This window comes from Sphingopyxis lindanitolerans, assembly GCF_002993885.1.
Taxonomy (GTDB): domain Bacteria; phylum Pseudomonadota; class Alphaproteobacteria; order Sphingomonadales; family Sphingomonadaceae; genus Sphingopyxis; species Sphingopyxis lindanitolerans.
The window spans coordinates 1-113,419 of sequence record NZ_PHFW01000004.1; the positions used below are offsets into that span (position 1 = coordinate 1).

A 113,419-nucleotide genomic window follows, 5' to 3' on the forward strand; every position below is an offset into this window, starting at 1 on the left:
TTTGGCATTGGGCCCTCGGCGCTGACGGAGGCCATGGGCATGCTCAACCACCATTTCGCAGCAGCCGCCTGATCGGCGCAGAGCGACAGCCTACCTCTGACTGCCGCCAATCTTTGCAACAGAGCCCATCGATCATGCTCGAACGGCTCGGCGCCTACCCGCGCGCCAACGGCTTGGCACTGGCATTGCGCGAGATCGGTCGCGTCGAACGCACGCTGTTCACGCTCGACTGGATCGAACAGCCCGAACAGCGTCGCCGCGCCACCCGCGAACTCAATAAGGGAGAAGCAGAAAATGCACTGAAACGCGCCATTTTCTTCCACCGCATCGGCCGTATCCGCGATCACGCGCTGCAAGCCCAGAGCCATCGTGCGAGCGCGCTTAATCTCGTCGCCGGTGCCATAGTCCTGTGGAACACGACCTACTTGCAAGCCGCCCGGATGCATCTCGCCAACCTTGGCCGACCGGTCCCGCCGGACTTGCTCCAACACCTATCGCCGCTCGGCTGGCAGCACATCAACCTCACCGGGGATTACCTCTGGACCGATCCCGATGCGCCGTCCACCGCGCTCAGGCCGCTCCGCCTCATGCGCGCCGTCGAAGGTCTGGCAAAACCTTAGACCCGATGACTGCGGGAAGCCTTTGCGGCTCAAATCTGAGATGTTGACGGTGGAGTAGTCAGCAACGGAGGCGAGTCATGTCGAATGTGGCGAAGTATATCGGGCTGGATGTGCACAAGGCGACCATCGCGGTCGCGGTTGCGGAAGGCGGGCCCGGAGGCGAGGTCCGCTTCGTCGGTACCGTAGCCAACGATGACGATGAGGTCAGGAAGCTGGTCAAACGACTGGCAACACCAGGCGCGACGCTGAGCTTCTGCTACGAGGCAGGGCCTTGCGGCTACGGGTTGCAACGGTTGCTGATCAAGCTCGGGCAGCCGTGTATCGTGATCGCACCGTCGATGATGCCGAGACGGCCCGGCGACCATGTGAAGACGGACCGGCGAGACGCGATGACGTTGGCGCGCCTGTTGCGGGCGGGGGAACTGACGGCGATCTGGGTGCCGGATGAGGCACATGAGGCGGTGCGCGATCTAATCCGCGCGCGACGCAGTGCCCAGGAAGATGCGACTGCAGCCAAACAGACTGTCCGTAGCTTCCTCCTTCGGCATGATCGTCGTTTTGAAGGACGGTCTGCATGGACGAAAATGTATTGGCGCTGGCTATCGGAACAGCGCTTTGATTATCCGCATCAACAACTGGCGTTTGAGGAGCTTCAGAAGCGGGTGCTGGAAGCGCAGGCCCGCGTCGTCCGTCTCGAGTCCGCGCTCGGCGAGGCGGTAGCGTCGTGGCATTTCGCCCCATTGGTGCGCGGACTTCAGGCCTTGCGCGGCATCAAACTGGTCAGCGCTGCCACGCTGGTGGCCGAGGTCGGCGACCTTACCCGCTTTGATAATCCCAAGCAGCTGATGGCATATGTCGGCCTCGTGCCCTCCGAGCACTCCAGTGGCGCGCGTACCCATCGCGGTCGCATCACCCGTGCTGGGAATGCGCAGGCACGCACCACGCTCATCGAGGCAGGCTGGTCGTACCGGCTGCCGGCGCGCGAGGAGCGGCGCTACCGGGAACGCGTCGCCGATCTGCCGGAGGAGGTTCAAGCTATCGGCTGGAAAGCCCAGGTGCGACTGTGTCAGCGTTTCCGTCGATTGTCGGCGACAGGTAAGCCGCAACCGAAGGTGACGACCGCGATCGCGCGCGAACTGGTCGGCTATGCCTGGGATATCGCACGCCGGATGGCGCCTGCGATGGCCAACTAATTTCGCCTTGTCCGCCGTCAGCACCAATGGCACAGATTTGAGGTTGTGAATTAAGGAGTGTTGGGGCTTCGTCGTAGTGACGAAGGAACGAAGATGAAGCCCCAACACTCCTTGAAAAAATCGCCAGCCAAGCCCCCTGCTGAGCGGGTGGTGAAGGACATCCGGCGGGCAACCCGTCGGCACTTCTCGGCCGAGGACAAGATCCGCATCGTGCTGGATGGGCTGCGCGGTGAAGACAGCATTGCCGAGCTGTGCCGCAAGGAAGGCATCGCCCAGAGCCTGTACTACACCTGGTCGAAGGAGTTCATGGAGGCCGGCAAGCGTCGGTTGGCGGGTGACACGGCTCGTGCCGCGACCAGCGGCGAGGTGCAGGATCTGCGCCGCGAAGCGCGCGCCCTGAAGGAATGCGTGGCTGACCTGACGCTCGAAAACCGACTGCTCAAAAAAAGCATGATCGCGGATGGGGGCGACGAAGAATGAGGTATCCCGCATCGGAGAAGCTCGAGATCATCAGGATCGTCGAGCAGTCGCACCTGCCTGCCAAGCAGACGCTGGATCAGCTCGGCATCGCCCGTCGGACGTTCTACCGCTGGTACGACCGGTTCCTAGAAGGCGGGCCGGAGGCACTGGAGGATCGGCCATCGGCACCGAGCCGGGTGTGGAACCGGATCCCGCCTGACATCCATGATCAGATCATCGAACTGGCGCTGGAGCAGTCCGAGCTGAGCCCCCGGGAACTGGCGGTGCGGTTCACGGACGAGAAGCGCTACTTCGTGTCGGAAGCCACGGTTTACCGCCTGCTGAAGGCCCATGACCTGATCACCAGCCCAGCCTATATGGTGATCAAGGCCGCCGATCAGTTCCACACCAAGACCACGCGGGTGAACGAGATGTGGCAGACCGACTTCACCTACTTCAAGATTATCGGGTGGGGCTGGATGTACCTATCGACCGTGCTCGACGACTTCTCGCGCTACATCATCGCCTGGAAGCTTTGCACCAACATGCGCGCCGAGGACGTCACCGACACGCTGGACATGGCACTGGCCGCATCGGGCTGCGACAGCGCCACGGTGCTGCACAAGCCCAGACTGCTATCGGATAATGGCCCCAGCTACATTGCCAGCGAGCTGGCGGAATACATCGAGGCCCGGAAGATGAGCCACGTGCGCGGTGCCCCGCTACACCCGCAGACCCAGGGCAAGATCGAACGCTGGCACCAGACCCTCAAGAACCGCATCCTGCTGGAAAACTACTTCCTGCCCGGCGACCTCGAGGCTCAGATCGAGGCCTTCGTCGAGCACTACAACAACCAGCGCTATCACGAGAGCCTGAACTGTGAATCGGCGTGCAAAAAGGACCCCGTTAGCGGGGTGATCGGCGTCTAAAAGGGACCCCTCATTTCGATAGCTTACACAGCCGCGTGGAAGTTCATGCGGCGAGATCGGGATGTTGGTTTTGGAGACAGTGGTTCGTATCCGGCGTGAGTATGCCGGCGGGAAGGCGATCAAGGCGATCGCACGTGATCTGCATGTGTCGCGGAAGGTAATCCGCAAGGCGATCCGGGCGCCGGAAGGCGCATTTGATTATCGACGCAAGGTTCAGCCGCTGCCGCGGATCGGTCCGTTTCAGGATCGGCTGGATGTGCTGCTGGAAGAGAACGAGTTACGGGGCCGACGTGACCGGCTTCGGATGACCCGTATCCACGACCTTCTGGTGCGTGAGGGTTTCGAGGGCTCTTACGATGCCGTGCGCCGCTATGCGGCACGGTGGAAGATCGAGCGGCGCAGGGATGTCGGAGACGGGACGACTGCCTTTATTCCGATGCTGTTCCAGCCCGGCGAGGCCTACCAGTTCGACTGGAGCCACGAGGATGTCGAGATCGCCGGCAAGCCGATGCGGGTAAAGGTCGCGCACATGCGGCTGTGCGCATCGCGGGCTGTGTATGTCCGGGCCTATCCACGCGAGACGCAGGAGATGCTGTTCGACGCGCATGCGCGCGGCTTTGCCTTCTTCGGCGGCGTGCCCCGGCGCGGCATCTACGATAATATGAAGACGGCGGTGACGAGCGTGTTCACCGGCAAGGACCGGGTGTTCAACCGGCGGTTCCTGATCATGGCCGACCATTATATGGTCGAGCCCACGGCCTGCTCGCCGGCGGCGGGATGGGAGAAGGGTCAGGTCGAGAACCAGGTGCAGACGATCCGAGGGCGTTTCTTCCAGCCCCGTCTGCGGTTCGCCAGCCTCGAGGAGCTCAATGGCTGGCTGGAAGCTGAGTGCCGACGCTGGGCCGAACGGCAGGCCCATCCTGAGCAGGGCGACCAGACCGTGGCGCAGATGCTGGAGATGGAACGTCCTGCATTACAGTCGATGCTTGGGCCGTTCGACGGCTTCAACGAGAGCGAGCACGGCGTGTCGGGCACCTGCCTGATCAGCTACGATCGCAACCGTTACTCGGTCCTCTCGACGGTGGCGCGGCGCACGGTGCAGGTTCGGGCCTATGCCGACCGCATTGTCGTGCGATGCGGCGATGAGGTCGTCGCTGAGCATCCCCGCTTCTTCGGGCGGAACCGCACCATCTATGATCCCTGGCACTATCTGCCGGTGCTGGCCCGCAAGCCCGGCGCTTTACGCAACGGCGCACCCTTCCAGGACTGGGAACTGCCGCCGGCGCTCGCCCGGTTGCGACGCAAGCTGGGCAACGGCGATGATGCCGACCGGCGGTTCGTGCGCGTGCTGGCGGCCGTGCTGACCGATGGCCTGGAACTCGTCGAAGCCGCCGTGCGGGAGGCACTGGCAACCGGCACGGCGAGCGACGACTTGATCCTCAATATCCTGGCACGGCGCCGCGAACCGCCGCGACCGCTGACGATCGTCACGTCGGAGGACAATGCCCTGCGGCATCCGCCGATCGCCGACTGTGCCCGTTACGACCAACTGAGGAACTTCCATGCAGCGGCATGACATGATCGACGCGATGCGTGGGCTCGGACTCAAAGGGATGGCCGGCGCGTTCGATGAGGCCGTCACCACAGGGCTTCAGCGCCAGCGCACGACGATGGAGATACTGACCGATCTGCTGCGTGCGGAGGCAACGCACCGCCACGCCGCCTCGATCCGATACCGGATGGCGGCCGCCAAGCTGCCGGTGGTGAAGGACATTGATGCTTTCCTCTTCGAGGGGACGCCGATCAACGAGGGGCTGGTCCGTTCGCTGCACGGCGGGGCGTTCCTGCCCGCACGGCGCAATGTCGTCCTGGTCGGTGGCACCGGCACCGGCAAGACCCATCTGGCCATCGCCATCACCGCCAATGTCGTCCGCGCTGGAGCGCGGGGGCGTTACTTCAACACCGTGGATCTGGTGACCCGCCTCGAAGAGGAAGCCCGGATCGGCAAAAGCGGCGCGCTTGCCGCCCAGCTCTCTCGCCTCGACCTCGTCGTGCTCGATGAGCTTGGCTATCTTCCCTTCGCCCGTTCAGGCGGGCAGTTGCTGTTCCATCTGGTCAGCAAACTTTACGAGCAAACCAGCGTCATCATCACGACCAACCTGGCGTTCGGGGAATGGCCGACGGTGTTCGGCGACCCCAAGATGACCACCGCTCTCCTCGATCGCGTCACCCACCATTGCGACATCATCGAGACCGGCAATGACAGCTGGCGCTTCAAAAACCGAAACTGATCCCCGCCGCACGCCGCGATTAAGATGCTTTGCGCTGCGCGCGCCTCCGGTCGGGCTCCGCCCTCCCTACGCCGCGCGCAGCGCAAGGCGCGTTCCTCGACCGTCCTGCCATCGTTGAGAGGGGGTCCCTTTTGCGCGCCGATCGGGGGTCCCGTTTGCACGCCGATTGACAGTCATGCGAGCCCTGCGCAAAGGACAGGCTCGCCCCTGGTGCCTGCAGCCCGGCATCAGGGGCGAGGTGCGCCTTGTGGAGAGAGCTTTTGGCATTGGGCCCTCGGCGCTGACGGAGGCCATGGGCATGCTCAACCACCATTTCGCAGCAGCCGCCTGATCGGCGCAGAGCGACAGCCTACCTCTGACTGCCGCCAATCTTTGCAACAGAGCCAGCGAAGATTGCTCAATTTTAGGGGTTTGTGTGACCGGCCAACAGATCAACGACGGTGGTTTGCAACCCCTTGGCCATCTCCTCCAGAACCTCCAGAGTCGGGTTGGCCTTGGCTTGTTCGATAAGCGAGATATGCGAGGCTGCGATGCCGGTCCGCTCCGCAAGTTCGGCCTGTGAGATGGCCAGATCGGCACGGCGACGCTTGCAATTTTCTGCCAACAGTTTCGCTAGCTCTGACGCTGCCTCATCCAGCCTCAAATATCGAGCCATAGGGTCGTCCCGTCCGTCGTTCGCAAGCGTCCAATCCTTCCAGAGTCCGGAGGTATAACGCCCTGTGCGGCCAACGCGACAATATCTGATTAACTACCTTTTATAGTCACCTCTTTGACAAGAACAGCGAGTCGCCATATCGCAATGAACATGGCGCGTCGCACACGATCGAACCGGATTCCTATCACACCCGCTGCCTGTATGCGGCGCAAACGGCTAGCATTGGCTACCGCCGACTTCGTGCAGTGCAAGCTACAGATCCCGGTCAGCTTCGGTCGGCGTCTAAGTCATCTCAAACTCCTCCATAATATGCGCGGCCTGGACAGTGTGGTTTCCGCGATGATCCGCAAGGCGATGGCGATCTACTCCGCCGACGAACTGGTGGCACCGCCTCCGCCGACCGACCACGACAAGCTCAAGCAAGTCGCGCTTCATATCCCCAGCGAGCACTATGCTTTCCTTGAGGCGATCGCTCACAGGAACAGGGGCATCAATCTCGGTATCGCCTTGGAAACCATCGGTAGCTACGTGAACGATCTGACGCCGATGCCGTCGCAGCTCTCGCTAATCGAGCATTGGGAACGAACCGCTTAATCGCATCATCCGCCGAGCCCGCGATCTGGCTGCGTCGCGCGAGGGCGCTTGAGCGGCAAAATGGGGGGCTCATTCGTCAACTGGGCGTTGCATGCTGACGCGAGCACGCAATATTACCGAAAGAAGCGCAAGGGAGAAGGCGATCGCGATGACGGCGAACAGATAGGCGATCATCGTATCGCGATAGATGAATGAGATGATCGCATTGGCCGCAGCGGGAGGATGAAGACGCCGTGTGACCAGCATTACGCCGCTCGCCAAGCCGACAGCAACTCCATAAGCGAGCGGACCAGGTGCCATCATGGCCGCGATCGCGAGTCCGCACAGCGCCGAAGAAATATGGCCGTACAGGATCGCGCTGGGCCGGGTTGGCGGCGTTCCTGACGTTCCAATTACCGTCGCAGTGCTCGAGGCGAGAGCCGTGATCACTAACGCGGACGAGAACGCCTGCGAGATCGCCACGAGCAGGCCGACGACGGCGCCCATGGCACTGCCGCCCGCGATCGCCGCCGTGATCGGTGGTGGGACGGATCGTCTGGATCGTTCTTCCGAGTCTCCGGCCACGAGCACACCGTTCGGCGCCGAGCCGCTCTCTACGTCGGCGACCTGCGCCGACTCGTCGGACAGAACCGACGTGTCCTGATCATATGCGTTCAAGCAGCGCACCGATTCCTTGCCCCACGCCGACGCACATAAACACAAGGGCATAGCGACCGCCGGTGCGATGCAGTTCCTCAGCCGCCGTCATTGCGATGCGAGCGCCCGACATGCCGAGCGGATGGCCGAGCGCGATCGCGCCGCCATTGCGGTTGACGCGCTCATCGTCGGGCTGAACGTCGAGATCGCGAAGCACGGCGATCGCCTGGCTGGCAAAGGCCTCGTTCAACTCGATCACATCGACTTTGTCGATGTCGATGCCGCCCAGTGCCAGCAACTTGCGCGCGGCCGGCACCGGGCCGATGCCCATCACGCGCGGCGCCACGCCCGCAGCCGCCATTCCCACGATACGCGCGCGGGGCGTGAGGCCGTTGGCCTTGGCGGCCGCTTCGGACGCGATCAGCATTGCCGCGGCGCCATCGTTGACGCCCGAGGCGTTGCCCGCTGTCACCGTTCCGTCGGGCCGGACCACGGGCTTGAGCTTTGCCAGCGCCTCGAACGTCGTCTCCGGGCGCGGATGCTCGTCCCTGGAAAAGACGATCGCGTCGCCCTTCTTCTGCGGGATGGAGACGGGCACGATCTCCGCGGCGAGCCGGCCGTTTTCCTGCGCAGCGGCGGTTTTCTGTTGGCTGCGAAGCGCGAAGGCATCCTGATCCTCGCGGCTGACGTTCCATTCCTGTGCGACATTCTCGCCCGTCTCAGGCATGGAATCCACGCCGTAAGCGGCTTTCATCGCCGGATTGACGAAGCGCCAGCCGATCGTGGTGTCCTCGATTTTCTGTCCGCGCGAGAAGGCGGTGTCCGCCTTGCCCATGACGTAGGGGGCGCGACTCATGCTCTCGACGCCGCCTGCGATCATAAGCTGGGCGTCACCCGAGCGGATCGCGCGCGCCGCCAGGCCCACCGCGTCAAGTCCCGATCCGCAGAGCCGATTCACCGTCGAACCGGGCAACTCCTTGGGCAGGCCGGCAAGTAGCGTCGCCATACGCGCGACGTTACGGTTGTCCTCGCCCGCCTGGTTGGCGCAGCCCAGGATCACGTCGTCCACCGCCTGCCAGTCCACAAGGGGATTGCGTTCGGCCAGCGCCCTGATCGGGATCGCCGCGAGATCGTCGGCGCGGACCGTAGCGAGCGTGCCGCCGAAGCGGCCGATCGGCGTGCGAACCGCGTCGCAGAGGAATGCATCCGCCATCAGGCAATCGCCTTTTCGAAGGTGCTGGTATCGATCGCGGCGCCAGTCCTGGCCTTCACGTCGTCCACGCCGACCCCGGGCGCCAGCTCGATAAGACTGAGTCCGCCGGCCTTCTTGTCGCAGGCGATCACGGCGAGATCGGTGATAATCAGGTCGACAACCTGCCTGCCGGTGAGCGGCAGAGTGCAGCGTTCCAGAATCTTCGGCGCGCCCATCCTGCTGGTGTGATCCATGACCACGACCACGCGCTTGACACCCGCAACGAGGTCCATCGCGCCGCCCATACCCTTCACCATCTTCCCGGGGATGGTCCAGTTGGCGAGATCGCCGTTGGCGGCTACCTCCATCGCGCCGAGCACGGCCATGTCGATATGGCCGCCCCGGATCATCGCGAAGCTGTCGGCCGACGAAAAGAAACTCGACGTCGGAAGGGTGGTGATCGTCTGCTTGCCGGCGTTGATGAGATCAGGGTCCGCGTCGTCCAAATAGGGGAACGGCCCCATGCCGAGCATCCCGTTCTCCGATTGCAGCGTCACGTCCAGCCCTTTGGGAATGTAGTTCGCCACCAGCGTCGGGATGCCGATGCCAAGATTGACGTAGAAGCCGTCTTGAAGCTCACCGGCGGCGCGAGCCGCCATTTCGTCGCGGGTCCAGACCATTATGCGGCCTCCCTTGCGCGTGTGGTGAGCTTCTCGATCCGCTTCTCGTTGATCGTGCTCTTCACGATGCGGTCGACATAGATGCCCGGCGTGTGGATGCAGTCTGGATCGAGCGCGCCCGCTTCCACGATCTCTTCCACCTCGGCGACCGTCACCGTGCCGGCGGTCGCCATATTGGGATTGAAGTTGCGCGCGGTTTTGCGGAACATCAGATTGCCAGCCGGATCGGCCCTCCACGCCTTGACGATGGCGAGGTCGGCGCGCAGCCACGTCTCGCGCACATATTCCTCGCCCTCGAAGATCTCGGTGGGCTTGCCTTCGGCCACGATCGTCCCGACGCCGGTCCTGGTATAGAAAGCAGGAATGCCCGCGCCGCCGGCGCGGATACGCTCGGCCAGTGTGCCCTGGGGGTTAAGCTCCAGCTCCAGCTCCCCCGACAGATATTGCTGCTCGAACAGTTTGTTCTCGCCCACATAAGAGGAGATCATTTTCCTGATCTGGCGGCTTTCGAGCAGCATCCACAGGCCGAAGCCGTCGGCACCGGCATTGTTCGAAATGACCGTCAGGCCCTTGACTCCAGACTTGCGGATTTCGGGGATGAGGCTTTCCGGATTGCCCGACAGGCCGAAGCCGCCGGACATGATCGTCATTCCGTCGAAGAGGACGCCGCGGAGCGCGTCGGCTGGCGCCGCGAAGATCTTGTTGGCCACGGCGAACCCTCACTCCCCCCCAATAGCGAGCTTGGTGCCGCCGCCCTGGCCGGTGCTGGCCGTAACGGTGGTATGCGCGCGATCGCGGCGATAGGATTTCAGCTTATCCTCGTCGATCCTCGCGCCAATGCCATTACCCTTCGGGAGTTGCAGGGCTCCGTCCACGTAGCGGACGGGTTCCTCGGTGATGTCGTCGGCGACAAGCATCGGCCCAACCAGCTCGCCGCCGAGCGGGAGACGCGGCAGCGTGGCGCAGAACTGCATATTGCCGGACGTGCCGAGCGAGGATTCGAGGAAGGTGCCCATGTAGAGCGCGGCCCCGGCCGCGAGCGCCACGTCCGCGACCGCGCGCGACGGGACCATGCCACCTGATTTCATGATCTTGAGCGAGATGAGCGCGCCGGCGCCCTTCTTCGCCGCCTCCAGCATATCATGGGGGGTGCGGATGCTCTCGTCGAGCATGATTGGCATCGCGGCGCGCGCCTGGAGACGCACGGGGCCATCGAGATCTTCGCGTGGCAGCGGCTGTTCGATCATCTCGACACCGACCTCGGCAAGACGCGGCATCGCCCATAAGGCGTCTACCTCCGTCCAGCGCTCGTTGGGGTCGACACGGATTCCGGCCCGGTCGCGGAGCGCCAGCGTGACTTCGCACGCGCGAGCGACATCCTTCTTCAACTCGACCGCGCCCATTTTCAGCTTGAACGCCGATGCTTCGCCAGCCTCCAGCTTGGCGAGCGCCTCGTCGATCTCCTGCCGCGGATCGCCGGTTGCAAGCGGCCATGCGACCTTGAGGCTGTCGCGCACCTTGCCGCCGAGCAGCGCATGGACCGGCTGCTCCAGCGTGTGGCCGATCAGATCCCACAGTGCCATTTCGAGGCCCGCCTTTGCGAAGCTGTTCCCGAAGGCCGCCTCGTCCATACGCGCGCGCAGGACAGCCATATCGGTCGCACACTGCCCGATCACGACCGGCGCGAGGTAGGTGTCGACGATCGACTTGATGGTCTCGACCGACTCTCCGCCCCACCAGGGGCCGCTTGGGATGGACGCTTCGCCGACGCCCATGACGCCATCGGTCGACCGGATGCGGATGACGACCAGGCTCTGGCGCTGGGCCGCGAGCGCCGAGAAGCGTTGCAATCGCCTCAGCGGCAAATCGACGATGATCGTCTCGATATCGCGGATGATGATATCGGCCACAGTATATTTCTCCCACGGGCGGGCCGCCCGCTTATTGCCAAAGGTTGGTTTGATGTGGCTATCGCGTCGACGGCCGAAGAAGGCGCGGCGGTGCGTCGTCTATTCGGAGGTAATGAAAACGCACCGCGCGTTCTGGATTACGCCCCGAACTTGAACTGCACGCGAACGCCATAGGTTGCCGGTGGCGCGATATGCCTCGAAGTATTGTCGATCTGGCGGAACACGTCCGTCCAGTAGAATTTGTTGAAGACATTCTTTCCGTAGATTGACACCTGCCATTTCCCGTCTGCCGACGAAACGCCCGCCTGAAGGTTCACGAGGGCGTAGGATTTGATGTTGAACAGGCTGTCGGGGTAGATCTCCACCGCCGGATTCAGCCCGAACGCGCTGTATGATTTCGACTGGTAGCTAACGTCCCCGCCCAGATTGGCGTCGAGGCCCTCGGCGATGGGAAAGCTGTAGTTGGCCGAGCCTCGCAACGTCCATTTCGGTGTGAAGGGGAACGGGTCGCCCTTATAATTCACAGGCGCGCCAAAGGGATCGTAGTTGTTGAAATCCCGCGAAACCTTCGTGTCGAGATAGACTGCGCCCCCATTGAGCGTCAGCCCATCGACCGGACGGATGGTAAGGTTGAGTTCGGCGCCTTTCACTCGCGACTTCGGCACGTTGACCAGCGCTTCGATGGCGCCGAGCACGCCGTTGGGATCGAGGATGCGGCCGCGGATCTGCTTGTTCGTGTAATCATAGTAGAAGACGGCGCCGGTGAGATCGATGGCGCGAAGGCCCAGGTCGGTCTTGAAGCCGAGTTCGTAGGCCAACACCGACTCCTGCACGACCGGCGCGAGCTGGCTGACCGCGGAGGCGTTGATGGTGCCGAAGCTGCCGGGCTTGTAGCCCTTGCTCACGGTGCCGTAGAGCAACGTCCCTGGCACAGGCTTGAAATCGACGCCGGCACGCCAGGAGACATTATCCTCCTTCAAATCCTGACGAACCAGGCCCGTCACATCGGGCGCGCCGACGAACGCACACGCGAGCGGTTCCACGGGAAAACGAGGCCCGGTCGGGAAAAGCCGGCTTTGCAAGATGTTGATGCCTCGCGGCCACGTCGTATCCAAGCCAAAAGTGCAGCCGGTAAAGTCGATGTCGGTTTTCGTGTAGCGCGCGCCGCCATGCAACGTGATCTGATCGGTCACGTCGAAGTCGATGTTCCCGAACACCGCCTTGGTCTCGGTGTGCTGGAGGCTCTTGGCGCCAATGCCCGTTAGATTGCCAACGCCGAAGGCGGCAAAGACGGGATTGCTGCTGTTGGTATCGAACCGCGAGGTATCGACCTCGTTCACGCGATCATGCGAATAGAAGCCGCCGATCATCCAGTTCAGGCGTCGATCGAAGGCCCGGCCGGCGAGCCGAAGCTCCTGCGAATAGGAATCGATCGAGCCGTCGACCCGAACATGGAAGACCGATAATGTGCTGCCGTCGGTGTCGCGCGCATCGTGCTGACGAAAGTTCTGGTAGGATGACAGCGAGGTTAGCGTGATATCATCGGTGAGATCATAGTCGACGTGCAGCGCGGCCTGCCAGAAATCCTGCCTGGTCTGTTGCGGGAAGTCCGGACTCCAGTCGGCAACGCCCGGCTTGTTCGGCGCGATCGGCTGGGTCAACTCGATCGGAAAGATGCGGCTCGGCGTCTGTGGCGTTACCGCGAGGAGCGCCGCTTCGTTGGGATCGCTGCGATCGCTCCAACCATTAATGTTGAGCTGGACGGTTAGCCGGTCGTTGGGGGTCCAATCGGTGAGCCAGCGTCCCTTGAACACGTCGGCATCGCCGATCTCGTCATTGCGCGTGTGGCTTTTCTGCCAGGCACCGAACTGCTCGGTGGCGACCGCGACGCGCGTCCGCAAGGTGTCGGTGATCGGTCCGCTCGCATAGCCCTCGAACTGGAAGCGGCCGAACCGTTCGAGGCTGCTTGTGAAGCCGGCCTCGAAATCATGGGTCGGCCGCGCCGCGATATAGTTGATCGCGCCGCCGGTGGAACTTTGCCCGAACAGCGTGCCCTGCGGTCCCTTGAGCACCTCGACGCGTTCCAGATCGAGTCCGGCGGCCTTGGCCTCGATCGGGAAGGAATAGCCTATCTGATCGACATAGACGCTCACGGCGGGCGAGGCTGCTAGAGATTCCTCATAATAGCCGACGCCGCGGATCGTATAGACCGGCGCGCCCTTCTGGCTGACGGCGAAGGTGAGCCCGGGACGACGCGCACGAGATCCTTGACGTCGGTGATGCCCTGGGCGCGGAGATCGTCGCCGCCGATCGCACTGATCGACATGCCCACATCTCTGAGCGACTGCTCGCGTTTGTTCGCAGTCACCACAATATCGCCGGACCCGTCGCCGACCGAATTTTGCGGGCTCGCGATCTCGGGCTCGGCGGCTGTATCGGATTCCGCCTGAGCAAGAGCCGGCTGGGAAACGGCGCAACCGACCGCGATTAGAACAAAACCCAGTGCGGAAGATGAGTTGTAGTTTGTCTTCGACAGGCGGCTAATGTCTGATCGGCGTTTGATAGCATTGCTGTTCATTTCTCACTCCCCTTTTTCGAGAACATCCATCTGTTCCGCCTGCGACTGTCGTCGGCTTATATTTTGATCGCTGTGAACCACGCGCCCAATAGGCACGGGTCCACGGATGATCTTGGACCTTAAATGCGGCTAGCAATGCGTGAAAATACTATTAGATGAGGTAGGCCATACGTTTATCGCATCGCGGGGAGAGGGTGATGGAGCTGTATCAACTGCGCTATTTTGTCGCAGTCGCCGAGGAGCAGAACGTCACCGCCGCGGCGCGAATACTGAATGTCTCGCAACCTCCGCTGACACGCGCAATCCAGACCCTGGAGACCGAAGTGGGCCACGCGCTTTTCACGCGAAGCACAAAAGGGGTGTCGCTCACGCCAGCAGGCGTAGAATTTTTGGCCGAAGCGCGAAAGACGTTGACACAAGTACAGCGTATGATTGACCGGAGCAGCGCGGCGGGCCGGGGCGAGCGTGGCCCGCTTCAGATTGGCTTCTTCGGGTCGAGCATCTACGGATATCTTCCTCAGGTCCTGCGCCGCTTTCGAACAGAAGTGCCCGATGTGGAGATTGTGCTTCACACCATCGGAAAGGCTGAGCAGATCGAAGCCTTACGCGCGCACCGCTTGGACGTAGGGTTTGCGCGCTACTATCCAATTGAGGTCGATATGGAGGTCGAGACCGTCGGTACGGAACGGCTTGTGGCGGCCTTTCCCACATTGTCGGTCGACGACAAGAACGGCGATATTGACCCTCACGAAATCGCTACAAAGCCGCTGGTGCTATTCCCGCAAGGCGGCCGGCCTAATTTCGCGGATGAAGTGCTACATTTCCTTGGGAATGCTGGAATCACTCCGCATGTGATTCAGGTGACAGATGATGTCACGTCTGCGATGGGCCTGGTGGCGAGCGGAATTGCCGCTTCCATTGTCCCAGAATCGATCGCGAGTCTAAACTGGCCACATATTTGCTTTCGGCACATCACAGGGCCGGATACAACCATTCCAATTAATATAATGTACTCAAAGGAAACCCTGAGGCCAGCAACAGTGGCATTCCTAGATGTTGTGCACAACATGATGAAATAGAGTCCAATAATCTAGCTCGTTTTGCCTTGTACTTGAGTACATTAGCAATCATTTGATGTGTGCAATTGCTGATCCAGAAGATCGAGGCGCTTTTCCAGACGCAATATGACGGACTGCCTTACCGGCTCACCACTCATCAACCGTCGCCATGTATTGTAACTTATACCGAAGCGCTCATTCAGACTTTCACGAGTTTGCTTGTCAACATGCTGCCGCAATCGCGCAACAAGCGCTCTTTTCTCTAACATGCATTCACGAGGGCTTACGGTTACTGAAAACACCATTATTTCTTCCTGATAGTGCTTGAAATACCGTATCTCTTATCAAAGTAGCGGCCTTCAAAAAGACGTCTCAGCCTTGGTTGGGGTCGGGGAAGGGCGCTCCAGCTTCGGGCGTTCCGAGAACATAGTCGCGATTGAACACCGCCTGCCGCCACGGACGGATCGTGATGGCGCTGCGCGTCCCGGCGATCGTCAACGGATCTTCGTCGGTGAAGCGCTGCGCCTCGCGCGCAGTCTCGGCCTCGAAGACATAGACCGAGCCGCGCGGCGCTGTCTCCGCCTCGTCAAGCACGGCGCCGCCGATAAGGATGCGGTGGGCCTGTGCGCGAAGATATTGACGATGCGCTTCCTGGGCGCTTGCCCGCGCCTGCTCGGTCCCAGGCTTGTTCTCGATGGTGGCGACAAAAAATGGCATGGGAGGCTCCTTATTTGCGCTCGTAGTGGCGCAGCTTGGCTTCATCGATCGTCACACCGAGGCCGACGCCCGACGGCACGTCCACGCAGAAATCGCGGTAGGCCAGCGGCTCCTCCAGAATGTCGTCCGCGAGCAGGAGGGGCATGAAAAGCTCGGTCCCGCCGGCGAGCGGCAGCGTCGAGCAGCATTGGATGTTTGCGGCAGTGCCGATCGAGCTGTCCAGGGCAGTGCCCCCGAAGAGATTGATGCCAGCGGCCTGCGCCATGCGGGCAATCGCGAGCATCCGGCTGGGGCCGCCGGCTTTTGAGATTTTCAGCGACACATAACTGGCAGCCCGTTCCCGGATAATCGCGATCATGTCGCTCGTGCTGCAGGCGCTCTCGTCAGCCATGATCGCGAGGCTGGAGCGCCGCGCGAGATCGGCAAGCCCCGGAAGATCGGCGCGGGGCAGCGGCTGTTCCAGGATATCGACCCCGGAGCCATCGAGAATAGCCAATGCGCGCGTGGAATCCGCAAAGCTCCACGCCTCATTGAGGTCGATCGAGCAGGGACAGCCTATCGCGCTGGCCGTCTCGACGGCGCGCCGCGCATCGTCGCCAGGGTCGCCGCGGCCGACCTTGATCTTGAAGCGGCGATGAAGTCTGGCGTCAATTTTTGCCTGCGCTTCGGCGACATCGGCGTCAAACTCTCCGGTCGCCAGCACCCAGAGCACCGGCAACGCGTCAGCGATCCTGCCGCCGAACAGGGTGCTCATCGGGGCTCTGTTGCAAAAATCGTGAAGCTTGAGCATGCTTGGCGGAGATTGGACGGACGGAACGATGACGGATTTCAAGTGGCGCCATTTCCAGGGTGATGTGATCCTGTGGGCGGTGCGCTGGTATTGTCGCTATCCGATCAGCTATCGCGACCTTGAGGAAATGCTGGCGGAACGCGGCATTTCGGTCGACCATACGACGATCTATCGCTGGGTCCAGTGCTACGCCCCGGAGATGGAGAAGCGGCTGCGCTGGTTCTGGCGGCGTGGCTTTGATCCGAGCTGGCGCCTGGATGAAACCTACGTCAAGGTGCGGGGCAAGTGGACCTACCTGTACCGGGCAGTCGACAAGCGGGGCGACACGATCGATTTCTACCTGTCGCCGACCCGCAGCGCCAAGGCAGCGAAGCGGTTCCTGGGCAAGGCCCTGCGAGGCCTGAAGCACTGGGAAAAGCCTGCCACGCTCAATACCGACAAAGCGCCGAGCTATGGTGCAGCGATCACCGAATTGAAGCGCGAAGGAAAGCTGGACCGGGAGACGGCCCACCGGCAGGTGAAGTATCTCAATAACGTGATCGAGGCCGATCACGGAAAGCTCAAGATACTGATCAAGCCGGTGCGCGGTTTCAAATCGATCCCCACGGCCTATGCCACGATCAAGGGATTCGAAGTCATGCGAGCCCTGCGCAAAGGACAGGCTCGCCCCTGGTGCCTGCAGCCCGGCATCAGGGGCGAGGTGCGCCTTGTGGAGAGAGCTTTTGGCATTGGGCCCTCGGCGCTGACGGAGGCCATGGGCATGCTCAACCACCATTTCGCAGCAGCCGCCTGATCGGCGCAGAGCGACAGCCTACCTCTGACTGCCGCCAATCTTTGCAACAGAGCCCGCGCGGGCGCCGGAGGTGGAATGGTTCGCCGCCAATCTGGGCCGGGGCAATCCCCAGATATATTATAATGTCCGCCAGCATGATCCCGACCCTGCCTTCGCGGAGGTCGCGGTGTCTTTGCGCGACGGCCGGCCCGCCCATTCCGCCCGGCTTCTTTCGGACCTGCGGCGGGAGTTCGCCGCCTTTCCAGGGGCGCGCATCACCGTCCTGGGCTTCGTTCAGGGTCCGCCGATCGCCGCCCCCATAGAAATCCGCATCGCCGGCGAGGATCTCGCTACCCTGAGCGCCCTTGCCCGGCGGGCGGAGGCGGCCATGGCCGGCACGCCGGGCATCCGCGACGTCGACAATCCGGTCCGCCAGGACCGCGCCGACCTGGCGCTGGGGATCGACGAGGCGAAGGCGGCTGCGCTGGGCGTCCCGGCGGGCGCCGCCCGACAGGCCGCCCGGCTGGCGCTGGACGGCGAATTTTCCGGCCGCCTTCGCGATGCGGAAGGGGACGACTATCCCGTCCGCGTCAGGCTGCCCATGGCGCAGCGCAACAGGGTCGAGGCGCTCGACCGGATCCATGTTCCGTCCGTCGACGGCCGGGCGGTGCCGCTTCGCGCCCTTGCCGATCCCGGCATGGAAACGGGACCGGCGCGCATCGAACGCCATGATCGCGAACGATCCGTCACCCTGACGGCCTATGTCGGGGCAGGCCATCTGACGGGCGCGGTGACGCAAGCCGCGCTCGACCGGGTGCGCGGGGCCGTGCGCCTGCCGGCGGGCTACACCATCGCGCTTGGCGGCGAAGCGGAGGAGCAGGAAAGCGGCAATGCGGGGATGACGGCGGCGGCGATCGTCGCCTGCCTCGGCATATTGGCCGTGCTGGTCATGGAATTCGGGCGCTTCAGGCTCGTCGCTGTGGTGGCCAGCATCATACCGCTCGGCCTGCTCGGCGCCGTCCTGGCGCTGTGGCTGACGGGCAATTCGCTGAGCTTCACGGCGATGATCGGCCTGATCGCGCTGATCGGCATAGAGATAAAGAATTCGATCCTTCTCGTCGATTTCACCGAACAGTTGCGGGGGCAGGGGATCGCCATGCGCGAAGCGATCGAGCAGGCGGGCGAGATGCGCTTCCTGCCCGTGCTGCTCACCTCCGTCACGGCGATCGGCGGGCTGCTGCCGCTGGCCATGGGCGGATCGGGGCTGTACGGCCCGATGGCGGTCGCGATCATCGGCGGCCTGATCGCCTCCACCCTGCTGTCGCGGGTGGCGACGCCGGTCGTCTATCTCCTGCTCGCCCGGACGGGAGAAGCGTCGTGACGACGAATCGGTCGCTGGCCGCCCTGATCGGCCTTGCCCTGCTGGGCGGCTGCGCCGCGGGCACGGAGTATCGACGGCCGGCCTTGCCGCTGCCGGCCGCCTTTCACAATGCTCCCCTGATCGTGGAGCCGGGCGGCAGGCCGTGGTGGCGGGATTTCGCCGACCCCATGCTGGACGATCTGGTCGCGCGCGGCCTCAAGGGCGGCTTCGACGTGGAGGCGGCGATGGCGCGGGTCGACCAGGCAAGGGCGGCCGCCGGGTCGGCGCGGGCGGCGCGGATGCCGTCGGGATCGCTGGACGGTTCCGCGGTCCGGACGCGCCAGTCGCTGAGGGCCGGGCTGGGGCAGATCGCCGATTATGTCCCGGATTTCGACCGGACGCAGGACAGTTTCGAACTGGTCGGCGGGGCAAGCTGGGAACTGGACCTTGCCGGCGGGCTGAAGCGCGGGCGGGAAGCGGCCGTCGCGGAACTGGAGGCGGCCGTCGCCGACAGCCAGGCCGTCCGCCTCACCGTGGCGGCGGAGATTGGCGATGCCTATATCCTCCTTCGTTCCGCGCAGCGCAGGCGCTCCATCGCCGTCGATCAGGCGGCGGCGGCGCAGAAGCTGGAAAATATCGTCCGCGCCCGCTTCGTCCATGGCGCGGCTGCCCGTTTCGAACTGGACCAGTCCCGCGCCTCCACCGCCGCGATCAGCGCCGGGATCGCCGAGTTCGACCAGGCGGCGCAGGCGCAGTTGGCGCGGCTGGCGGTGCTGGCCGGCGGCCTGCCGGATTCGGTTGTCCAGGCGCTGGAGAGGCCGGAGCCGGTGCCGGTCGCCGGTTTCGCGGCCATGGGGCTGCCCGCCGATCTGATGCGGCGCAGGCCGGATCTGGTCGCTGCCGAACGGCGCGTTGCTGCCGGCCATGCGCGGCTGGGCGTCGCCCTTGCCGAATATTATCCCAAATTCACCCTGTCGGGCCTGCTGGGTTTTCAGGGCAATGACGCGGGCAGGCTCATTTCCGGCCCGGCGAGCGTGGTGCAGGGCGGGTTGGGCCTGCGCTGGCGGCTTTTCGACTTCGGCCGGGTCGATGCGGAGGTCGCACGGGCGAAGGGCGCGGAGCGGGAGGCCATCGCCCAGTTCCGTAATGCCGCGCTGCGCGCCGCCGAGGATGTCGAACGCGCCGTCGTTGCCTGGCGGACCGCCAGAGAGCGCGAAGCCGTCCATGCCGAAGAGGTCCGGGCCGCGACCGCCGCCTGCGACGCGCTGGATCGCGCCTATCGGGCGGGCCATGTTTCGCTGGCCGAACTGGTCGAGGCGCAGCGCCGTGTTCTCCAGGCGGCCGACGCGCTTGCGCTGGCGCAGGGAGACGCCGCGCGCGCGACGGTTGCCGGATGGCGGGCGTTCGGCGGCTGACGCGGCGGGTCCGGCGGACATCGGGGTGGGCTTCCCCGCAACTCGTCCCATCCGTCCGGAACCAACGGTTGAGTGCCGGTCGTTCATGGGATAAGGGCTTGCCGTCCGCGCACCAACGGATCGACCCTCAGGCGCCGCCGGAGAGAAGGTCGGCAATCAGGAAGCGGGCATCCGCCGCCGCGCCACGATGAGGACATAGAGGGACAAGTGATAGTTTCCATATTGGCCCTGGCTTGTGCCGGCAGCGCACTGGCCGCCGTCGTCGCCCAATGGATGCCCAAGGCCCTCTTGCCCGCGCTGGTGCTGGAAATCGCGTTCGGGATCCTGGTCGGCCCGCATGGCCTGGGATTCCTGTCGCCCGGTCCCTCGATGGAGCTGTTCGCCCAGATCGGGCTTGCCATACCCATGGTGATCGCGGGGCTGGAGGTCGATTTCGGCGCGTTGCTGGCCCGGCCGCAGGGGGCGCAGCGGGCGAGGCCGCTCATCCTGGCCATCCTCATATCGCTGCTGACCCTTGCCATGGCCGGCCTTGGCGCCTGGCTGCTGCTCGACCCGGGGACGCCCCTGGTGCACCTGGCGATCTATGCCGCGATCCTTTCGACCAGCTCGGTCGGCATCGTCGTGCCGATGATACAGGAAAAGGGCATCGCCAGCGACATATACGGGCAGACGATCCTCTCGGCCGCGCTGCTCGTCGACTTCTTCGCGATGATCGCCATTTCCGCCCTGGCCGGGATCGTCGTCAGCGGCAGCGCGCAGGGCGCCTTGGGCAGCCTGGCGCTTGTCGCCATCGCCGTCCCGGCGATCCGGCTGCTGCCCAGGCTGCTGGCGCGGGTGCCCGCGGCGCGGCTGGACAACCGGACCAGCCTGCCTTTCGTCAGGCTCAGCCTGGCGCTGCTGTTCCTGACGGCCTGGCTGGCGGAGATGCTGAATTCGCAACTGGTGCTGGCGGCGTTCCTCGCGGGATTGCTGCTGGGGCAGATCGTTCCGCGCGGCAGCCACCGGCGCGAGCGGCTGGAGGTCATCGGCTATGGCTTCATCGTGCCCTTCTTCTTCATCAATGTCGGCCTGAAATTCGATATTCCCGCGCTGCTGGGATCGCCCAAGACCCTGTGGCTGGTGCCGGGCTTCGTGGCGGTCGCCTTCGCCAACAAGATCATCCCGTCGCTGCTGCTGGTCCCGATCCACGGCCGCAGGAAGGCGATGGCCGCCGGCATATTGCTGAGCGCGCGCATCAGCCTGATCGTCGCGGCGTCCGACATCGCGACCCGGATCGGCGTGCTCGACACCGCGACCAACGCGGCCATGGTGCTGGTCGCGATCATCAGCGCGGCGCTCGCCCCCATCCTGTTCAACATCCTCGCCGCGCCGCACAGGCAGCCGCCGACGCCCGTCCAGGCCTGAACGGGCCTTTTCCTCTTCGGCGCGGACGGGGCAGAGGCAAAAGAAAAGAGAGCGTCTCCGCTTCCTGCGAAAACGCTCTCCCCCCGCTGTTTGGCGGCGCCTGTCTGATTTCGGATCAGGCCGACCGGATCGGGATTCCCGTCCGGGCGCGAACGAAATCGATGTCGAGATCAGACGCCAGTTCCTGCACGATCAATTCGCCGCGGTCCCGATCCAGCACGAACCGGCCGAAGTCGGAAATGATGGCGTCGACGACGCCCGTGCCGGTGAGCGGCAGGGTGCAGCGTTCGACGATCTTGGAATTGCCCGCCTTGTCGCTGTGGCTCATCACCACGACGACGCGCTTCACGCCCGCGACCAGGTCCATCGCGCCGCCCATGCCCTTGATCATCTTGCCCGGCACGGTCCAGTTGGCCAGGTCGCCATTGCCGGCAACCTCCATGGCGCCCAATATGGCAAGGTCGATATGCCCGCCGCGGATCATGGCGAAGCTGTCGGCCGAGCTGAAGAAGCTCGACGTGGGCAAAGTGGTCACCGTCTGCTTGCCCGCGTTGATGAGGTCCGGGTCGACTTCATCCTCATAGGGAAAGGGACCGATGCCCAGCAGGCCGTTCTCCGACTGGAGGACGACCTCTATGTCGGCGGGCACATAATTGGCGACCAGCGTCGGAATGCCGATGCCCAGGTTCACATAAAAGCCGTCCTGCAGCTCGCCGGCGGCGCGGGCCGCCATTTCCTCACGTGTCCAGGGCATCAGGCCTTCTCCTCCGTGCGGGGACGCGTGGTCCGGAATTCGATTCGCTTCTCATAGGACGGTCCCTGGATCACGCGATCGACATAGATGCCCGGCGTGTGGACCTGGTCGGGGTCGAGCGCGCCGGCCGGGACGATCTCCTCCACCTCGGCGATGGTGATCTTGCCGGCGGTCGCCATGTTCGGATTGAAGTTCCGCGCCGTCTTGCGATAGACGAGATTGCCCTCCGGATCGGCTTTCCAGGCCTTCACGATGGAAACGTCGGCCCGCAGCCACGTTTCGCGCACATAGAGCGACCCTTCGAATTCCTCGACGGGCTTGCCCTCCGCGACGACGGTTCCCACGCCGGTCTTCGTGTAGAAGGCCGGAATGCCCGCGCCGCCCGCGCGTATGCGTTCCGCCAGCGTGCCCTGCGGATTGAGCTCCAGTTCGAGCTGGCCCGACAGATAGAGTTCCGCGAACAGCTTGTTCTCCCCGATATAGGAGGAGACCATCTTGCGGATCTGGCCGTTGTTGAGCAGCGTCCAGAGGCCGAAGCCGTCCGCGCCGCAATTGTTGGAGATGACGGTGAGTTCCTTGACGCCGTTCCGCAGCAGGCCGGCGATCAGATGTTCCGGATTGCCCGAAAGCCCGAACCCACCGGACATGATGGTCATCCCGTCGAAGAGAACGCCCTCAAGCGCTGCATCAGCGTCGGGAAATATCTTGCGCTTTGCCATAATAATCCCTATTTGTCCGATTATCGGATAAAAACGCCAATATTCGTTTAAGCGCAAAAGGTCAATGCCCATGGCTGACGACAGCCAAACCGCCGATCCCAACTTCATGCTTTCGCTGGCGCGGGGCCTTGGCGTGCTGCGCGCTTTCGAGGGGCAGTCCTCGCTCAGCATCACGGAAGCGGCGCGGCTGAGCGGGCTGAACCGGCCCAGCGCCGGCCGCTGCCTGCACACGCTGACATGCCTTGGCTATGTTCGCGAGCGGGACGGGCGCTATTCGCTCACGCCCAAATTGCTGCCGCTGGCCGCCGGGTTCCTGACGTCCACCCCCCTGGCCAGCGCCAGCCAGGCGGTCGCCAACGCCTTGCGCGACAGCCTTCAGGAAACGGTGTCGGTCGGCGCGCTCGATCCGTCGGACCCGGGCCGCATCATCTACATCGCCCGCGCCGAGCGGAACCAGGTGATCGCCGCGCCGCTGATGGTCGGCAGCACCTTGCCCAGCCATTGCACGTCGATGGGGCGCGTCCTCCTCGCCTCGCTCGCGCCGTGCGAGACCGAACGGTGGCTGGCGCGCGCCGCCCTGGAGCCGAGGACCGAACGCACCATCGTTTCCCCCGATGTGCTCCGCACCGAACTGGTCGCCGTGGGCGAGCGGCGCTGGAGCCTGGTCGAGGAGGAACTGGAGGTCGGGCTGCGATCCCTGGCCGTTCCCGTCCGCGACCGCGAGGGGCAGGTCCTGGCGGCGCTCAATGTCGCCACCTTTTCCGACGCCCACAGCCGCGAGGATCTGATCGAGCGCTATCTTCCCGACCTGAGGGCGGCCGCCGGTCAGCTTGAGCGCGCCATCCAGAGCCATCGCCCCAATCCATAAACCCGCAATCCGTTGAATCTACAGGAGTTGACATCATGACATTGCGTCGAGCCGCCATCGTTTCGCCTCTTCGGACCGCCGTCGGGAAATTCGGCGGCGGCCTTTCCGCGCTGACGGCCGGGCAATTGGGCGCCACGATCATCAAGGCGCTGGTCGAACGCAGCGGGATCGATCCCGAACGCGTCGACGACGTCGTCTTCGGACATGGCTATCCCAGCGGGGAGGCGCCCAGCATCGGCCGCTGGTCCTGGCTGGCCGCCGGAATGCCCCAGAATGTGCCGGGCTTCCAGCTCGACCGCCGCTGCGGCTCCGGCCTTCAGGCGATCATCGAAGCGGCCATGATGGTTCAGACCGGCGCCGCCGACGTCGTGGTCGCGGGCGGCGCGGAAAGCATGTCCAATGTCGAACATTATTCGACCGCGCTGCGCAAGGGCGCGCGCATGGGCAGCCTCGAACTGCACGACCGGCTGACCCGCGCCCGCCTGATGTCGCAGCCGATCGAACGCTATGGCGTGATCACGGGCATGATCGAGACCGCCGAAAATCTCGCCCGCGACTATGGCATCACGCGGGAGCAGTCGGACGCCTATGCCGTCCGATCGCACCAGCGCGCCGCCGCCGCCTGGCGCGAGGGCAAGTTCGCTGACGAGATCGTGCCCGTCGCCGTGCCGCAGAAGCGCGGCGAACCCGTGATCTTCGATCGGGACGAGGGGTTCCGCGAGGATGCCTCGCTGGAGACGCTCGGCGGGTTGAAGCCGATCGAGGGCGGCGTGGTGACCGCCGGCAACGCCAGCCAGCAGAATGACGCCGCCGCGGCCTGCCTGGTCGTTGCCGAAGACCAGCTCGCGAAGCTCGGCCTGGAACCGAGCGGCTGGTTCGTCGGCTGGGCGGCGGCGGGTTGCGATCCCTCCCGCATGGGCATCGGCCCCGTGGGCGCCGTCCAGCGGCTGTTCGCGCGCACGGGCCTGGGCTGGGACGACATGGACCTTATCGAAATCAACGAGGCTTTCGCGGCCCAGGTGCTCGCGCTGCTCAAGGCGTGGGAATGGGGTGAGGACGACAGCCGCCTGGACAAGCTCAACGTCAACGGCTCGGGCATTTCCCTGGGCCACCCGATCGGCGTCACCGGGGCGCGAATCGCCGCGACGATGCTGAACGAGATGCGCCGCCGCGATGCGCGCTACGGTCTGGAGACCATGTGCATCGGCGGCGGCCAGGGTCTCGCCGCCATCTTCGAGCGGTCCTAAGCGGTTTCAAGCGGCAGGCTGGCTCCCGCCCCTTCGACAGGCGCGGGACAGGCCTTTCCGCGCGATGCCCCAGGCTGTGAACCGACGCGGCCGGCGAAACCCGCCGGCCGCGGCTCGGTAATGGATGATCTGAAGGCGCGGCCTTGGTCGCCCTGCGCCGGCCGCCCCACCGCGCCGCATCCTGTCGCGCCGCGCTTTTCCGCGCCCGCCGACGCTCCCATCCCCTTAGCGAACGCCCTGCCGGCGACCTCTCCGGGAATCCATCGCGCGAATTTAGGTTGCAAAGTTAAACCATAAGGGCCTATGGGCTGCATGGTTGCAAAGTTAAACCTATCCGGCATTGGCCGGGGAGCGATGGAGAATAGGTGTGAGCGAATTGTTGGACCTGGCGATCGCGGCGCATGGCGGTTGGGACCGCTGGGAGCAGATCAATGAACTGAAAGCCCATTTCCATGCGGAGGGCACGGTCTGGCATGTGAAGCAGTGGCCCGGCGCCTATGCGGACATGCATTGCTCGATCTCCACGCGGAAGCCGCACACCGAATTCACGCCCTTCCTCAAGGAGGGGCAGCATTGCGTCTGGGAGCCGGACAGCACCGCCATCGTCGCCGACAGCGGCGAACTGATCGATAAGCGGGAAAATCCGCGCTCCTTCTTCGAAGGGCACAGCATTCCGACGCCGTGGGACGAACAGCATCTCGTCTATTTCACCGGCTATGCGATGTGGACCTATCTGACCACGCCGTTCCTGTTCAGGCTGCCCGGCTTCACGTCGGAAGAGGTCGAACCCTGGGACGAGAATGGCGAAACCTGGCGTCGGCTGAAGGTGACATTCCCCGAAGGCGTGCCCAGCCATTCCACCCAGCAGACCTTCTATTTCGATCAATCGGGCCTGCTGCGGCGCCACGACTACAGCGTGGAGATCATGGGCGGCACGACCAGCGCCAACTATGCGACCGATCACAAGGCGTTCGACGGCCTCATCTTCCCGACGAAGCGGCGCGTCTATGCCGCCGGCGCGGACAACCGCCCGATCCTCGACCGGATCGCCATCGCCATCGACTTATGGGACGTCCAGGCGGCCTGACCCGCATTCGAACCGGCCGCGTCCTCGCGGCCGGCAGAGCGGAACCGGGTCGAGCGCAGCGCAGGCCCCATGCCGCCACGCAATCCCGTTCGGAACGCCCATCCATTCGCAACGGCGCGCGGACCGAACAGAAGAAAAAGGAAATATGCCATGGTGACCACCCACCGGATCGTCCTTGCCGAACGTCCGCAGGGCGCGGTGACGCCCGCCAATTTCAGGGCAGAGGACGCGGCCCTGCCGCCCATCGGGGATGGACAGTTCCTGGTCGGGGCGAATTATCTGTCGCTCGACCCCTATATGCGCGGCCGCATGGATGACCGGAAATCCTATGCCGCGCCGACGCCGGTCGGCGGGGTGATGGAAGGCGAGATCATCGGGACCGTGCTGGAATCCCGCCATCCGGGCTTTTCGGTCGGGGAACGCGTGGCCGGACGGCTGGGATGGCAGACGCACGCCATTTCGGACGGCACTGGCCTTGTGAAGCTGGACGACCGCTTCAAGCCGATCACCACCGCCGTGGGCGTGCTCGGCATGCCCGGCCTCACCGCTTATTCGGGGCTGCTGACCCTGGGCAAACCCCAGCCCGGCGAAACGGTCGTCGTCGCGGCGGCGACCGGCCCGGTCGGATCGCTGGTCGGCCAGATCGCCAGGCTCTATGGCGCCAGGGCCGTCGGAATCGCGGGCGGCGCGGAAAAATGCGCCTATGCGAAGCAGGAACTGGGCTTCGATGCGGTGGTCGACCATCGGTCCCCGACCTTCGCCGACGATCTGGCCGCGGCGTGCCCGGACGGCATCGACATCAATTTCGAACTGGTCGGCGGCGCCGTCTGGCAGGCCGTGCTGCCGCTGCTCAACAATTTCGCCAGGGTGCCCGTCTGCGGCCTGATCGCCCAGTATAACGGATCGTCCGGCGAACAGGTCGATCATCTGCCCGCCGCGATGCGGATCATCCTGTCGCGCAGCATCATGATGCGGGGTTTCATCGTCGGCGAATTCTGGGACCAGCGGCCGAAGTTCCTGGACGAGGTCAGCCAGTGGATTTCCGAAGGGAAGATCCGGTTCCGCGAAGACATTGTCGAAGGACTGGACAACGCTCCGGCGGCGTTCATGGGCCTGTTGGAGGGACGGAATTTCGGCAAGCTCGTCGTGAAGATCGACTGACGCCGTCCCCTGCGGTTCGGGAAGGCGGCGACGACCAGGGCCTTCCCCGCCAATGGCTCCCGGCGGCGTCGCGGGGAGGAACGCTCGACAAATCGGCGGAGTTGGTTTAACTTCAAAACCTTCCTGTGATGTTGGAGATGGCGATGAAGGGAAAGCGGACCAATCTCGGCAACGCCGATTGCGGCATTGCCCGTTCCCTTGAAGTGGTCGGCGACTGGTGGTCGTTGCTGATCGTGCGCGAAGCCTTCAAGGGAAGGGAGCGCTTCGGCGAATTCCAGAAGGCTATCGGGCTGGCCAAGAACATATTGTCCGCGCGGCTGAAGAAGCTGGTCGAACATGACATCTTCCGGATAGAGCCGGACGCGGACAACGGCGTCGGCCACCGCTATGTCCTCACCGCAAAGGGAGAGGGGTTGTACGTCGTTCTCATGGCGCTGTGGCAGTGGGGCGAAAGCACATGCTTCAAGCCGGACGAGGCCCGATATGCGATGGTCGACCGCCAGAATGGCGAACCGCTGGCCAGGATCGAGCTGAAGGCCAGAGACGGGCGGGTCCTGGGGCCGCGCGACTTCGTGGCCTCGCGCATGGACGACAAGGCAGCCGCCTGACGCGGTTGCTGACGCCGGTCAGGAGGGGATCAGGCCGCTTCCCTGGAGGAAGAGTTCGCTCGTCCTGTCATACAGATCGCCGGCATCCGTCTTTTCGCCGAGCAGGCCCCTCAGTTCCAGACTGACGACGCCGTGCAGCGTCGCCCAGAGCATCTGGGAGAGTTGCCGGGCTTCGTCCCGCCGATCTTCCGGAAGGCAGGCCGCGACCGCCTCCCGCATGGCGCGGAATGTCGACCAGGCGCGCCGCCGGCTTTCCAGCGGCGCTTCATAGGCCCGGCCGAGGTCGCCGAACATGACATTGTAGAATGCCGGTTCCGCCAGCGCATAGGCGCGATAGGCCTTGCATATCGCCCGCAATCGGGCGACCGGCGCAGGTTCTGCCAGGCATTTTCCGAATTCGCGGCCCAAGCCGTCGAAACTGTGGATATACAGCGCGTCCAGCAGCCCCGCCTTGCCCGAAAAGCAGGTATAGATCATCTTCGTCGAAGCGTTGACGACCTCCGCGACGCGCCGGACCGTCAGCGCGGCTGGCCCTTCCTCGCTCAAAATGCGCGCGGCGGCGGCGAGGATGGCGGACCGCGTCTCGTCCCGATAGGTGGCGCGGACCTGTTGCAGGTCGACGCCACCTTCCCATCGGGCCGTGCCGGACGGCATGCCGCCTATGCCGTTTCGAGCGCGTTCTGGACCGTTGCGCCCAGGGAGCGGCCCAGCCGGTCGGTGATGATCTGCTCGGCTTCGTTCATGATGCGGTCGACAAGTTCCTTCACGGTCGGCACGTCCCGGATCAATCCGACGACCAGCCCGCAACTCCATGCACCGACATCGACCTCGCCTTCAACCATTACCTTGGGATAGACGCCCGCGACCTGCTCGAAAATATCGTCGATCTTGATCGCGTCGCCCTTTTCCCGTTCGATCTGGCGGATCTTCTCCACGCCGGGATTGTTGAGCACGCGTTCGGTATTGCGCAGCGGCCGCATCACCAGCCGCGTATCGAGTTCCGTCGCCTCGACAAGCGCCCGTTTCACATTTTCATGGACCGGCGCGTCCTGGGTCGCGACGAAACGGGTTCCCATGTTGACGCCGTCGGCGCCCAGCGCCAGCGCCGCCACCAGGCTGCGGCCGTCGGCCATGCCGCCCGACGCGACGAACGGCACGGAAAGCGCCTCCGCCGCCAATGGCAGCAGGATCATGTTGGGAATGTCGTCTTCGCCCGGATGCCCGCCGCATTCGAAGCCGTCGACGCTGACCGCGTCGCAGCCGATCCGTTCGGCCTTCAGGGCGTGGCGCACGGAGGTGCATTTGTGGATGACCTTGATGCCGGCCTGCTTGAACAGCGGCATATATTCTTCCGGGCTGCGCCCCGCCGTTTCCACGATCCGGATGCCGTTTTCGGCGATGACCTGGATATATTCGGCATAGGGCGGCGCGTTGAAGGTCGGCAGGAAGGTCAGGTTCACGCCGAACGGCTTGTCGGTCAGATCCCGTGCCTTCGCGATTTCCTGCCCCAGCAGTTCAGGGGTGCGCTGGGTCAGGCCGGTGATCAGGCCCAGGCCGCCCGCATTGGAAACCGCGGCGGCGAGGGAGGCGAAGCCGACATAGTGCATCCCGCCCTGTATGATCGGATGTTCGATCCCGAACAGTTCCGTGATCCGCGTGCGCATTCCTAAGCTCCTTCGTCGTCTGCCCAATCCGGTAACAGTGTTACCAATGAAAACATCGTTGTTCAAGCGCGGACGGCAGGATTTTAAAATTGCCTGAAAACAGTGCCTTGCGAGGAATCGATATGTCGGGCGGCGGCGGGACGGTTCTGGTCGCCGCCCCGCTGCGCATCGCCGATTCGGCCTGCCCAGGGCTTTTCCGCGCCTTGGCAGGAGCGCGGCGGAACATGATTGACATTGCAGAATGTGTATATACACATAACGCAACGAGTCGGGATGCCGGAGTGGATCGAGTCCGGTTGCGTCGCTTCGTGAAAGGCAGTCAGCGGGAACCCCGTCGCTCCCTGCCGGGCCGTGTCGCCCGGCGGCGGTCGACGGGCCGTGCCGTTCAAGCCTGTGATTTCAAGGCAACCCATCGGTCGAATGGGCCCAGGAGGGGGATTGATGATGAAAATGCTCAAGACGGCGCTTTATTTGGCTGGGGCGGCTATTCTGCCCCATGCCGCCCATGGCCAGGCGGCCCCCGCCGACCAGGGCAATGGCCTGAACAGCGTCAGCGACATCGTCGTGACGGCGCAGAAGCGCGCCCAGAGCCTCAGCACCGTGCCGATGTCGGTGACGGCGCTGACCGGGGAGCAGCTTGCGGCGCGGGGGATCAACGATGTCCAGGATCTGGCGAAGGTCACGCCCGGCCTCAATTTCGTGCAGAGCGGCAGCGGCGTGCCGGTCTATTCGCTGCGCGGCGTGGGCTTCTACGACACGGCGGTGGGTGCGCGCCCGACCGTCAGCGTCTATGTCGACGAGGCGCCCTTGCCCTTTTCCGTGATGACGACCGGCGCCGCCTTCGACCTGGAGCGGGTCGAAGTGCTCAAGGGGCCGCAGGGAACCCTGTTCGGCCAGAACGCCACGGGCGGCGCGATCAACTATATCGCCGCGAAGCCCAGGGATGAGCTGGGCGCGGGCGTGACGGCGAGTTTCGCGCGCTTCAACACGCTGGACGCGCAGGGCTATGTCACCGGCCCGCTTGCGCCGGGCCTCAACGCCCGCCTGGCGGTTCGCGGGGTGCGGGGCGACGGCTGGCAGCAAAGCTATACCCGCAACGACAGCCTGGGCCGCCAGCGCATGCTCCAGGGCCGGTTCCTTCTGGACTGGCAGGCGTCCGATCGCCTCAGGCTCTCGCTCAATCTCAACGGTTTCATCGACGATGGGGATATGCAGGCGGGCCAGCTCCTCGCCGTGGTTCCCTTGTTCGGGGCATTTGCCAGCACCATTCCGCTCGTCACCAACTATCCGCGCGCGCCCCAGACGCCGCGCGCGGCGGACTGGAACGCCAACACGCCCTACCGCAAGGACAACAGCTTCTACCAGGCGGTGCTGCGCGGGGATTACGAACTGACCGACGACATCACGCTGGTCTCGCTCAATTCCTACGCGCATATGAGCATGGACCAGCGGATCGACCTGGACGGCACGTCGCTGACGAACGGCGACCAGAGCATTCGCGGCCGCATCTCGTCCTTTTCGACCGAGGAGCGGCTGACCGGCAATTTCGGGCCAGCGACCATCATCCTGGGCGTCAACTATGCGCATGACAAGACGCGGGAGAATGCGATCTGGGCGACCTACTATTCCACCCAGAACAGCTTTTTCACGCCGCTGACCAACGACGTCGCCGCCGCGCCCTACGGCTATCAGGATTTCAACACCTATGCGGCGTTCGGCAATGTCGACTATGACATCGGCCGCCTGGTCACGCTGCACGCCGGCGCCCGCTATACCAAGGCGGACCTGGACTATGAGGGGTGCGGGCTTCCGGCCAACCAGAATTCGGCGGTCGGGCTGACGCGGCTGTTCAACAATATCCGCGCCGCGGCCGGGCTGGGGCCGATACCCGTCATTCCGATGGACGGTTGCTCGACGCTGGACGCCAATCTCAACTATGCCAGCCATATCGAAGGGACGTTCAACGAGGACAGCCTGTCCTGGCGCTTCGGCGTCGACGTGAAGCCCGCCGACCGGGTGCTGCTCTATTTCAACGCGAGCCGGGGCTACAAGGCGGGCAGCGTGCCCGTCCTTTCGGGCACCAGCGTCGACCAATATGTTCCGGTGAAGCAGGAAAGCGTGGTCGCGCTGGAGGCGGGGTTCAAGGCGTCGCTTTTCGGGCGGCTGGTCGACGTGACCGGCGCGGCCTTCAACTATGACTATTCGGACAAGCAGCTTCAGGGGCGCATCATCACGCTGATGGGGCCGCTGATCGCGCTGGTCAACGTGCCCAAGTCCCGCGTTCGCGGCTTTGAGGGGCAGGTCACGGTCTATCCGACCAACGGCCTGTCCCTGACCGCCGCGGCGACGTATCTGGACTCGAAGGTCACGTCGGACTTCATCAACTACACGATCATCGGCACGCGCCAGAACTTCAAGGGGAATGATTTTCCCTATACGCCCAAATGGCAGGTCAATCTGGACGGCGCATACCGCTTTCCGATTTCATCGCGGCTGGATGCCAATCTGGGCGTCAACTACAGCTACCGGACCAAGACCAATGCGGGCTTCGGCAACGAACCGCTGCTCTACATGAAGGACTATGGCGTGCTCGACCTGCGCGCCGGCTTCGGCGGCAGCGACGGCAATTGGCAGGTCAGCGTCTTCGGCCGCAACGTGACCAACAGCTATTACTGGACCAACGTCGCCAAGCTCTATGACGTCGTCCGCAGGCTGGCGGGGCAGCCCGCGACCTACGGCATCCAGATGAACTGGCGCTTCTAGGCCATGCGGAGCGGAACAGGCGCGCAGGCTTGCAAGGCCGCTCCGACCAAGGCGGGGGACGGGCGCGCCCGTTTCCCCGCCGCCATTTCCGGCACGCGGTCGGCGACCGCGTGCCGTCCGTTTTCAGCCAAGGGTCTTCGAGGGTTCGATGCAGGATAAATCCGTTCTCGTAACCGGCGCCGCGGGGGGCGTCGGAAAAGCCATTGCCAGGCGCTTCGCGGAGCAGGGCGCGTCCGTCCTCGTCACCGACATCGATGCGCGGGCCGCCGGCCAGGTCGCCGAGGCGATTGGCGGACAGGGCAGGGCGCGGGCGGCCACGCTGGACGTCGGCGACGCCGCCTCGATCGAATTCGCCGTCGCCTCCATCGTCGGATGGACCGGGCGGCTGGACGTGGTCGTGCATGCGGCGGGCATGTGGGCGGGCGGCACCGTGCTCGACATCGACGAAGCGCGGTGGACGCGGGTGCTGGAAGTGAACACGACCAGCGCCTATCTGATCGCCCGGCATTGCGTGCCCCACCTTCGGCAGACCAGGGGATCGATCATCAACATCGCCTCCGTCGCGGGGCTGAAGGGCACGCCGGGCGCGGTCGCCTACAACAGTTCCAAGAGCGCGGTCGTCGGAATGACGAAGTGCATGGCGCTCGATTTCGCGGCATCGGGAGTCCGGGTGAACTGCATCTGCCCGGGCGTGATCGACACGCCGATGGTGGATGCGGTGCTGGCGCATCATGGCGAGGCGTTCACGCGGGAGGATCTCGCCCGGCGTCATCCGCTCGGTCGGCTGGGCACGCCGGAGGACATTGCCGGCGCGGTCAGTTTCCTGGCGTCCGACGACGCGTCCTGGATCACCGGAACCGCCCTTGTCGTGGACGGCGGCTCCATGGCCGGGGTCTGATCGCATGAGCGCAGCATCCCCCGCCATGGATGGACGGAGCGACGGGTCGATGACGATCCGGGGCGCGATCCTGGAAACGTCGGACGCGCCGCGGCCCTATGCCGACAGCCGGCCGATCCGGATCGGCACGCTGGACCTGACGCCGCCCGGCCCCGGCGAGATATTGGTCAAGGTCGAGGCGGCCAGCCTCTGCCATTCGGACCTGTCCGTCATCAACGGAAACCGCAGGCGCCCGCTGCCCATGCTGCTGGGGCATGAATCCAGCGGGCGCGTCGTCGCCCTGGGACCGGATGTCGACGACCTCGCCCTGGGACAGCGCGTCGTCCTCACCTTCATGCCCCGCTGCGGCGCCTGCGACGCATGCCGGACCGAAGGGCGCATTCCCTGCACCCGCGGCACCGCCGCCAACGGGGCGGGGACGCTGCTCGACGGCGCCGTGCACCTCAGCGAATGCGGCCACCCCGTCCTCCACCATCTGGGGGTCTCCGCCTTCGCGGATCACCTGGTCGCGCATCGCAGTTCCGCCGTCCCGGTGGGCGACGACGTTCCGCCGGACGTGGCGGCGCTGCTGGGCTGCGCCGTGCTCACCGGCGGCGGCGCGCTCCTCAACGAGGCGCGGCCTACCGAGGCGGACGTGGTGGCGGTCATCGGCCTGGGCGGCGTCGGCATGGCCGCGCTCATCACCGCGAAGGCGCTGCGTCCGCGCCGGATCGTCGCGATCGACGCGCTTCCGGACAAGCTCGCCCTAGCCCGTTCGCTGGGCGCCGACGAGGCGCTGTCGCCGCAGGACGCCGTCGACCGGGGGATCAGGGCCGACATCGTCATGGAATGCGCCGGCCATCCCAAGGCGTTCGAAACCGCCTTCGCCATCACCGCGCCCGGCGGCACGACCGTGACGGTCGGCCTGCCCGCGCCCGGCGCCATGGCGCAGATATCGCCCTTGCAGGTGACCGCCGAGGCGCGCCGCATCGTCGGCAGCTATCTTGGTTCGTCGGTTCCCCGGCGCGACATTCCGTTCCTGGAAAGGCTGTGGCGCGAAGGCCGGCTGCCGGTCGAGCGGCTGATTTCGCGCCGCATCGGGCTGGAGGACATCAACGCCGCCTTCGACGCCCTGGCATCGGGCGACCAGCTTCGCCAGGTCATCATGTTCGATGCCTAGTTCACGGCCCGGTTCACGCGCCGCCACGCATATGCCGCAGGTTCGCGGCCAGAGAGGAAAGACCATGTCCGCCAACCCCATCGACCATGCAGATGCGTTCGACACCTATCTTCCGATCGACATCGACGATGCCGAACTGGAGCGTATATTGGAGAAGGCGGAACTGCCCGCCCTGCTGGCCGCGCTGGCGAAGCTGACGGGCGACACGTCGCTGGTTCCCCCATCGCTCAAGCCGCCGCATACGCGCAAATCCTTCATCCCGATGCCGCAGGGCGGCCTTGACGAAGCACAGCAGAAGGAAGCGAGGCGGCTCGCCTTCGACGCGATCAGGCGGTATCGCGACGGCGAGATCCAGACGCCCGGCCACACCGACGATGCGGAGCTGCGGGCGATCGTCAGCTTCCTCATCACCCGCGATTTCGACGATTACCGGGATCTTCTGATCCATGAGGTGGCCGACCATGACGTGGGCGCGCCCCGGTGGACCCTGTCCGAACTCGATCCCGACCGGCCGTTCAAGGTGCTGATCATCGGCGCGGGCATCACCGGCGTCGTCGCCGCCTATCGCCTCAAGCAGGCCGGGGTGGAGCATGTCGTGCTGGAAAAGAATCCAGAGATCGGCGGGACATGGTGGGAAAACACCTATCCGGGCTGCCGTCTCGACACGTCGAACTATGCCTATAGCTTCAGCTTCGCGCAGAAGACCGACTGGCCGCAGAAATTCTCGCGCCAGTCGGAGATCCAGGACTATGTCCTGAAAGTGGCGCATGACTATGGCGTGCGCGACCGCATCGTTTTCAATACCCTCGTCCGATCGGTGATCTATGACGAGGAAGCGGGCGAGTGGGAGGTGACGGCCGTCACCGACGGGGAGGTCAGGGTCCACCGCGCCAATGTCGTCATCAGCGGCACCGGCCAGCTCAACTCGCCCAAGCTGCCCAATATCGAGGGCATGGACAGCTTCGCGGGCGCAAGCATGCATTCCGCCCGTTGGAACCATGACGTAAGCCTGAAGGGCAAGCGGGTGGCGATCATCGGGACCGGCGCCAGCGCCTATCAGATCGCGCCGGCGATCGCCGACGAGGTCGGCAAGCTGGAGGTGTTCCAGCGCAGCGCGCCCTGGCTGTTGCCCACGGCCGACTATCTGGACGACATCAGCCCGGAACTGATGTGGCTGTTCCGGCACATTCCGGGCTATGCGCGCTGGTATCGCTTCTGGCAGTTCTGGCTCGCGACGGAAGGCCGGATGCCCACCGTCACCGCCGATGAAGGCTGGAGCGAAGAGGGTTCCATCGGCGCCATCAACCATGCCTTCCGCCAGGAACTGGAGGCCGAATTCCGCCGCCAGCTCGCCGACAGGCCGGACCTGATCGACAAGGTCATTCCCACCTATCCGGCGGGGGCCAAGCGCCTGTTGCGCGACAATGGCCAATGGTCGGCCACGCTGCGCAAGCCGCATGTCGACCTGGTGACCGAAGGAATAGAGCGGATCGTGCCCGAAGGCGTCGTCACGGCGGACGGCGTGCTGCATGAGGTGGACGTCATCGCCTATGCCACCGGCTTCCGCGCGGACGAGTTCCTGGCCGACATGGAGGTGCGCGGGCGCGACGGCGTGGAGGTGCACGAATATTGGGACGGCGATCCGCGGGCCTATGCCACCATGACGGTGCCGGGCTTCCCCAATTTCTTCATCTGCGGCGGTCCCAATTCGGCCGTGGCGGCGAACGGCAGCGCGATCTTCATCGTCGAATGCAGCATCGAATATATATTGGAGTGCATCCGCACCCTGGTCGTGAAGCGGCTGAAGGACATGGAACCCACCGACGCCGCGACCGATGCCTTCGTGGGGAAGATCGACCGCGCCAACCGCGCGCGGGCATGGGGCGCGGAAGGCGTCACGAGCTGGTACAGGAACAAGACCGGCCGCGTTTCCGCCGTCTGGCCGTTCGAACTGCTGGAGTTCTGGAACATGACGCGCGGGCCGGCCGAGGGCGATTATCGCTTCACCCCCTTGGGCGAGCTGACGACGCAGGCGGCGGAATGAGCCGCCTGACGGGGAAGACCGCCCTGATCACGGGCGCCGCCCGTGGCCTGGGCGCGGCCTATGTCCGCCGCTTCGTCGCCGAGGGCGCCAGGGTTCTGGTCACCGACGTGATCGACGAGGAGGGCCGGCTGCTGGCCGGGGAGATGGGCGCCGATGCCGCCGACTATCTCCGCCTGGACGTGTCCTGCGGCGAAAGCTGGGGGGCGGCGGCGGACCGATGCGTCGAACGGTTCGGCAGGATCGACATATTGGTGAACAATGCGGGCGTGGGCGGGGGCGGCGCGCTGGAAACCACGTCCGACGACCAATGGGAAAGGCAGATCGCCGTCAATCTGGGCGGCGTCTTCTACGGCATGCGCGCCTGCATTCCGCGCATGGCGGCGGCCGGCGGCGGATCGGTGATCAACATCTCCTCGATCAACGGCGTCAGGGGCAATCGCGAACGTTACGGCTATGTCGCCTCCAAATTCGGGGTCATCGGCCTCACCAAGGCGGCCGCCCTCGACTTCGCGGCGGCGGGCGTCCGGGTGAACGCGGTGCTGCCCGGCATGATCAGCACGCCCATGACCGCGGGATTGAAGGTCGACACGTCGCTTATCCCGCTGGGACGGCCGGGGGGCATGGACGAAGTGGCCCAGGTCGTCGCGTTCCTCGCTTCGGATGAAGCATCCTATGTCACCGGCGCCGAATTCCTGGTCGATGGCGGCGTCGTGCAGAAAGTGGTTGGACAATGACAGAGGCAATCGAACTTCGCGTCCCCCTGGAACCGGGGGCGCAGGGCGTCGTCGATCAATATCGCGCGGCGGCCCTGCCTCCGCTCGAACAGGGCACGGCGCAACAGGCGCGGGAAGGCTATCGCGCCACGTCGCTGCGCGCAGGCTTCGAACCGGAACGCGATGTCCGCGCCAGGGATCTGACGATCGGGGCGGGCGGCAATCCGCTGCGGACGCGGATATACGAGCCGGAGGCGGCGATCGGGCCGCGCCCGCTGATCGTCTACCTGCATGGCGGCGGCTGGGTCATGGGGGATTTGGACACCCATGATTCCACCTGCCGGCTGCTGGCCAGGCAGGCGGGCGCGATCCTGGTCGCGGTCGATTACCGGCTGGCGCCCGAACATCCCTTTCCTGCGGCGGTGGAGGACGCCGTCGCCGCGCTGCGCCATGTGCCTGAGGCGGTGGCCGGGCTGGGCATCGAAACGGCGGGGCTGGCGGTTGCGGGCGACAGCGCGGGCGCGACGCTGGCATTGGTCGCGGCGCTCGCGCTGAGGGACGAAGCGACGCCATCCGCGCTGGCCCTCTTCTACCCCGCCGGCGACATGGGCCGCAGAACCGCGTCGATGGACGAATTCAGCAGCGGCTATCCGCTCACATCCTCGACGCTTCGCTGGTTCCGCGACCTTTATCTGGACGATGTGGCGCTGGCGGGCGACTGGCGCGCATCGCCGGCGCGCCATCCGGATTTCGGCGCCCTGCCGCCCACGCTCATCCTGTCGGTCGGCCACGATCCCTTGCGCGACGACACCATCGCGCTGGCCGGGCGGCTGAAGCGCGAGGTGCGGGGCAGCGAGCACCGACACCTGCCTGACCAGATGCACGGCTTCCTGACGCTGGGCGGGGTCATCGCTCCGGCGCGGGGCGAACTGGACCATGCGGCGCGCTTCCTTCGCCAGGCTATGGGCCTTGGCCCCGTGCTGGAGCGGGAGGGAGAAAGCGCATGACGGCCGCGACCATGCAGCAGCAGGCTCTGACGGAGGCGACCGACACGGTTTCGTCCGTCCCCACGGGACTTTTCATCGACGGCGCCTGGCGCTCGGCGGCCGACGGGCAGCAATTTAGCGTCCACGATCCGGCGACCGGGGATGTCGTCGCCCGGCTGGCGAATGCGACGCCGTCGGACGCCATGGATGCGCTCGACGCCGCCGACCGCGCCTTCCCGTCATGGTCGCGCACGCCGCCGCGCGAGCGCGCCGAGTTGCTGCGCCGGACGTTCGACCTCGTCATGCGCGACAGGGAACGGATCGCCCGCATCATCACGCTCGAAATGGGAAAGCCGCTGCGGGAATCCCATGCCGAGGTGAGCTATGGCGCGGAATTCCTCCGCTGGTTCGGCGAGGAGGCGGTTCGCATATCCGGACGCTTCGGCTCGTTGCCGGAGGGCACCGGGGACATGATCGTCTCGCGCCATGCGCTTGGCCCGGCGCTGCTCATCACGCCCTGGAACTTTCCCCTCGCCATGGCGACGCGCAAGATCGCGCCCGCGCTGGCCGCCGGATGCACCGTCGTGATCAAGCCCGCCGCGCTGACGCCGCTCACCACCCTGTATCTCGTGAAATTGCTTGAAGAGGCGGGCCTGCCGGCGGGCGTCGTCAACGTCATTCCCACGACGAATTCGGGCGGCGCCACCGGACCGATCATCGCGGACAGCCGCTTGCGCAAGATCAGCTTCACCGGGTCGACGCAAGTGGGGCGGGTGCTGCTGGAGAAGGCCTCCGCCAACATCCTGCGATCCTCCATGGAACTGGGCGGAAACGCGCCCTTCCTGGTCTTCGACGATGCCGATCTCTCCCGCGCCGTGGAAGGCGCGCTCGTCGCGAAGTTCAGGAATATCGGCCAGGCCTGCACGGCGGCCAACAGGTTCATCGTTCATGCAAGCGTGGCCCAGGAATTCAGCCGGCGGGTGGCGGAGAAGGTGGCGCAGTTCAAGCTCGGCTCAGGCTTCGATCCGGACGTCGCGATCGGCCCTCTGATCGACGAGGCGGCGGTCGCGGGGGTGGACGAGCTGGTCCAGGATGCCCTGTCCCGCGGCGCGACCCTCGTCACGGGCGGCAAGCGGCGGGGCGGCGCGGGCACCTTCTTCGAACCCACGGTGCTCACCGATGTCGCAAGGGACAGCCGAATCCTGCGGGAGGAGATTTTCGGCCCCGTCCTGCCGATCGTCACTTTCGACACGGACGACGAAGCCATCGCCATTGCGAACGACACCGAATATGGCCTGGTCGGCTATGCCTTCACCGCCAGCATCGAGCGGGGGCAGCGGCTGATCAATGAACTCCAGACCGGCATGATGGGATGGAATGTCGGCGTCCTTTCCAATGCCGCCGCACCCTTTGGCGGGGTGAAGATGTCGGGCCTGGGGCGCGAGGGCGGCGCTGAAGGGATCGATGAATATCTGACCACCAAATATACGCTGCTGCCGTCCGTTTCCCGCCCGTGAAGCATTTTCCCGGCGGGCGGCGCCGCCTGCAAAAGGGATCGGCAGGGATGTGGGGATGCCATTGCCGGACGTTCTGCCCATCTCGTCCGGCAAAGGGAGCGTGCCGCGCCTGATGGACGCGGCACGCTTCCGAATTGGGCCGCTGGCAGGAACCCCGGTTCGCCGTCCGAACTGGGCGCCTGCCTGCGCAGGAAGGGATAAAAGGTAGAGCAGTCGGATCCGAATCTGCTTTAGAATTTCGCGTCGAAGCTGATCCCGTAGGTGCGCGGGTCGGCGAGATGGGTGTAATCGAACCCGTTGCCGGACAGGTCCAGCGAATAACGCGCATAATATTTGTTGAAGATATTTTTGCCCCACAGGCTGACGCCGTAGCGATCGTCGGCAAATCGATAGCTGAGCTGGCTGTTGACCAGCGCATATCCCTTCTGCGCGGTGCGTTCCGTGTTGAACAGGTCGAAATATTGCTTGGACGTGAAACTGCCGTTCACGCCCCAGCTCAGCTTTCCGCCGCCGGTCTCCACTATATCCCAATCGAAACCCGCCGATGCGCTGAGCTTCGGCGCGTTGGGCAACTGGTTCCCCCGCAGGGACGTGCCGTTGAGCGATCCTTCCTTGATCTTCGTGTCCAATATGCCGACCCCGACATTGATCCGAAGCGCCTGGACCGGGCGCACCGTCAGTTCGAATTCCGCGCCCAGGATGCGGGACTTGGGAATATTGATCAGCGTCTGGATATGGGTGACCGAATTGACGCTGATCGCCTGCTGGTCGCGATAATCATAATAGAATGCCGCCCCGTTGAAGGTCACGGCGCGGTCCAGGAACTGGCTCTTGAAACCCAGTTCATAGGCGTTGACGGTTTCCGGTTCCGCCACGTTCAATTCGGCCGGGGAAAAATAGGCCTGCGCGTTGAAGGCGTTGGCGCGATAGCCGCGACTGAAGCTGGCGTAGATCAGGTCGTTGTCGGCGGTCTTGAAATCGACGCCGACCTTGCCGGTGACCGTGCCTTTCTTGAAACGGGCGCTGGTCGACGCATCGAAATCGAACGGATCGTCGCCTGGGATGGTGTTGACGATGGGAACGCCGTCCGGCCCCTCTATCTGGGCGCGGTAGCCGACGACCTTGCCCCGATCCTGCGTATAGCGGATGCCGCCGCGCAGGATGAGCCGGTCCGACAGCTTGTAATTCATGTCGGTATAGACGGCGGCGCTTTTCCTGACCTGCTTATAATTGTTGCGGTAGATGCAGGAGACCGCGAAGCCGCTGTCGACGCAATCTTCCCAGGTGAGCGCGCCGTCTCCGTTCACGTCGATGTCGCTGTAGAATCCCGCCGACGTCTCGTTCCACAATTTCTCGATATTATAATAGGCGCCGAAGATGAAGTTGAACGGTCCGTCGAAGTCCGAAGACAGGCGAAGATCCTGCGACAACTGCTTGCCCCGTCCTTTCAGGTCGGCCTCCAGCACCCGCAGCGGCGTGCCGTCCGCCTCGTCGATGACGCGCAGGCGCCCATAGTCGTAGGACGTCACCGACGTGACGGTCAGTGCGTCCGCGACATGCCAGTTTCCGGTCAGGGACGCGCCATAGGTGCGGTGGCGATGGCGGCCGATATTGTCCGCCTCCATCTCCCGCCGTCCAAGCCCGGTCCTGAAATAGCTCGACGCGCCGAACATCTCATAGACCCCGTTCCCTATGCCCAGAGACCCGACCGGCTCGCCCAGGACGCCATATTCGATCGGATTTTGCAGGCTGGTCGTCAGCCGCAGGATGAAGTCCAGCTTGTCGTTCGGTTCGAACAGCAGGGACGCCCGGATGCCATATTGGCGCACGGCGCTGCCGTCGGGCCTGCCCGGCATCAGATTCTTGAACCAGCCGTCGGCGCGGGAGAATGTGAAGGCGATGCGCGCCGCCAGCGTGTCGCCCAGGCCCGCCTGCACCGCTCCGTCGGCGTCGTATCGGTTGTAATTGCCGTAGCCCAGTTTCAGATAGGCTTCGGAATCATGCCCCGGTCTCTTGCTGATGAAATTGATGGCGCCGCCGGTCGTATTCTTTCCATATAGGGTTCCCTGCGGTCCCCGCAGCACTTCGACCCGTTCCAGATCGAACATGCCCAGTCCCAGCAGGGGAAAGCTGCCCTTGTAGACTTCGTCGAAATAGGTCGCGACCGGACCCTGCTGGTTGAAGCTGAAGTCCGACATGGAAACGCCGCGCAGCGAGAAGATCGGCAGCCCGTCCCCGGCGACGGTCGACGCCTGAAGATTGGGAACCGACCCGGCGAGATCGCTGACCTGCTGAAGCCGCTGCTGCGACAGCGCCGCGCTGCCCAGCGCCGTCACCGACACGGGCACGTCCTGCAACCTTTCGGACCGGCGGAGCGCGGTCACGACGATGTCGCTGGTGCTGACCGATCCCGACGCGCTTCTTTCCGCCGCGGCCTGATCCGGACCGCTATCCTGCGCCAGGGCGGGTTGCGCAAATGCGAAGGCGCAGACGCCACATAATAGCTGATACCCCAATCCGTTCATTTTCTCTCTCCTTGATTGGCCATCGAGGAGTTTGCCTCCTTCTTGGCAGCGCTTTTGATGGATCGAAACCGTCATTGCCTCCCTAGGGCGCCTGGTTGGACAGGATCAGGGAGGCCGCCGACCAGAAAAGCCCGCCGACCCCCTGGACGAAGCTGAGTTTCATGTCGGGCACCTGCACCACGGCTTCGCCGCGCAACTGGCGCACGGCTTCCTGGATGGCGTACATCCCGTACATGCCGGAATGGGTGTAGGACATACCGCCGCCATTTGTGTTGATCGGCAGGCGGCCGCCCGGCCGCGTGTGCCCTTCGGCATGGAAGGCGCCGGATTCGCCGAAACCGACGAAGCCCGTATCCTCCAGCATGTAGAGCGGCAGGTGCGCGAACGCGTCGTAGAACATGGCATGGTCGATGTCGGCATGGGTGACGCCGGCCGTTTCGAACGCCTCCGCGCTGGCCCTGCGGAAGGAGCCGAAGGAGGTGAGGTCGTCCATCTGCGACACCAGCACGCTCTCGCAGGATTCCCCGGACCCCATCAGATAGACGGCGCGCTTCGCGCTCGGCAGGTCGCGCGCCCGCTCCGCGCTGACGAGGACGAGCGCACCGCCGCCGTCGGTCACGACGCAGCACATGTCGCGGGTGAAGGGATAGGCCACGCGCGGTCCTGCCAGAACATCCTCGACCGTCACCGGCGTCCGGCGCTGGGCGCGTTCGTTGGGGATCGCCCATTCGCGCTGCGCCACCACCACTTCGGCCAGGTCGCGCTGCCCCATGCCCCGCGCCTCCAGGAAGGCCAGCGCGGGCAGGGTGAACAGGGAATAGGGGGCGATGGCGCCATAGGGCTGCTCGAACTGCCCGTCCGGCCCCCTGGGGTTCATCGAATAGTTGGGCATGCCCACCCACGACCGGCCGGATTCGCCATGGGTGATCAGCACGACGCTCGCCTGACCCGTGGCGATCGCGGCGGCGGCGTGGCGGACATGGGCCATGAAGCTGCATCCGCCGATGGTCGTGCCGTCCATCCAGCGCGGGCGGATGCCCAGCATGGCGGCGACTTCGATGACCTGCGTCTCCGCCGTGGCGATGCCGTCCACGTCGGCGGGCGTCAGCCCGGCATCCTTCAGCGCCCGCCGGGCGGCGTCGGCATGCAACTGGATCATCGACATATCGGGAACGACGCCGACGCGTTCCGTCTCCGACGCGCCGACGATGGCGATATTGCCGCCATTGGGGGAAGATAGGGGCATGCTCATATCCTGACGGGCTTGAAGACGGGCAGGAACTGGTCGCCGCGCGGTTCGAACGCGACCTGCAATTCCATCCCCAGCGGCAGATTGTCCGGTTCCGGTTCGACCCCGACGATATTGGTGCAGAGGCGCGGGCCTTCCTCCAGCGTCACCAGCGCGATGATCTGCGGGTCCTTGCTCTCGAATTCCGGCGAAGGGCGATAGTTGATGATGTAGGAGGCCAGCCGCGCCCGCCCCGACACCGGCTTCCATTCGACCTCGTCCGAATTGCATTTCGGGCAGAAGGGACGCGGATAGAAATAGAAGCTTTCGCAACGGACGCAGCGCTGGATGCGCAACTCTCCTTCGGCCGCGCCCTGCCAGAAGGGCGCGGTTTCCGGGGTAGGTTCGGGAATGGGCCCGATCGACATCATGAATCTCCGTCAGTCATGGCCCGGTTCACATCTGCGAATCGAAATAGATGCTGGGCGCCAGCCCGTCCGCGAGCGGGCGGAACTCCCTTTCCACCGTGGCGGCGAAGGTCGCTGCATCCAGATCGGCCATGCCGTTCAGGGTCTTGATCATCTCCGGCACATTGTAGAGCATCAGCTCGCCCCCCGCCGCGCCGATGGTCCGCCCGGACATCCAGCCCGATTGCTTCGAACCCAGGAACACCGCGATGGGCGCGACGCGGTCGGGCGTATAGGGGTCGTCCGCCCGCGCCGGGCCGTCCACATTCTTGTCTTCGGGCGCGGTTTCGGTGAGCCGCGTCGTCGCGCCCGGCGCGATGGCGTTGACCGTGACGCCGTAACGGGCAAGGCCGTTCGCCAGCGACATGGTCAGGCCGACGACGCCCATCTTGGCGGCGGCGTAATTGGGCTGGCCGGGCGACCCGTGCAGGCCCGAAGCGGAGGTGAAGTTGACGATCCGGAAATCGCCCTGCGGATTGCGCAGCGAACGCCAATAGGCGGCGGCGGGCTTGATGGTCGAATAATGCCCCTTCAGGTGGACGCGGATGACCGCATCCCAATCCTTCTCGTCCAGGTTGAAGATCATCCGGTCGCGCAATATGCCCGCCACATTGACGACGATGTCCAGCCCGCCGAACTTCTCTATGGCCAGGCCGACCAGCCGTTCGCCGGTCGCGACGTCGGCGATGTCGCCGCCGTCGGCAATGGCCTGCCCCCCGGCGGCGATGATGTCGCTGGCGACGGCGGCGGCCGGTCCCAGGTCGCTGCCTTCGCCCGTCGTGTCGCCGCCCAGGTCGTTGATGACGACCTTCGCGCCCTCCGCCGCGTAGCGCCGCGCTATCGCCGCCCCGATGCCGCGCCCGGCCCCGGTGATGATGGCGACCCGTCCTTCCAATGCACCCATGACATATCCTCGACTTGTTGCTTGTGGTTTCGTTGTTCCGCTTTCCTCAGGCCGCCGCCCGCCTGGGGGGCGCGTAGAGAAGCTGGATGTCGGTGAAGCCGTGCAGGCCCCATGGTCCGTTTTCGACGCCGATGCCGCTCGACTTCAGCCCGCCGAAGGGCAGATGGGGTTGCAGGCCCATGGCATGGCCGTTGACCTGCACCTGCCCCGCCTCGATCCCCAGCCCGACATTGGCGGCGCGGATCGGGTCGGACGACCAGACCGACGCGGTCAGGCCGAACGGACCCGCATTGGCGCGGGCGACCGCATCGTCGACATCGCTGTAGGACAGGATCGGCAGCGCCGGGCCGAACTGCTCCTCGCTCACGATCCGCGCCCTTTCGTCCAGATCGGCGAGGATGGTCGGCTGGAAGAAGAAGCCGGGCCGGTCCATCGGCGCGCCGCCCGCCGCCACCCGCGCTCCCATGCCGATGGCTTCCGCGACCAGTTCCTTCACGCGCTCGAACTGCGGCCGGTTGCAGAGCGGCCCCAGCAGCGCGCCTTCCTCGTTCCAGGCGCCGACCGCCACGGAACGGGCGCGCTCCGCCAGCGCCTCGACCAGTTCGTCATGGCGGCTTTCATGGACATAGATGCGCTTGATCGCGACGCAGACCTGCCCATTATTGGCGAAGGCGCCCCAGAACAGCTCGTCCGCGATGGCGGATATGTCGGCATCGTCCAATATCACCGCCGGATCGTTGCCGCCCAGTTCCAGCGTCACCCGCTTCAGGTCGTTGGCCCCCGACGCCATCACCTTCCTGCCGGTCGCGGTCGACCCGGTGAAGGTCAGCTTGCGCGGTATGGCATGGGCGGTCATCGCCGCGCCCAGCGGGTCCGGGCCGGAAATGACGTTCAGCACGCCGGGCGGCAGGACCGATTGCAGCGCCTGCCCGACCGCCAGCGTCGAAAGCGGCGTATAGGGCGATGGCTTCAGCACCAGCGTGTTCCCGGCGCGCAGGGCGGGCGCGATCTTCCAGAAGGCGAGGGCGATGGGATAATTCCACGGCGTAATGCCCGCCACCACGCCCAGCGGCCTGCGGACGATTTCCGCATAGGCCGCCGCATCGTCCTGCACCACCTCCCGCGGCAGTTCGAGATCGGCATAATAGCGGAGCCATTCCGCCGACGCCTCAAACTCTATGCCGGTGTCCGCCAGCGGCTTGCCCTGTTCCTGGGCCAGTGTCGGTCCCAGATCGGCGGCCATCTCCATCACCAGCCCGGCGGCCTCCTTCAGCGCCCTGCGGCGCAACCCCTCGTCGCGGCTCCACGAAGCGAAGGCGTCCTGCGCGGTCGCCATCGCCTCCTCCAACTGTTCGGGGCTGGCGGCAGGGGCCTCGGCAAAGGCTTCGCCCGTCGATGGATCGATCACCGGGAAGGTGGCCCCTGTCCCGACGGATCGACCGTTGATGGTCATTGCGATGGCGTTCACGGCTGTTTTTTTCCTTATGCTTGCGATCCGGGGCTCAACGATAGGCGTGCGGCAATATCTGCGGCATGGGTCCGCCGACCGCGACGGCGCGGCGTTCGATCAACTGGTCGATGGTCGCAGGATCGATCCCCGCATCCTCCAATATCCGGACGCTGTGCTCGCCGATCCCCGGCGGCTTCAGCACGCCGCGCCATTCGGTCCTGCTGAAGGATGCGATGCGGCCCGGCGTGGCGATGAAGCCGCCATTGTCGGAAGGATAGACATGGGCGAAGCCAGCCTCGCACAGCCGGGGATCGCGCAGCACCTCCGTCACCTTCCTGACGGATGCCGACGGCACGCCCGCCCGGTTGAGGCGGCGCGTCGCCTCCTCGCGGCTGAGATCGATGATGGCGGCCCCGATGGCGGCAATGGCCCCATCCTTGTCCGCCAGCTTTTCCTCAGGAATTTCCAGGGCGCTGGCGATCTTCGCCGGGGCGTCGGGCGCGGCGATCCGGACCCAGCCGTCCGCCGCCCGATACATGCGGTCGAACGCGCCGTCCCCCTGGAAGTCGACGCCGCCGACGATGGCGGGCGGGCGGCCTTCGAACCGGATGATCTCCGCCGACTGGAGGTAGGTTGCGGTGCCCAGCAGCGTGTCCCATGTCCGCTGGCCTTCCCCGGTGCGCAGCCGGTGGAACAGGGCAAGCGCGATGGTGAGCGAGGACATGGAGGCCGTGCTGATGTCGCAGACGGATATGGTGTTGACGATGGGTTCGCCGTCGCCGCCCTCCGCCGCCATCATCCCGGCCATGCCCTGCAACACCATGTCCACGCCGCCGCGCCCGCCCAGCGGGCCGGTCTGGCCGAAGGCGGAAAGCGACATGGTGACGATGCCGGGGTTGATCGCCTTAAGGGAATCATAGTCGATGCCCAGGCTTTTCGTCACGCCGGGCCTCAGGCCGTCGATGAAGACGTCCGCGCCCTCGATGATCTTGTGGAAGGCCCGGATGCTGTCGGGATGTTTCAGGTCGATGGCGATGCTGCGCATGCCCCGGTTCGCGCCATAGGCGGGCTTGCGGAAGGGGTCGCCCTCTCGCGGTTCCACCTTGATCACGTCCGCGCCCAGCGCCGAAAGCAGGCATCCGGCATAGGGGCTGGCGAGGAACGGCCCGCTGTTGACGACCCTGATGCCCGACAGCGGGCCGGATCGCACGAGCGGGCGCGCATCGGCGGCCGGACGGGGCTGCGCGGGCCATGGCGCGACCTTGCCGCTATGCTCGCCAAGGGCAGGGGCGGGGCCGCGAACGGCGCCCGGCGTCGCGGTCAGGTTGATCGGGACGCCCGGCATGACGACAGGACCACGGTCGGGATCGTCAACCTCCACCCGCATGCCCATGGCGGCGACCTGGGGATGGTCCAGCCACCCCTCGCGCCCGTCGATCGGTCCGGAGGGGATGCCGACGGCGTCGAGGCGGTCCAGCCAATATTGGCGGGGCTGCTTCAGCACCGCTTCCTCGACCGCCTTCTGCACCCAGCCGATATTCTCCGGCGCGACCATGTTCGCCAGGCTGCCGCCCAGCCGCTCATCCTCGACAATCGAACCTAGCCCGATCACCTCCATGAACATCGCCTCGAACCGGGGACCGAGCGCGCCGCTGGTGAACCATTTGCCGTCGCCCGCGATCATCCGGGAATAGGTCGGATGGCGGCCCGCGCCCCCCACGGCGGTGCTGGGGTCCGGCGCGTTGGGATCGACCACCAGCGATATCATGGTAAGCTGCTGAAGCGCGTTGATGCCGGACACGGTGACGCGCTGCCCGAAACCCGAACCCTCGCGCTCGATCAAGGCCGCCACCGCGCAGACCGACGCCCACAGGCCATGCGCATAGAGCAAAGTCTGATAGACGGACTCGACCGGCTCCCCCGATACGGAGGACTGGCGGGCGAACTGGCCGCCATAGGCCCCCAGCAGCGCGGCGGATTCGACCCCGCCCGCCCAGGGGACATGGCCGGGCAGATAGACGGGCATCTCCAGCAGGATCAGCCGGGGATGGCTGGCCAGCAGTTCGTCGCCGTCCAGCCCGAAGGCCGCCAGTTCCTCGCCGTCCCTGGTGATCAGCATGTCGGCCCCGCCGATCCGGTTCCGCAGCCGTGCGCGCCCCTCGGCCGATCCGGGATCGATCACCACGCTGCGCTTGCCGCGATTCCACATCGGAAAGCCGGGACGGCCGCGTTCCGGGTCGCCGTCCGGCGTCTCGACCTTCACCACGTCGGCGCCGAAGTCGGCGCAGAACATGCCGACTATGGGGCCGGCGACGCCGGTCGCGAGTTCGATCACCCGAATATCGCCAAGAGCATCCATTGGTCGTCAAAGCTCCCGAAAAATTATCGTTCTTGCGGCCATGGTCAGGCGCGGGACGGAACCGCCACGATGGCGCGCCCCGGCGAAGTGCCCTTGCCGTCCTGATTTTCCACGTCGATCTGAAGGTGGATGAGGGCCGCGCCGTCATCCGCGACGGACTTTTCCACGACCACCGCCCTGGTCGACAATATGTCGTTCTTCTGGTTGATGGCGCGGAACTGCATGGCCAGTTCCCTGATCTCGCTCTCGTCGCCCGCCCAGTCGCGCAGGGCGTTCAGCATATAGGCCCAGCGCAGATTGCCCATGCCGAACGCGCCCGGCTGTCCCGCCGCCTGTCCCGCCTCATCGTCCATATGGACATAGACGAACTCCTCGTTCACCGCGGCGAAGCGGCTCCATTCCATCATGGTCGTCTTGCGGGTGAAGGCCGGAATCTGGTCGCCCACGGCGATGTCTTCGAAGAAAATGGACAAGGCGAAGCTCCTAATAATGAATGAGGGTCATGACGCGGGACTTCACCCATTCGCCGCGCTGGTTCGTCCATTCGGTCTCGTTATAGGTGTAGAGCGTCAGGCCGTTGCGGCCCTCCCGCTCCTCCCAATGGGTCAGGCGGGAACGGCTGGAGATGACGTCGCCCGGCCGCATGCGCGCCCCGAACCTGTCGACCTGGCCGCCGTTCAGGATATTGTCGCCCTTCTTCGTTTCCTGGCCGGGGATCGCGCCCTGAAGCCGCAATTCCTCCTCGGTCAGTTCGCGGGGCAACTGCCAGGCGAAGGGGTTGAAATCCTCCGGCGCGACGATCCCGCCCCAGCGGGTCGTCCGGGCATATTCCTCGTCCCAGAAGAGACGCGGCGGCATCTGCCCCCAATAGGTCGCTATCGCCCAGCGGCGTATGTCGGTGGCCGTGATCGGAAAGCTGGTCTCGAACGAATGCCAGACGCCTTTCGACGCCTCCATCTGCGGCGTGACGAGGGTGGTCGCCTCTTCCATGGTCGGTCCTCCCATCGGTCCTAGAGCGCCACCGGCAGCCGGGCGATGCCGTTGATGCTCGCATGGCTCTTGAACTGGATGTCGGCCGGATCGGTCGCCAGCCGCACGTTCGGAATGCGCCGCAGCAGCGTTTCGAACACGATCTGCAATTCGATGCGGGCCAGCGCCTGACCGATGCACTGGTGCACGCCATAGCCGAAGGCGACATGGTCGCGCGGGCGGCGGCGTATGTCGAACTTCGCCGCATCCGGGAAATGCCCGTCGTCGCGGTTCGCCGCGAAGTTGAGCGGGATGATCCCTTCGCCCGCAGGGATCGTCACCCCGCCAATCTCTATATCCTCCGTCGCGATGCGCAGGATGATGAGGTGCACGACCGTCAGATAGCGCAGCAGTTCCTCTATGGCGTCCGGGATCAGGGCCGGTTCCGCCTGAAGCTGCGCCAGTTGATCCGGATGCTCCAGCAGCGTCAGCATGCCCAGGCCGATCATGTTCGCGGTCGTGTCATGACCCGCGACCAGCAGCAGCCATGCGGTGTTCAGCACGTCCCGCCGCTCGATCTGGCCCTCCCGGCTGGCGCGCACCAGGTCGCCCAATATGTCGTCGCCCGGATCGTCCAGCTTCTCCCGCTCGGCGATCAGCCGGTCGACATAGTCGTTGATGTTCGCATAGGCCTCCGTGGCGCGCTCTATGGCTTCCTCCGTCCCCAGGCTGGCGGCCAGCAGCGCCTCCGTCTCCCGGTTGAAGAAGGGATGGTCCGACGGCGGCACGCCCAGCAGCCAGGCGATCACCGTGGAGGGGACGGGCAGGGCGATCTCCTCCACGAAATCGAACGGCTCCGAACGATCGATGATATGGTCGATATGCTCGTCGACCAGCGCCTGGATGCGCGGCCGCATGACCTCCAGCTTCTTCACGATGAAATGCTTGGAGATGAGCCGCCGGAACAGCGTGTGGCGCGGCGCGTCCATGTTGAGGAAGGTGCTTTCCTCCTCGCTGGGGCGCGGCAACAGTTCGATCTGGGGGAAGCCGGGCAGATTCTGGTTCGAACTGACCCTGGGATCGGCCAGGATGCTCCGGACGTCGTTATAGCGGGTGACGAGCCAGGCCGGCGTGCCGTCGTGCAGGACGACGCGCCGGACCGGCTCGTGCTCGCGCAGCCAGGCATAGGCCGGCGGCGGATCATAAGTGCCGCGCTCCCAGGGGAAGGTGGTTTCGGGAACGGGCTTTTCCTGGATTTGGGTCTCTGTCGTCACTGGCTCGTGCCTTCTTCGTAGTGGGTGTCAGCGGTTCGTCGCGTCATCGGCCCGGCAGCAGGACCGGCTTGATGACCGAACCGGATGCAAGGTCGCGCTCGGCATCGTTGATCTTCTCCAGCGGATATCGGGCGATCAGCCGGTCGAAGGGAAAAAGCCCCTCCGACCAGAGTTCGATCAGTTGCGGGATCAGCAATTGGGGCACCGAATTGCCCTCGATGATGAAGGAAATTTGCTGCCCCTTCATCAGCGCCTCCTGCGGCAGGTCCAGCGGCGCGCCGCCGCCGCCCACCAGCCCCAGCTTCCCCCGCGCGCGCAGGGCCGCCAGGGCGCCGGCGATGACGGCGGGCGCGGCGGTCGTGTCCAGCGCATGGGTCGCGCCGCCCCCGGTGATGGACATGATCTGCTCGACCAGTTCGGGATCGCGGCCGGAGATGCGATGCGTCGCCCCCAGTTCCTGCGCGAGTTGCAGGCGGTTTTCGTGCAGGTCGACCGCGATCACCTTCCGCGCCCCGGCGATGCGCGCCGCCATGATCGCCGCCATGCCGACCGCGCCTGTCCCGAATATGACGACGCTGCTGTCGAAACGGACCTGCAGGGCGTTGAGGACAGCGCCCGCCCCGGTCTGGATGCCGCAGCCCAGCGGCCCCAGCAATTCTATGGGCAGGTCCGGCGACACCTTGACCGCATTGCGCTCGGTCGCCAGCGAATGGGTGGCGAAGGACGACTGGCCGAACCAGCGCGTCTGCAATTCGACCCCGTCCGAATCCCGGCCCGACCGATGCGATCCGGGCCGCAGCCCCAGTTCGTTCCGCTCGCTGAATTCGGAGCAGAAGGATGGCGTGCCGCCATGGCAATTGTCGCACCAGCCGCATGAATCATAGGTCAGGACCACATGGTCCCCGACGGCGAAGCGCGTGACGGAGGGGCCGACCGCCTCGACGATGCCGGATCCTTCATGGCCCAGCACGGCGGGCAGGGGCGCCCATTCGGCGGGGATATGCCTGACCACCAGGTCGGTGTGGCACATGCCGACACCGGCGACGCGGACGAGGATCTCGTTCCCGCCGGGTTCGGGCAGGTCCAATGGCTCGATGGCGAAAGGGGCTTGCGCATGGCGCAGGATCGCGGCGCTGGCGTGCATGTCTTCGACACTCCTCCTGGAAGCGGAAAGCGGACCTGGAGGTCAGGCCTTCGGGGTCGCCGAAAGTCGGATCGCCGCCGCCGGGCAGACATTGGCGGAGGATCGGACCGCGGCTACGCTGGCTTCGTCGCCATCGTCCACCGTGTCGCGCAGCAGGAGGACGACGCCATCATCGTCCTGATCGAAAACCCCGGGCGCCAGCATCACGCATTGGCCCGACGAAACGCACCTCTCCGGCAAGGTTTTTACTTGCATCATCCACGCCTTGTTTTTTGTTATTTATGGCCGAATAGAATCGACAATGAACAAGCTAAATCTTCAAATTTTAAAATAAAGAATAATAATTATCACCTATTGTCTCTTCAGTTCCGGAGGATTTGCAAAGTTGGCGCATATGCCCGGCGTGATACGCCCTGTCTTTGGTTATGACCTGTAACTTTCGCCATGGATGTTCGCTGGACGCCGAAGCCAATTTGCCGGTCGGCGCGCCGCGACATCGACAGGGCCATGGCGATCTGATATGCGGTTGAATCCACGCTTGGCCGATGGTCGGCAACAGATCGAACGCGCTTGGAGGACAGCAAACGCCCCAGCGCCGCCGAATGCCGGAACAGGGCCCAAGCGCCATAAGGCCGAGCGCCAAAAGAAAATGTCGGGAGAGGAGATGACCCAGATAAGAGCCTTCCCCATGAGCGAGTCCCCTGTCATCCCGTTGCGGGAGCGTCGCCGGCAGGAAACGATGAACGAGATTCTCGATCTGTCGATCGAGGTCATAAGGCAGCAAGGCGTCGCCGGACTGAATCTCACGACGGTGGCGCGGCTTCTGGGCGTGCAGCCGACCGCGCTGTACAAATATTTCCCGTCCTTGATGGCGGTCTATGACGCGCTCTACCGCCGCGCCGAAAACGATGTCCTGCATGAAGTCGAAAATGCCGTCGCGAGCGCCGAACCAGGCATGGCGGCGATAAGGGACGCGATGCTGGCCGTGGACCGATGGGCGACGGTGAACCCGGAAATGGCCCAGCTGCTCATCGGCCGGCCGATCCCCGGCTATATTCCCGCGCCCGACGCGCTGGACCCCAGCATCCGGATATTGGGCATTTTCCGCCAGTCGCTGGACCAGGCCGTGGCGCGGCGGCAACTGGACGCCGGCGCGGCCGGATCGCGGCATGTGCTGATGCTGGCCGCGCTGCTGACCGGGGCCTCCACCCTTCGGATGCTGCACGCCGAAGAACCGCCCTGCCAGGCGGATATGGAGGGGTTGATTCCCGATCTGGTCAGCATGTTCTTCAGGGCGTTCCCGCCCCAGGACGCGCCCGTCCCCGCCACCGACCTCTGATCCGTCGCATTCCCTTTCCGCCGGGTCCGTCGAGGACCGATAGCCGCCCGCGCAGCGCTGCGGTTCGGCCTGGACAGGACGAGCTATAAGGCGGGGGCGCCGGCCTGCCCGCGCCATTCCCATGCCGTCGGGAGCCGGCGGCGGCAGTCGTCATCCTTGAAAATATTATGGTTGCAATTTTAAACCATAGGCGGCACTATCCGCATGGTTGCAAAATTAAACCGTAACGAGGCGCCGGGCGCGCCTGGTCGAAAGAAGCGGCCATGCCGTCCTGGAGTAGGGTGTCGGATGATCGATTTGCGCGGACAAGCACGTCAGCCATGGCCCGGCCCCTTCGGATCGTCCGCGCCCGGCTCCCTTGCGGAGAGAGCCGAACGACAGGGATGAAGTCCCGCGACCCTCGCCCCCTTTCCTCAGCCAGCATTGCCAGGAGTTGCCAATGACCCAATCCGCCTTGTTCCAGCCGCTCAGGATCGGTCGGCTCGAACTGTCCCACCGCGTGGTGATGGCTCCGCTGACGCGGATGCGCGCCGGTCCGGGCATGGTGCCGCGCGACATCGCCGTCGAATATTATCGCCAGCGGGCGACGCCGGGCGGCCTCATCGTCGCGGAAGCATCCCAGGTGATGCCGACCGGCCAGGGCTATCCGCAAACCCCCGGCATCCATACGGCGGAACAGATCGCCGGCTGGAAAAGGGTCACCGACGCGGTGCATGAAGCGGGTGGCCACATCTTCCTCCAGCTCTGGCATGTGGGGCGCATTTCCCATTCATCCTACCATGGCGAAACGCCGGTCGCGCCGTCCGCCGTCGCCGCCGCGGGCGATCATTTCACCGCGAGCTGGAAGCTGGAGCCGTTCCAGACGCCCCGCGCCCTTGAGCTTGAGGACATCGCCGCGATCGTCGAGGCCTATCGCACCGGCGCCCGCAACGCGCTCGCCGCAGGATTCGACGGGGTCGAGATCCATGGCGCGAACGGCTATCTGATCGAGCAGTTCCTCCAGTCCCGCTCCAACAGGCGGCAGGATATTTACGGCGGATCGATCGCGAACCGCACCCGCTTCCTGCTCGACGTCACGCGCGCCGTGGTGGAGGAGGCGGGGGCCGACCGCGTCGCCGTGCGCCTGTCGCCCTTCGGCACCACCAACGATTCCGGCGAGGACGATCCGCTGCCGCTGTACCGGCATGCGATCGCCGCGCTTTCCGGCTTCCAACTGGCCTATCTGCACCTGATCGAACCGCGGATAGCCGGGACCGGCAAGGCGGACGTCCTCAATGATAGCGCGCCCTCCGCCGCTGAACTCTTCCGCGACTCCTGGCCCGGCGTCCTGATCGCCGCCGGCGGTTATGAGGGGGCTTCCGCCCAGGAGGAAGTGGGCAAGGGGCTGGCGGACGCGATCGCCTTTGGGCGTCCGTTCATCGCCAATCCCGACCTGGTCGAACGAATCCGCCTGGGCGCTCCGCTCAACCCCTGGGACCGTCCGACCTTCTACGGCGGCGATGCCAAGGGCTATACCGATTATCCGACGCTGGAAACGCTGAACGCAGCGGCCTGAACGAAGGTCGGACCGGGCCGCCTTCGCCCGCGGAAGGCGGCCCCCTTGAAGAGACGTCAGAGAATTCGGGAAGGATGCAGGAATGGCGGTCTACACAGTGGCTCAGGTCAAGATCAACGACGGCGAGAGATATGAGAAATATCGGGAGCGCTTCGGCGCGGTGCTCCAGCAATATGATGGCCGGCTCGTCGCCGCCGACGACAATCCGGTCGTCCAGGAAGGCCAATGGTCTTATGAGAAGATCGTGATCCTGGAATTCGCCGATCTGGACGCCTTCAACGCGTTCGCCGACAGCGAAAGCTATCGCGAGATCGCGGCCCATCGCCATGCCGGGGCGGACAGCCTTATCCTCGTCGCGAAAGGACGCTGAACCGGCGCGCAGGCGCTCCATCCGGGGGAAAACGCCGGCGGAATCCCTATTGCGACCCCCGGCCGGCACCGTACGGCCGGCTTCCCCGGCGCGGCAATGCGCCTGGGGGGTCGACAGGCGTGCGCCATAAGTGTATGCTCACACAATGAGCGCGCTACGACCCATCGCCTTCCTGGAGGAAGTCAGGAACACGCCCCACATCTGCCTCGCGGAAGGTCTGCGGGCGGCCAATCGCGCCGTCATGAAGCATTATGTCGACAGCATGGCGGGATCGCCGGTCAATCCGGTGCAGATGTCGCTGCTCATGCGCGTCTATTATCTGCGCAACGCGACCATGCAGACGCTTGCCCAGCATATGGAGACCGATCGCACCACGACGACGCGCAACGTCGATGTGCTGGTGCGGGACGGATTCCTGGAGATCGGGGAGGGCAAGGACAGGCGCCAGCGGCTGGTGCGCTTGACGGAGCGCGGGCATGAGGCGCTGGAGGTGTCGATCCCCAAATGGCGCAAGGCCCAGGATGAGCTGAAAAATGCGCTGGGCGACGAATTGTGGAACAATATCCTGCGCGAAGCCCGGACGTTGATCGAGCTTGGCGGCATCGCCTGCGATCGCACTGCCCAAGCGGCCTGAGGCATTCCCGACCGATCGGGCCGACATGGCCACCGCGCATGCGTTCGGGCGGCGCCGCAATGCCGCGGCCTGTCTACATCCAGAAAATGGATAAGGGGTTTTCATAATCCGCGCTTGAAAGCGGGGGCGCCACATCCTTTGTGGTTCCGCATAATATGCGCGTGGAGAGAGAGAGAATGGCCTCATCGTCCGTCCTGCCGGAATCCTGTGGCCCTGTCGTCCTTCCTCGTTCTGACGGATTTCGATCCCATGACGCGCCGGCGCAGCATCCCGGATGCGCGGGATGAGCGCCGTCTCTCGCCGATCATGCGCGAACCTGCCCGGCATCATGCGAAGCGGATCGGCCGGGCCGAAGATGGAGATACCGATATATGGGCCTGTTGGTTGACGGCGTCTGGCGCGACGCCTGGTATGACACGAAATCGAGCGGCGGCAGATTCGTGCGCAAGGAATCGCAATATCGCGACGGGCTGGACGGCCGTTTCCAGGCCGAGCCGGGCCGCTATCATATCTATGCCGGCTTCGCCTGTCCCTGGGCGCACCGCGTCCTCATCATGCGCGCGCTCAAGGGGCTGGAGGGGTTGATCTCCGTCTCCATGGTCAATGCGTTCATGGGCGAGAAGGGCTGGACGTTCCTGCCGGGCGAGGGCGTCGTGCCGGACAGCGTCAACGGCGCGCAATATCTCTATCAGGTCTATCTGGCGGGCGATCCGACCTATACCGGCCGCGTGACCATCCCGATCCTGTGGGACAAGTTCGAGAAGAGGATCGTCAACAATGAATCGTCGGAGATCATCCGGATCCTGAACTCGGCGTTCGATCATGTGGGGGCGCTTCCCGGCGATTATTATCCGCAGGAATTGCGCGCCGAAATCGACGCGATCAACGCGCGCGTCTACGAAACGCTCAACAACGGCGTGTACCGTTCGGGTTTCGCGACGACGCAGGAAGCCTATGAGGAGGCGGTCCATCCGCTGTTCGAAACGCTCGACTGGCTGGAGGAGCATCTGACGGGCAGGGAATGGCTTGTCGGAGACAGGCTGACGGAAGCGGACATCCGCCTGTTCACCACGCTGGTCCGCTTCGATGCGATCTACCACGGGCATTTCAAATGCAATCTGCGCCGCATCGCCGACTATCCCAATCTTTCGCGGCTGACCTGGAAGCTGGCGTCCCATGAGCGCGTGGCGCCGACCATCGATCTGCGCCATGCCAAGGCGCATTATTACCGCAGCCACACCAGCGTTAATCCCACGGGCATCGTGCCCGTCGGCCCGGCCGAACCATTGGGGCCGGGCCATTCGCTGACCGGAATCCAGCCTCTTCCGGCTTGATCCTGCCGGTCCGCCCAAGGCAGCGGCCCGGCCGCAAAAGCGCCAATAGTCGAACAGGGGTCGTCCCGATGAAGCATCTGCTCCCAATATTGATATTCGCACTAGCCGGAACCGTGGCTGCGCGGGCGGAAACGCCGCCTGCGCAGCCGCCGCGCCTCATCCTGCTGGGCACGGCCGGCGGGCCGATAGCGCGGCTGGAACGCTCCCAGCCCGCCAATGCGATCGTCGTCGGCGGGCAAACCTATCTCATCGATGCGGGCGACGGCCTTTTGAGGCAGATGGCGGCCAGCAAGCTGGGGCTGGGGTCGGTCAAGGCCCTGTTCCTAACCCACCATCATATCGATCACGTCGCCGATGTTCCCGTGCTGATGATCGACCGCTGGCTTCTCGCCAACGCGCCTCCGCTGGAGATATACGGACCGCCGGGATCGGCGCAGCTCGTCGCCGGGACGCTCGCCGCCTTTCGGCCGGTGGAGCTGGCCCCGGTGACGGTCGGCGGCCCGGTCAAGCCGCCCCTCGCCGGATCGGCGGTCGGCCATGACCTGCCGCTTGACCTCAATGAACCGCGGCTGGTCTACAAGGACGATCGGGTGCGGGTGTTCGCCATCGGCGTCGATCACTATCATTATCCGGCCGGATCGATCGAGGCGCGGTCGTCCCGTTCCTATGCCTATCGCGTGGAGGCGGGAGGCAAGGTCTATGTCTTCAGCGGCGACACCGGACCGTCCGAACGCCTGAAGATCCTGGCGAAGGATGCCGATTATCTTGTCTGCGAGGTGATCGACATTGCCCGCATGGAAAAATTGCTGCGAAGCTATCCGGGCTTCTCCGCCGATCAGATTCCGCCGCTGATGGAACATATGCGCGAAGACCACCTGACCGGGGAGCAGATCGGCGAAATCGCCGCCGCCGCGGGCGTCAAGAAGGTCATCCTCACGCATTTCGCGCCTGGCAATGACGGGGAAACCGATGTCGAATCCTATGCCGCGGGAATATCCCGGCATTTCCACGGCGAAGTCGCCCATGGCCGCGACCTGGACCAATATTGAGGAGCGGACAGTAACGGCCGGATTCGCCGACCCGACATAATCCGAATAATGATTATTCATCCTGAGAGATACTCGACGGGATTGGGAGCCAGTAGGGGAATTTCCCCATATTCACTGTTGAGCGGTGTCGACATCGCGATCTGAAAGCAGGCGGGCGAGTGATCATTTCCGTAATAGCCTTGGCATGTGCCGGCAGCGCGATAGCTGCCATCCTCGCCCGATGGATGCCCAGGGCATTGTTGCCGGCCCTGGTGCTGGAAATCGCCTTCGGCATCCTGATCGGTCCCAACGGCATGGCGCTGCTGGCGCCGGGACCGGCCATGGAAATGCTCGCCAAGCTGGGATTCGGCGTGCTGATGCTGATCGCCGGACTGGAAATCGATCTCGGCATGCTGCTCGCGCGCGGGCAGAAGGCGAAGCAGGCGAGTCCGCTCATGCTCGCGGTGATGATGTCGCTGATGACCGTGGTCATGGCCGCGTTCGGCGCCTGGCTGTTGCTCGACTCCTCGACGCCGCTGCTGCATCTGGCGATCTATGCCGTGATCCTGTCGACGACGTCGGTCGGGATCGTCGTGCCGACCATACAGGAACGACGCCTGGCCGACGGCGCCTATGGCCAGACCATCCTCTCCACCGCGTTGCTCGCGGATTTTTTCACGATGATCGCCATCTCGTCCCTGGCCGGCATCGTCGTCAGCGGCCGCGCCGAGGGCGCATTGGGCAGCCTGGCGCTCGTCGGCATCGCCGGGCTGGCGATCTGGCTGCTGCCCAAGCTGCTGGCGCGGGTGCCGGCCGCGCAGTTGGACAGCCGGACCAGCCTGCCGTTGGTCAGGCTCAGCCTGGCGCTGCTGTTCATGGTCGCCTGGCTCGCGGAGCGGCTGGAATCCGAACTGGTGCTGGCGGCCTTCCTCGCCGGATTGCTGCTGGGGCAGATCATCCCCCGCAACAGCCATCGGCGCGAGACGCTGGAAGCGATCGGCTACGGCTTCATCGTTCCCTTCTTCTTCATCAATGTCGGCCTGAAATTCGACATTCCCGCCCTCTTCGCCTCGCCCAAGGCCTTGCTGCTGGTGCCGGGCTTCGTGGCGGTCGCCTTCGCCAACAAGATCATTCCCGCATTGCTGCTGGTTCCGGCGCATGGTCGGAAGATGGCCGTCGCGGCCGGCCTGCTGCTGAGCGCCCGCCTCAGCCTGATCGTCGCCGCGTCCGACATTGCGACGCGGATCGGCGTGCTCGATACGGCGACCAATGCGGCCATGGTGCTGGTTGCCATCATCAGCGCAGCCCTGGCGCCCCTTCTGTTCAACATATTGGTCGATCGGAAAGCGCCCATATTGGCGAATGCCGAAGCGTAAGGGGCAGGGGCAAGTGCCCCCCCTATCCCCCCTGCCGGACAGGCGGGCGCCCTGAGACCGGCCCGGCGCGGGTTCGTTCCAGGGGGGCCATCCCATCCATCACCGGAGGGCCGGAGAGCAGTCGCCAAATTTTCGCCGGAGTTGCTGTCCCGTGCGGGCAGATGTTGCCCGGATCAGGCGGCTTATCGGCATCGAAGCCCCTGCGCTTGGGCAACGTCATCCTCCTCTTGGAGCGGTTTCGATTGCTTGGAAATCGCTCCAAAGAACCCCTGCGTTAAATCACCGGAGTAGCCGTCGAGTCATTCGACATGCTTAGAGTCCGTTTCGAAAGTCATGATGCGCGGGCCATGCGGCGGACCAAGACCATTGCCGCAGCCGCGTAGAGGAAGGCGGTGGCGGAACTGAGGGTGGCTTCAAAGTCCTTCGCCAACCGCCTGTTTCGTCCGAGCCAAGCGAAGGTGCGCTCGACCACCCATCGACGAGGATGAACGGTAAAGCCGACCTGACCGGCTATTTTTCTAACGATCTCAATGCTGATGGATGTGGCGTTGATGACACGAGCGGCGCTGTATGCACTGTCCGCGAACGCTTTGGAGACAAAGGGGTGTCGGTGTCGAGATTGCTGCAACAAAGGGATGGCTCCGTCGCGATCCTGAACATCTCCAGCATGGATCAACAGTTCTAGGGCGCGGCCATCGGTATCGACCATGGCATGCCGTTTTCGCCCCATGACTTTCTTCCCGGCATCGTAACCGCGTGGTCCGCCTGCCTCCGTGGTTTTCACAGACTGGCTGTCGATCACGGCAGCAGACGGTGCCTCCTCTCGTCCTTGACTGCTACGGTCAGCGATGACGAGGGCATGATTAAGCGCCTGAAAAAAGCCTCGGTCACGTAGAGACGCAAACCATCTGTAGACGGTTTGCCATGGCGGAAAACCGGGAGGCAAGCAGCGCCACGGAGCGCCCGTGCGTAGGATAAACAATATGCCATCGAGCAACGCGCGCCACGACCAGCGCCGTGGCCGTCCGTTTGTCGGGGTATCCTGCGGATGACAGGCGATAATCTGCCATTCGGCGTCCGTTAGGCTGGTTGGATATCGAAGATGATCGCGGCTATGCTGCCGCCGAGTGTCGCGGGTCCACATGATCTGTCCAAGGATGGTGTAAGCAACCCCCTTGAATCAGACCATGCCGCGATGCTCAACCTCTGTCCCACCGCGAGACGTGAAGATGAGCGAAGAGCGCGATGAATATGGCTTGCCCGTCGATCCGGCGGAGCGAATGCAGCAAGTGATGCTGGGTCTCTACGATCTCATGGACGAAGCCGGTATGGCCGACTTTCCCGCTGAACTGATCGGCGAACTGAACATTGTCCGGCTCAAATTTATGGACGAATTCGAGGCCCGCTTTCCCGGATATGGAAAGGGTCGTGCCGTTTGGCGCTGACTACCCTTCGACCTTTCGAAACGGGCTCTTAGGGCCTGTCGAAGAGGCGTATCGAAGGACTGATGCTTCGATATGGGCCTTCGACTTCGCTCGGTTCCTGCTCGGCGAGTTATTGCTCGATGCTGCAAGGACATTCCGGCAATAGCCGTCCTCTCCTTTCCCAGGACTTCAAGGTTCCAGGACGCAAAAAAAGAGGCCCGACATTTGCCGGGCCTCCCTTTCTTTCCTGCGTCAGCGATCAGACGACGATCGGATCGTCTTCCATCGCCTGCTGGATGAGGTGCTTCTTGTCGTCGAACTGCGGCGAAACCTTCAGGTCCATGCCGAGGGTGTTTTCGTCCTCGTCATGGGTGAAGCCCAGGCTGTGGGTCGCTTCGAACATCACGCCGCCCGGGGTACGGACATAGGTGGATTCGAAATAGCCGCGGTTCTTGCGGTCCGAGAAGTCGGTGAAGCCGACGCCCTCGGTGTCGAACTTGATCCGGGCCTGGACGTCCATGTCGGGCACGGCGAAGGCGCCGTGGTGGATGATGCCTTCCGCGATCGTCCAGCTACCCTGGCGCACGTCGGGTTCATGAAGCAGGTCGATGATCGTGCCTGCTTCCGTCGAACCCTTCACGCGGTAGCGGTGACGATTGCCTTCCTCGCCGATCTTCTCGAAATTCCAGCAATTCTCCATGAAGAAGTCCATGTCCTCCAGCTCGCGCACGGAGGCCGTCCAGCTATGGAAACCGCGCTGGGCATATTCGAGCGGCACATAGGGCGAATCATAGGGCGCCCGCGTGTCGGTCTCGTCCTCCAGCACCTCGAATTCGATGCCGCAGTCGGGATGCTGGAAGCTCACGAAGCGCTGACCGAAGCGGGTGCCCGGCGCGCTGGTCTCGATGCCATGCTTGTTGAGGTGGCCGATCCACCATTCCAGCGACCCCTTGGGGATCGAATAGGTGCAGACGGTGAACTGGTTGGAACCCTTGCGGCCCTTCAGGCCCGTGCGACGGGTGGGGAAGGTCGTCATGACGGTGCCGGGCGTGCCCAGTTCGTCCGCGAAGTAAAGGTGATAGATGGGAATGCTGCCATCATAGAACAGGGTCCGCTTCACGAAGCGCTGGCCCAAGACCTTCACGAAAAAGTCGATGTCGCCCTGGGCTGTGCCGGTGCAGATGGTGATATGATGCAGGCTGGTGATATGGTTCGTATCCACGATCGCTCTCCAAGATCAAAATATAGTCCGAAAATCGCGCCTCTGCTTTTCGCCTGGCGGCGAGGAGCGGGACCTCCATTGAAATAGCACTCCAAAGCCGTTTACTCCACGTTACTCCACGCGGGTTCACGAATATCCGGCATTCGAAAAGCGAATGTTCCTGGCCATGCAGCGCTTTACGCAATAGCAGGGTTTCCGGTGCTTTCTCATTCGGAAACCGGAAATGGCGCAATGATTTCCTTCATGCATTTGACTGTGTTTCAGGCCCTGATGCGGGCGAAAAGCGTGGGGGTGGCGGCGGAGATGCTGGATATGCCGCAGCCCACGCTCAGCCGTCATCTCAAACAGCTCAGGGAGCATTTCGGGAACCAGCTTTTCGTGCGGACCAGCCGGGGCCTGGAGCCCACGTCCCTGGCCATCACCGCCGCGCCCGCCGTGTCGCAGACATTGGAACTCTATCATTCCCGCCTGAGCGGCGAGCCGACATTCGATCCCGCGACTTCGAACCGCGATTTCCACATCGCGGCTTCGGACGTCGGGCATCTGCTCGTCCTTCCCCGCGTCCTGCAATGGGTGCGCGATCTGGCGCCGGGCGTGCGGTTCAAGGCCATTCCCCTGGGAGGGGAAAAGCTGATCGCCCGGCTCGAGACCGGCGAGGTCGACATCGCGATCGGCAGTTTCCCGGCGCTCTATGCCGGCGTCGTCGAACAGACGCTTTTCCCGGAGGAATATGTCTGCGTCGTGCCGCGAAGCTATCTGCCCGCCGGGCGCCTGACCATGAACAGGTTTAAGGCCGCCCGGCACGTCCTGGTCGACGGCCGCCACCTTGGCCACATCCATGAGGATGTGGAAAAGCTGCTTCGCAAGATCGTGGGTCCATCGAACATCACCGTCATGGCGGAGAGCTTCCTCCTGAGCGCCCATATAGCCGAGCAGTCGGAACTGATCCTGATCACGCCCTCCCGCCTTACCGGCTTGCTGAACACCAAGAGCGTCCGCATTCTCAAGCCGCCCGTCGCCCTTCCAGGCTTCACCGTGAAGCAATATTGGCATGAGAGATTCCATGACGATCCCGGCAATCGCTGGCTGCGCGGAATTCTGTCCCGCATGCGCGGCCTTTCGGAGGAGGGCGAAGGCCCGTCCTTGCCCGAATTCGCCGGCGGCGCGGCAGAGGGCGATGGCGCTTCGAATCCGGATATTCGCAATTCGCTCCATGAATAAGTGCCGCGCCGCGCCCCGCCGGAAGGCGAGCCATGCGGCCGGCGAGCCAAGGATGGGGCGGGTCGGGAAAAGGAAAAACACTATAAAATACATATGCTTGCGGGAATTTTCTTCATGTCCGGACCGGCCCGTTCCGGTCGTTGCGACAGCCCTGCCGAACAGGGGGCGGGCGGTTCCCGCACCGGCATGGGCGGGCCTGGCCCCTTGTGCGTCTGCCCGATTTCCCCTTTTATCGGTCGACTTGGCTCATGGCGAAGCGCTGGCAGCAGGCAAAGATCCTCTGCCCTGGATATTCGCCAATTCTAATGAGATAGAGAGGAAGCGTGATGCAATTCGTTTATGATCCCCTACCCTATAGGGTCATTTTCGGCGCGGGTTCGGTGCGGCGGGTGGCTGACGAGCTTTCGCATGTCGGCAGCCGCGCGCTGGTGCTTTCGACGCCGGAGCAGGCCGGCAGCGCGCAGGAGCTTGCCGCCACCCTGGGCGACAAGGCCGTGGGCCTGTTCAGCAAGGCGGTCATGCACGTCCCGGTCGCGACGGTCGACGCGGCGGCTGCCGTCGCCAGGGAACTTGACGCCGATTGCACGGTCGCCATCGGCGGCGGGTCCACCGTCGGGCTGGCCAAGGCGCTCTCGCTTCGGCTCGACCTGCCTTCGCTCGTCGTTCCGACCACCTATGCGGGTTCGGAAGTCACCCCGATCTGGGGCCTGACCGAAGATGGGATCAAGACCACGGGTCGCGACAAGAAGGTGCTGCCCAAGGTGGTCGTTTACGACCCCGATCTCACCCTGTCGCTGCCCGCCGAAATGTCGATCGCAAGCGGCCTCAACGCCATCGCCCATGCGATGGAGGGGCTTTATGCCTTCGACGGCAATCCCATCGTCTCCTTGATGGCGGAGGAAAGCATCAGGGCGCTCGCCAGGAGCCTGCCGCTGATCAAGGCCGATCCCACCGATGCGAAGGCGCGGGGCGACGCGCTCTATGGCTGCTGGCTCGCCGGCAGCGTCCTGGGCGCGGCGAGCGTCGCGCTGCACCACAAGCTCTGCCACACGCTGGGCGGCACCTTCGACATGCCGCATGCGCAGACCCACACCGCCGTGCTGCCCCACGCGATCGCTTATAATGCGCCGTCGGTGCCGGAGGCGATGGAACGGGCCAGCCGCGCACTGGGCGGCGGCGACCCCGCGACCAAGCTGTACGAACTGGCGGTGGGCCTGGGCGCGGAAATGTCGCTGGCGAAGCTCGGCATGCCCAAGGACGGCATCGCGAAGGCCGCCGCGCTGGCGGTCGCCAACCCCTATCCCAACCCCCGTCCGATCACGGAGGAGGGCATCGTGCAGCTTCTGAGCCGCGCGGTGGAGGGGCTTCCGCCGATCACCGCATAAGCCAAGGCCTGATCCTGGAACAGTGCCGGCCGCATCCGATCATTTCCGGATGCGGCCGGTTCTCGATCATCCGGCGCTCCCGTTCGGCCAAGGCCAAGGACGGGGCGAAATTCAGCGGCTTTCCGCGCCGAGCCAGCCCTGCACCGCCGCCTTGATCGGCAACGGCAGTTCATGCCCGCCTTCATAAGGGATGAAAGTCGCCCGCGCGCCGCTGGGGCCGGAGAGATAGGCTTCCGCCTGCTCGAACTTGTGGCGCGGGATCACATCGTCGAATTGGCCCCGGCAGAAGAGGACCGGCTTGTCGAGCAGGCCGTTGTCCGGCAGGTCGCCGTCCTCCACCGCGAAGCAGCCGCCGATCATGATGAGGCCGCTATAGGCCCCCGGATTGCTGAGCAGAAGACTGGCGGCCATCGCGGCGCCGTTGCTGAAACCGCATAGCCAGGGCCGTTGGCGGCCGGTATCTGCGGCGATCCAGTCGCCGACCTTCGACGTTTCGCCCGACAGGCTGGAGGGCAGGGCGACGCCGATCCCGGCATTTTCGAACCAGGCGAACCCCGGCCCCTGGGGAAGCGGCCCGCGATAGGAGCGAACATTCGCGCGGCCGAAAAGGGGCAGCGCGAACCCCGCTTCCCTTTCGGTGCTGCCGCGGCCGTGAAGATATACGATGTCGCGGCCGGACGGAATGTCGGGATTGTCGTATCGCATGACGATGGCATTGTCTCGAGACATGTTCGCTTCCAATTCCTGGCGATGCGAAGCCGAAGCGGCGTCCGGTCCGACGGCGTCGGCCCGGCTGCTCCGGCTTCCTGTTTTAGCGGGCTTTCCGGTCGGCGGATATTCCGCCTGCCGGGAAATGCTCAAGGCGACCATAGCATGCGATGGCTGCTTTCAAAGCGCGGTCGCTCAATCCCCATGACGATTTGTGGGCAGTTGGCCCCGTTTCGATCAAATCCGTATCGCGAATATTCCTAATTCATTTGCAGCAATTTCCTCCGCAGGCGAAAGCTGCGATCCTTTCCGGACGGCCCGATAAGCATAATAATCACCGACGTGCCGGATAAGACAGGCGCTGATCCATAACAGCGCATGGAGAGGATATTCCTATGCTTCGATCTCCGGGCAATGCGCGGCGCGTCCGTCGCAATCCGCTCCCGGCCTCGACGTCCGCTGGCCCGCTCGCTGCGTGTCCGGCCCATGCGCAACATGGTCCAGGGGGAAACCCCGCCGCCTGTTTTCCGGAACGGCGGGAATGGCCCGATGAACTGCGCGGGCAGGCAAGTTGCGACCGTGCACCGGCTGGAATTCGTCAGTAGGGGAAGATCGAATGCCTAATGGAATGCGCTGTTTGGATCCCTCGATCGCCGATCGGATCACATCATTGTCGACGATGAGAAATAATGAGGAGATATTCGAAACATTCGGCTTCAGCTATAACACGCTGAGAAAAGTCTCGAACGGCATGCCGCTTCGCAGGTCACTTGCGGATCGGATTGAGGAACGTGCCAGAAAGGTTTTCGAAGCCGATGGATTTTTGAACATTTCGGCCTGATCGCATCGGATGGAATGCTCCGGCCTGTCGTTTCGGAGCGTTTTCCGACCGGGCGGATGATTGCTTCCGTTCGGGGCGACGCTCCGGTGCCGAACATATGCATTAAGCCATTTTTTGCCCAGTCCGCAGGAGAATTGCAGGGACATGTTGAAGCTCTACTACAATCCAGGTTCATGCTCATTGGCGTCCCATGCCGCATTGGAGGAAGCCGGCCTTCCTTATGAGGCGGAGCTGATCGACCTGACGCAAAACGCCCAGTTTTCAGACGCCTATCGTCAGAAAAACCTGTGGGCGCGGGTGCCCGCGCTCCAGATCGGCGATGATGTCCTGACCGAAAATATCGCCATCCTCAACCATATCGCGGAACTCGTGCCCGAAAAGGCCTTGCTGCCCACGGAAGGCCTTGCCCGCGCCCGGGCCCTGGAATGGCTCGCGCTGCTGTCCAGCACCGTCCATGTCGCCTTCCGCCCGATCTTCCGGCCCGGTCGCCTCGCAGAAACCGCGGAGGGCCAGAAGGATGTCGCCGCCACGGGGCTGAACAGCCTGAAAAGCGTGCTTGCCCTGCTGGACGAACGCCTCGGCAAGGGGCCTTATGTGCTGGGCGACAAGTTCAGCCTGTGCGACCCCTATCTTTTCGTCTTCGTCTTTTGGGCGCGTCGCCCGATCCTCGAAGGCAAGCTCGACCCGCTTCCGAATCTGGATGCCTTCGCGGAACGGATGAGGGCCCGTCCGTCGATCAGTGCCGCCCTGGCGCAAGAGGGTCTTGCCTGACCGATGGAAATCCAGTGCGGTTTGAGGGCCGGCGGAATGTCCGCCGGCCCTCAAATGTTTAAGCCATGAATTTACGGCCCGTTCGGCAACGTTGAATCCCGGCGCAGGCATCGGCCGCCCCGGCATTGCAAGAGATGGCGGCTATTTCATCGTCCCTTGAGGGATTTGGAACGCCATTCACGACACGGGAAGGCGATCCATCAGGCCGTCACGGCTTCATCGGAAATGAAGACATCGTCGCGGCGCGCAATGCCCGCCGATGAGAATTCGACGAAACCTCAATCAAAGTGAATGAACAGAATTCACAAACTGGAATTGCGTCTTTCCTACGGATTACCATACGATCTCAATCAAGCCGGCGCCGAAATCGGAGACCGGGGGAATCGCGGCCGCAAGCCGCTTGGAGAGGAGATGAAAGAATGAAGCGCGCGCATATTCATCGGGCGGGGGGAGCGAAGTCCAGCTCGCGGAGGATCGCCGGGGCAGCGTCCCTGCTGATGGCTTCCACGGCCGCCTTGTGCAGTCCCGCCTTTGCCCAGCAGTCCGCTGCCGCGGACCAGTCCGCCACGCCGGTCAACCAGATCGAAGACATTGTGGTGACCGCCCAGAAGCGCAGCGAAAATGTGCAGAAGGTGCCGATCGCCATATCGGCGCTGGGCGGAGAGGCGCTGACGAACAGGGGTTTTGACAGCCTTTCGACCTTGACCAAGCTGGCGCCGTCCATCCAGCTCAGCAATTTCGGGCCCATCGCCTTCGTCACCCTTCGCGGCATCGGCAATGAGAACAGCACCGCCGGCGGCGATCCGGGCGTCGCCTTCCACTTCGACGGCGTCTATGTGGGGCGGCCGGTCGGCACCCTCTTCTCCGCCTTCGACAGCGAGCGCGTCGAGATCCTTCGCGGGCCGCAGGGCACGCTGTACGGACGAAACGCGACCGGCGGGTCGATCAACTATATCACGAAGAAGCCGGTCGACGAGTTCGAGGCGAATGCCGACGTCACGGTCGGAAATTACGACATGTGGCGCCTGCGCGGCGCGGTCAACATTCCGCTGACCAACGGCATCAGCACGAGGATCGTCGGCTATAAGGAAAAGCGCGACGGCTTCACCGATAACAGCGTGGCCGGCGGGACCGAGGCCAATGACGCCGACAATTACGGCATTCGCGGCCATATATTGGCCGAAGTGACGAGCAACTTCACGGCGCTCATCTCCGGCGCCTATATCCATGCCGGCGGCGTCGGCAGCCAGCCGGAACTCCGCACGCCCTTCCCCGGTTCGACCACTGGCCAGAACCTGGGCGGCCCGCCGATACCGGGCACCAACAATTATCTGGTGAACGGCGTGCCGCTGGTGAACGACCTGAGGCCGTTCCACGAGGCCAAGAACACACGGGAGTTTCAGGACAATACGTTCCGGCTGGTAAGCGCTACGCTCGACCTCGATCTGGGGCCGGCGGCGATCAAGTCCATCACCGCCTATGCGAAGTCGACATTCCGCACCCAGCAGGACACCGATTACTCGTCGAAGAATCTGGGTTCGCTCAACCTCGACGAAAAGGCGCGGCAATTCTCGCAGGAGCTTCAGCTTTCGTCGACCGCGGGGCCCAGCAGTCCCTTCAACTGGATTCTCGGCGCCTATTATTTCCATGAAAAGGGTTATCGCGAATCCACCTATCGCGGCAGCCGGTACGATATTCTGGCGGCCGCTGCCCAGGTTCCCTATGGTTTCCGCATCGCGGGCAACGTCACATCCGAATCCTATGCCTTTTTCGGCCAGGCCACGGTGCGTCCGACCGATCGCTGGAGCGTGACAGGCGGCGTGCGGTACACGAATGACGAAAAGGGCTCTGTTGCAAAAATCGTGAAGCTTGAGCATGCTTGGCGGAGATTGGACGGACGGAACGATGACGGATTTCAAGTGGCGCCATTTCCAGGGTGATGTGATCCTGTGGGCGGTGCGCTGGTATTGTCGCTATCCGATCAGCTATCGCGACCTTGAGGAAATGCTGGCGGAACGCGGCATTTCGGTCGACCATACGACGATCTATCGCTGGGTCCAGTGCTACGCCCCGGAGATGGAGAAGCGGCTGCGCTGGTTCTGGCGGCGTGGCTTTGATCCGAGCTGGCGCCTGGATGAAACCTACGTCAAGGTGCGGGGCAAGTGGACCTACCTGTACCGGGCAGTCGACAAGCGGGGCGACACGATCGATTTCTACCTGTCGCCGACCCGCAGCGCCAAGGCAGCGAAGCGGTTCCTGGGCAAGGCCCTGCGAGGCCTGAAGCACTGGGAAAAGCCTGCCACGCTCAATACCGACAAAGCGCCGAGCTATGGTGCAGCGATCACCGAATTGAAGCGCGAAGGAAAGCTGGACCGGGAGACGGCCCACCGGCAGGTGAAGTATCTCAATAACGTGATCGAGGCCGATCACGGAAAGCTCAAGATACTGATCAAGCCGGTGCGCGGTTTCAAATCGATCCCCACGGCCTATGCCACGATCAAGGGATTCGAAGTCATGCGAGCCCTGCGCAAAGGACAGGCTCGCCCCTGGTGCCTGCAGCCCGGCATCAGGGGCGAGGTGCGCCTTGTGGAGAGAGCTTTTGGCATTGGGCCCTCGGCGCTGACGGAGGCCATGGGCATGCTCAACCACCATTTCGCAGCAGCCGCCTGATCGGCGCAGAGCGACAGCCTACCTCTGACTGCCGCCAATCTTTGCAACAGAGCCCCTTTGGGGGCAAGCCTGCCCCGATCATGCTTGATGAAGCGTGGGAGTGGGATCGCGCGGCGAAGAAGCAGGCCGGAAAGAATGGCGAGCAATGATGCTCCGAAGGGGATCAGGGGATGAATGACGCTATGGGCCACACGGCCGTTTTCGGCGCGACGGGCGGGGGTAAGACTAGCTTTCCTCCCATGCTGCAATTCGAGTTCCATGCCTATGCCGGGGACGAATCCGGCGTGATCGCGGCGCAACCGACGATTACGACCGAGCGCATGGCGAGCCATAGCGCCGCGCGGGCGAAGGCGGGCCGTATCGCCAAACAGATCGGGGGGCCGGTCGATTTGGCGCTGGCAGGGGCCGCGCCGTGGGATGATCGCTACATCACCACGGCCAGCCCCAGCGAACATCATGCCTCTGGCTATCGGTTGGAGAGGCTGACTTGATGCCCTTGGTGTTCATCGCCGCCGCCGCGCTGGCGGGTTGTTCCGTGACCGATGGCGACACGATCAGATGCGGGGACGAGCGTATCCGGTTTCTTGGCGTGGACGCGCCCGACGATCCGAGCAACAGCCGGTGCAGGCCGGTGCCCAAGCCCGGCGCGATTTGCGACCGGCAGCGGGCCGAGGCGAGCAAAGAAGCGTTGCAGCGGACCATGACAGGGCCGCTTTCGATCGAGCGCGTAGGGATTGACCCCTACGGGCGCACGCTGGCGTTGGTCTATGTGCAGGGGCGCAGCCTCTCATGCCGCCAGATCGAGGCGAGGCAGGCTGTCTATGTGGCGCGTTGGGATCAGGACGGGCGGGTTGCGCATGAGTGCCCCCGTGCGGTTGCGAGCTGGCAGGGGTGGCGATGATGGGCGCGCCAGACCCCGGAACGCGCAATGGGCGCAGCGCCGAGGGCGGGGCGTTGATCGGCTATGCGCGGGTATCGACGCCCGAACAGGACATGAGCTTGCAGATCGACGCGCTAGAGAAGGCGGGTTGTGCCCGCATCTTCACGGACGTTGCAGGCGGTGCGAAGGCAGAGCGGGCCGGGCTGGCCGAGGCGCTGGCCTATCTTCGCCCGTCAGACACGCTTGTCGTGTGGAAGATCGACCGGCTAGGTCGCTCGCTTCCCCATCTGGTCGGGCTTGTCGAAAATCTGCGTGATCGGGGCATAGGCTTCCGATCGCTGACAGATGCCGGGATGGACACGACGACGCCCAGCGGCGCGTTGATCTTCCATATATTCGCCGCGTTGGCCGACTTTGAGCGGTCGCTTATCCGCGAGCGGACAAAGGCCGGATTGGAGGTCGCCGCCGCGCGCGGCCGAAAGGGCGGCCGTAGGTCGGTTGTCACGCCGGGAGTGCTGAAACGCGCGCGCGACATGATGGATAAGGGGTTGACGGTGCGGCAGGCCGCCGCCGCGCTCAAGATCGGCAAGACGCCGCTCTATGAGGCGCTACGTGCAGCGGACGAGGCCGCAGGCAGCGGATCGGGGGGCGAAGAAAATGGCGTATGACGATTATCGGGAAGGCGACCGCTTTTCGGTGGACTTCCGCATGGCGGGCCAAATGAAAGGCTGTTGGCACCTGATAGGCGAAACTGCCTCGCTGGACGAGGCGTGCGCGATGTTCGACGGCATTGTTGCTTCCGATCGCGCGGAAGGTGCAACGCCGGGGGCACGCTGGCGCATGTGCCATATGCGTGGTTCGGAAATTCTCCGCGTTATTGAGGATACGACGCTTACGAGGGACGGTCTGGCGACGACGCCCGATGACGCTGACTGATAGCGTGCGGCCCGTCCCTTTAGCGTAACGATTCATTGCTTTTCGAGGCACTTTCGGCCTATTCACGCACTACCTACGGAGACGTGGGCGGGGGCGTGGAAACCCTCTGATAATCGAGCCGGTCGAGCTTAACGACCGGGTGGCGGACGCGTATGTCCAGAAGCCACCCGGCTTTAAAGTCTCTAGCTGCTGCCCCCACGGTAGAGGGTATCCAGACTTTATATTGCTACGTCATGATCTTCTTCTCCGTCGATCATTGCAAGTCCACATCATCCATCCCGGAGTGCAACAGTCTCTTCGCGGTCGGGCGTTTGTCGTGGCCGTTGGGCCGATCGCCTGCCGCAGTATGGGCATTCACTAGCAAAGGGTGGAGCTTCAACAAGCGTCACGAGGTTGTCACCACCTCACCTTTAGACCCGAAGTCTCCGATCCCTCCGCCTCCCGGGAGGACTGTTTCGCCGCCATTGTGCGAGCGAACCTGGTGTGAACCTGCGCGCTCAGGCCGGCAGCCGGCTCTGCATCAGCGCCCGGTGCGCCGGCACGTCGGCCGCCTTGGCCATGAAGTGGGTGCCGTCACGCCACAGACTGAACATGATGATCGCCAGCTTCCGTGCCAGCGCGACCTTCGCCTTGTTGAAGCCGATCCGCTTGCTGAGCTTGAGGCCCCAGTCCTTGAGCGTGCTGAACGACCGGGTGTTCGACAGCATGACGGTCGCGGCGCCGACCAGATGCGTGCGGGTGAGCTGGTTGCCCATCTTGCTGATGCCGCCATGCGTCAGGCTCTCGCCCGACTGGTAGACGCGCGGGGTCAGGCCCAGATAGGCGGCCACATCGTCGACATGCCGGAAGCGCGTCGGGTCCTCGATCGCGCTGTAGAACGATACGGCGGTGATCGTGCCGACGCCGGGGATCTCCATGAACCGCCTGCAGACCGGGTTCGACGCGGCCAGCAGTTCCAGCTCGCGCTCGATGCGGTTGGCCTCGACGTAGAAGCCTTCGCACAGATCGAGCAGCGGCAGGACCCGTGGTCGCAGATCGACGCCTTCAGTGTCGGCGATGAGGCACATCTGGTCGATGGCGCGGCTGCGATAGCTCGCCGCGGTTTCGGTCCCACCCTCGATCCGTCCGCCGTAGACCCGCACCAGGCCGCGGATCATCGCCTCGGTCTCGCGTCGCTGTTTTACGAGGCGGTCGCGCATGGTGAGATAGGCCCTGATCTCGAAGCACAGGTTCGATTTGACATAGACCTCGGTCAGATATTCCCGGCCCGTCCGCGTGATCTCGGCGATGCCGCGTGCGTCGTTCGTGTCGGTCTTGTTCCGCTTGACCGACAACACGCGATGCACCTGGCGCGCATCGAGCACTACAACCTGGAAGCCCTGCGCACGCAGCTTGGTCGTCAGATGCGGCGTCAGCCCGCCGCTCTCAATGCCGATCAGCGTCACATGCGATTTGAAGTTCTTGCGCAGATAACGTCCGATCTCGGTGGCGCTGCTCTTCATCGAGACCTGGTGAACAATCGCGCCGTCACAATCGAGAACGCAGACCGCCGTATTCTTGTAGCCGACATCCAGGCCAACCCAAAAGCGCGCCGCCGAAGGATCGGCCTCCGCTCGATCCATCGCCGCCAAATAGGACGGCACCACGATCTTCTTCGACATGACCGACTCCTTTCTTGCCAACATCTGGTCAACAAAGGATACCCTCGCGTCGAAGGCCGGGCAGCAGCTAAGCCACAAGCGTTCGCGCCTGACGATTATCAGGTTTCCAACACCCGGTTCCAAGCGGGCACGCCTCCAAAATGGGGGCGTGCCGCTGGCTTTCCGGCCTACTCCCGACAGCACAGTTTCGGAAATGGCGCGAGATCGCTGCCATCGGTTTTGCTTGTTGGGGGGTTTAGTGACCAATTCGGAAAATTCTTCTGGCTCGATACTGCAATGGCTTGGCTTTCGCGGCGCGCGCGGGGGGCGCAGCGTGGACGGGAAACCGGCGTTCGCAAACGGCGCTGGCAATGTATTCCAGCAGGCGCGCCGCCATCTGCTCGATGAAATCGCGGCCTTCCTGCTCACCTATGAGCTGGACGTGACGCCCAATAACCTTCTCACCGCGCACGGGGCCTTTTCCGGGTCCAATCCCGCCCTTGCGCGCAAGATCGCCCAGCATGTGACCGCTGGCCTAGCCGTGACACAGGAATGGCTGGACGAAATCACGGCGGCAGACGAGACGATCGACAAGCACGATGGCATCCAGCACCTCATGGCGAGGTTGGAAACGACGCTCGAAAGTTTCTCGAAGAACGCCAACGACACGCGCAGCGCGACGGCCGACTATACCGACGAGCTGGAACAGCATGTGGCCGAGCTGGATCAGGTTCAGGGAACGGGTCAAATCCTTTCCAGCCTAGCCGATTTGGCGAAGGCGATGCTTGAGCGAACCCGTAAGCTGGAAACCGACATGCGGCGCAGCGAGGAGGAGGCCAAGGCGCTTCGCCGTAGTCTGGAAAAAGCGCGGCGCGAGGCAGAGATTGACCACATGACCGGCCTTCCCAATCGGCGGGCTTTTGAGGCGGTCCTAGAGCGGGAGTATCGTGACGCCAGAGCGAGCTTTGACCCGCTGACCGTAGCTTTCTGCGATATAGATCATTTTAAGCGCATCAATGATACGCACGGCCATGATGCAGGCGATCGGGTCATTCGACTTATCGCGGAAATGCTCGCTACGATTTCGGACGATAATTGCCATGTAGCGCGGCACGGCGGAGAGGAGTTTGTTATGCTGTTCCGGGGCATCAGCCTGTCCGAAGCGCATAAGAAACTTGACGGCTTGCGGGAACAAATGGCCGAACGTCGCTTACGAAACCGCAAGACCGATGAACCCTTGGGGCAAATCACCTTCTCCGCCGGTATCGCGGACGTGTTTGATTTTTCTGATCCAAGGGCGGCCCTCAAAGCGGCCGATGAAGCCCTTTACACCGCAAAGCAGGGCGGCCGAAACCAAGTGATTATCGCTCCCAAGGGAGGCGCGCAGGCTGCATGAACGAGGGGACGCCAGATGAAGACGTATTTCCCGGCGCGAAGCTCTCCGATCCGGCAATGGTGCGGGCGATGGGCGGGGCGCTGGCGGTCCTCGCCGGATTGCTGGAAGGGAAAGGCGTCGCATCGGTGGAGGAAACCTCCAACGTGCTGGGGATTTACGCTGTCATCACCGGGGAAACCGCACCCGATGAAGGTTTGATCCTCGCTTGTTGGGCAGGGATTTTGCGTGATGCGGCACAGGAGAAGACCAAAAAAGAACGGGGAGCCGAGAAAATGGGTGTAGGATCGGGCAGCGCGGCCGTGCTGGTTGTGGAGGATGAACCCCTAGTCAGGACGATGGCGGCCGACATTCTCATGGACGCGGGCTATCGCGTCTTTGAGGCGTGCGAGGCGGCCGATGCTCTGGCGATCCTTGACGGCCGCGATGATATTGGCGCGGTGTTCACCGATATTGAAATGCCCGGAATGACCGGCCTCGCCTTGGCCGCTGCCGTCCGCGACCGATGGCCATCCATGCCGGTCCTCGTTACCTCTGGCCGCGTGCGACCAGGTGCAGGCGAATTGCCGAACGGAGCTGCCTATATCGCCAAGCCCTACATGCCCGGTGAATTGGTCGCCACGCTCGGCAAGATGCTCCCTCCCCCCGATTCCGGCGATTAGTGTTCCGTCAGGCTGAATGAGCCGCGAACAAGGGCAAGCCCATCGGAAAGCCGTTCGGCCGCCTCCTTCTGCTCGATGCCAAGTCGCTTGGCGATTTGCTCGATCGAAAGCCCATTCTGCCGATGCAGGAACAAGGCGCGATCGGTCAAATGCGGCAATTCTTCAACACAATCCCAAAATTCATCTTCGGGAAATGTCATGCGCGGTGACGCCATGCACGTATCTATTGATTGTTGCAGATAACAATCTGCGGCTGAATCATCGACCTCAACGAGTATCGCAAGAGCTTTTTCCATGAACTCTAGGGCAACCGCTTTCTGTTGCTCTCGATAGATATTGGAAGAATCAACCATAGCCTAGTCCTCCTTTCGGTCGCTGTAGGGAGGACGATGACTCAACAATAGGGAAATTGCACGCGCAACTAGGGCCAGATTGAGCAGTAATTTTATTACAACGGCAAGCAGCCCTCGCCTGCCCGGACAGGGGCGGCGCGTGGCATCGGCTAGATTGTTTGTTGGTCTTCCGACGATGGCTAGTCCTTGCGGGCCATCGTCGGAAGTGGACGGCCGCACAAATTGGGGGGCGTGGGCCGCGCCGGGCCTCTAGCATAAAATTACGGCCCTGCATCCCCGGCGTTGATACATTCGTCGCGCAGGGCGCTCGATTGAGCCGCCCCGATCGCGGTCGCCTCAATCGGCATAGCGAGCTGGCAATATGCACATACGCGCATAATTTCCGCTTGCGGGCTATGTATATTTGTGCATAATAGCCGCGATGGATACGGAACGGCCGGTTCGATGGGTGGCATCGTCAAAGCGCGATTTTCGGGAGTTCCCGGACGATGTGCAGGACGTAATGGGCTATGCCCTGCACCTTGCGCAGCAAGGCGGGCAGCACGCCAGCACTAAGCCGTTGAAGGGCTTTGGCGGCGCTGGCGTGGTCGAGATCATAGACGACCACCAAGGCGATACGTTCCGCACGGTCTATACGGTCAAATTCGCGGAGGCGGTCTATGTCCTGCACGCCTTCCAGAAGAAATCCAAGCAGGGCAAGGCCACGCCGCAGGCCGATATGGATTTGATCCGAACGCGGCTGAAATCCGCCGAGGAGCATCACCGGCAACACCAGACCCCGCGAGGCACAGCATGAGCGCACAGGACGAAATCATTGAGGAAGGCAGCGGCAATGTCTTTGCCGATCTAGGCTTTGCCGACCCCGACACCCACCTTTTGAAAGCCCAGCTCGTTACCCGTGTAGCCGAGGCCATGCAGGAACGTAAATTGACGCAGATCGCCGCCGCCAAGGTTACGGGATCTACCCAACCGGAATTGTCGCGCATCCTGCGAGGCCAGTTCCGCAGCGTCTCGGTTGAGCGGCTTCTGGCCATGCTCACCCGGCTTGGCTGTAAGGTCGATATTGTCGTGCGTCCGCAGGGGCGGACCACTGAATCGGCCGTGATCCACTTCGCCTAATGTGCGATGATTTCGCGCAAGCCCGGCTCGATATGTTCGAGGCCGGGCTATTCGGCCAAGGGCCTGCCTTCTGGCGCTGGATCGAAACCGACGCGGCGCAACCCTATCTTGCCGCGTTCGCCGCCGATCGACGGCCGCTCGAACCCGGCGAACCCTTCGCCATCGACCTAGCGGCCGACGACTTGCTTGCCCCCGATCGCCTCGCCCAGCTCGCCCTACAGATCGAGGCCGACCATGCTTGATCCCAATCCGTCCATAGCTGACCTTGACGCAATGCTAGATCGCCACCGCAATGACGATGCGGCTATGGAAAAGATCATTCGCGGGTATCTCCGCTGCGCGATCTACAGCTATCAGAAACATTGCGTCAGGCGCGCCTTGCGCCACATCGGCAAGGACGATTGGAGTTTCAAAGAGGAAGACGTTGCCGCCTTGCGGGCCGAAGGCGCGAAATCCATTTCGGACTTTCGAGACTGGCTCATTGAGGAGCTGGCCGGGATGGGAATCAGCGCCCACACCGGCTTGCCGAATTGAGCGCCTAGCGCGCCGTCGCTTCAATTGCTGGCGGTGATTGTGCGCGGAATAAATCGCGGGTCCGCCGTGGGATCGGTAGGCGAAGGATGCAGCATGTCGCGCCGGAAATTGACCGCAACGGAAATAGGCGCGGCGTTCGGCCGAGCCGCCATGATGCGGGCTTGTGGAGCTGGCGCAGCCTCATAGCTGGCCATCGGCTGCACGGCCGCCGAGGTTAGACCCCCTACCCCGCGTTCCGCTCTGGCGACGACAATTTGAGCGCGATCGAGCGGCCGAGTCTGATCGCCGGTATAGAACGCCAGATGCCAATGATCGGCATGGCCCCGGTCCCCCGGCCCCAGCAGCTCCGCCACGCGAATACCATGTTGCGCCATCACGGCGCGGATTTGCTCGCGCGTGATCGTGTGCAGCCCGGCACGCGGCACGAAATCGACCGCCTGCCCATATTTGTGAAAGCTGTTGGCGGCCCCGTAATTGGCTTCCAGCGCCCGCCACGTATCGGTTATGCGAGCATTGAACGCAGCGGCCAAGATCGAGGCGACATAGCCCGCCGAGGCGTCGGCGCTGCCTTGGGGCTGGACGATCGCCGGTTGCGCCGCGAGCTGGCCCCCGCCCGTCGCGTCGGCCGCCGTGATCGTGAGCGGGATCGAGGCCGATCGCGCAGCAGGAGCGCCGCCGCTTACCGGGATGCCGTTCACGCTGTAGGTATTATAGCGCGAGGAAAGCCACGCCTCCCAGCGCGCACCTTTCGCCATAATCAGCGCCCGATAGCGGGCATTATGGACCGGCGTTCGGGAATGATAATTGGCAACCCGCGTCCACAGGTCGCCCTTGTCATCCCGGATATGGTTTCTGATACGCCATGCAGCGAGGTTGTAGGGATAGCACCCCGCCGCAAGCACATATTCGGGCCGGATACCGTAGCGTGCCAGCGATTGAATATAGCTGGAATTGAGCTGCATCGAGCCAAGATCGGCGGTGTTATTGGTGTTCTGGACGCGCGCGCCGGGCCGACCGTTCTCTTGTTCCGCGACCGCCAGCATGACGTTCGCCGGAATGTTATAGCGCAGCGCCGCCGCGATCGAGCATTGCACCCGTTCTTCTATGACAACCGGAGGCAGATCAGCGGCCATGATTAGCTGTCCCCCCTTCTCTGGACGAAGGCCGCAACTTCATCCTCTGGCGTCTCCATGTCGCCCGCATCACGGGCGGCCGAAATGGTATCGCCCGCGAATTGCGCCGTGGGGGGTGGCGATGAATCGGACGAGCTGGCGGGACTGCCCGCGCCGGTCGCGGGAGCGAGCGTTTCACTTCCCGACGATGCCGAGGCGGCCGACGCGCGGATATTGGCCGCCAGTCGGCCGCCCACCGTATTTCCCACCCGCTCTTTCAAAGCGCCCACCGCCATACCAGCGGCAGCGCCGCCGAGGATGCTTGCGGTTTTCGCCGCACGGCTAAGGCCGGTGCGTTGCGTGCCGCCAGTGTCGCCACTTTCGGGCGTGCCTTCACCTTGCGAGCTGGCGGAGCTGGCCTCCCCCTCCCCCGCAGGCGAGCCACCGGCAGCGCCGCCGCCGTTGCCGTCTTCACGATCGGCCGCCTCGCTACCCGCAGCGGCGCTAGTAGCCGTGCCGCCGCCCGCGCTGGCGGCTTCCGAGCCGCCTTGAAGGCCGCTGTTGTCATTGGCCGGGGGGGAACCGCCATCGCCGCCCATAGCGACGCTAAGGGGCGTGCCGCCGCCCCCACCGCCACCGCCGCCGCCGTTATCGCCGCCTCCCGGCATGTCGCCCGCCGACGAAAGCGGTTGCCCGCCTCCCATGCCGGTTTGGCCGCCTTCACCACCGCTCCCACCAGCGGCAGCGAAGGCGGCCTTGATCGCGCTGGCTCCACCCGCAGCGTTCATCGCGCCAGCAGCGATCATAGCTCCACCCGTGGCCGCCGCCCCAGCGGCCATCCCGGCAGCACCCAGCGCGGCCCCTGCCCCAAAGGCTCCGATACCGCCCGCCGCGTGGATCGAGCCGCCACTTATAACGCCCCCGACCATTGCGGGAACCTTGTTTACGAGCGCCAGAAGCACGACCGCGAAGACAAGCATGGTGCCCAAGTCTTGAACGGTCGCCCCCGCACCCGTTTGCGCATAATATTGGTCAAGGAACGTCTTCCCGACGCCGACGATGAGAACCATCGTCATCAGAGACGCGCCGACCGCGACCACCGTTTTGAAATAGTTCAGCGCAATGTCGGAGGTCCAACGGGAACCGCCGAAGCCCAAGAAGATAACCCCGCCATAAGCAAGGATATAGCCGGACGCCAAGAGGAGCAGCATATTCACGCCGACGAGCGCCAAGACGATCAGGACGCCAAGCGCGATGAGAACCTGAATCGTAGATTGGAACGGCGAGGTTATCGAAAATTCTTCATTGGTTTGGCGGAAAATGTCGAATCCAATATCGACAATCCCCGATGGGGCGAGGTTATTAGGAAGGCCCGATGCTTGGGCACCCAGCGAGCGCAAGCCTTCAATGATTGCAATGCCGATCGCCGGGCCGTTGATGAGGAGCCACCAAAAGACACCGCAGAAGACAGCGAAACGGATTGTCTCGGAGGCAAATTCGCCAAGATCGGCGCGGCGCAGCGCCATTTGCCCGAAAGTCCATATGAGACTGATCGCGGCCAGAGCGCCGAACAGAATTGTCGCGTGCGTTGTGAAGACGCTCGCCCACGCCGCCGCCATGCCCTTATATCTGTTCAGAACATTATCGAGCATACCTTGCGATTGCGCATAGGCAGGGGTCGCGGCGAACGTGAGCGCCAACCCCAAGGCGGACAGATGCAGGCGAGCTAGAGCCTTCATAGTGCGGTCCTTAATTCTGGTAATTGCCGATCGGCGTTGGCTTGGTCTTCATTTTGTTGGAGGGGGCCTCAATCGTCACATTTGGCGGAGTTTCCACGGTGACGGGGGCAGGCTTTTCATTTTTGACTACGACGACCACCGCGACGACGATCAGCGCAATGGCGACCAGACTAATGATTAGAGTTCGAGACATAGTTGCTCCTTAATTCTGGTAGGTTCCTACCGGGGTTGGCTTGGTGCCCATTTTCGCCGTCCCGGTTTCCATTGCCGCAGCATCCCGATCGAGCTGATATTGCGATTGGGCCGTCAGCGCGGCGCTTTGCGCGAGCAGCACGCCGCGAATCTTCTGCAACTCACTGGCCTGTTGCGCCGCGAATTGGTTGGCATAGGACAGAGCTTGCATTTGACCGCTGGCACCCGTGGCGTTGGCTTGCAATTGGTCGAGGCGCTGGCCGTCAGACGCGAGCGTCGTCATGGCGCTGTTGATGCCGTTCATAGCGTCGGCATTTGCGGCCATCTGGCTAGTCGTGCGGGCACGCGCGGCAGACAAAGCCGCTGTCCTTTGCGCGGCCGAGCAATTCCCGGAGGTGCAAGCGTTGGTCTGATAGTAAGACGGATTTTTGAATTGGTTCATATAGGTGTTCACGTCACCAGCTTGGCGCGCGAACGAGCTAATTTGATTGACCTGACTTTGCAGGCTGTCGATCGTTTGCGTAGCCTGCTGCCAGAGCTGGACCGGCGCGCCGACCGTGTTCTGAATCATATTTTGGTATTGCTGTAGCTGCGTCTGATACTGCTGGATTTGCTTCGCCACCGTGGCGACATTTTGCAGCGCGGAAACGGTTGTCTGGCGGACGTTCGCAACGTCGATGACCGAGATTTGCGCATTGGCGGACGGAGCCGCCAGCGCGAGGGTGATCGCCAAAGAAATTTTAGCGGCTAAAAATCGAGACTTCATTTTGCTTGCTCCCTTTCATCTGGCGTCAATAATCGAATGAGCGGTAAGGCTTTGAAAACGTGAGGTCTTTCACGACAACCACATTGAAGCGGAAGCCGGGACGGATAATCAGCGTGGGCGATATGTTCAGATTGCGCTCAATCATCATCGCCGTGGTCTGTCCGAGCTGCTGGCCGAGAGCTTGGCTAAGGGCTTGGCTGGCGGACATAGTGCCATTGGCGTTCAGGCCGGTTTGCGGCTGACTAAGGGTTACGCCAGCGGTCACACCCGACATGAGCAGCGCGGAGCCGAAGATACGGAACCAATGCGCGTTCACTTGGTCATGGAACCCGGCATAGCCCGCGCTGTCCGACCCCGGCATAGCGCCAAGGTCGATCGCCTTGCCGTCAGGAAAGATGATCCGTTGCCACGCGATGAGCGCGCGCGTCTGCCCAAAGACCGGGTTGGAATCATACGCGCCGACAAGGCGCGAGCCTTGCGGGATCAGGAGATAGCGGCCCGTGGCGGTATCGAACACGTTTTGGGAAACTTGCGCCACAATCTGCCCCGGTATTTGCGAGTTGATGCCGGAGATCAGCGTGCCGGGAATGACGAAGCCCGCGCGGAGCTGGTAGCGCGAGGGCGCTTCCACTTGGCTGTTCGAGGCCCAGCGATTGCCACCCGCATTGTTGGCGAACTGGCCATAGTTGGCAGGCGGACGGGCATTGGACGCTCCCGGCGCGGCTCCGGCCCCTCCCCCGGCCACTTGGTTTGACAGGGCCGTAAGGGTGGCAATGTCGGAGGCCGAGGGCTGGCGGCCCTGCGCCATCGCAGCGGCCATTTGCTGTTGGAGGGCGACGAGCTGGCTTGCCGGATCAGCGCCGCCACTCATGCCGCCAGCGCCAGAGGATGCCCCATTGCGGCCGTCCTGCCATTTCAGGGCGGTAGGAGAGCGCACGGCGCTACCGAATTGGGCAAGGCGTGCTTCGCGTATGGCTTCCATGCGTGCGCGGCGCAGATCGGCCGCCGTGGGGGCGTTAGGTTGCGCTGGCGAGGCGGTGACGGTTGGCGGCGCGTTGGGATCAACCGGCGCGACCGGAATACCATCGGCGGGCGGCAGCGGGGGGGCGTTCGCCATAACTTCCGCAGCGCCGCTTGGCGCTGTCCCCGCAACCTTGTTCGCAACATCGGCCGAGCTTTGCCCGACAGCCGGTTGAACCTTGGTCGCCGCATTGTCCGAGGAGCGATCAATCATAATCGACACTACGATGGCGATGAACAGCGCCACGATGCCAAGGACGATCAGCAGCGGCGCATTATTGACCCTGCGAACACCTGTCACCAAGCGTCCGCTATTCCCGTCCGCTGCACCGCCCGGCGAGGCTTCCGGCGACATGCTATCAGCATCAGACATAAACTTACCCCCTTACCCGGCCTTGACGACGCCACAGCGCGCGGCACGGATGCCCTTGCACTTGGCGCGCGCCGTCGCGCTGGATTGAAACTGTCCGAATTGGATGCCGTGAGAGCGTCCGTTTTGGACAAAGCGCGGCGTCACGCTCGCCCACGAAGGGCGAAGGCGCGCCGTCGCGCGCCAATAGGCGCGTGCTGCGCTTTCGGAGGAGAAGCCCGTCAGGCTGACAGACCACGTTCCGGCCTCTGTTCCATTGCCGCCGAAGCCGGGTTGCGTGCTGGCGACGGGCGACGGAACGGGAGGAGGTGCGGCAGGCGCTACGGGCCGGTTCGCCCGTTCGATCAGCTCCGGCGTTGCGCCGGTCAGATCGAGCGCCCACCCGGCAGACGGGTAGATACCCTTTTCATCCACGCCATAGATGCGGGAGAAAGTTTGCGCGCCGACCCGCAGCGTCACGCGGTAGGAATCGGCAATTGGCTGATCGACGTAATAGCGCAACGGCGTGGCCGCAGGATCGGGCTTCACGCCCTTGCCCGCCTCAATCACCGCATAGCCTGCTTGGCGCATCGAGGAGCGCAAGCCGTCACCATAGGCCCCGCCCCCGGTAGTCGGGATCAGCACCCGGCTAATCGCAGGCGGGTAGAGTTTCACCAGCTCCGCCACGGAATCGTCAACGAGGGCTTGGGCCTGATCGGGAGGAGCCGGAACGGCGAAGCTGTCCCGGTGCGAAACGCCCGCGCAGCTCGTAAGCAGGAAAGCCACTGATACAAAAATCGCACCGCGCACGATCAGCCCCCCCTTGTGATGGTGACGCGCTCTTGGCGCTTGCCGACACCGGAGATGAGGACCGCTTGGTCAAAAATCTGATCGACAATGTAGCGGCCATCTTGGAGCCGGTAATTGACGATGGAGGTATCAGCCGCCTTGGAGACGCTGCCCCCGGCCCGGACGATCAGCAGCGATGGCGCTTCCGTCTGCTCCATCGCGTGCGGCATTTCGATGATGGTTTTGACGCCATCATTGTAAACCCGGACGGGCTTCCAGCGTGCGCGGCCGTCAACGCTATAGTGGAAATCGAGATTGGAGAGATATTCGCTCCCTCCCCTGCCCGTCCCGCGCGCGCCATCGGGCACCGCCATCGTGTTTTCGGCGCGCGCCGTGTCCGATCGAGCGCGGAAAGCGGCCCATTTGGCTTGCGCTTCATCGGGATAGGTGAACGCCACCCGCGACATGAATTGCGTCCGGTGCGACACCAACCGGATATGGTAGGTGCGGCGATCGGTCGTCACGATCAGCGTTGTATTCAAGTTCGCATCGAGCGGCTTGATGATAAGATGCTGGGTTTCGTTCGGCCCGGAATTGGAAACGGCCGGTTCGATCAGCCAGCGGGCGCTATCGCCCACGTTGACCGAATTGATGTTCTCGCCCGGCTGCAACTGCACATCGCAGATTTGCAGCACAGCACAGACCACGGAGGGTTCGGAGGTGCCGAAGGCGAACAATACCGCGCCTTCGGTGCCCGGCACCGGCTTGATGCCTTCGGCGCTTTCCGCCTGCCAGCGCCGCGCGATCGACAGACCCTCGCGCTGGGTGCGCGTCAGGTTCGGATTGCGCGGGCTGATATAGGCATTGGGATCTACTTGCGCCCCTCCCCCGGCAGGCATGGGCGCGTTCGCGGGCGGCATGTCGTCGGGAAGCGGCGGGCCGTCCTGCGCGGACGCGATCGAAGGCAGCGCCGCGAGGGCGGCGGCGAAATAGGCGATCTTCTTCATGTTGATTGTCCCTCCCATCAGAGTGTGCGCGACCAAGAGAAATCTTGGACGAACACGCCCAAGGGGTTTTGCTTAATTTGTTCCTCCGTGGTGGCCGAGCTGGGCGGCGCAACGCGGATCGTGACGAGCGCGCGCATTTTCGCCGGAGGCTGGATAGGCTGGCCTTGCCGATCGCGCTCCGTCTCGGTCCAATCGACCTGCCAAGAGGTCTTGGTTTGCTGAATTACCGAGGCGATTTCGACCGACACGGTTTCCCGCGCCGCGCGGGCGAAAGGCGTATTGTCGGGATTGCCGTTGAGATAGTCGGTCATCTTTGCCAACGCCGGATCGTTCGGCGCGAGCATCCCATAGACCCGGAAAATGGCTTGCTTTTGGAGTTCAACGTCAGCCGTCACCATGCGGGCCGACTGGATGAAGGAGCCGACTTGCGCTTGCACCACGCGCGCATCGACCGGCGAAGCCACATCGGCCCGCTGGGTCGCTATCGCGTCCCCCAGCGAGTCCACGCGGACCACGTAAGGGATGAATTTCGACTGACTGCCAATCGCTATGATGCCGCCGACAGCGGCGAGGACGATCAGCATCGAAAGGATTGCCATAGTCTGCCACAAGCGCCGCGAGGCAGCGATGCCGCCCACATGCTCATTCCATTGCCGCCGCGCGTTCAGGTAGGGGTTGGGATCAACCGGGGCGCTTTCCGCAGCTCGCCGCCCCCGCAGCTTGTCAAACAGACTCATGCAGCTTCTCCGAGGTATAGGGGGCCGCCGCCGCGCGGCCGATATTGATGGTGGATTCGACGCCACGGATGGCCAGCCACTCGTTGACCCATGCCGGGCCATAGGCCGCTTCAAGGGCCTTAATGGTGGCGATGGATTCCTTGTCGGTCGCGCCGACGAAGGACAGGGCCACGGGGCCTAGCGCCAGCTCAAAGAGCCGCCGCCCCTGTTCCGAGAGATAGTAATATTGGCGCTTGGGGATGGCCGTCGCCAAGATTTCAATCTGGCGTGTATTGAGGCCCATGCGTCTGTAGAGTTGGGCGGTATCGTCATCGCGCGCATAGACGTTCGGCAGGAAAATCTTGGTCGCGGTGGACTCCACGATAACGTCAAGGATGCCCGAATTTGCGGCGTCAGACAGGCTTTGCGTTGCCATGAGAACAAGGCAGTTGGACTTGCGCAGCACCCGGAGCCATTCGCGGATTTTGGCCCGGAAGGCGGGATGCCCCAGCATAATCCATGCTTCATCAAGGATGATCGCGGCAGGCTGGCCCTTCAAAGATCGCTCGATACGCCGGAAAAGATAGAGGAGGACCGGCAGCGCGTATTTTTCACCGAGGTTCATCAGCTCCTCGACTTCAAACACGGTAAATTCCGACAGGCTCAGGCCGTCATGTTCCGCATCGAGAAGATGGCCCATAGAGCCGTCCACCGTGTAGGTGCGGATCGCCTCGCGCACCGTTTCATCCTGAATCGTGACCACAAATTCAGAGAGGGTTTTGCCCCCGCTGGCGTGCATGTTGACGATGGCGTTGCCGATTTCGTTGCGTTGCGCGGGCGTGGTCGCCACGCCGTTGAGGGCTAGGATTGTGTCGATCCAATCCATTGCCCATGCGCGATCGGACTTGGTTTCGAGGAATTGGAGCGGGCAGAAGGCGAGCTTTTCGTCATCCCCGGCGACAGTGAAATGCGCCCCGCCCACCGCCTTCGCCAGCGGGTAGAGCGACAGGCCCTTGTCGAACGCGAAAATGGACATGCCGGGATAGCGGCGGAGCTGGGCGGCGAGCAGGCCGAGCAGCGTTGACTTGCCTGCGCCCGTGGGGCCGAAGATGAAGCTATGCCCCACGTCGCGGACGTGGAGATTGAGCCGGAACGGCGTGGAGCCGTTGGTGACGCCAGACATGAGCGGGGGCGAGCTGGGCGGATACATCGGGCACGGCGCATGATCGAGGCCGGTCCATATCGAGCTGGTCGGCATCAGGTCGGCTAGGTTCATGGTGTTGATGATCGGGCGGCGGACGTTTTCGACGCCATGCCCCGGCAGCGTGCCCAAGAACGCCTCTAGGTTGTTCACCGTCTCGATACGGGCCGCGAAACCGAGTGCGTTGATAGCCTTTTCAAGCTGGCGCGCGGCCTGTTCTACCTTATCGCGGCTTTCGTCCGTCAGGACGACGACGCCGGTATAGTATCCTTGTGCGATAAGGCCGGAGTTGACTTCCTCCAGCGCATTATCGGCATCGGCCACCATCGAAAGGGCGTCCTGATCTATCTTGCCGCTGTTGGTCTGGAAAACCTGATCGAAGAAGCCGCGAACCTTTTGCCGCCACTTTTTGCGGAAATCCTCAAGGTGTTTCACAGCTTCATGGAGGTCCATAAATATGAACCGCGTGGACCAGCGATATTCAATCGGCAGCTCGCCCAGCGCCGAGAGGATGCCCGGCGTCGATTCCATCGGGAAACCTTCGATCGCTACCGTCTGGACGAACTTGTTGCCGATGCGCGGGATTACGCCCGTCCACATTTCGACACCGCCGATGATGGAATCGAGATACATCGGGTTCGAGGGCAGCACGACCGGCTGATTTTTGCCGGTGACGCAGAATTGCAGCCACCGCAAAAAGTCGTCGTGCGTCACGGTCGAGCCGTCCTCATTTTCGACCTTGTGAGCGCGAAGGCGGGTCAGCTTCACGGCCGAGGACAGACGGCTTTCAAATGTGGTGATTTCGCGCTTGAAGCGTTCAACCAGGTCGGCCGTGCGTTGCTTGTTGTTCGGCCGCTCCCGATCGTCGTCAAACATCAGCTCGACAAACTTTTGCTCCGCTATGACCGGAGGGAAATAGGTCGCGGTAATGACGAAATAGCCCTCATACATGGTGCCGAGGGACTGGAATAATTCGCGCCTTTCCTGATCTATGGCGTCCGTCACCGGGTCAGGAAAATGCGACAGACCCGCAGCCGAGTAGGCGGCAGCAGGGCGGCGCGGCGCGTCAACGTGGATCATCCAGCCATTGCCCAGCCCGGCGAGAGCTTGGTTGATCCGAAAGCTGACCATATCGCGCTGGCGGTCGGTGGAGCTGGCGTTATCGTCGCCCTCATAAATCCACGCGGCCATGAACGAGCCGTTCTTGCCGACGATTACGCCATCATCGACCATCGCCCCATAGTTGAGCAGATCGGCAAGCCCTTCATCCTTGGAGCGATACCGGGCCAGCTTGCGTTCGGCCGCGTTGGCGAAGGACGCAAAGGCGAGGACCGCGAGCAGGGCCGCCCCGAAGATCGCTATGACGACAGCGATTGTCTGGATCATTTTTTCTTCCCCGGTTGCCGGTAGCGGCGGAATTGCAGGCGGCCGTTCTTGCGGAAGGGCGTGGAGTGGGCCGGGTAGTAGGGGCGATAGGTGCGGTGCCGCATGTAAACGAACCGCATCAGCGGGTCCGATTTCGCCATGAGACGACAGGCCCACACGCCTGCAAACCAGATCAGCAGGCCAGCGGCCCACGCCTTCAAGGAATTGATGGCCGGAACGATCAGCGCCATCGACGCTAGGCCCGTGAGCATGACCAGCTCGCGGTCCCCACCCAAAAACAGATTGTTGCGGACGCCAGAGCGGCGAATAGGCACTGATCGCAGAGCCATGTTGACCGGCCCTCCCCTTTAGCCTGCCAGCGCGGGCGAAGCGGTGCCGGTAATCACCGCACCGCCGCCCGTGATGGAGGACAGGACCGAGTTAGCGCCGACGAGCATCGAGGCGACGAGGACGATCAGCAACAGCGTTCGCACAAAGCCGTTGAGATCGCCGCCGAAGATCAGGACACCACCGGCAACGACGATGCCGACGAGGGCGAAGGTATAACCGACGGTGCCGGTCATCGACTGGCGCACCTTGGTCAGATAGGATTCGTAAGGCAGGCCGCCCGTGGTATCCGAGGCCCAAGCCGCGTGAGGCCAGAGCAGGAGCATGACGAGCGCCAGCCCCAGCATACCCCATATGAGCGCCTTACGGCGGGCGGCGGCGTCATTCCAAAACAACGTCATATGTCATGCTCCTTCACAGTTTGCGCAAAATGTATTTCCCATCCACGAAGCCCCCGACTTCCAGCAGGCTTTCAATGCGGCGACCCTCTGGCGTGCGCGCGATGTGGACGATCAAATGCACCGCATCACCAATCAGCGGCTCAATCGGCCGTGGTGAATCGGGGTGCATACTGATGAGCATTTGGAGCCTGCTAAGGCCCGCTTCGGCGTTGTTGGCGTGCAGCGTGGCCGCTCCGCCCTCGTGGCCGGTGTTCCACGCCATGAGCAGGTCGAGGGCTTCCGGGCCGCGCACCTCGCCCACTAGGATACGATCGGGCCGCATCCGCAGCGTGGTTTTGAGCAGCGCCGTCATGGTGATTTGCGGGGACGTGTGGAACTGGACGTAGTTTTCAGCGGCGCATTGAATCTCGCCGGTATCTTCAATGATTACGAGCCGTTCGGTCGGGTCCGCGTCCACCATCCCGTTGATAATGGCATTCACTAGCGTTGTTTTGCCGCTGCCGGTGCCGCCAATCACCAGAATGTTGCGGTGCGCGCGGATAGCCTCATGGATGAGGCTGCATTGCTCCGCCGTCATAATCCCGCCCTCCACATATTGTTCGAGGGTAAAGATCGCCACGGCGCGTTTTCGGATGGCGAAGGTCGGCGCGGGCACGACCGGGGGCATCTGTCCGGCGAAGCGCGAGCCATCTATAGGAAACTCGCCTTCCAGAACCGGGGAGGCCCGCGTCACTTCCTTGTTATGATAGCCAGCGACCGCCTTGATGATCGCCTCGGCCCGGCTTGGGGCGACCTTACCGATGCAGATCATGCGTTCGCCAAGGCGTTCCAGCCATAGCTTGCCATCGGCGTTCAGGATCAGCTCAACGGTTTTGGGGTCGGCAAGCGCATCCAACATAAGCGGTTGCATGGAGCGGCGAAGCATCTCCTTCGCACGCTCTTTTACCGTATCTTGAGCGGGTTCCCCCTTGGCCTCCATGAAGCACCGTCCCTGCCAAAACAAAATGGACGCAAGGGATATACCGGAATTTTCATGGAGGCAACCAGAACGATTGCAAAGAATTAGGTTCAGATTGGGGGGATTGTCAGGACCGACGCAACTTAGCGTGGGCAGCCTTGTGCCATTGTGCTATCTGAAACGCTTGATGATCCGTGACGATAGCGGAAACGCGCTTATAACCGGGAGGAAGCCCCAGCTTTTTATCTTCTTTTGATAAGGTATCGGCTAGGCTGGCGTCCCAGCCATCGGTGCCGATAGGCGGCGGTTCCAGTAGCGCGACAAGCGGGACTTCCAGAGCATTTGCGATGGCGGCGATTGTTTCGAGCGACGGGTTTCCCTTACCGGCTGTAACGTCAGATACGAAGGACACAGACAGCCCCGCGTTCTCCGCGAGGTCTTTTTTCTTGAGCCGTCTTAAGGCCAAGAAGCGGTTAATGTTAATCGCGAGAACCTTCCGATACACAGGTTCGGTTTCTTTCTTCCGCAAGGGGGTTGGTTTTAGCCGCTAAAATTCCGGGTAGCTGCGGAGGATATGCCGGAGCGCGCGAGAAAGGAAGCGGTATGACGCCGAATATGATTGTTTATAGCATCATTTTTGGACGAGCCGGGCCGAGCGCGCGAGCGCGCATAACGGGTGGCAGCGAACGGATTGAAAGAAGAAAGTGACGCGCGAGAGACAAGATCAGGCTTCCGCGTAATTCTCTTTGGCGTCCATTCCGTAAATGCTCGCAGGATCGAGCGCAGGCCCCAAGATGCTAATTGCCGATCAGATCGCGGCGACCAATTTTGAAAATTACGGCTGTAGCGCGTAGCTCGATAATGTAAGGCTATAGCTTCGATTCTTTCAGTTGGTAGGCCCAAGAAGCCACTCGTTGATGCTCTTGAACTGCGGACTTCGACGTAAACGCAGACCGCTTTTCTATATATGTCTTTCAGTCGCCAGCATATTTTTTCAGCACTGAATTGCCAGAACCTTTAATGTCCTTTAAGCCGGGGCATTATGGCGAATCATACGCAACTCAAACCCTCCACGCTGTCCCAGCGCAAACGCGCCAAGGCACAGAGCGAGCAGGGCTTTAAGCGCATGAGTTTGGCCTTGTCCCCTAAAGCCGTCGAGATCGTGGAGAGGGTGAAAGCCAGCAAGGGATTCACGTCCCGCGAGGCTGCAATCAACGCGATCCTAGAGCGGATCGGGGACGATATGTTTCTGCAACAGGAGTTTCTGGCCGTGAGTGGATAAGAAAATGCCCGGCTCGAAGCCGGGCACCCTCAAAACCGCTTAGTGGGACAGTGCGCCAACACTGAACCTACAGACAATTTCCCACTTAGCGGTTTTCGGACTTCGGTTCAAGGGCGCTTGATTCGCGCAACGGGATTTTTTTGCCTGTCTCCCGGCCCTTCGCAAAGGAGGGACGACGATGAGTGACACCAGAAGAAAAGGGCCGCTGGCGATCGGGGAGCTGACCCAGCAGCTTTTCGGCCGAGCCTATGGCGACCGTAGCCGGGGCGGGAAGCACATCACCAAGGCCCGCGTGCGCGGCGGCAGCAAGGAAGCCGGGAGCGACGTAGAAAAGGGCTTCCTCGCGGCGCGAGACACCAAGACGCGCAAGGGATGCTGGCGTGCGATCAATCTGGCGTTTGAAAAGGGCCGCGCCCTGCGCGCGGAGCTGCGGCGCGAGCCGCGCGAGATAACGCAGTTCGAGCACTATTGCATGAGCATCACCAATTCCACGATCCGGGTGTATCAAGCCCTGTTGCGGATGGAGGAGCGTTTCAGGGGCAACGTGGTGCCCAGCTATGAAATGATAGCCGAATGGGCGACCGTCTCTAGGGCCACCGTCGCAAGGGCCTTGAACGCCCTTACCAGCATCGGCTTGCTGGCGCGCCTGCGGCGCTACGTCCACACCGTCACAGAGGACGGGGCGCGATCAGAGCAGACCTCCAATGCCTATCGGGTGGAATTGCCGAGGATGCTTCTCGAATTGCTCGACCGGCGCAAGCGCCCTGCCCCGGTGCCCGACGACGAGGCCCAGCGCCTACAGGACCGGCTTGAAGATGAGGCTTGGATGCTCTCCCGGTTGAGCAAGGCCGATTACATACGGGAGACGACGACATGCAAGGCCACAGCGGAGGCCCTAATCAGCCTATGGAACGGCATTTGCGCCCGTGATGGCGTTGTTGCCTAGCCGTGAGTCTCATAATGGTTCTGAACCTCCCCTTGAGTTTATTTATCTAAGGTGATGCGGAGTTGCGCTAGTCGCGCAACGCTTAATTGAGACTGTTTGAACACCAAAAAGGGGGTAAGGCTCCGATTTGGGGAGCTGACATGCGTGTCCATTCGGGGCGCGGATAGCGGCACTCTGTAAAACTGCGGGGCAGCGACCAAATATGCCTTGCGATGGAGGCCATTTTAGCGGCTAAAAGATTTTCATGGCGGGCGAGCGTAACTTGACAGCAACCGGGAAACTTCCAATATATCGGATATGGCCGGGCTATGGTGCCAAGGTCGAAACCGGAGAAGTCCGATGAGCAACAGAGAGAGAATTGCCGCCGTGCTGGTTGGCGAAGAAGACCGGATTATGTGCCTGCCCCGGCTGTTCGGGCTGGCGCGCATGATCGAGGTCGAGGCCGTCACCTATGGCTATATGTCCAAGCTATCCGCCGACTACACGGGCGCATATTGGCATTTCTACACCCTATCGAACGGCGGGTTCTACATGGCCCCCGGCGATCAGCCCCAATATCGTCTGGAATGGGACGGCAACGGCTTCTCTGGCGACGTTTCGGCCGACGCGGCGGGCCTTATAGCCACCCTGTTCATGCTGGGGCATATGCACGAAAAATACGGCGAGGATCAATTTGCCCAGCTCTATGCGTGGGCATCTGCCTATGCCGCCCAACATTCGGAAGCGGGGCCGATCGGTGCCGCGCTCGACTAGCGCCACAGGGGGGCAGCGTGCCCCCCTTCCCTTCCCTGCCTATCGGGCATATTCCTCATTCGGCCGCCATGAGGAGCAACGCCAGCGAAGGAACAGACGCGCGCATGATTGATGTTCGGCCAGATTGCCTATTGCCCGCCGATCAGGGGTGGCAGCAGCCGACGCCGGATGAGGTAAGGGCGGTCCTCAAAGCAGCGGACATGACAGGGGGCAGCGCGTCCAAGTTTCTAGGCTTGAGCAATACCCGCGTTATTCGGCGCTGGACGGGCGGCGACGATCAGATTCCCTATTCGGCATGGGCGCTGTTGTGCGCGGCTGCGGGCTTGGGAAATATTTGGGAACACCAGAACGACGATTTTAGCGGCTAAAATTATTGCCGTTCAGACTTTACGGGGGCTTGACACGGTTCGGGATGCTGTCATTATATCGGTTGTGACCGGGCAACCCGCCAAGGTCGAAACCGGAGTATTCCGATGAAGGCGAAAATTCCCCCGCTGCCCGCACGTTTTGCGGTCATGCGGCTTCCCAATCCTCCACCCGCATGGGAGGGCAACCGCGTGGATTACGTCATTGCGGCCGTCTGGACGTTCGGAGTCCTGATCTGGACCGTCGCGCGTTTCATCATCCCGCTTGTCGTCTTCTGGCAGTTCTGCCGGATGCTCTGGTATTGGAACACGCCGGATGTTCATGCCGGTTGGCAGTTCCTCGCCTATTATGCGGTCTATATCGCCCTCTACATCTTCCTTGGCGTCTATGAGCCGAAGCTATACCGCGAGAAGAATCGCGGCAGGCGCAATGGATAAACGCTTGAGCGCGTCGGCCTTTGAGCAAGCTGCTGGACGGCTCAATATCGCGGCGCGTCCGCTCGACATGGCGCGCGCCGTTCTGGTGGACGGCGAGGCCCAATCGGCCGTGGCGAAGCGCGAAGGCGTGTCCCGCAATGCCGTTTGTCTGGCGGTCAACCGGATTTGGAACGCGCATAGCGAGGTTCCCGAAGGTTTCGAGCGTGTGACGGCGATTTTACCGAAACATAAAGCCTTCCTTGTGCGGCAATGGCAGCGCGAGGCGGTGGAAAGATTGGACGCCAAACGATGAAAACACTTGTCATAGCGAACCAGAAAGGCGGCGTTGGTAAAACTTCAACGACCGTTCATCTTGCCTATTACTTCAAAGAACAGGGGTTGAAGGTCGCAGTTATTGACTTGGACACCCAAGGAAATGCCAGCTTCACCCTTGGCGAATATGATAGCGGAGCCTTGGCGAGCGGCCTTTTCGATGCCGTGTCACAATTCGACCTGGCTAACGCCGAGGGGATTGCTGTCTTTTCCGCCGACGCGCGGTTGGCCGATCTTGAGAAACTAGATCTCGGTGCGGCTGCTGGCGCGTTCAAGCGCAGTCTGGCCGTGATCGAGGCGGAAGGCTTTGACGTGTGCCTGATAGATACCCCCCCGTCCCTTGGGGTCCGAATGGCAGCGGCGTTGCTATCGGCCGACTTTGCGGCCTCGCCCATCGAGCTTGAAGCCTACAGTTTGCAGGGCATTGAGAAGATGGTGACGACGATCGCCAATATCCGGCGCGCGAACCCGGCGCTGCAATTCCTTGGCATGATACCGAGCAAGGTTGATGGCCGGAATCCCCGGCACGGGCAGCACCTTGACGAGCTGACCCGTGCTTATCCCCAGTTGGTCATTCCGACGCCGATCGGAAACCGGAGCAGCGTTGCGGACGCGCTGGCGTCGGGCTTGCCGGTTTGGTCGATCAAACGGACTTCGGCGCGGAAAGCGGCGCAGGAAATGCGAGCGATGGCCCGCCACATTCAAGAAAAGATGGAGATTTGACGATGGCCGACAACACCGAGGACAAGAAGCCGGGCAAATCGTCCACCAAAGCCGCGCAGAAGCCCGCGCAGAACGCGGGGCTAGGGTTGGAGGGGTTGGGCGACCTTTCGAGCCTCCTAGCCTCTCCTGCGGCCCCGGAGGGCGGTTCTGGCGCTCCGCTCGAATTGGAGCTGGCGCTGATTGACGAAGACCCGAACCAGCCCCGCAAGCAGTTTGACGAAAATTCGCTGGCGGAAATGGCCGAGACGATCAGGGAGCGCGGCGTGAAGACGCCTATTTCCGTTCGGCCCAATCCCAAGGTGGAGGGGCGCTATCTCATCAACCACGGCGCGCGCCGCTATCGCGCGTCCCTGTTGGCCGAGAAAGTGACAATTCCGGGCTTCATCGACCCCGATTATACCGAGGCCGATCAGGTCATTGAGAATTTGCAGCGGGACGCTCTCACGGCCCGCGAGATTGCCGACTACATCGGCCGCGAGCTGGCCAACGGGAAAAAGAAGGGCGAGATTGCCAAGGCCATCGGGAAATCCCCGGCCTTTGTCACCCAGCACGCGGCATTGCTCGATTTGCCGGAGCCGATCGCCAAGGCGTTCCAGAGCGGGCGTTGCAAGGACGTGACGTTGATCTATGACCTTGTGGGCCTCCACAAGAAGCATAGCGAGGGCGTTGCGCGCTGGCTGGCCGATGCCGATCAGGAGATTACGCGCGGATCGGTGCGGCTCTTGAAGGAGTTCCTTGAGTCCGGCTTGAGCGGCGAGGCCGAGGAGGAATCGGGCGACGACGAGGGCAACGGCGGCGCTAGTGACGACGCCGGGGCCGGAGAGGAGAAGGAACCGAAGGAGGAAGACCCGCTAAAGCTGAAAAAGGCCATTGTGCAGGTTTCTCATAACAAGCGCCCTGCCCGTCTGATCCTGAATAAGCGGCCCTCGCGCGATGGCGTGGCGTGGATCAAGTATGAAGACAGCGGCGAGGAAACCGAGGCCGATCTTGGAAAAGTGCAGCTTCTTGCGCTTCTTGAAGGCCCAGTCGGCCCGAAGCTGCGATTTTGGCCAGGTTGAAGAACGAACACTGAACGCTTGATTGATTCTACCAGGACCGTTGCTGACCACCGACCTCGTAGATATCGGCTTCCATGGAGCAATTGTAGCTCTCTGCGATGTTGAACATCTCGGAGAGGAGGCTTTGGATTTCCTCATCAAGGGAAATGCCATCCGGATCGGGGTCATAGGCGACGGTCAGTTTGTAATCACAATTGCCGTTTTTTACCATGGCGTAGTCGCGTTCCAGCATCGCCTCAATCCGCTCCCGAGCGGGTTTTCTACCTCTTCCACGCTTGTTGAAGTTCTCGATAATCAGATGCAGGGCGATGCTGGCAGTGGGCGGCTTTTCCGGCAGTTTGGTCTGTGACGGAATAATGTCGAGCGCCCGATAGACGGTCATTCGTGAGACCTTCAGGTCGCGGGCAACGCGGGCCTTGCTGGCGCCGGCGGCAAGGCGACGGCGGATTTCATCGTCATCGACGTTCTTCTTCCGGCCTTTGTAAACGCCTTCGGCGCGCGCCGCTTCGATCCCGGCGCGCTGACGATCCTTGATGAACTTCAGCTCCATATCGGCGACCATGCCGAGTATGGTGATGACCATTCGCCCCATGTCGCCCGCCGTCGTCACCTCTGGCTCAAGGATGCGCAGCGAAGCTCCCTTTTCATCAAGCTCATGCACCAGGTTCAGGACATCGCGCGTGGAGCGGCCGAGCCGGTCGAGCCGCAGCACGACCAGCTCGTCGCCGGTGTGCATAAACTGCATGATCGTTTCCAGTTCCGTGCGCCCGCTCCGCGAGGCCCCCGATCCGGTCTCGGAACGGATAATTTCGCAACCTGCATTCTTGAGGCGGCCAATCTGGATATCCAGATCCTGGTCCGTGGTGCTGACGCGGGCATATCCGATACGAGCCAAGTGCAAAATCCGTCACATTAGGGTGGCTCTTGCAGTGTATCGTCACATTGAGCGCAAACCCACCCTTTTGTGACAGACGAATGGTGTCACTCGGCCCTATCACTCTGGGGTGTACCCAAATGTTATAGGCCGATCAGCCGCCTCACGCTGCAAGCCGTCCAAAATCAATCCGGTCGTTCAGGTCGAGGTCGAAGCGGCCATAAGGGTTCACATGACTGTAGATCAACGGCGTGAGACCACGATAATCTTCCGGCGTCATCCGCCCCGCCCACTTCGGCTCAACCAGTACGGTCTGAAGCATGCGGGTGTTCACATACACCAGCGACGCTTGCAGGAGGTGTAGCGCCAGAACGGAGATTTCCTGCTCATGGATGCGGTTGGTGGCGATCTCGCCGCCCTTGCCGAAGAACACGAAACCATTAGCGCCGTTCCAGTTCTCAACCACATTCAGCCCTTCGTGGATCTCGCGGCGGAATGCCTCCTGACGCAAATACCGGCATAGGAAGATTGTTTTGACCGCGCGGCCGAGTTCACTCAGCGCCTTGTAGGTCGGGTGCATCACTTCGGCTCTGGCAAACCGGAGCAGGATCGCTTCCGGATCGGCGGTGCGCGATTGCATGGCAGCGGCATATTTGACCATTTCGTCATATTGTTGCTCGATCTCGTCCCAGTCGATCGGGCTGGAGAGGATCGGCAGTAAATTGGAAAGCCGCGTGCGCATGCCGGCTTGGGGAAGGGCCAGTTTCTGGCGTGCCACTGCTTTCAGCCGCGGGGCAAGCTCAAATCCAAGGAGTCGGCAGAACGCAAAGCCGACTGCGCTCTGGCCGTGGCTATCGACGTACTGGCGCTGGATTTCCATGTCGGTGCAATGGCGTAGCACGCCTTCGATCATGGAGGCGACCTCCGAGGAAGAGCACCGCTTGAGCTGGGAATAAACGCAGGTCGCGCGCTTCTCCACATGCCAGTAGATCATGACGCCACGGCCGCCATAGCGGGCGTGCCATTCCGTCATCAGGTTGCGGTCCCACGCGCCGAACTTCGTTGAATCGGACGCGCATGCCGTGCCCGCATCTCCCCATACTGCGGCATTGCGGATTGCCAGTGTCGCGTTTGCTACCCGCGCGCACGCCTCCCTCAGCGCTGGCGCGTGGATGAAACGGCGATGGACATGCAGCAATTCCTCGTAACTGACATCGGGTGTTGCGCCAGCGACCCGCTTGAGCCCGGCGTTCGTGCCCAAGCCATAGAGACACAGCAAAAGACGCTGAGCCAAGGCTGCTTTCGACAGGGTAACCCGCGAGGCCGACGTTTCGAAAGCATCCATCAATCCCGTGTCCAGAGCAGCCTCTTTCAACACGTCCAGCAGTCCGGTCATCGGCCAGCGCTGACCGATCTCGCTTTTGATCGAAGCGAGACCCTTCGGTTCGGGCAAGGGCTTGAACGGTGTAATCGATATCCGGTTGTCGCCGCGCCACAGGAGCCGGACCTTGTCGTTTTGTGGAATATTGGCATTGAGGAGCAACAGTTCCCGTTCAAGCTCCTCCCGGATCGAGGCGCAAAACGCCTGCGCATCTGGCGTCAGGCTGAGGCCGGAATAGTACGCATCTCGCCTGATCTCGAAGTCCTTGGGAAGATCGTCATCGGGATTGCGATAGCGATCCGCCCCGACCACCCAGATTTCTTTGGAGCGGATGCGGTCGCGCAGTTGCGTCAGGACGCAAAGCTCATAGCTGATCCGGTTTACCCGCCCATCGTCATCAATGACGGAACTGCGCCATCGCGCTGGAATCACCTCATCGATCGGAACATCCTGCAATGGCACGAAGCGGCATCCGCCATCCACCTTGCTCCTGATCCAGTCGAGGGCCGCCAGGACCGGCCGCCACACCGCGTTGTTCGACCGGAACTCAAGTACGGAAAGCAGGCTTGGCAGCATGCGCCGGTAATGATTGGCCCAGGAACCACGCATCACCTTGTAGATGCGCCGGTCCAGAGCGCCCTTCGCATGGCTCTCCTTGACGATCGCCGCCAGCTTGGCCTTACCGGCGATCGGGAAAATGACATCGCAGATGCGCCCCGATGGTTCATTGATCGAGGCGCTGGCGATCTCGACCAGCAGGCGCTCCTTTCCATAGACCCGCTCGATGTCTTTCGCGATATCGCCCACCACCTTGCGTTTCGAGCGCGTTCCGATCTTGTGAACGGTTTCGATCAGCAGGTCGATCATCGCGTCAGTGAGTTGCGCCTCCCGCGACATTAGATAAATCGCATAAAGGCCGAGCTGTCGCGCCGGCGCATGCCGGCGCATCTCCGAGGCCTTTTCACCGGCAACGCGGCGAACAATCTGATCGACCCATGGCTTGCCCGTAGCCGTCAGGAGATCATGGGGAAGATCAAGTCTCTGGATAAAGGCGAGTTTCTCGGTCACGTCGAGAATGTTGTCGAGCGTTGCCTGTCCGGCGTCACCCTTCATCCTGTTGAATCCGGTCGAGCTGTCCGGATCGGCAAGCGAGGCTTCCAATAACGCCACCGCATCTGACGAAAGCCGATCACTGGCTCCGATCAGCCAGGTGTCCAGATAATCTTGCCGTTGTGAGCGAACGACACGTTCAAGCTCCTTGCGCGACGGCCCATAAATACGCCGGTCCCGGCACCACAGGAAAACATGCTCAAGCATGGCATTGATCGACTGGCCGCCCGGGCACAGCTCGCCAGCAATCCATTCCGTCAATTGCGCGCGATCCACCCGCTTCATGCGGTGATATCCAAGATGGATCAGGATCTCCGCACAATGCCGTCGTGCTGTCCGACTGGAAAAGTCATAACCGGCTATCTCGCCAGCCTCGACACCGAGTTGCTCGGCCAGATACGAGAGGCCATCGGTAGGGATTGAGCCGGGATCGATCGCGAAAAACCCCAGGGAAGCGAAGAATTTCAGCTGCGCGGCGAGGCCAAGGCGCGTCAGGGCCGGCTTCGAATTTACAAAATCAATATCGGCAAAGCTCAGGCTCCATCGTCCGATCAAATCCCCGCCCGGAATACTCCGATCCATCAACCCACTCCCTATGATGGAGCGAACTGTCCTCTTCTATGATTTCCATCGTCAATACCGAATGCCACGTTCCCAAAACGTTCTCCGACTTGGCCAAAATCGCAGCTTGGGGCCGACTGGGCCTTGAAGGATAGTCCCCTCCCCTGCCCAGCCTTACAGGCCCCGCTTGTGCGGGGCCTTTTTTATGGCGCGAGAGGTAAGAAAATCGGATATAGTGCAAGCTAGAAATTTTAGCCGCTAAAGGAACGGCCATGCAGGACACGCCGATTGCAGACCCGGACAAGTTTTCACTGGACGAGGGAACGGGCGACCCACAGGCCGACGCCGACCGGCTGTTAGACGAGGCGCGCACGCTGGATAGTCAGGAAACGGCAGCTATCGCCACCGCGCCAACCGAGGAAACCTATAACGCCCAGCTACAGACGGTCATTGAGGAGAAGGTTGAACAGGCGAACCAGATCGAGGACCGCCTAGAAAGCATGATGGAGCAGCAAACCGCCCGTTTGCAGCAAATCCAGCAGCAGCCCCCCGGCTTCCTGTCCCTGCCCGGCAAGCGCCAAGCATGGCAGGCCCGGATTGCCAACGCGCAAGCGGCCGTGCAGCGGATCGCGGTAAGGCTGGAAGCCGTGCGCGAAATCCGCGACGGCATGGCCGTTCACGGCCCGCGCGTGGAGACGATCGCAGCGGCCAAGCTCGAATATCGAGAGCCGAAACTTGTCGATGATTTCGAGGAGCTGATGCAGGCACGTCGGTTGCATGAGCTGCACATGCGCGCGGAGCGGGAGAAAGAACAGATCAGGGAAAAGACGATCGAGCGCGGCGCGGACGATCGGAAACCGGCAGGCCGCACGCTCGCGCGCGGATTGGCGAGAGATGGGGGATAGTGCGACATGGGGGAGGGGCCTTCGCTGGCGTCAATGATGGAACAGGGCGGCGGCCAACACTACCAGCGCCGCGATCAGCGTCAGGCCCGACGCTAGGAGATTGCGGTTAGCGACGGCCCGGCCATCGTTTAGGGGCTTTTGCAGCCCCGTCCCGATATGCTCCCCCACTTCCTTGATGATCGCCTTCGCTGCGGCCCCCATACGCTCGTTCATGGCGGCTTCCGAGGCGTCCAGCGCCGCGTTCAGCACCGATTCCGCCTTGTCGGTGATAGCAATCGACCAACGATTGCTCATGTCTTCCAGCTCGCTTTTGAACGCCTTTAGTTGCTCCTCCTGCGCATCGGCGCTTTCGCCCAGCAACATCGCGTTGATGGTTTGCAGGATCATCAAGGGATCATCGGCGGACAGCGTGACCCCGTGCTGGCGCGAGATTTCCGCGATCAGCGCCGCGATTTTTTCGTGATCGGCCATTACACGACCTTAGCCTTGTCGAGTTCAGCAAAGACCGCATCACGAACGCGGCCGAGGCGGTGACGCTGCATCAGGGCTATGTCGCCATCGGCAAGCGTTTCCTCAAAAGTCTTGCGTGCGGCCAGCATGTCCCGAACGTCCGCCCCGAAGGTTTCCTTTCTCAGATCGGGGAGGGTGACGATCGCGGCGACCCGATCCTTTAGCTCCCGGTAGGCTTTGAGCTGTTCAAAACTCTTACCCTCTGCCTCGACAGGCCCATGATAGGGGTTGAGCCACACGACGATTGCAGCCGGATCGGGGAAGGCTTCGGCTACCGAGGCGAAGCCTTGAAGCGTGTCGATCAGCGATTGCCCGCCTACGATAATGGTATGCAGGACGAGCTTATGGCCCAGATCGGCAATCACGTCAGGCGCACCGTTGTCGAACATATAGGAGGATAGGGCGCTGTAGCTGCTCGCGCCGCTGTCAATGACCACCGATTCCTTGGAACCGGCGATCATTTCCATCATGGCGTCGAATTTGCGCGGGTTTATGTCGCCGTTTTCCAGCAGCTCGACCTTGGACACGTTGAGGGACTGAAACCCGGCAAGGGTGGCGTTGATCGGATCGGTATCAATGCAGAGCGGGCTTTCGCCTCGCTTGGTCAGATATTGGGCCAGCATCGAGGCGGCGAGCGACTTGCCCACACCTCCCTTGCCCTGCAAAACTATGTGGACGTTGCTCATACCAAATCCTCTTTGTTCGGAGTGGCCGGGTGATTGAAGCGCGCCGGTTTGGGCCGGGGCGGCGGATCAGCTTCGGCCGAGGCCGTTGCTGATCGGGAAGGGGAGGGGGGCGCTGGAGGTGCCTTGGGCGGTTCCCCGGTAGCTGGCGCGCGATACCGGCGAACGTATTTGGCGAACCACGCATAGCCGAAGCTAATGCGGCCTTCCTCCGTCAGCAGCTCCCATATGCCGCGCACCGGCCATCCTTCCGCAAGGGCTGCATCTATGTCCGATCGAGCGGCGAGGAATTGCGCGAGGTTCCGGTTTTTGCCCCCCGGCTCCCGTGAGGCCGCCCGTTCGCGCAATCGCTCCGTGAAGGATTTCCCGCTGTCTGTCATTTCCACCTACGATATTTTTCGGCGCATAATCGGCTATAAAGCGTTCATAAACCGGCCACGAACCGATGAACTCCCGCTATATCGTATTTTTCTGCCAGATTAGGCCGTGTGGCGCTAGATATTTTCGGGGGTGAACGATATATGATCGTTCCAGCAACAGTTTCTATTTGGCGTCTAAACGTCGAAGACGGGGCAGGATAGGTAATGGAGGCATCCACGCAAGCGCGGACACCCCCATTACTCCCCTTATTCGCACCGGGGGCGCTCAACGGGAATCCTGCTCTGCGAGGCCCGCCGCTACCGCGTCGAAAGGGAGAGAGTTGAACGACAAGCCCAAGGCCAAACGCGAGCGGCACCACGTCAAGATATGGTGCAGCGCGGAGGAGAAAGCGGAGATCGAAGCCGCCGCGCAGGCAACCGGCTTGAGCGCATCCACCTATCTCCGCGTCCTTGGATTAGGGCATGAGCCGCGCCCTCTGATCGACATAGAACAGGGGCGCGAGTTGGTGCGCGTGAATGGCGACCTTGGCCGCCTTGGCGGCCTGTTGAAGCTATGGCTTACCGACGACGCCAAGTTGGAGGAGATGGCCCCGGAGCGGATGCCGGTTATCATCCGGGGCGTGCTGGCCAAAATCGAGGCCAATCAGGAGGAGTTATCCGGCATCATTCGGAAGGTCTTGCGCTCCCGGCAAGATTTTAGCGGCTAAAAAAGGGGCCGCGCCGATGATCGCAAAACACGTCCCCATGAAGGCGACTTCCAAGAGCGATTTTGGCGGGTTGGTGCGATACATCACCAGCGCGCAGGGACGTGACGAGCGCGTGGGTCTGGTGACTGTCACCAACTGCAACGGCCATACGCCAGAAGATGCTGCGCAGGACGTTATGCTTGTCCAATCCGCCAACCAGCGGGCGGCGTCGGATAAGACCTACCACTTGATTATTTCCTTCCGGCCCGGCGAGAATCCCAGCGCCGAGGTTATGCGTGACATAGAGGAGGCGGTATGCGCCGCGTTGGGCTTTGCCGAGCATCAACGGGTTAGCGCCGTCCACCACGACACCGACAACACGCATATTCATCTAGCGATCAACAAGATTCACCCTGTCCGGCACACGATCCACGCGCCGTTGCGGGATTATCAAACCCTTGCCGCTGTTTGTGAGCGGCTAGAGGTCAAGCACGGGTTAGAGCCGGATAATCATGCGGCCCGGCAGCGCGCGGGAGAAGCACGCGCGCGCGACATGGAGCAGATCGCGGGCACGGAAAGCCTGATAGGTTGGGCGCAGCGGAATTGCGCCGAGCCATTGAAGGCCGCCGCGAGTTGGGCCGAGTTGCACCAGATCGCGGCCAATTTCGGCTTGTCGGTGCAGGCGCGCGGCAACGGCCTGATATTTGCGGCGATGGACGGAACGACCGTAAAGGCCAGCTCCATCGCGCGCGAACTGTCAAAAGGGGCGCTAGAGAAACGCTTGGGAGCCTTCCAGAGCGCACAGGGAGGGGAGGGGGCACCGAAGGCCCGTCAGACCTATGAAAAGCGCCCCGTGCCCTCCCGTATCGACACCAGCGCCCTATTCTCCGCCTACCGCGAGCAGCAGGGCACACGCGCCACGCGCCGAAAGGTCGAGCTGGCCGAGGCCGCAGCCAAGCGCCGCGCGGCCATTGAACAGGTGAAGCGCATCGGGAGGACGAAGCGGGCGGCGATAAAGCTGCTAGGTGGCGGCCCGGTTGTTAAGCGCCTCAATTACGCATTGGCGGCCCGCTCCACCAAGGCCGCCATTGCCAAGATTGTCGCCGCCCACGGGCGGGAACGGGAGCGCATTGCGTCGCGCAATTCCCGGCGCGGGTGGAATGACTGGCTACAGGAGCAGGCCAAGGCAGGCGACCAGACCGCCCTTGAGGCCCTGCGCGCGCGGGAGGGGCGGCGCACAGCCCCCAATGACGCGCTGCATATAGCCGCCATGCCGACCGCAGCGCATCCCGCAGCGATCAGGCAAGACCACATCACTAAGCGCGGGACGATCATCTACCGCACCGCCAATGCAGCGGTGCGCGATGATGGCCAGCGCCTGCATGTATCGCGCGGGGCGCAGATCGAGGGCGTTGTTGCCGCCTTGCGGCTTGCGCACGAACGCTATGGCGACAGGCTGGCGATCAGCGGCAGCGATCAATTCAAGGCCCTTGTGGTGGAAGCCGCCGCCCGTTCGGCCATGCCCATCACTTTCGCGGACCCCGATCTAGAGGCCCGCCGTCAAAATATCAGGCAAGAGGAGCGTGCGCGTGACAGACAAATCATTGGACGAGGAGATAGAGGCGGCGCTGGCGTTGTTGGGCGAAACGCCGTCAATGGCGCTGGACGAGACGCCAGCGCCACAGCACCAGGTCGAAACGGGACATTCCGACCCGGAGCCGTCAGCGCCGGAGGAACCAACGCCGGAACCGGCCTTGCAGCCGGAGGAGCCAGCATCGCCGCCGTTGGAATTGGTCACGCACAGCCCGCCAGAAATGGACATTCTAGCGCCGGAGGAGCCGAGGCCCCCAGCGAGCGCGCCGTTAAGCCCAACATTGGCCGCGTTGGACGAGAGCCGCCGCCCGAAAGCCGAGGTAGTTTGCGCGACCTGTCCAAACTCGGTCTGGTTCAGCACGCCGAGCGAGGTAGCTTGCTATTGCCGCGTCATGTTCATTCAGACGTGGACGACCAAAAAGCCCGGCCAGATCGTCTTGTGCGACGGGACGACGATCGGCCGCGAATGAGCGACGATCAGGCCAGAGCAGCGGATAAATACATTGCGGAACGTAATGCGAAGCGTCACATTGGAATGGATATACCGGCGCATCGGCTGTTCACTGGCGATCATGGGCCGCTGATTTACGCCGGGACGCGACAAATCGAAGGGCAGAAATTGATACTCCTAAGAGATGGCGCTGACATGCTTGTGCTGCCCGTGGACGCGCGCAGCGCCGCCCGCGCGGGCAAGCTGGCGATTGGCGAGCCGATCGAGATTGCCAGCAACGGCACCGTCAAAAGCAAGGGGCGCAGCCGGTAACGGCCGCGAGAAGGGCAAAGCATGGCAAAGAAGCGCAATACAGCCATCGGGCCGCAAGTGCGGGAGCGCGGAAGCAAGGGCGATAATCGCCCGTTGCTGGCGGCCCTTGTGGCCGGTTCCGCCCTTGGAGGCTTATGGAGCGCAACGCAGATGTTCGCGCACCAGATGGCCTATCAGGCTACCTTGGGGCCGAACGCGGGCCATATCTATGCCCCGTGGCGTTTCCTGCAATGGTTCAGCAAATGGAGCGAGGTTCCGGCGCTGAAACCCGCCTTCGGGCAAGCCGTGGGCGTGGGCACCGTGGTTTTCGGCGTGGGCGTCCTGATAACCGCTGCTGTCAAACTGGCGAAATCGAACGCCGGGAAGGGCAATGCCTATCTGCATGGATCGGCCCGCTGGGCCGACATGGAGGACATTCGCGCGGCCAGCCTCGTTGAAAATGATGGGGTCTATATTGGCGCATATCAGGAGAAGAACGGGAAGACGGTCTATCTACGCCATTCCGGCCCGGAGCATTGCCTAACCTATGCCCCGACCCGATCGGGGAAGGGCGTGGGCCTTGTCATCCCGACGCTGCTTTCGTGGCCGCATAGCGCCGTCATCACCGATTTGAAGGGCGAGCTATGGGCGTTGACCGCCGGTTGGAGGAAGCAGCACGCCAACCAGATCGTCATGCGGTTTGAACCGGCCAGCTCGCGCGGCTCCGCCCACTGGAACCCGCTGGACGAAATCAGGGTAGGGACTGACAACGAAGTCGCAGACGTTCAGAATCTCGCTACGCTGATAGTGGACCCGGACGGGAAGGGGGTCGAAAGCCATTGGCAAAAGACCTCGCGGGCGCTTCTGGTAGGCGTGATCCTGCATGTCATCTACAAAGCCAAGCATGGCGGCAACGCGGCGACCTTGGCCGAAGTGGATGCCGTATTGGCCGATCCGGTTCGGCCCGCGCAGGAAGTTTGGGAGGAAATGCTTACGTTCGGCCATTTGCCGGGCGGCAAAAATCATCCCGTTGTCGGCAAAGCCGCACGCGCCCAGCTCAATCGCCCCGATGATGAGGGCGGATCGGTTCTATCGACCGCGCAGAGCTATCTAGAATTATATCAAGACCCGGTTGTGGCCGCGAATACCGCCACTTCCGATTTTCTCATTCGTGACCTGATGAACAGCGAGAGGCCGGTTAGCCTCTACATCATCACCCAGCCCACGGATAAGGACCGGCTGCGCCCGCTTGTCCGCGTCATGCTCAACATGATGGTGCGTATCCTCGCGCCCAAGCAGGAGTTCGAGGAGGGCCGCGTAGTTCAGAGCTACAAGCACCGCGCGCTATTTATGATTGATGAGTTTCCCAGCCTTGGGAAACTTGGAATCATTCAGGAGTCCTTGGCGTTCGCCGCAGGCTACGGCCTGAAATTCTATCTCATTTGTCAGGACACCAACCAGCTTAGGAGCCGGGAAACCGGCTATGGGCCGGATGAGCTGATAACCTCCAATGCTCATATCCAGAACGCCTATCCGCCCAACCGCGTTGAGACGGCCGAGCATCTTTCCAAACTCACCGGGCAGACCACCGTTCTTAAAGAGCAAATCACTAAAAGCACGGGACGCGGGGGCGGGGGGTTCTTTGGTGGCACCGTGTCCAAGACCGTGCAGGAAACCCAGCGCCCGCTTTTGACGCCGGATGAGTGCATGAGGATGCCGGGGCCGAAGAAGACCCCGGACGGAGATATTTCGGAAGCGGGCGACATGCTGATTTATGTCGCAGGCTATCCCATGATCTACGGCCGTCAGCCCCTCTATTTCCAAGACCCGACCTTTAGTGCCCGCGCCAAGATTCCCGCGCCGGATCGGAGCGACACGATCAGGGGCAATCAAGCGCCGAAGCCGCCCGAAGGGGGCCGGAGGATCAAACTATGAAGCGGCCGAGCTTCGCCAAGGTCAGCCGCTATGCGGTTTGTGGCGTGGCGGGGGCCATGATCGCCATGCTTGGCGCGAAGGCGGCGGGCCTTCGCTTCAACGCTACGCCGAGCATCCCGCTAGGCGTCTATCGGGCGACGGGCGGGACCGCGCAAAAGGGCGATCTTGTGGCGTTCTGTCCGCCCGCAGCGCCGCCCTTTTTGGAGGCGTTGCGTAGGCGCTACATCGAACCCGGCGACTGCCCCAGCGGAAGCTATGAAATGATGAAGCGGATTTTAGCCGCTAAAGGCGACCGCGTTCAGATTGGCGGGCAGGGCGTGCGGATCAACGGCCGCCTTGTCCCCGACAGCGCTCCGCAGCTTGCCGATGGGGCAGGGCGGGCCTTGCCCCGGCTCAATGCCGATTGGACGCTAGGCGACGGGGAAATCCTTGTCCTTGGCGATGGCGCGGCCTCTTTCGACGGCCGCTATTTCGGGCCGATCAGCGCGCGGCAAGTGACCGCCCCTATCAAACCCGTAGTGACGTGGTGACGGCATGAGCGGGGAGATCATTGTCATTGCTGAAAAGCCCGAACTCGCGCGGGCCATTGCCGAGGGCCTTGGGGGAGGGGCGCGACAAGACGGCTTCATAGATTGCGGCCGTCATTATGTGACATGGGCGATCGGCCACATGCTTGAGCTGGTGGACCCGCAAGACCCGTGGAACATGGCCGCGCTGCCGATCAGCTTCATCCCGTGGGAAAAGCGGCCCGTCGCCAAGACGAGCGCCCAGCTCCGCACGATCGGCAAACTCCTCAAATCGGCGCGGAGCGTCATTCACGCGGGCGACCCCGACGATGAGGGCCAGCTTATTGTTGACGAGATTCTGCAATGGGCCGGGAGCCGGTTGCCGGTCCAACGCCTGCTAATCAATGACAACAATCTAAAGGTTGTGCAGCGGGCCTTGGCGTCCATGCGGGATAACCGTGAATTTGCCGGGTTGTCCGCATCGGCCGAGGCGCGCAGCGTGGGCGACTTGCTCTATGGCGTGAACATGACCCGCGCCTATACCCTCGCGGCGCAGGCGCGGGGGTTTCAGGGCGTTCTTAGCGTCGGCCGCGTGCAGACCCCTATCTTGGGCCTTGTCGTCCGCCGTGACCGCGATTTTGAGGCGCACACCAAGAGCTATTATTACACGGTTTCGGGCCAGTTCAGTTTCGCCGGGCTGACCTTTCCCGCGCGCTACCAGATCGGAGAGGGCGACCCGGTTGATGAGCAGCGCCGCTTGATCGACCGCAATTTTGCGACGGCGGTAGCCGGGGCGGTGCAGGGGCAACCGGCTCGCATCGCCAGCGCCAAGACCACGGCGAAAGAGGCAGCGCCGCCGCTGCCCTACAACCTCTTGAAGCTGCAAACCGATGCCGCACGGAAATTCGGCTATAAGCCCAATCAGGTGAAGGACATTACGCAGGCGTTGCGGGAGAAGCATCGCCTTATCACCTACAACCGCAGCGACAGCGAATATTTGAGTGATGAGCAGCACGCGGACGCCCCCGGCGTGCTGGCGGCCGTCGCCGCGACGGTCCCGATGCTGGCGGCGATCGCGCAGCGCGCGGACCCGGCGATAAAAAGCCGTGCCTTCAACTCGCAGAAGGTTTCCGCGCATCACGCCATCATTCCGACCGAAGCCACGGCCGATTTTGCCGCGCTGACAGAGCCGGAGCAGCGAACCTATATGCTGATCGCGCGCGCCTATGTCGCGCAGTTCTGGCCCGCGAACCAATATGACCAGACCGAAATCGAGATAGAGGTTGCGGGTCACGCCTTTGCCGCGCGGGGCAAGGTTGTGACCAAGCCGGGTTGGACGGTTCTCTATAAGAACGATGTAGGCAATGAGGACATTGCCGAGGACGAGGACACCCTTGCGGCCGATTTGCGTTCGATCGCGTCGGGCATGGCCGGGCAATGCCTTTCCGCCAGCGCCGACCAGCAGGAAACCAAGCCCAAGCCGCTCTATACGATGGCCACGCTTTTGACCGACCTAACGCGGGTGGCCAAATATGTTCGGGACGAGCGGCTTAGGAAACTCCTGATCGAGAAGGACAAGGGGAAGGCGGGCGAGCATGGCGGAATTGGAACCCCGGCGACCCGCGACAGCATCATAGCCACGCTTTTCGATCGCGGCTTTTTGATCGAGAAGGGCAAGAATATCATCAGCTCCCCGCAGGCGCGCGGCTTCTATGACGCCTTGCCGGATCAGGCGAAATTTCCCGACATGACCGCCATTTGGCACGAACAGCAGCGCGCGATTGCCGAGGGCAAGAGCGATGCCATGACATTCGTTCGCGGACTGGCCGATTATGTCGGCCGCGAGGTCGCGCGGGTGAAAGAGCAGGGCCTTGCCATAGCGATCGACGCGCCGCCTTGCCCGTCATGTTCCAAGCCGCTGCGCCGGATCAAAGGGAGCAAGGGCTATTTTTGGTCCTGCACCGGCTATGCCGACGGCTGTAAATTCACCGCCAATGACAAGGCGGGCAAGCCGGAGCTGGTGAAGGCTCCCGCGCCCGTGCCGTCGCAGCAGCACAAATGCCAAGCGTGCGGCGCTGGCCTAGTGCGGCGTCCTTCCGCGAAAAAGAAGGGGGCCTTCTGGTGGAGTTGCAGCGCCTATCCCGGCTGCAAACAGACCTATTTCGACAACAAGGGACAGCCCGATTTCAGCAAAGGAGAACGAGCATGACGGATCAACCCAATGCGCAGGACGTGCCCACCCTTGACGAGCTGGTGACGCGCAAACTTGCCGACGCCGAGACTCCCGGCGCGGTTGTGGAGTTCGACCCGGAGGAGGCGGAGCGGGCGGGGGCCTTTGTTGAGGATGCCATGAGCGAGGCCGACGCGCGCGAGGCCGAGGAAGGGCTTGATGGTGACGCGGAGCCGATCGCCACGGGACGCGGCGAATTGATCGCGGCAGCGCGCAACGCCGACTAATCGGGAGGAGGCGAGGATATGGCCGAGGGCAAGATACCTTTTCACCAGCGCGTTGCCGACAAGCTGATAGAGCAGTTGAAGCAGGGCACCGCCCCTTGGCAAAAGCCTTGGGAGGCGACGGGCAGCAGCGGGTTGCCGTTCAACCCCACCACGGGGAAACGCTATCGCGGCGTCAATGTCCTCAATCTCATGTCCGAGGGCCGGGCTGATAATCGCTGGCTGACATACAAGCAGGCCGCAGCCCAAGGCGCACAGGTGCGGAAGGGCGAGAAAGGCTCCCTTGTCCAATACTGGCAGTTCGAGGAGGAGCGGGTAGTTCGGGACGAGAGCGGTAAGCCCGTTCTGGATGCCGAGGGTCGCCAGAGGAAAGAGAAGGTCGAGCTTGAGCGGCCCCGTGCGTTTTATGCCGTGGTGTTCAACGCCGAGCAGATCGACGGGCTTGCCCCGATCGTCACCACTACGCACGAATGGAATCCGGTGGAGCGGGCCGAGGCCATCTTGCGGGCGTCGGGCGCGAAAATCACCGAGGAAGCGGGCGACCGCGCCTATTATCGGCCTTCGACCGACAGCATCACCTTGCCGTTGCGGAGCCAGTTTCCGAGCGCGGATCGGTTCTACGCCACGGCGCTGCACGAGCTGGGGCACTGGACTGGCCACCCCAACCGCCTTGACCGGGATTTGGCGCACCCGTTCGGTTCGGAAGGCTATGCCCGCGAAGAATTGCGGGCCGAGATTGCGAGCCTCATAACCGGGCAGGAATTGCAGATCGGCCACGACCCGGAGCAGCACGCGGCCTATGTCGGATCATGGATCAAAGTCCTTGAGGAAGACCCGCTTGAGATTGTCCGTGCCGCATCGGACGCCGAGAAGATTCACACCTATGTTCTGGCGCTGGAACAAAAACAGGTTCAGCAGGTCGAGCAGGCACACGACCATACGCAATATTTCGTCAGCAACGAAAATACGCTTTGCTATCAGCAGCCGGGCATGGCGATGTTGGGCGTTCTTGCCAGCAATATAGACGGGCGCAACCCGATTAACGGGCCATTCTATGCCAGTCCGCTAGATCAAATCCGGCCTGCCACGCGCGAGGATTTTGACAGGTTCCGCGTTACTCTACCGCCAGACTTCCAGCAGGCGCAGGAGTATCGCCAGAATGATCTTGATGAGGGCGATCGGCTTGCGGTCGCGGACATGGCCAAGACTGTTCAAGCCTATGAGGAGTGGCAGAACGGCCCCCATTTCGAGGGGAACGAGGAAGCGGACCTAGTAATATCCGACGACCTCAATATGGAGCTGGACGAGCGTATAAAGGCCGCCTTCGCCAGACCGGGGCTTGCGGCGGCGCTCAATGCCTCCGGGTTTACGGTCGAGCGGCTGACAGACCATAGCGGCGACAGATGGGCCGCCGCAGCCGGGGCCGTTGCCGCCATAGGCGATCCTATACCGGAGCCGCAGCAGCACTATTCCGACCGCACTTTGCGCGCGCTGATCGACAAGCACGGTTGGGAGCCGGTTGATAGTGGCGGGCCGATGCACACCGTTCGACGGCAATTTGAGGGCGTCGGGCCGATCGGCACGATGATAACCCCGAACGGCGAGCGAAACCTTATGGCGGGCTATTCCGCAGATAGCGAACGCCGCCGCTATATCGCCTTGTCGCTTGGGCCGAACCAGATCACCGATTTTGACGGCCGCGACCAGAACCCGGAGGACGTTGCCCGCCTTGTCAATTTGAAGGCCGAGCAATATGCCGATGAGCGCCGCGAGCGGCAGGGCTTGGCCCCTCTCTATGCGGTCAATTCGCCGCCCTTGGGCATCGCCGCGACCGACCAGCGGGACGCCGCGCCAGAGCCTTCCACCCGCACATATCTTGCGGTCCCCTATCGGGAAAAGGACGAGGCGAAAGCCTTGGGCGCGAAATGGGATAAGGCCGAAAAGTCGTGGTATGTTCCGGCAGGCGCTAATGTCGAGCCGTTCCAGAAATGGCTTTCAAGCGCCGTAGAGGCACCCGCAGGAGATCTAGGCCAATCGCTCCCCGGCGAGCGCGCGCAGCGCCCCACGGCCCCGGAGCAGCCGCAGGAAGGGCAAACGATGCACGAAACCCCGCGACAGGCACGCGAATATCTGGCGGTGCCTTATGGCGAACGAACCCTTGCCAAAGCCAACGGCGCGAAATGGGATGCCGCTCGCAAGAGCTGGTATGCGCCGGAGGGCGCGGACCCGGAGAAGCTGGCGCGCTGGAAAATAGACAATCAGCCGCGCCAGAAGGAGGCGAAAAGCCCGGAGGTCGAATTTGCCGACGCGATGAAATCTCTTGGCCTTGAGGTTCCCGCAGGGCACCCGATGATGGACGGCAAGACCCACCGCGTTCCGGCACAGGGCGATGGAAAGGGCGAGGCGGCGGGTTTCTATGTCGCCTTCACCGATGGCCACCCAGCGGGCTACATCAAGAACAACCGTTCGGGGCTGGATATGCGATGGAAAAGCACCGGCTACACGTTGAGCGAGGAGGAAAAGGCCCGGTTGAACGCCGAGGCCGCCACCAAGCGAGAGGAGCGCGAGCGGGAGCGGGCGGCGACATATGATGCGACGGCCGAGCGCGTGCAGCAGCGCGCCGCGCAATGCCGTCAGATCGAGCAGGCAACGCCCTACATGGAGAGGAAGGGTATTGCGCCGACGATCGGCGCGCTCGCCAGCGCCAGCGATACTACAATCCACCTTCCGGCGATCGACACCAGCGGCAAGCACTGGACGACGCAATATATTCAGGAAGACGGCACGAAGCGTTTTGCGAAGGAGAGCCACAAGGAAAGCTGTTTCCATGTGGTCAACGGGGGCGTGACGCCGCAGGCCGCACTAGCCGCGCTCGACAAGGCCCCGCGCATTATGATTGGCGAAGGCTACGCGACGATGGCGACCGTCTCTAGCGTGGTGGACCATGCGACCGTCGCGGCGTTCGATTCCGGCAACCTCCCCGCCGTCGCAGCCGCGTTGCGCGAGCGTTACCCCGACAAGCCGATTTTCATCATGGGCGAGGACGATCAGCGCGTCTTGGAGAAATTCGGCTACAATCCCGGCAAGGAGAAGGCGACCCAAGCGGCGCAGGCCGTGAACGGCGTTCCGGTCTTCCCGACCTTCGCCCCCGGCGAGCAGCAGGCCGACCCGGCACGCTTCACCGACTTCAACGACTTGCAGCAGAACAGCCGCTTGGGCCGTGAAGGCGTGGTGCGCCAGATCAGGGCGGCGATCGAGAACCCGCGTCAGCAGGAGCGGGAGGCTCCCCGGATCGAGCTGGACGACGAACGCGAAAGGAAGCGTTCCGGGCCGGTTATCGGAGACGATCGACCGGCCCAGCGCCGCAGCGTTCGACGCTAGATCAAGCGGAAACCAGCTTCCTAGAATAGTCGAGGGAACGGAGCGCGGTTTTGAGATGGAAGGCGGTTATGTCGTCGTCCATCTCCACCGCGATAACGAGGCTTTCCCGCGCGAGGTCTATAGCGTGGAGGAGGCCGCGATATTGTTCATCGCTCAGGTCCGTGTCTCGCATTGTTCTCGCAGTTCGCGGGGCCTCCGCTTCATCCACGGTCAGGGTGACAGGCTCCCGATCGTCATGGCCTTCGGCCTCTAGCTCGCTAATGTAATGCAGCGAATGGAGCGCGTGTTTCAGTTGAAAGGCTGATAGATCGTCGCCCAGCTCCGCCGCGATAGCGAGGCTTTCGCGCGTGAGGGCTATAGCATGTTGGAGGCGGTGATATTGTTCGTCGTTCAAGTCCATCATCACCCGACTCCGAAGCAGGTTCCAGAATGGCAATATACCTACGTTTGGACGATATGGCGCACCCGTTGAGCAAATTATTCGGGAAGCGGTTGAGGGCGCGGAGGCAGGCCCTCAAAATGTCGCAAGCGATGCTGCATGAGCAAACCGGCGTCACGGCCTCCTACATTTCGTTTATCGAGAACGGGAAGGCCAATCCGACCTTGGATGTTATGGCGCAGCTCGCGGACGCGATCGGTTGCCCTGTCTCGGAAATGTTGGCCGCTGAAGCATAGTCGCCGCTGTCTATGCGCTGCAGCATAGCCGCCCGCGTCTATGTCGC

The 113,419-nt window shown here is 63.1% G+C and carries 111 protein-coding genes and 3 pseudogenes; 66 read left to right on the forward strand and 48 right to left on the reverse strand.

The window, feature by feature from the left end:
• From CVO77_RS19660 to CVO77_RS19685, 6 genes and pseudogenes are all read left to right on the forward strand, one after another.
• The coding region (locus CVO77_RS19660; RefSeq protein ID WP_242446209.1) for a Tn3 family transposase at positions 1 to 620 on the forward strand (620 nt) is incomplete at its 5' end.
• A 77-nt stretch (positions 621 to 697) separates the two neighbouring features.
• The gene (locus tag CVO77_RS19665; protein WP_021224410.1) at positions 698 to 1,813 is read left to right on the forward strand and encodes an IS110 family RNA-guided transposase; all 1,116 of its coding nucleotides are present in this window, start codon (positions 698 to 700) and stop codon (positions 1,811 to 1,813) included.
• A gap of 93 nt (positions 1,814 to 1,906) precedes the next feature.
• A pseudogene (locus tag CVO77_RS19670) lies at positions 1,907 to 3,150 on the forward strand (IS3 family transposase); the annotation flags it as partial.
• A 112-nt stretch (positions 3,151 to 3,262) separates the two neighbouring features.
• Entirely contained in the window at positions 3,263 to 4,777 is a 1,515-nt protein-coding gene (gene istA / locus CVO77_RS19675) for an IS21 family transposase (protein WP_106000969.1), read from the forward strand.
• On the forward strand, positions 4,764 to 5,492 hold the full coding sequence (gene istB / locus CVO77_RS19680) for an IS21-like element helper ATPase IstB (protein WP_106000970.1): 729 nt from the start codon (positions 4,764 to 4,766) through the stop codon (positions 5,490 to 5,492). Before istA ends, istB begins: the two co-directional genes overlap by 14 nt.
• 172 nt (positions 5,493 to 5,664) lie before the next feature.
• A pseudogene (locus CVO77_RS19685) lies at positions 5,665 to 5,823 on the forward strand (IS6 family transposase); the annotation flags it as partial.
• Positions 5,824 to 5,895: 72 nt separating this feature from the next.
• Here the strand turns inward: CVO77_RS19685 and CVO77_RS19690 are convergent.
• A complete protein-coding gene (locus tag CVO77_RS19690; protein WP_106000971.1) occupies positions 5,896 to 6,147 on the reverse strand; it encodes a helix-turn-helix domain-containing protein in 252 nt (83 codons plus the stop codon).
• 222 nt (positions 6,148 to 6,369) lie between these two features.
• Here CVO77_RS19690 and CVO77_RS19695 point away from each other — a divergent pair, with 222 nt between their 5' ends.
• Positions 6,370 to 6,741 carry a hypothetical protein gene (locus CVO77_RS19695; protein ID WP_242446210.1) on the forward strand — a complete coding sequence of 124 codons (372 nt, stop codon included), beginning with the start codon at positions 6,370 to 6,372 and terminating at the stop codon, positions 6,739 to 6,741.
• Positions 6,742 to 6,810: 69 nt separating this feature from the next.
• Here CVO77_RS19695 and CVO77_RS19700 read toward each other — a convergent pair whose 3' ends face one another.
• The 6 genes from CVO77_RS19700 to CVO77_RS19725 all read right to left on the reverse strand — a co-directional run bounded on the left by CVO77_RS19700 (position 6,811) and on the right by CVO77_RS19725 (position 13,636).
• Positions 6,811 to 7,398, reverse strand: coding sequence for an HPP family protein (locus CVO77_RS19700; protein ID WP_158258145.1), 588 nt, complete (start codon positions 7,396 to 7,398; stop codon positions 6,811 to 6,813).
• Positions 7,385 to 8,590 (reverse strand): 3-oxoadipyl-CoA thiolase, encoded by a 1,206-nt coding sequence (gene pcaF, locus CVO77_RS19705; protein ID WP_106000974.1) that lies wholly within the window; start codon positions 8,588 to 8,590, stop codon positions 7,385 to 7,387. Before pcaF ends, CVO77_RS19700 begins: the two co-directional genes overlap by 14 nt.
• Positions 8,590 to 9,249, reverse strand: a complete 660-nt coding sequence (locus tag CVO77_RS19710) for a 3-oxoacid CoA-transferase subunit B (RefSeq protein ID WP_106000975.1) — start codon at positions 9,247 to 9,249, stop codon at positions 8,590 to 8,592. The genes pcaF and CVO77_RS19710 overlap by 1 nt, the downstream gene beginning before the upstream one ends.
• The gene (locus CVO77_RS19715) at positions 9,249 to 9,959 is read right to left on the reverse strand and encodes a CoA transferase subunit A (protein WP_106000976.1); all 711 of its coding nucleotides are present in this window, start codon (positions 9,957 to 9,959) and stop codon (positions 9,249 to 9,251) included. The genes CVO77_RS19710 and CVO77_RS19715 overlap by 1 nt, the downstream gene beginning before the upstream one ends.
• A gap of 9 nt (positions 9,960 to 9,968) precedes the next feature.
• A complete protein-coding gene (locus CVO77_RS19720) occupies positions 9,969 to 11,213 on the reverse strand; it encodes a muconate/chloromuconate family cycloisomerase (protein ID WP_106000977.1) in 1,245 nt (414 codons plus the stop codon).
• Positions 11,214 to 11,296: 83 nt separating this feature from the next.
• Positions 11,297 to 13,636 (reverse strand): TonB-dependent receptor, encoded by a 2,340-nt coding sequence (locus CVO77_RS19725; RefSeq protein ID WP_106000978.1) that lies wholly within the window; start codon positions 13,634 to 13,636, stop codon positions 11,297 to 11,299.
• A 298-nt stretch (positions 13,637 to 13,934) separates the two neighbouring features.
• Here CVO77_RS19725 and CVO77_RS19730 point away from each other — a divergent pair, with 298 nt between their 5' ends.
• Together CVO77_RS19730 and CVO77_RS21370 are read left to right on the forward strand one after the other, a co-directional pair.
• Positions 13,935 to 14,816: a LysR family transcriptional regulator gene (locus CVO77_RS19730; protein ID WP_106000979.1), complete on the forward strand. Its 882-nt coding sequence runs from the start codon at positions 13,935 to 13,937 to the stop codon at positions 14,814 to 14,816.
• A gap of 59 nt (positions 14,817 to 14,875) precedes the next feature.
• Positions 14,876 to 15,061, forward strand: a complete 186-nt coding sequence (locus tag CVO77_RS21370) for a hypothetical protein (protein ID WP_158258147.1) — start codon at positions 14,876 to 14,878, stop codon at positions 15,059 to 15,061.
• A 106-nt stretch (positions 15,062 to 15,167) separates the two neighbouring features.
• Here CVO77_RS21370 and CVO77_RS19740 read toward each other — a convergent pair whose 3' ends face one another.
• Both CVO77_RS19740 and CVO77_RS19745 read right to left on the reverse strand, forming a co-directional pair.
• Positions 15,168 to 15,512, reverse strand: a complete 345-nt coding sequence (locus tag CVO77_RS19740) for a YciI family protein (RefSeq protein WP_158258148.1) — start codon at positions 15,510 to 15,512, stop codon at positions 15,168 to 15,170.
• Positions 15,513 to 15,522: 10 nt separating this feature from the next.
• A complete protein-coding gene (locus CVO77_RS19745; RefSeq protein ID WP_158258149.1) occupies positions 15,523 to 16,266 on the reverse strand; it encodes an enolase C-terminal domain-like protein in 744 nt (247 codons plus the stop codon).
• A gap of 64 nt (positions 16,267 to 16,330) precedes the next feature.
• On the opposite strand from CVO77_RS19745, the gene CVO77_RS19750 reads away from it, so the two are divergent.
• From CVO77_RS19750 to CVO77_RS19770, 4 genes and pseudogenes are all read left to right on the forward strand, one after another.
• Positions 16,331 to 17,095, forward strand: coding sequence for an IS6-like element IS6100 family transposase (locus CVO77_RS19750; protein WP_001389365.1), 765 nt, complete (start codon positions 16,331 to 16,333; stop codon positions 17,093 to 17,095).
• Between the two features lie 55 nt (positions 17,096 to 17,150).
• Positions 17,151 to 18,455, forward strand: a pseudogene (locus tag CVO77_RS19760) (efflux RND transporter permease subunit); the annotation flags it as partial.
• Positions 18,452 to 19,849, forward strand: a complete 1,398-nt coding sequence (locus CVO77_RS19765; protein ID WP_015449290.1) for an efflux transporter outer membrane subunit — start codon at positions 18,452 to 18,454, stop codon at positions 19,847 to 19,849. The pseudogene CVO77_RS19760 and the gene CVO77_RS19765, both read left to right, overlap by 4 nt.
• Before the next feature lie 222 nt (positions 19,850 to 20,071).
• Positions 20,072 to 21,253, forward strand: a complete 1,182-nt coding sequence (locus CVO77_RS19770; RefSeq protein ID WP_021247406.1) for a cation:proton antiporter — start codon at positions 20,072 to 20,074, stop codon at positions 21,251 to 21,253.
• A gap of 115 nt (positions 21,254 to 21,368) precedes the next feature.
• Here CVO77_RS19770 and CVO77_RS19775 read toward each other — a convergent pair whose 3' ends face one another.
• Complete coding sequence (locus tag CVO77_RS19775) at positions 21,369 to 22,007, reverse strand: 3-oxoacid CoA-transferase subunit B (RefSeq protein ID WP_007686450.1); 639 nt, start codon at positions 22,005 to 22,007, stop codon at positions 21,369 to 21,371.
• Positions 22,007 to 22,726, reverse strand: a complete 720-nt coding sequence (locus CVO77_RS19780) for a CoA transferase subunit A (RefSeq protein WP_007684919.1) — start codon at positions 22,724 to 22,726, stop codon at positions 22,007 to 22,009. Before CVO77_RS19780 ends, CVO77_RS19775 begins: the two co-directional genes overlap by 1 nt.
• A 70-nt stretch (positions 22,727 to 22,796) precedes the next feature.
• Between CVO77_RS19780 and CVO77_RS19785 the strand changes: the two genes are divergently transcribed.
• From CVO77_RS19785 to CVO77_RS19805, 5 genes are all read left to right on the forward strand, one after another.
• Positions 22,797 to 23,594 (forward strand): IclR family transcriptional regulator domain-containing protein, encoded by a 798-nt coding sequence (locus CVO77_RS19785; RefSeq protein ID WP_021247407.1) that lies wholly within the window; start codon positions 22,797 to 22,799, stop codon positions 23,592 to 23,594.
• A 35-nt stretch (positions 23,595 to 23,629) separates the two neighbouring features.
• On the forward strand, positions 23,630 to 24,841 hold the full coding sequence (locus tag CVO77_RS19790; RefSeq protein ID WP_013054067.1) for an acetyl-CoA C-acetyltransferase: 1,212 nt from the start codon (positions 23,630 to 23,632) through the stop codon (positions 24,839 to 24,841).
• Between the two features lie 367 nt (positions 24,842 to 25,208).
• Positions 25,209 to 25,928 (forward strand): hypothetical protein, encoded by a 720-nt coding sequence (locus tag CVO77_RS19795; protein ID WP_015449287.1) that lies wholly within the window; start codon positions 25,209 to 25,211, stop codon positions 25,926 to 25,928.
• A 150-nt stretch (positions 25,929 to 26,078) separates the two neighbouring features.
• Positions 26,079 to 27,089: an NADP-dependent oxidoreductase gene (locus CVO77_RS19800; protein ID WP_015449286.1), complete on the forward strand. Its 1,011-nt coding sequence runs from the start codon at positions 26,079 to 26,081 to the stop codon at positions 27,087 to 27,089.
• 128 nt (positions 27,090 to 27,217) lie between these two features.
• Positions 27,218 to 27,697: a winged helix-turn-helix transcriptional regulator gene (locus CVO77_RS19805; RefSeq protein ID WP_007684911.1), complete on the forward strand. Its 480-nt coding sequence runs from the start codon at positions 27,218 to 27,220 to the stop codon at positions 27,695 to 27,697.
• A gap of 18 nt (positions 27,698 to 27,715) precedes the next feature.
• Here the strand turns inward: CVO77_RS19805 and CVO77_RS19810 are convergent, their stop codons facing one another.
• The gene (locus CVO77_RS19810) at positions 27,716 to 28,351 is read right to left on the reverse strand and encodes a TetR-like C-terminal domain-containing protein (protein WP_007684910.1); all 636 of its coding nucleotides are present in this window, start codon (positions 28,349 to 28,351) and stop codon (positions 27,716 to 27,718) included.
• 5 nt (positions 28,352 to 28,356) lie between these two features.
• Entirely contained in the window at positions 28,357 to 29,361 is a 1,005-nt protein-coding gene (locus CVO77_RS19815; RefSeq protein ID WP_015449285.1) for an NAD(P)H-dependent flavin oxidoreductase, read from the reverse strand.
• A 441-nt stretch (positions 29,362 to 29,802) separates the two neighbouring features.
• On the opposite strand from CVO77_RS19815, the gene CVO77_RS19825 reads away from it, so the two are divergent.
• The 7 genes from CVO77_RS19825 (at position 29,803) to CVO77_RS19855 (ending at position 39,441) form a co-directional block, all read left to right on the forward strand.
• Positions 29,803 to 32,124: a TonB-dependent receptor gene (locus CVO77_RS19825; RefSeq protein WP_015449284.1), complete on the forward strand. Its 2,322-nt coding sequence runs from the start codon at positions 29,803 to 29,805 to the stop codon at positions 32,122 to 32,124.
• Positions 32,125 to 32,272: 148 nt separating this feature from the next.
• Positions 32,273 to 33,022, forward strand: coding sequence for an SDR family NAD(P)-dependent oxidoreductase (locus CVO77_RS19830; protein ID WP_015449283.1), 750 nt, complete (start codon positions 32,273 to 32,275; stop codon positions 33,020 to 33,022).
• A gap of 49 nt (positions 33,023 to 33,071) precedes the next feature.
• Complete coding sequence (locus CVO77_RS19835) at positions 33,072 to 34,181, forward strand: alcohol dehydrogenase catalytic domain-containing protein (RefSeq protein WP_015449282.1); 1,110 nt, start codon at positions 33,072 to 33,074, stop codon at positions 34,179 to 34,181.
• A 64-nt stretch (positions 34,182 to 34,245) separates the two neighbouring features.
• The gene (locus CVO77_RS19840; RefSeq protein ID WP_015449281.1) at positions 34,246 to 36,225 is read left to right on the forward strand and encodes a flavin-containing monooxygenase; all 1,980 of its coding nucleotides are present in this window, start codon (positions 34,246 to 34,248) and stop codon (positions 36,223 to 36,225) included.
• Entirely contained in the window at positions 36,222 to 36,959 is a 738-nt protein-coding gene (locus CVO77_RS19845) for an SDR family NAD(P)-dependent oxidoreductase (RefSeq protein ID WP_015449280.1), read from the forward strand. The genes CVO77_RS19840 and CVO77_RS19845 overlap by 4 nt, the downstream gene beginning before the upstream one ends.
• Positions 36,956 to 37,945 (forward strand): alpha/beta hydrolase, encoded by a 990-nt coding sequence (locus CVO77_RS19850; protein ID WP_015449279.1) that lies wholly within the window; start codon positions 36,956 to 36,958, stop codon positions 37,943 to 37,945. Before CVO77_RS19845 ends, CVO77_RS19850 begins: the two co-directional genes overlap by 4 nt.
• Positions 37,942 to 39,441 (forward strand): NAD-dependent succinate-semialdehyde dehydrogenase, encoded by a 1,500-nt coding sequence (locus CVO77_RS19855; RefSeq protein WP_015449278.1) that lies wholly within the window; start codon positions 37,942 to 37,944, stop codon positions 39,439 to 39,441. Before CVO77_RS19850 ends, CVO77_RS19855 begins: the two co-directional genes overlap by 4 nt.
• A 230-nt stretch (positions 39,442 to 39,671) precedes the next feature.
• Here CVO77_RS19855 and CVO77_RS19860 read toward each other — a convergent pair whose 3' ends face one another.
• The 11 genes from CVO77_RS19860 to CVO77_RS19910 all read right to left on the reverse strand — a co-directional run bounded on the left by CVO77_RS19860 (position 39,672) and on the right by CVO77_RS19910 (position 52,016).
• Positions 39,672 to 41,966 (reverse strand): TonB-dependent receptor, encoded by a 2,295-nt coding sequence (locus CVO77_RS19860; RefSeq protein WP_007682306.1) that lies wholly within the window; start codon positions 41,964 to 41,966, stop codon positions 39,672 to 39,674.
• Positions 41,967 to 42,048: 82 nt separating this feature from the next.
• On the reverse strand, positions 42,049 to 43,212 hold the full coding sequence (locus CVO77_RS19865; protein ID WP_007687812.1) for a thiolase C-terminal domain-containing protein: 1,164 nt from the start codon (positions 43,210 to 43,212) through the stop codon (positions 42,049 to 42,051).
• 2 nt (positions 43,213 to 43,214) lie between these two features.
• Positions 43,215 to 43,625 (reverse strand): Zn-ribbon domain-containing OB-fold protein, encoded by a 411-nt coding sequence (locus CVO77_RS19870; RefSeq protein WP_015449277.1) that lies wholly within the window; start codon positions 43,623 to 43,625, stop codon positions 43,215 to 43,217.
• A gap of 25 nt (positions 43,626 to 43,650) precedes the next feature.
• Positions 43,651 to 44,565, reverse strand: coding sequence for an SDR family NAD(P)-dependent oxidoreductase (locus CVO77_RS19875; RefSeq protein WP_007687816.1), 915 nt, complete (start codon positions 44,563 to 44,565; stop codon positions 43,651 to 43,653).
• 46 nt (positions 44,566 to 44,611) lie between these two features.
• On the reverse strand, positions 44,612 to 46,033 hold the full coding sequence (locus CVO77_RS19880; protein ID WP_007687818.1) for an aldehyde dehydrogenase family protein: 1,422 nt from the start codon (positions 46,031 to 46,033) through the stop codon (positions 44,612 to 44,614).
• Positions 46,034 to 46,067: 34 nt separating this feature from the next.
• Positions 46,068 to 48,374 carry a CaiB/BaiF CoA-transferase family protein gene (locus CVO77_RS19885; protein WP_106000984.1) on the reverse strand — a complete coding sequence of 769 codons (2,307 nt, stop codon included), beginning with the start codon at positions 48,372 to 48,374 and terminating at the stop codon, positions 46,068 to 46,070.
• Positions 48,375 to 48,418: 44 nt separating this feature from the next.
• A complete protein-coding gene (locus CVO77_RS19890) occupies positions 48,419 to 48,847 on the reverse strand; it encodes a MaoC/PaaZ C-terminal domain-containing protein (protein WP_007687822.1) in 429 nt (142 codons plus the stop codon).
• Between the two features lie 10 nt (positions 48,848 to 48,857).
• Positions 48,858 to 49,364 carry an FAS1-like dehydratase domain-containing protein gene (locus tag CVO77_RS19895; RefSeq protein WP_007687824.1) on the reverse strand — a complete coding sequence of 169 codons (507 nt, stop codon included), beginning with the start codon at positions 49,362 to 49,364 and terminating at the stop codon, positions 48,858 to 48,860.
• A 20-nt stretch (positions 49,365 to 49,384) separates the two neighbouring features.
• Positions 49,385 to 50,617, reverse strand: a complete 1,233-nt coding sequence (locus CVO77_RS19900) for a cytochrome P450 (RefSeq protein ID WP_007687826.1) — start codon at positions 50,615 to 50,617, stop codon at positions 49,385 to 49,387.
• Between the two features lie 43 nt (positions 50,618 to 50,660).
• Entirely contained in the window at positions 50,661 to 51,761 is a 1,101-nt protein-coding gene (locus tag CVO77_RS19905) for an NAD(P)-dependent alcohol dehydrogenase (RefSeq protein WP_007687828.1), read from the reverse strand.
• Between the two features lie 42 nt (positions 51,762 to 51,803).
• Entirely contained in the window at positions 51,804 to 52,016 is a 213-nt protein-coding gene (locus CVO77_RS19910) for a ferredoxin (protein WP_025160874.1), read from the reverse strand.
• A 409-nt stretch (positions 52,017 to 52,425) separates the two neighbouring features.
• Between CVO77_RS19910 and CVO77_RS19915 the strand changes: the two genes are divergently transcribed.
• From CVO77_RS19915 to CVO77_RS19945, 7 genes are all read left to right on the forward strand, one after another.
• Positions 52,426 to 53,100 (forward strand): TetR/AcrR family transcriptional regulator, encoded by a 675-nt coding sequence (locus CVO77_RS19915; RefSeq protein WP_242446212.1) that lies wholly within the window; start codon positions 52,426 to 52,428, stop codon positions 53,098 to 53,100.
• Positions 53,101 to 53,539: 439 nt separating this feature from the next.
• Positions 53,540 to 54,655, forward strand: a complete 1,116-nt coding sequence (locus tag CVO77_RS19920; RefSeq protein WP_007687833.1) for an alkene reductase — start codon at positions 53,540 to 53,542, stop codon at positions 54,653 to 54,655.
• 82 nt (positions 54,656 to 54,737) lie between these two features.
• Positions 54,738 to 55,025 (forward strand): DUF1330 domain-containing protein, encoded by a 288-nt coding sequence (locus tag CVO77_RS19925; protein WP_007687835.1) that lies wholly within the window; start codon positions 54,738 to 54,740, stop codon positions 55,023 to 55,025.
• A gap of 241 nt (positions 55,026 to 55,266) precedes the next feature.
• On the forward strand, positions 55,267 to 55,659 hold the full coding sequence (locus CVO77_RS19930; protein ID WP_013054042.1) for a MarR family winged helix-turn-helix transcriptional regulator: 393 nt from the start codon (positions 55,267 to 55,269) through the stop codon (positions 55,657 to 55,659).
• Between the two features lie 371 nt (positions 55,660 to 56,030).
• Positions 56,031 to 56,993 carry a glutathione S-transferase family protein gene (locus tag CVO77_RS19935; RefSeq protein ID WP_007687840.1) on the forward strand — a complete coding sequence of 321 codons (963 nt, stop codon included), beginning with the start codon at positions 56,031 to 56,033 and terminating at the stop codon, positions 56,991 to 56,993.
• 113 nt (positions 56,994 to 57,106) lie between these two features.
• The gene (locus tag CVO77_RS19940) at positions 57,107 to 58,042 is read left to right on the forward strand and encodes an MBL fold metallo-hydrolase (RefSeq protein WP_242446213.1); all 936 of its coding nucleotides are present in this window, start codon (positions 57,107 to 57,109) and stop codon (positions 58,040 to 58,042) included.
• Between the two features lie 158 nt (positions 58,043 to 58,200).
• Positions 58,201 to 59,397, forward strand: coding sequence for a cation:proton antiporter (locus CVO77_RS19945; protein WP_013054040.1), 1,197 nt, complete (start codon positions 58,201 to 58,203; stop codon positions 59,395 to 59,397).
• Positions 59,398 to 59,728: 331 nt separating this feature from the next.
• Here the strand turns inward: CVO77_RS19945 and CVO77_RS19950 are convergent, their stop codons facing one another.
• A complete protein-coding gene (locus tag CVO77_RS19950; protein ID WP_031291306.1) occupies positions 59,729 to 60,541 on the reverse strand; it encodes an IS5 family transposase in 813 nt (270 codons plus the stop codon).
• Positions 60,542 to 60,626: 85 nt separating this feature from the next.
• On the opposite strand from CVO77_RS19950, the gene CVO77_RS19955 reads away from it, so the two are divergent.
• Positions 60,627 to 60,842, forward strand: coding sequence for a hypothetical protein (locus CVO77_RS19955; protein ID WP_007687848.1), 216 nt, complete (start codon positions 60,627 to 60,629; stop codon positions 60,840 to 60,842).
• Between the two features lie 238 nt (positions 60,843 to 61,080).
• On the opposite strand, the gene CVO77_RS19960 is transcribed toward CVO77_RS19955, so the two are convergent.
• Positions 61,081 to 62,043, reverse strand: coding sequence for a ring-cleaving dioxygenase (locus CVO77_RS19960; RefSeq protein WP_020820199.1), 963 nt, complete (start codon positions 62,041 to 62,043; stop codon positions 61,081 to 61,083).
• A gap of 198 nt (positions 62,044 to 62,241) precedes the next feature.
• On the opposite strand from CVO77_RS19960, the gene CVO77_RS19965 reads away from it, so the two are divergent.
• Together CVO77_RS19965 and CVO77_RS19970 are read left to right on the forward strand one after the other, a co-directional pair.
• Positions 62,242 to 63,264, forward strand: coding sequence for a LysR family transcriptional regulator (locus tag CVO77_RS19965; RefSeq protein ID WP_242446214.1), 1,023 nt, complete (start codon positions 62,242 to 62,244; stop codon positions 63,262 to 63,264).
• A gap of 326 nt (positions 63,265 to 63,590) precedes the next feature.
• Positions 63,591 to 64,649, forward strand: coding sequence for a maleylacetate reductase (locus CVO77_RS19970; protein ID WP_007687859.1), 1,059 nt, complete (start codon positions 63,591 to 63,593; stop codon positions 64,647 to 64,649).
• Positions 64,650 to 64,760: 111 nt separating this feature from the next.
• On the opposite strand, the gene CVO77_RS19975 is transcribed toward CVO77_RS19970, so the two are convergent.
• The gene (locus tag CVO77_RS19975) at positions 64,761 to 65,378 is read right to left on the reverse strand and encodes an alpha/beta hydrolase (protein WP_013054035.1); all 618 of its coding nucleotides are present in this window, start codon (positions 65,376 to 65,378) and stop codon (positions 64,761 to 64,763) included.
• A gap of 607 nt (positions 65,379 to 65,985) precedes the next feature.
• Here CVO77_RS19975 and CVO77_RS19980 point away from each other — a divergent pair.
• From CVO77_RS19980 to CVO77_RS20025, 8 genes are all read left to right on the forward strand, one after another.
• A complete protein-coding gene (locus CVO77_RS19980; RefSeq protein ID WP_020819487.1) occupies positions 65,986 to 66,198 on the forward strand; it encodes a hypothetical protein in 213 nt (70 codons plus the stop codon).
• A gap of 144 nt (positions 66,199 to 66,342) precedes the next feature.
• Positions 66,343 to 66,969 (forward strand): glutathione S-transferase family protein, encoded by a 627-nt coding sequence (locus tag CVO77_RS19985; protein WP_021245329.1) that lies wholly within the window; start codon positions 66,343 to 66,345, stop codon positions 66,967 to 66,969.
• Positions 66,970 to 67,466: 497 nt separating this feature from the next.
• Positions 67,467 to 68,909, forward strand: coding sequence for a TonB-dependent receptor (locus CVO77_RS19990; RefSeq protein WP_242446215.1), 1,443 nt, complete (start codon positions 67,467 to 67,469; stop codon positions 68,907 to 68,909).
• The gene (locus tag CVO77_RS20000) at positions 68,875 to 69,639 is read left to right on the forward strand and encodes an IS6-like element IS6100 family transposase (RefSeq protein WP_001389365.1); all 765 of its coding nucleotides are present in this window, start codon (positions 68,875 to 68,877) and stop codon (positions 69,637 to 69,639) included. The genes CVO77_RS19990 and CVO77_RS20000 overlap by 35 nt, the downstream gene beginning before the upstream one ends.
• A 239-nt stretch (positions 69,640 to 69,878) precedes the next feature.
• Positions 69,879 to 70,130 (forward strand): hypothetical protein, encoded by a 252-nt coding sequence (locus CVO77_RS20010; protein ID WP_066609322.1) that lies wholly within the window; start codon positions 69,879 to 69,881, stop codon positions 70,128 to 70,130.
• Entirely contained in the window at positions 70,130 to 70,540 is a 411-nt protein-coding gene (locus CVO77_RS20015; protein WP_021247418.1) for a thermonuclease family protein, read from the forward strand. The genes CVO77_RS20010 and CVO77_RS20015 overlap by 1 nt, the downstream gene beginning before the upstream one ends.
• A complete protein-coding gene (locus tag CVO77_RS20020) occupies positions 70,540 to 71,187 on the forward strand; it encodes a recombinase family protein (RefSeq protein WP_106000985.1) in 648 nt (215 codons plus the stop codon). The genes CVO77_RS20015 and CVO77_RS20020 overlap by 1 nt, the downstream gene beginning before the upstream one ends.
• The gene (locus tag CVO77_RS20025) at positions 71,177 to 71,455 is read left to right on the forward strand and encodes a hypothetical protein (RefSeq protein WP_021247416.1); all 279 of its coding nucleotides are present in this window, start codon (positions 71,177 to 71,179) and stop codon (positions 71,453 to 71,455) included. Before CVO77_RS20020 ends, CVO77_RS20025 begins: the two co-directional genes overlap by 11 nt.
• A 497-nt stretch (positions 71,456 to 71,952) precedes the next feature.
• On the opposite strand, the gene CVO77_RS20030 is transcribed toward CVO77_RS20025, so the two are convergent.
• Positions 71,953 to 73,116, reverse strand: coding sequence for an IS110 family RNA-guided transposase (locus tag CVO77_RS20030; RefSeq protein WP_021245899.1), 1,164 nt, complete (start codon positions 73,114 to 73,116; stop codon positions 71,953 to 71,955).
• Between CVO77_RS20030 and CVO77_RS20035 the strand changes: the two genes are divergently transcribed.
• Together CVO77_RS20035 and CVO77_RS21870 are read left to right on the forward strand one after the other, a co-directional pair.
• Positions 73,115 to 74,491 (forward strand): diguanylate cyclase, encoded by a 1,377-nt coding sequence (locus CVO77_RS20035; RefSeq protein ID WP_236614844.1) that lies wholly within the window; start codon positions 73,115 to 73,117, stop codon positions 74,489 to 74,491. The genes CVO77_RS20030 and CVO77_RS20035 overlap by 2 nt on opposite strands.
• A complete protein-coding gene (locus CVO77_RS21870; RefSeq protein ID WP_021247414.1) occupies positions 74,488 to 75,150 on the forward strand; it encodes a response regulator in 663 nt (220 codons plus the stop codon). The genes CVO77_RS20035 and CVO77_RS21870 overlap by 4 nt, the downstream gene beginning before the upstream one ends.
• Here CVO77_RS21870 and CVO77_RS20045 read toward each other — a convergent pair.
• Positions 75,147 to 75,503, reverse strand: coding sequence for a sigma factor-like helix-turn-helix DNA-binding protein (locus CVO77_RS20045; protein WP_021247413.1), 357 nt, complete (start codon positions 75,501 to 75,503; stop codon positions 75,147 to 75,149). The two genes, CVO77_RS21870 and CVO77_RS20045, sit on opposite strands and share 4 nt — an antisense overlap.
• Before the next feature lie 421 nt (positions 75,504 to 75,924).
• Here CVO77_RS20045 and CVO77_RS20050 point away from each other — a divergent pair, with 421 nt between their 5' ends.
• The 4 genes from CVO77_RS20050 to CVO77_RS20065 are packed head-to-tail and all read left to right on the forward strand — an operon-like array spanning position 75,925 to position 77,156.
• Positions 75,925 to 76,299, forward strand: a complete 375-nt coding sequence (locus CVO77_RS20050) for a type II toxin-antitoxin system RelE/ParE family toxin (RefSeq protein ID WP_013041565.1) — start codon at positions 75,925 to 75,927, stop codon at positions 76,297 to 76,299.
• Positions 76,296 to 76,622 (forward strand): helix-turn-helix domain-containing protein, encoded by a 327-nt coding sequence (locus CVO77_RS20055; RefSeq protein WP_006964370.1) that lies wholly within the window; start codon positions 76,296 to 76,298, stop codon positions 76,620 to 76,622. Before CVO77_RS20050 ends, CVO77_RS20055 begins: the two co-directional genes overlap by 4 nt.
• On the forward strand, positions 76,622 to 76,864 hold the full coding sequence (locus CVO77_RS20060) for a hypothetical protein (RefSeq protein ID WP_006964372.1): 243 nt from the start codon (positions 76,622 to 76,624) through the stop codon (positions 76,862 to 76,864). The genes CVO77_RS20055 and CVO77_RS20060 overlap by 1 nt, the downstream gene beginning before the upstream one ends.
• Positions 76,857 to 77,156: a hypothetical protein gene (locus CVO77_RS20065; protein ID WP_006964373.1), complete on the forward strand. Its 300-nt coding sequence runs from the start codon at positions 76,857 to 76,859 to the stop codon at positions 77,154 to 77,156. Before CVO77_RS20060 ends, CVO77_RS20065 begins: the two co-directional genes overlap by 8 nt.
• Before the next feature lie 20 nt (positions 77,157 to 77,176).
• On the opposite strand, the gene CVO77_RS20070 is transcribed toward CVO77_RS20065, so the two are convergent.
• The 13 genes from CVO77_RS20070 to CVO77_RS20130 form a co-directional block, all read right to left on the reverse strand.
• Entirely contained in the window at positions 77,177 to 78,289 is a 1,113-nt protein-coding gene (locus tag CVO77_RS20070) for a transglycosylase SLT domain-containing protein (protein WP_006964375.1), read from the reverse strand.
• Between the two features lie 2 nt (positions 78,290 to 78,291).
• Positions 78,292 to 80,007, reverse strand: a complete 1,716-nt coding sequence (gene trbL / locus CVO77_RS20075) for a P-type conjugative transfer protein TrbL (protein WP_006964377.1) — start codon at positions 80,005 to 80,007, stop codon at positions 78,292 to 78,294.
• Between the two features lie 10 nt (positions 80,008 to 80,017).
• Positions 80,018 to 80,200, reverse strand: coding sequence for a hypothetical protein (locus CVO77_RS20080; RefSeq protein WP_006964379.1), 183 nt, complete (start codon positions 80,198 to 80,200; stop codon positions 80,018 to 80,020).
• A 9-nt stretch (positions 80,201 to 80,209) separates the two neighbouring features.
• Positions 80,210 to 80,965 (reverse strand): P-type conjugative transfer protein TrbJ, encoded by a 756-nt coding sequence (trbJ, locus tag CVO77_RS20085; RefSeq protein WP_006964381.1) that lies wholly within the window; start codon positions 80,963 to 80,965, stop codon positions 80,210 to 80,212.
• A 25-nt stretch (positions 80,966 to 80,990) separates the two neighbouring features.
• Entirely contained in the window at positions 80,991 to 82,358 is a 1,368-nt protein-coding gene (locus tag CVO77_RS20090; RefSeq protein WP_231382254.1) for a TrbI/VirB10 family protein, read from the reverse strand.
• A gap of 12 nt (positions 82,359 to 82,370) precedes the next feature.
• A complete protein-coding gene (locus tag CVO77_RS20095) occupies positions 82,371 to 83,120 on the reverse strand; it encodes an SPOR domain-containing protein (RefSeq protein ID WP_158011143.1) in 750 nt (249 codons plus the stop codon).
• Between the two features lie 26 nt (positions 83,121 to 83,146).
• Entirely contained in the window at positions 83,147 to 84,130 is a 984-nt protein-coding gene (trbG, locus tag CVO77_RS20100; protein ID WP_006964392.1) for a P-type conjugative transfer protein TrbG, read from the reverse strand.
• A gap of 17 nt (positions 84,131 to 84,147) precedes the next feature.
• On the reverse strand, positions 84,148 to 84,867 hold the full coding sequence (locus CVO77_RS20105; protein WP_006964394.1) for a VirB8/TrbF family protein: 720 nt from the start codon (positions 84,865 to 84,867) through the stop codon (positions 84,148 to 84,150).
• Positions 84,854 to 87,433 (reverse strand): VirB4 family type IV secretion/conjugal transfer ATPase, encoded by a 2,580-nt coding sequence (locus CVO77_RS20110; RefSeq protein WP_006964396.1) that lies wholly within the window; start codon positions 87,431 to 87,433, stop codon positions 84,854 to 84,856. Before CVO77_RS20110 ends, CVO77_RS20105 begins: the two co-directional genes overlap by 14 nt.
• Positions 87,430 to 87,762 (reverse strand): conjugal transfer protein TrbD, encoded by a 333-nt coding sequence (locus tag CVO77_RS20115; RefSeq protein ID WP_026149854.1) that lies wholly within the window; start codon positions 87,760 to 87,762, stop codon positions 87,430 to 87,432. Before CVO77_RS20115 ends, CVO77_RS20110 begins: the two co-directional genes overlap by 4 nt.
• Positions 87,763 to 87,780: 18 nt before the next feature.
• Positions 87,781 to 88,161, reverse strand: coding sequence for a TrbC/VirB2 family protein (locus tag CVO77_RS20120; protein ID WP_006964400.1), 381 nt, complete (start codon positions 88,159 to 88,161; stop codon positions 87,781 to 87,783).
• A gap of 13 nt (positions 88,162 to 88,174) precedes the next feature.
• Complete coding sequence (gene trbB / locus CVO77_RS20125) at positions 88,175 to 89,140, reverse strand: P-type conjugative transfer ATPase TrbB (RefSeq protein WP_026149853.1); 966 nt, start codon at positions 89,138 to 89,140, stop codon at positions 88,175 to 88,177.
• Between the two features lie 106 nt (positions 89,141 to 89,246).
• Positions 89,247 to 89,648: a helix-turn-helix domain-containing protein gene (locus CVO77_RS20130; protein ID WP_019053950.1), complete on the reverse strand. Its 402-nt coding sequence runs from the start codon at positions 89,646 to 89,648 to the stop codon at positions 89,247 to 89,249.
• A 513-nt stretch (positions 89,649 to 90,161) separates the two neighbouring features.
• Here CVO77_RS20130 and CVO77_RS20135 point away from each other — a divergent pair.
• From CVO77_RS20135 to CVO77_RS20170, 8 genes are all read left to right on the forward strand, one after another.
• Positions 90,162 to 90,401 (forward strand): hypothetical protein, encoded by a 240-nt coding sequence (locus tag CVO77_RS20135; protein ID WP_019053948.1) that lies wholly within the window; start codon positions 90,162 to 90,164, stop codon positions 90,399 to 90,401.
• Positions 90,402 to 90,579: 178 nt separating this feature from the next.
• Positions 90,580 to 91,347: a GntR family transcriptional regulator gene (locus CVO77_RS20140; RefSeq protein WP_006954207.1), complete on the forward strand. Its 768-nt coding sequence runs from the start codon at positions 90,580 to 90,582 to the stop codon at positions 91,345 to 91,347.
• 339 nt (positions 91,348 to 91,686) lie between these two features.
• Positions 91,687 to 92,100: an antirestriction protein gene (locus tag CVO77_RS20145; RefSeq protein WP_006954205.1), complete on the forward strand. Its 414-nt coding sequence runs from the start codon at positions 91,687 to 91,689 to the stop codon at positions 92,098 to 92,100.
• 104 nt (positions 92,101 to 92,204) lie between these two features.
• Positions 92,205 to 92,468, forward strand: a complete 264-nt coding sequence (locus CVO77_RS20150; RefSeq protein WP_006954203.1) for a hypothetical protein — start codon at positions 92,205 to 92,207, stop codon at positions 92,466 to 92,468.
• A gap of 189 nt (positions 92,469 to 92,657) precedes the next feature.
• On the forward strand, positions 92,658 to 92,903 hold the full coding sequence (gene kleE / locus CVO77_RS20155; RefSeq protein WP_238320177.1) for a KleE stable inheritance protein: 246 nt from the start codon (positions 92,658 to 92,660) through the stop codon (positions 92,901 to 92,903).
• Complete coding sequence (locus CVO77_RS20160) at positions 92,896 to 93,195, forward strand: TrfB-related DNA-binding protein (protein ID WP_019053944.1); 300 nt, start codon at positions 92,896 to 92,898, stop codon at positions 93,193 to 93,195. Before kleE ends, CVO77_RS20160 begins: the two co-directional genes overlap by 8 nt.
• Positions 93,192 to 93,938 (forward strand): ParA family protein, encoded by a 747-nt coding sequence (locus tag CVO77_RS20165; protein WP_006954197.1) that lies wholly within the window; start codon positions 93,192 to 93,194, stop codon positions 93,936 to 93,938. Before CVO77_RS20160 ends, CVO77_RS20165 begins: the two co-directional genes overlap by 4 nt.
• A 2-nt stretch (positions 93,939 to 93,940) precedes the next feature.
• Complete coding sequence (locus tag CVO77_RS20170) at positions 93,941 to 94,996, forward strand: ParB/RepB/Spo0J family partition protein (protein ID WP_106000987.1); 1,056 nt, start codon at positions 93,941 to 93,943, stop codon at positions 94,994 to 94,996.
• A 28-nt stretch (positions 94,997 to 95,024) separates the two neighbouring features.
• On the opposite strand, the gene CVO77_RS20175 is transcribed toward CVO77_RS20170, so the two are convergent.
• On the reverse strand, positions 95,025 to 95,891 hold the full coding sequence (locus CVO77_RS20175) for a recombinase family protein (protein ID WP_006953933.1): 867 nt from the start codon (positions 95,889 to 95,891) through the stop codon (positions 95,025 to 95,027).
• A gap of 142 nt (positions 95,892 to 96,033) precedes the next feature.
• Complete coding sequence (locus tag CVO77_RS20180) at positions 96,034 to 98,943, reverse strand: Tn3 family transposase (RefSeq protein ID WP_021224283.1); 2,910 nt, start codon at positions 98,941 to 98,943, stop codon at positions 96,034 to 96,036.
• Between the two features lie 251 nt (positions 98,944 to 99,194).
• On the opposite strand from CVO77_RS20180, the gene CVO77_RS20185 reads away from it, so the two are divergent.
• Positions 99,195 to 99,827 (forward strand): IncP plasmid survival protein KfrC family protein, encoded by a 633-nt coding sequence (locus tag CVO77_RS20185; RefSeq protein WP_006954193.1) that lies wholly within the window; start codon positions 99,195 to 99,197, stop codon positions 99,825 to 99,827.
• 30 nt (positions 99,828 to 99,857) lie between these two features.
• Here CVO77_RS20185 and CVO77_RS20190 read toward each other — a convergent pair whose 3' ends face one another.
• From CVO77_RS20190 to CVO77_RS21975, 3 genes are read right to left on the reverse strand one after another with little or no spacing between them, the layout of a single operon-like run.
• On the reverse strand, positions 99,858 to 100,298 hold the full coding sequence (locus CVO77_RS20190) for a conjugal transfer protein TraM (RefSeq protein WP_006954192.1): 441 nt from the start codon (positions 100,296 to 100,298) through the stop codon (positions 99,858 to 99,860).
• Positions 100,298 to 101,023: a nucleotide-binding protein gene (locus CVO77_RS20195; protein ID WP_006954191.1), complete on the reverse strand. Its 726-nt coding sequence runs from the start codon at positions 101,021 to 101,023 to the stop codon at positions 100,298 to 100,300. The genes CVO77_RS20190 and CVO77_RS20195 overlap by 1 nt, the downstream gene beginning before the upstream one ends.
• Positions 101,020 to 101,400, reverse strand: coding sequence for a TraK family protein (locus CVO77_RS21975; RefSeq protein WP_196805621.1), 381 nt, complete (start codon positions 101,398 to 101,400; stop codon positions 101,020 to 101,022). The genes CVO77_RS20195 and CVO77_RS21975 overlap by 4 nt, the downstream gene beginning before the upstream one ends.
• A 320-nt stretch (positions 101,401 to 101,720) precedes the next feature.
• Between CVO77_RS21975 and CVO77_RS20200 the strand changes: the two genes are divergently transcribed.
• Genes CVO77_RS20200 through CVO77_RS20230 form a run of 7 tightly spaced genes read left to right on the forward strand, consistent with a single transcriptional unit; the run spans position 101,721 to position 112,697 of the window.
• Positions 101,721 to 102,107 carry a plasmid mobilization protein gene (locus tag CVO77_RS20200; RefSeq protein WP_006954189.1) on the forward strand — a complete coding sequence of 129 codons (387 nt, stop codon included), beginning with the start codon at positions 101,721 to 101,723 and terminating at the stop codon, positions 102,105 to 102,107.
• A gap of 16 nt (positions 102,108 to 102,123) precedes the next feature.
• Positions 102,124 to 104,442, forward strand: a complete 2,319-nt coding sequence (gene traI, locus CVO77_RS20205; protein WP_006954188.1) for a TraI/MobA(P) family conjugative relaxase — start codon at positions 102,124 to 102,126, stop codon at positions 104,440 to 104,442.
• A 21-nt stretch (positions 104,443 to 104,463) separates the two neighbouring features.
• The gene (locus CVO77_RS20210; protein ID WP_006954187.1) at positions 104,464 to 106,356 is read left to right on the forward strand and encodes a type IV secretory system conjugative DNA transfer family protein; all 1,893 of its coding nucleotides are present in this window, start codon (positions 104,464 to 104,466) and stop codon (positions 106,354 to 106,356) included.
• Positions 106,353 to 106,886, forward strand: a complete 534-nt coding sequence (gene traF, locus CVO77_RS20215; protein WP_006954186.1) for a conjugative transfer signal peptidase TraF — start codon at positions 106,353 to 106,355, stop codon at positions 106,884 to 106,886. Before CVO77_RS20210 ends, traF begins: the two co-directional genes overlap by 4 nt.
• A 4-nt stretch (positions 106,887 to 106,890) precedes the next feature.
• Entirely contained in the window at positions 106,891 to 109,071 is a 2,181-nt protein-coding gene (locus tag CVO77_RS20220) for a DNA topoisomerase 3 (protein ID WP_006954185.1), read from the forward strand.
• On the forward strand, positions 109,068 to 109,319 hold the full coding sequence (locus CVO77_RS20225; protein ID WP_006954184.1) for a hypothetical protein: 252 nt from the start codon (positions 109,068 to 109,070) through the stop codon (positions 109,317 to 109,319). The genes CVO77_RS20220 and CVO77_RS20225 overlap by 4 nt, the downstream gene beginning before the upstream one ends.
• Positions 109,320 to 109,337: 18 nt before the next feature.
• Entirely contained in the window at positions 109,338 to 112,697 is a 3,360-nt protein-coding gene (locus CVO77_RS20230; protein ID WP_106000988.1) for a zincin-like metallopeptidase domain-containing protein, read from the forward strand.
• A 1-nt stretch (position 112,698) separates the two neighbouring features.
• On the opposite strand, the gene CVO77_RS20235 is transcribed toward CVO77_RS20230, so the two are convergent.
• Positions 112,699 to 113,100, reverse strand: coding sequence for a hypothetical protein (locus CVO77_RS20235; RefSeq protein WP_044663218.1), 402 nt, complete (start codon positions 113,098 to 113,100; stop codon positions 112,699 to 112,701).
• 65 nt (positions 113,101 to 113,165) lie between these two features.
• Between CVO77_RS20235 and CVO77_RS20240 the strand changes: the two genes are divergently transcribed.
• Positions 113,166 to 113,372: a helix-turn-helix domain-containing protein gene (locus CVO77_RS20240; RefSeq protein ID WP_238320182.1), complete on the forward strand. Its 207-nt coding sequence runs from the start codon at positions 113,166 to 113,168 to the stop codon at positions 113,370 to 113,372.
• Positions 113,373 to 113,419: the final 47 nt, after the last annotated feature.

Coding starts and splice junctions, on each gene's coding strand:
- trbJ (WP_006964381.1), bottom strand. CDS start 80,965: ATGAAGTCTCGATTTTTAGCCGCTAAAATTTCTTTGGCGATCACCCTC.
- trbB (WP_026149853.1), bottom strand. CDS start 89,140: ATGGAGGCCAAGGGGGAACCCGCTCAAGATACGGTAAAAGAGCGTGCG.
- CVO77_RS20210 (WP_006954187.1), top strand. CDS start 104,464: ATGGCAAAGAAGCGCAATACAGCCATCGGGCCGCAAGTGCGGGAGCGC.
- CVO77_RS19860 (WP_007682306.1), bottom strand. CDS start 41,966: ATGAACGGATTGGGGTATCAGCTATTATGTGGCGTCTGCGCCTTCGCA.
- CVO77_RS20105 (WP_006964394.1), bottom strand. CDS start 84,867: ATGAGTCTGTTTGACAAGCTGCGGGGGCGGCGAGCTGCGGAAAGCGCC.
- trbL (WP_006964377.1), bottom strand. CDS start 80,007: ATGAAGGCTCTAGCTCGCCTGCATCTGTCCGCCTTGGGGTTGGCGCTC.
- CVO77_RS19990 (WP_242446215.1), top strand. CDS start 67,467: ATGGCTTCCACGGCCGCCTTGTGCAGTCCCGCCTTTGCCCAGCAGTCC.
- CVO77_RS20050 (WP_013041565.1), top strand. CDS start 75,925: ATGGATACGGAACGGCCGGTTCGATGGGTGGCATCGTCAAAGCGCGAT.
- CVO77_RS19970 (WP_007687859.1), top strand. CDS start 63,591: ATGCAATTCGTTTATGATCCCCTACCCTATAGGGTCATTTTCGGCGCG.
- CVO77_RS20060 (WP_006964372.1), top strand. CDS start 76,622: ATGTGCGATGATTTCGCGCAAGCCCGGCTCGATATGTTCGAGGCCGGG.
- CVO77_RS20230 (WP_106000988.1), top strand. CDS start 109,338: ATGGCCGAGGGCAAGATACCTTTTCACCAGCGCGTTGCCGACAAGCTG.
- CVO77_RS20000 (WP_001389365.1), top strand. CDS start 68,875: ATGACGGATTTCAAGTGGCGCCATTTCCAGGGTGATGTGATCCTGTGG.
- CVO77_RS19690 (WP_106000971.1), bottom strand. CDS start 6,147: ATGGCTCGATATTTGAGGCTGGATGAGGCAGCGTCAGAGCTAGCGAAA.
- CVO77_RS20035 (WP_236614844.1), top strand. CDS start 73,115: ATGACCGACTCCTTTCTTGCCAACATCTGGTCAACAAAGGATACCCTC.
- CVO77_RS19885 (WP_106000984.1), bottom strand. CDS start 48,374: ATGGATGCTCTTGGCGATATTCGGGTGATCGAACTCGCGACCGGCGTC.
- CVO77_RS19950 (WP_031291306.1), bottom strand. CDS start 60,541: ATGTGGACCCGCGACACTCGGCGGCAGCATAGCCGCGATCATCTTCGA.
- trbG (WP_006964392.1), bottom strand. CDS start 84,130: ATGAAGAAGATCGCCTATTTCGCCGCCGCCCTCGCGGCGCTGCCTTCG.
- CVO77_RS20045 (WP_021247413.1), bottom strand. CDS start 75,503: ATGGTTGATTCTTCCAATATCTATCGAGAGCAACAGAAAGCGGTTGCC.
- CVO77_RS19855 (WP_015449278.1), top strand. CDS start 37,942: ATGACGGCCGCGACCATGCAGCAGCAGGCTCTGACGGAGGCGACCGAC.
- CVO77_RS19835 (WP_015449282.1), top strand. CDS start 33,072: ATGACGATCCGGGGCGCGATCCTGGAAACGTCGGACGCGCCGCGGCCC.
- CVO77_RS19750 (WP_001389365.1), top strand. CDS start 16,331: ATGACGGATTTCAAGTGGCGCCATTTCCAGGGTGATGTGATCCTGTGG.
- CVO77_RS20015 (WP_021247418.1), top strand. CDS start 70,130: ATGCCCTTGGTGTTCATCGCCGCCGCCGCGCTGGCGGGTTGTTCCGTG.
- CVO77_RS20010 (WP_066609322.1), top strand. CDS start 69,879: ATGCTGCAATTCGAGTTCCATGCCTATGCCGGGGACGAATCCGGCGTG.
- CVO77_RS19805 (WP_007684911.1), top strand. CDS start 27,218: ATGTTGGAGATGGCGATGAAGGGAAAGCGGACCAATCTCGGCAACGCC.
- CVO77_RS19730 (WP_106000979.1), top strand. CDS start 13,935: ATGGAGCTGTATCAACTGCGCTATTTTGTCGCAGTCGCCGAGGAGCAG.
- CVO77_RS19850 (WP_015449279.1), top strand. CDS start 36,956: ATGACAGAGGCAATCGAACTTCGCGTCCCCCTGGAACCGGGGGCGCAG.
- CVO77_RS20020 (WP_106000985.1), top strand. CDS start 70,540: ATGGGCGCGCCAGACCCCGGAACGCGCAATGGGCGCAGCGCCGAGGGC.
- CVO77_RS19800 (WP_015449286.1), top strand. CDS start 26,079: ATGGTGACCACCCACCGGATCGTCCTTGCCGAACGTCCGCAGGGCGCG.
- CVO77_RS19825 (WP_015449284.1), top strand. CDS start 29,803: ATGATGAAAATGCTCAAGACGGCGCTTTATTTGGCTGGGGCGGCTATT.
- CVO77_RS19930 (WP_013054042.1), top strand. CDS start 55,267: ATGAAGCATTATGTCGACAGCATGGCGGGATCGCCGGTCAATCCGGTG.
- CVO77_RS20195 (WP_006954191.1), bottom strand. CDS start 101,023: ATGAGCAACGTCCACATAGTTTTGCAGGGCAAGGGAGGTGTGGGCAAG.
- CVO77_RS19905 (WP_007687828.1), bottom strand. CDS start 51,761: ATGCACGCCAGCGCCGCGATCCTGCGCCATGCGCAAGCCCCTTTCGCC.
- CVO77_RS19920 (WP_007687833.1), top strand. CDS start 53,540: ATGACCCAATCCGCCTTGTTCCAGCCGCTCAGGATCGGTCGGCTCGAA.
- CVO77_RS19710 (WP_106000975.1), bottom strand. CDS start 9,249: ATGGTCTGGACCCGCGACGAAATGGCGGCTCGCGCCGCCGGTGAGCTT.
- CVO77_RS21975 (WP_196805621.1), bottom strand. CDS start 101,400: ATGACAGACAGCGGGAAATCCTTCACGGAGCGATTGCGCGAACGGGCG.
- traF (WP_006954186.1), top strand. CDS start 106,353: ATGAAGCGGCCGAGCTTCGCCAAGGTCAGCCGCTATGCGGTTTGTGGC.
- CVO77_RS20140 (WP_006954207.1), top strand. CDS start 90,580: ATGAGTGACACCAGAAGAAAAGGGCCGCTGGCGATCGGGGAGCTGACC.
- CVO77_RS20065 (WP_006964373.1), top strand. CDS start 76,857: ATGCTTGATCCCAATCCGTCCATAGCTGACCTTGACGCAATGCTAGAT.
- pcaF (WP_106000974.1), bottom strand. CDS start 8,590: ATGGCGGATGCATTCCTCTGCGACGCGGTTCGCACGCCGATCGGCCGC.
- CVO77_RS19925 (WP_007687835.1), top strand. CDS start 54,738: ATGGCGGTCTACACAGTGGCTCAGGTCAAGATCAACGACGGCGAGAGA.
- CVO77_RS19980 (WP_020819487.1), top strand. CDS start 65,986: ATGCGCTGTTTGGATCCCTCGATCGCCGATCGGATCACATCATTGTCG.
- CVO77_RS19780 (WP_007684919.1), bottom strand. CDS start 22,726: ATGGCAAAGCGCAAGATATTTCCCGACGCTGATGCAGCGCTTGAGGGC.
- CVO77_RS21870 (WP_021247414.1), top strand. CDS start 74,488: ATGAACGAGGGGACGCCAGATGAAGACGTATTTCCCGGCGCGAAGCTC.
- CVO77_RS20180 (WP_021224283.1), bottom strand. CDS start 98,943: ATGGATCGGAGTATTCCGGGCGGGGATTTGATCGGACGATGGAGCCTG.
- CVO77_RS20070 (WP_006964375.1), bottom strand. CDS start 78,289: ATGGCCGCTGATCTGCCTCCGGTTGTCATAGAAGAACGGGTGCAATGC.
- istB (WP_106000970.1), top strand. CDS start 4,764: ATGCAGCGGCATGACATGATCGACGCGATGCGTGGGCTCGGACTCAAA.
- CVO77_RS19665 (WP_021224410.1), top strand. CDS start 698: ATGTCGAATGTGGCGAAGTATATCGGGCTGGATGTGCACAAGGCGACC.
- CVO77_RS19870 (WP_015449277.1), bottom strand. CDS start 43,625: ATGATGTCGATCGGGCCCATTCCCGAACCTACCCCGGAAACCGCGCCC.
- CVO77_RS19790 (WP_013054067.1), top strand. CDS start 23,630: ATGACATTGCGTCGAGCCGCCATCGTTTCGCCTCTTCGGACCGCCGTC.
- CVO77_RS20115 (WP_026149854.1), bottom strand. CDS start 87,762: ATGGCTCTGCGATCAGTGCCTATTCGCCGCTCTGGCGTCCGCAACAAT.
- CVO77_RS19830 (WP_015449283.1), top strand. CDS start 32,273: ATGCAGGATAAATCCGTTCTCGTAACCGGCGCCGCGGGGGGCGTCGGA.
- CVO77_RS20055 (WP_006964370.1), top strand. CDS start 76,296: ATGAGCGCACAGGACGAAATCATTGAGGAAGGCAGCGGCAATGTCTTT.
- CVO77_RS19915 (WP_242446212.1), top strand. CDS start 52,426: ATGACCCAGATAAGAGCCTTCCCCATGAGCGAGTCCCCTGTCATCCCG.
- CVO77_RS20110 (WP_006964396.1), bottom strand. CDS start 87,433: ATGATCCAGACAATCGCTGTCGTCATAGCGATCTTCGGGGCGGCCCTG.
- CVO77_RS19955 (WP_007687848.1), top strand. CDS start 60,627: ATGAGCGAAGAGCGCGATGAATATGGCTTGCCCGTCGATCCGGCGGAG.
- CVO77_RS19840 (WP_015449281.1), top strand. CDS start 34,246: ATGTCCGCCAACCCCATCGACCATGCAGATGCGTTCGACACCTATCTT.
- CVO77_RS20185 (WP_006954193.1), top strand. CDS start 99,195: ATGCAGGACACGCCGATTGCAGACCCGGACAAGTTTTCACTGGACGAG.
- CVO77_RS20025 (WP_021247416.1), top strand. CDS start 71,177: ATGGCGTATGACGATTATCGGGAAGGCGACCGCTTTTCGGTGGACTTC.
- CVO77_RS20165 (WP_006954197.1), top strand. CDS start 93,192: ATGAAAACACTTGTCATAGCGAACCAGAAAGGCGGCGTTGGTAAAACT.
- CVO77_RS19875 (WP_007687816.1), bottom strand. CDS start 44,565: ATGGGTGCATTGGAAGGACGGGTCGCCATCATCACCGGGGCCGGGCGC.
- CVO77_RS20150 (WP_006954203.1), top strand. CDS start 92,205: ATGATTGATGTTCGGCCAGATTGCCTATTGCCCGCCGATCAGGGGTGG.
- CVO77_RS20170 (WP_106000987.1), top strand. CDS start 93,941: ATGGCCGACAACACCGAGGACAAGAAGCCGGGCAAATCGTCCACCAAA.
- CVO77_RS19865 (WP_007687812.1), bottom strand. CDS start 43,212: ATGCCCCTATCTTCCCCCAATGGCGGCAATATCGCCATCGTCGGCGCG.
- CVO77_RS20190 (WP_006954192.1), bottom strand. CDS start 100,298: ATGGCCGATCACGAAAAAATCGCGGCGCTGATCGCGGAAATCTCGCGC.
- CVO77_RS19775 (WP_007686450.1), bottom strand. CDS start 22,007: ATGCCCTGGACACGTGAGGAAATGGCGGCCCGCGCCGCCGGCGAGCTG.
- CVO77_RS19745 (WP_158258149.1), bottom strand. CDS start 16,266: ATGAGCACCCTGTTCGGCGGCAGGATCGCTGACGCGTTGCCGGTGCTC.
- CVO77_RS20225 (WP_006954184.1), top strand. CDS start 109,068: ATGACGGATCAACCCAATGCGCAGGACGTGCCCACCCTTGACGAGCTG.
- CVO77_RS20160 (WP_019053944.1), top strand. CDS start 92,896: ATGGATAAACGCTTGAGCGCGTCGGCCTTTGAGCAAGCTGCTGGACGG.
- traI (WP_006954188.1), top strand. CDS start 102,124: ATGATCGCAAAACACGTCCCCATGAAGGCGACTTCCAAGAGCGATTTT.
- CVO77_RS19810 (WP_007684910.1), bottom strand. CDS start 28,351: ATGCCGTCCGGCACGGCCCGATGGGAAGGTGGCGTCGACCTGCAACAG.
- CVO77_RS19985 (WP_021245329.1), top strand. CDS start 66,343: ATGTTGAAGCTCTACTACAATCCAGGTTCATGCTCATTGGCGTCCCAT.
- CVO77_RS19935 (WP_007687840.1), top strand. CDS start 56,031: ATGGGCCTGTTGGTTGACGGCGTCTGGCGCGACGCCTGGTATGACACG.
- CVO77_RS19845 (WP_015449280.1), top strand. CDS start 36,222: ATGAGCCGCCTGACGGGGAAGACCGCCCTGATCACGGGCGCCGCCCGT.
- CVO77_RS20080 (WP_006964379.1), bottom strand. CDS start 80,200: ATGTCTCGAACTCTAATCATTAGTCTGGTCGCCATTGCGCTGATCGTC.
- CVO77_RS19785 (WP_021247407.1), top strand. CDS start 22,797: ATGGCTGACGACAGCCAAACCGCCGATCCCAACTTCATGCTTTCGCTG.
- CVO77_RS20235 (WP_044663218.1), bottom strand. CDS start 113,100: ATGATGGACTTGAACGACGAACAATATCACCGCCTCCAACATGCTATA.
- CVO77_RS20090 (WP_231382254.1), bottom strand. CDS start 82,358: ATGTCTGATGCTGATAGCATGTCGCCGGAAGCCTCGCCGGGCGGTGCA.
- CVO77_RS20135 (WP_019053948.1), top strand. CDS start 90,162: ATGGCGAATCATACGCAACTCAAACCCTCCACGCTGTCCCAGCGCAAA.
- CVO77_RS19815 (WP_015449285.1), bottom strand. CDS start 29,361: ATGCGCACGCGGATCACGGAACTGTTCGGGATCGAACATCCGATCATA.
- CVO77_RS19910 (WP_025160874.1), bottom strand. CDS start 52,016: ATGCAAGTAAAAACCTTGCCGGAGAGGTGCGTTTCGTCGGGCCAATGC.
- CVO77_RS20220 (WP_006954185.1), top strand. CDS start 106,891: ATGAGCGGGGAGATCATTGTCATTGCTGAAAAGCCCGAACTCGCGCGG.
- CVO77_RS20120 (WP_006964400.1), bottom strand. CDS start 88,161: ATGACGTTGTTTTGGAATGACGCCGCCGCCCGCCGTAAGGCGCTCATA.
- CVO77_RS20030 (WP_021245899.1), bottom strand. CDS start 73,116: ATGTCGAAGAAGATCGTGGTGCCGTCCTATTTGGCGGCGATGGATCGA.
- CVO77_RS19740 (WP_158258148.1), bottom strand. CDS start 15,512: ATGCCATTTTTTGTCGCCACCATCGAGAACAAGCCTGGGACCGAGCAG.
- CVO77_RS19975 (WP_013054035.1), bottom strand. CDS start 65,378: ATGTCTCGAGACAATGCCATCGTCATGCGATACGACAATCCCGACATT.
- istA (WP_106000969.1), top strand. CDS start 3,263: ATGTTGGTTTTGGAGACAGTGGTTCGTATCCGGCGTGAGTATGCCGGC.
- CVO77_RS20145 (WP_006954205.1), top strand. CDS start 91,687: ATGAGCAACAGAGAGAGAATTGCCGCCGTGCTGGTTGGCGAAGAAGAC.
- CVO77_RS19895 (WP_007687824.1), bottom strand. CDS start 49,364: ATGGAAGAGGCGACCACCCTCGTCACGCCGCAGATGGAGGCGTCGAAA.